This window comes from Micromonospora sp. C81 (assembly GCF_018070425.1).
GTDB lineage: Bacteria > Actinomycetota > Actinomycetes > Mycobacteriales > Micromonosporaceae > Micromonospora > Micromonospora zamorensis.
In genome coordinates, this window is record NZ_JAGPXS010000012.1 from 114484 (window position 1) to 210319 (window position 95836).

Annotated in this window: 74 protein-coding genes and 2 pseudogenes (1 of these 76 cut by a window edge); 41 read left to right on the forward strand and 35 right to left on the reverse strand. The window is 70.7% G+C overall.

Annotated features, from left to right (window positions below; genetic code table 11):
* From KBX46_RS20305 to KBX46_RS20325, 5 genes are all read left to right on the forward strand, one after another.
* Positions 1-175, forward strand: partial view of a TetR/AcrR family transcriptional regulator gene (locus KBX46_RS20305; RefSeq protein ID WP_210793657.1) — the 3' end only. It extends 470 nt beyond the left edge of the window; only the last 175 of its 645 coding nucleotides appear in the window; the start codon falls outside the window, past its left edge; it ends in the stop codon at positions 173-175.
* A gap of 123 nt (positions 176-298) precedes the next feature.
* On the forward strand, positions 299-1408 hold the full coding sequence (locus tag KBX46_RS20310) for a DegT/DnrJ/EryC1/StrS aminotransferase family protein (RefSeq protein WP_141908663.1): 1110 nt from the start codon (positions 299-301) through the stop codon (positions 1406-1408).
* Positions 1405-2433, forward strand: coding sequence for a Gfo/Idh/MocA family protein (locus KBX46_RS20315; protein WP_088947208.1), 1029 nt, complete (start codon positions 1405-1407; stop codon positions 2431-2433). Before KBX46_RS20310 ends, KBX46_RS20315 begins: the two co-directional genes overlap by 4 nt.
* 83 nt (positions 2434-2516) lie before the next feature.
* Positions 2517-4109, forward strand: a complete 1593-nt coding sequence (locus KBX46_RS20320; protein ID WP_308159632.1) for a glycosyl transferase family 1 — start codon at positions 2517-2519, stop codon at positions 4107-4109.
* 43 nt (positions 4110-4152) lie between these two features.
* Entirely contained in the window at positions 4153-5772 is a 1620-nt protein-coding gene (locus tag KBX46_RS20325; protein ID WP_172861991.1) for a glycosyltransferase family 4 protein, read from the forward strand.
* 69 nt (positions 5773-5841) lie between these two features.
* Here KBX46_RS20325 and KBX46_RS20330 read toward each other — a convergent pair whose 3' ends face one another.
* The 3 genes from KBX46_RS20330 to KBX46_RS20340 form a co-directional block, all read right to left on the reverse strand.
* Entirely contained in the window at positions 5842-7992 is a 2151-nt protein-coding gene (locus tag KBX46_RS20330; RefSeq protein ID WP_247667853.1) for a glycosyltransferase, read from the reverse strand.
* Positions 7989-9356 carry a glycosyltransferase gene (locus tag KBX46_RS20335; protein WP_247667854.1) on the reverse strand — a complete coding sequence of 456 codons (1368 nt, stop codon included), beginning with the start codon at positions 9354-9356 and terminating at the stop codon, positions 7989-7991. The genes KBX46_RS20330 and KBX46_RS20335 overlap by 4 nt, the downstream gene beginning before the upstream one ends.
* Positions 9357-9591: 235 nt before the next feature.
* Positions 9592-10773: a hypothetical protein gene (locus KBX46_RS20340; protein ID WP_247667855.1), complete on the reverse strand. Its 1182-nt coding sequence runs from the start codon at positions 10771-10773 to the stop codon at positions 9592-9594.
* A 299-nt stretch (positions 10774-11072) separates the two neighbouring features.
* Between KBX46_RS20340 and KBX46_RS20345 the strand changes: the two genes are divergently transcribed.
* From KBX46_RS20345 to KBX46_RS20360, 4 genes are all read left to right on the forward strand, one after another.
* A complete protein-coding gene (locus KBX46_RS20345) occupies positions 11073-12644 on the forward strand; it encodes a glycosyltransferase family 4 protein (RefSeq protein ID WP_210793713.1) in 1572 nt (523 codons plus the stop codon).
* Positions 12641-14209 (forward strand): glycosyltransferase, encoded by a 1569-nt coding sequence (locus KBX46_RS20350; protein ID WP_210793660.1) that lies wholly within the window; start codon positions 12641-12643, stop codon positions 14207-14209. The genes KBX46_RS20345 and KBX46_RS20350 overlap by 4 nt, the downstream gene beginning before the upstream one ends.
* Before the next feature lie 4 nt (positions 14210-14213).
* Positions 14214-15497, forward strand: coding sequence for a nucleotide sugar dehydrogenase (locus KBX46_RS20355; protein WP_088947214.1), 1284 nt, complete (start codon positions 14214-14216; stop codon positions 15495-15497).
* Between the two features lie 199 nt (positions 15498-15696).
* On the forward strand, positions 15697-17442 hold the full coding sequence (locus tag KBX46_RS20360; RefSeq protein ID WP_374224992.1) for a CDP-glycerol glycerophosphotransferase family protein: 1746 nt from the start codon (positions 15697-15699) through the stop codon (positions 17440-17442).
* A 53-nt stretch (positions 17443-17495) separates the two neighbouring features.
* Here KBX46_RS20360 and KBX46_RS20365 read toward each other — a convergent pair whose 3' ends face one another.
* Both KBX46_RS20365 and KBX46_RS20370 read right to left on the reverse strand, forming a co-directional pair.
* Positions 17496-18038, reverse strand: a complete 543-nt coding sequence (locus KBX46_RS20365; protein ID WP_210793661.1) for an acyltransferase — start codon at positions 18036-18038, stop codon at positions 17496-17498.
* A 162-nt stretch (positions 18039-18200) separates the two neighbouring features.
* Positions 18201-18539, reverse strand: coding sequence for a DUF952 domain-containing protein (locus KBX46_RS20370; protein WP_088947216.1), 339 nt, complete (start codon positions 18537-18539; stop codon positions 18201-18203).
* Between the two features lie 114 nt (positions 18540-18653).
* On the opposite strand from KBX46_RS20370, the gene KBX46_RS20375 reads away from it, so the two are divergent.
* The 3 genes from KBX46_RS20375 to KBX46_RS20385 all read left to right on the forward strand — a co-directional run bounded on the left by KBX46_RS20375 (position 18654) and on the right by KBX46_RS20385 (position 21211).
* Positions 18654-18965, forward strand: a complete 312-nt coding sequence (locus tag KBX46_RS20375) for a hypothetical protein (protein WP_088947217.1) — start codon at positions 18654-18656, stop codon at positions 18963-18965.
* Positions 18966-19108: 143 nt separating this feature from the next.
* The gene (locus KBX46_RS20380) at positions 19109-19765 is read left to right on the forward strand and encodes a response regulator transcription factor (RefSeq protein WP_099851951.1); all 657 of its coding nucleotides are present in this window, start codon (positions 19109-19111) and stop codon (positions 19763-19765) included.
* Positions 19766-19774: 9 nt separating this feature from the next.
* Positions 19775-21211, forward strand: a complete 1437-nt coding sequence (locus KBX46_RS20385; RefSeq protein ID WP_210793662.1) for a HAMP domain-containing sensor histidine kinase — start codon at positions 19775-19777, stop codon at positions 21209-21211.
* A gap of 9 nt (positions 21212-21220) precedes the next feature.
* On the opposite strand, the gene KBX46_RS20390 is transcribed toward KBX46_RS20385, so the two are convergent.
* From KBX46_RS20390 to KBX46_RS20405, 4 genes are all read right to left on the reverse strand, one after another.
* Positions 21221-22192, reverse strand: coding sequence for a TAXI family TRAP transporter solute-binding subunit (locus KBX46_RS20390; protein WP_210793663.1), 972 nt, complete (start codon positions 22190-22192; stop codon positions 21221-21223).
* Positions 22193-22263: 71 nt separating this feature from the next.
* Positions 22264-22974: a hypothetical protein gene (locus KBX46_RS20395; protein ID WP_099851956.1), complete on the reverse strand. Its 711-nt coding sequence runs from the start codon at positions 22972-22974 to the stop codon at positions 22264-22266.
* Positions 22975-23081: 107 nt separating this feature from the next.
* Complete coding sequence (gene yaaA, locus KBX46_RS20400; protein WP_210793664.1) at positions 23082-23879, reverse strand: peroxide stress protein YaaA; 798 nt, start codon at positions 23877-23879, stop codon at positions 23082-23084.
* Between the two features lie 65 nt (positions 23880-23944).
* A complete protein-coding gene (locus KBX46_RS20405; RefSeq protein ID WP_210793665.1) occupies positions 23945-25570 on the reverse strand; it encodes a hypothetical protein in 1626 nt (541 codons plus the stop codon).
* A 116-nt stretch (positions 25571-25686) separates the two neighbouring features.
* Here KBX46_RS20405 and KBX46_RS20410 point away from each other — a divergent pair, with 116 nt between their 5' ends.
* From KBX46_RS20410 to KBX46_RS33315, 3 genes and pseudogenes are all read left to right on the forward strand, one after another.
* Positions 25687-26727: an App1 family protein gene (locus tag KBX46_RS20410; RefSeq protein ID WP_088951600.1), complete on the forward strand. Its 1041-nt coding sequence runs from the start codon at positions 25687-25689 to the stop codon at positions 26725-26727.
* A 64-nt stretch (positions 26728-26791) separates the two neighbouring features.
* Positions 26792-28798 carry a family 10 glycosylhydrolase gene (locus KBX46_RS20415; protein ID WP_247667856.1) on the forward strand — a complete coding sequence of 669 codons (2007 nt, stop codon included), beginning with the start codon at positions 26792-26794 and terminating at the stop codon, positions 28796-28798.
* 583 nt (positions 28799-29381) lie between these two features.
* Positions 29382-29864: pseudogene (locus KBX46_RS33315) on the forward strand (DUF6346 domain-containing protein); the annotation flags it as partial.
* A 158-nt stretch (positions 29865-30022) separates the two neighbouring features.
* Here KBX46_RS33315 and KBX46_RS33320 read toward each other — a convergent pair.
* Positions 30023-30193 (reverse strand): annotated as a pseudogene (locus KBX46_RS33320) (alpha amylase C-terminal domain-containing protein); the annotation flags it as partial.
* A 100-nt stretch (positions 30194-30293) separates the two neighbouring features.
* Between KBX46_RS33320 and KBX46_RS20425 the strand changes: the two are divergent.
* The 3 genes from KBX46_RS20425 (at position 30294) to KBX46_RS20435 (ending at position 32021) form a co-directional block, all read left to right on the forward strand.
* On the forward strand, positions 30294-30734 hold the full coding sequence (locus KBX46_RS20425) for a hypothetical protein (protein WP_210793667.1): 441 nt from the start codon (positions 30294-30296) through the stop codon (positions 30732-30734).
* A gap of 379 nt (positions 30735-31113) precedes the next feature.
* Positions 31114-31665, forward strand: a complete 552-nt coding sequence (locus KBX46_RS20430; protein WP_210793668.1) for a hypothetical protein — start codon at positions 31114-31116, stop codon at positions 31663-31665.
* Between the two features lie 11 nt (positions 31666-31676).
* Entirely contained in the window at positions 31677-32021 is a 345-nt protein-coding gene (locus KBX46_RS20435; RefSeq protein WP_210793669.1) for a hypothetical protein, read from the forward strand.
* A gap of 176 nt (positions 32022-32197) precedes the next feature.
* Here the strand turns inward: KBX46_RS20435 and glgB are convergent, their stop codons facing one another.
* Positions 32198-34300 carry a 1,4-alpha-glucan branching protein GlgB gene (glgB, locus tag KBX46_RS20440; RefSeq protein ID WP_210793670.1) on the reverse strand — a complete coding sequence of 701 codons (2103 nt, stop codon included), beginning with the start codon at positions 34298-34300 and terminating at the stop codon, positions 32198-32200.
* Positions 34288-36468, reverse strand: coding sequence for an alpha-1,4-glucan--maltose-1-phosphate maltosyltransferase (locus tag KBX46_RS20445; RefSeq protein WP_210793671.1), 2181 nt, complete (start codon positions 36466-36468; stop codon positions 34288-34290). Before KBX46_RS20445 ends, glgB begins: the two co-directional genes overlap by 13 nt.
* A gap of 208 nt (positions 36469-36676) precedes the next feature.
* Between KBX46_RS20445 and KBX46_RS20450 the strand changes: the two genes are divergently transcribed.
* From KBX46_RS20450 to KBX46_RS20460, 3 genes are all read left to right on the forward strand, one after another.
* On the forward strand, positions 36677-37621 hold the full coding sequence (locus KBX46_RS20450; RefSeq protein ID WP_210793672.1) for an inositol-3-phosphate synthase: 945 nt from the start codon (positions 36677-36679) through the stop codon (positions 37619-37621).
* Positions 37622-37726: 105 nt separating this feature from the next.
* Positions 37727-38125 carry a fluoride efflux transporter CrcB gene (crcB, locus tag KBX46_RS20455; protein WP_141908682.1) on the forward strand — a complete coding sequence of 133 codons (399 nt, stop codon included), beginning with the start codon at positions 37727-37729 and terminating at the stop codon, positions 38123-38125.
* Positions 38125-38520: a CrcB family protein gene (locus KBX46_RS20460; RefSeq protein WP_210793673.1), complete on the forward strand. Its 396-nt coding sequence runs from the start codon at positions 38125-38127 to the stop codon at positions 38518-38520. Before crcB ends, KBX46_RS20460 begins: the two co-directional genes overlap by 1 nt.
* A 22-nt stretch (positions 38521-38542) precedes the next feature.
* Here the strand turns inward: KBX46_RS20460 and glgA are convergent, their stop codons facing one another.
* Positions 38543-39754: a glycogen synthase gene (gene glgA, locus KBX46_RS20465; protein WP_247667858.1), complete on the reverse strand. Its 1212-nt coding sequence runs from the start codon at positions 39752-39754 to the stop codon at positions 38543-38545.
* 72 nt (positions 39755-39826) lie between these two features.
* Here glgA and glgC point away from each other — a divergent pair, with 72 nt between their 5' ends.
* Complete coding sequence (gene glgC / locus KBX46_RS20470) at positions 39827-41059, forward strand: glucose-1-phosphate adenylyltransferase (RefSeq protein WP_124823459.1); 1233 nt, start codon at positions 39827-39829, stop codon at positions 41057-41059.
* Between the two features lie 31 nt (positions 41060-41090).
* Positions 41091-42731: a phosphoglucomutase (alpha-D-glucose-1,6-bisphosphate-dependent) gene (gene pgm / locus KBX46_RS20475; protein WP_210793674.1), complete on the forward strand. Its 1641-nt coding sequence runs from the start codon at positions 41091-41093 to the stop codon at positions 42729-42731.
* Positions 42732-42834: 103 nt separating this feature from the next.
* Here the strand turns inward: pgm and KBX46_RS20480 are convergent, their stop codons facing one another.
* Complete coding sequence (locus KBX46_RS20480; protein WP_247667889.1) at positions 42835-43746, reverse strand: NAD(+)/NADH kinase; 912 nt, start codon at positions 43744-43746, stop codon at positions 42835-42837.
* Positions 43747-43846: 100 nt separating this feature from the next.
* Positions 43847-46954 carry a M14 family metallopeptidase gene (locus KBX46_RS20485; RefSeq protein ID WP_210793676.1) on the reverse strand — a complete coding sequence of 1036 codons (3108 nt, stop codon included), beginning with the start codon at positions 46952-46954 and terminating at the stop codon, positions 43847-43849.
* Between the two features lie 337 nt (positions 46955-47291).
* Here KBX46_RS20485 and KBX46_RS20490 point away from each other — a divergent pair, with 337 nt between their 5' ends.
* The 4 genes from KBX46_RS20490 (at position 47292) to KBX46_RS20505 (ending at position 51130) form a co-directional block, all read left to right on the forward strand.
* Positions 47292-47972, forward strand: a complete 681-nt coding sequence (locus tag KBX46_RS20490; protein ID WP_210793677.1) for a DapH/DapD/GlmU-related protein — start codon at positions 47292-47294, stop codon at positions 47970-47972.
* Between the two features lie 83 nt (positions 47973-48055).
* Complete coding sequence (locus KBX46_RS20495) at positions 48056-49036, forward strand: NAD-dependent epimerase/dehydratase family protein (protein ID WP_247667859.1); 981 nt, start codon at positions 48056-48058, stop codon at positions 49034-49036.
* Entirely contained in the window at positions 49036-50550 is a 1515-nt protein-coding gene (locus KBX46_RS20500) for a lipopolysaccharide biosynthesis protein (protein ID WP_210793678.1), read from the forward strand. The genes KBX46_RS20495 and KBX46_RS20500 overlap by 1 nt, the downstream gene beginning before the upstream one ends.
* Positions 50510-51130: a DapH/DapD/GlmU-related protein gene (locus KBX46_RS20505; protein ID WP_210793679.1), complete on the forward strand. Its 621-nt coding sequence runs from the start codon at positions 50510-50512 to the stop codon at positions 51128-51130. Before KBX46_RS20500 ends, KBX46_RS20505 begins: the two co-directional genes overlap by 41 nt.
* 10 nt (positions 51131-51140) lie before the next feature.
* Here the strand turns inward: KBX46_RS20505 and KBX46_RS20510 are convergent, their stop codons facing one another.
* Complete coding sequence (locus tag KBX46_RS20510) at positions 51141-52334, reverse strand: glycosyltransferase (protein ID WP_210793680.1); 1194 nt, start codon at positions 52332-52334, stop codon at positions 51141-51143.
* A 351-nt stretch (positions 52335-52685) separates the two neighbouring features.
* Between KBX46_RS20510 and KBX46_RS20515 the strand changes: the two genes are divergently transcribed.
* Positions 52686-53705, forward strand: a complete 1020-nt coding sequence (locus KBX46_RS20515; RefSeq protein WP_157743924.1) for a glycosyltransferase family 4 protein — start codon at positions 52686-52688, stop codon at positions 53703-53705.
* Positions 53702-55030, forward strand: a complete 1329-nt coding sequence (locus tag KBX46_RS33175; protein WP_210793681.1) for a glycosyltransferase — start codon at positions 53702-53704, stop codon at positions 55028-55030. Before KBX46_RS20515 ends, KBX46_RS33175 begins: the two co-directional genes overlap by 4 nt.
* Here the strand turns inward: KBX46_RS33175 and KBX46_RS20525 are convergent.
* The gene (locus KBX46_RS20525) at positions 55001-56299 is read right to left on the reverse strand and encodes a hypothetical protein (protein ID WP_088947244.1); all 1299 of its coding nucleotides are present in this window, start codon (positions 56297-56299) and stop codon (positions 55001-55003) included. The two genes, KBX46_RS33175 and KBX46_RS20525, sit on opposite strands and share 30 nt — an antisense overlap.
* A gap of 570 nt (positions 56300-56869) precedes the next feature.
* On the opposite strand from KBX46_RS20525, the gene KBX46_RS20530 reads away from it, so the two are divergent.
* From KBX46_RS20530 to wecB, 4 genes are read left to right on the forward strand one after another with little or no spacing between them, the layout of a single operon-like run.
* Positions 56870-57910, forward strand: coding sequence for an SDR family NAD(P)-dependent oxidoreductase (locus KBX46_RS20530; protein ID WP_210793682.1), 1041 nt, complete (start codon positions 56870-56872; stop codon positions 57908-57910).
* Complete coding sequence (locus KBX46_RS20535; RefSeq protein ID WP_210793683.1) at positions 57904-59031, forward strand: NAD-dependent epimerase/dehydratase family protein; 1128 nt, start codon at positions 57904-57906, stop codon at positions 59029-59031. The genes KBX46_RS20530 and KBX46_RS20535 overlap by 7 nt, the downstream gene beginning before the upstream one ends.
* The gene (locus KBX46_RS20540) at positions 59028-60266 is read left to right on the forward strand and encodes a glycosyltransferase family 4 protein (protein WP_210793684.1); all 1239 of its coding nucleotides are present in this window, start codon (positions 59028-59030) and stop codon (positions 60264-60266) included. The genes KBX46_RS20535 and KBX46_RS20540 overlap by 4 nt, the downstream gene beginning before the upstream one ends.
* The gene (gene wecB, locus KBX46_RS20545) at positions 60263-61387 is read left to right on the forward strand and encodes a non-hydrolyzing UDP-N-acetylglucosamine 2-epimerase (protein ID WP_210793685.1); all 1125 of its coding nucleotides are present in this window, start codon (positions 60263-60265) and stop codon (positions 61385-61387) included. Before KBX46_RS20540 ends, wecB begins: the two co-directional genes overlap by 4 nt.
* 71 nt (positions 61388-61458) lie before the next feature.
* Here the strand turns inward: wecB and KBX46_RS20550 are convergent, their stop codons facing one another.
* From KBX46_RS20550 to KBX46_RS20565, 4 genes are all read right to left on the reverse strand, one after another.
* Positions 61459-63333 carry a nucleoside-diphosphate sugar epimerase/dehydratase gene (locus KBX46_RS20550; protein WP_210793686.1) on the reverse strand — a complete coding sequence of 625 codons (1875 nt, stop codon included), beginning with the start codon at positions 63331-63333 and terminating at the stop codon, positions 61459-61461.
* 145 nt (positions 63334-63478) lie between these two features.
* Positions 63479-64123 (reverse strand): acetyltransferase, encoded by a 645-nt coding sequence (locus tag KBX46_RS20555; protein ID WP_210793687.1) that lies wholly within the window; start codon positions 64121-64123, stop codon positions 63479-63481.
* Positions 64120-65268: a DegT/DnrJ/EryC1/StrS aminotransferase family protein gene (locus tag KBX46_RS20560; RefSeq protein WP_088947251.1), complete on the reverse strand. Its 1149-nt coding sequence runs from the start codon at positions 65266-65268 to the stop codon at positions 64120-64122. Before KBX46_RS20560 ends, KBX46_RS20555 begins: the two co-directional genes overlap by 4 nt.
* Before the next feature lie 22 nt (positions 65269-65290).
* Complete coding sequence (locus KBX46_RS20565) at positions 65291-65977, reverse strand: sugar transferase (RefSeq protein ID WP_308159633.1); 687 nt, start codon at positions 65975-65977, stop codon at positions 65291-65293.
* A 247-nt stretch (positions 65978-66224) separates the two neighbouring features.
* On the opposite strand from KBX46_RS20565, the gene KBX46_RS20570 reads away from it, so the two are divergent.
* Positions 66225-67172 (forward strand): DUF389 domain-containing protein, encoded by a 948-nt coding sequence (locus tag KBX46_RS20570; RefSeq protein WP_088947253.1) that lies wholly within the window; start codon positions 66225-66227, stop codon positions 67170-67172.
* Here the strand turns inward: KBX46_RS20570 and KBX46_RS20575 are convergent.
* The 3 genes from KBX46_RS20575 to KBX46_RS20585 all read right to left on the reverse strand — a co-directional run bounded on the left by KBX46_RS20575 (position 67102) and on the right by KBX46_RS20585 (position 71348).
* The gene (locus KBX46_RS20575) at positions 67102-67569 is read right to left on the reverse strand and encodes a hypothetical protein (protein ID WP_210793689.1); all 468 of its coding nucleotides are present in this window, start codon (positions 67567-67569) and stop codon (positions 67102-67104) included. The genes KBX46_RS20570 and KBX46_RS20575 overlap by 71 nt on opposite strands.
* A 24-nt stretch (positions 67570-67593) precedes the next feature.
* Positions 67594-68502, reverse strand: coding sequence for an aminoglycoside phosphotransferase family protein (locus KBX46_RS20580; protein WP_247667860.1), 909 nt, complete (start codon positions 68500-68502; stop codon positions 67594-67596).
* A gap of 386 nt (positions 68503-68888) precedes the next feature.
* Positions 68889-71348, reverse strand: coding sequence for a Tex family protein (locus KBX46_RS20585; RefSeq protein WP_210793690.1), 2460 nt, complete (start codon positions 71346-71348; stop codon positions 68889-68891).
* A 141-nt stretch (positions 71349-71489) separates the two neighbouring features.
* Between KBX46_RS20585 and KBX46_RS20590 the strand changes: the two genes are divergently transcribed.
* Complete coding sequence (locus tag KBX46_RS20590) at positions 71490-73001, forward strand: deoxyguanosinetriphosphate triphosphohydrolase family protein (RefSeq protein WP_088951603.1); 1512 nt, start codon at positions 71490-71492, stop codon at positions 72999-73001.
* 32 nt (positions 73002-73033) lie between these two features.
* Here the strand turns inward: KBX46_RS20590 and KBX46_RS20595 are convergent, their stop codons facing one another.
* The 7 genes from KBX46_RS20595 to KBX46_RS20625 form a co-directional block, all read right to left on the reverse strand.
* Positions 73034-74176 carry an MBL fold metallo-hydrolase gene (locus KBX46_RS20595; RefSeq protein ID WP_099852002.1) on the reverse strand — a complete coding sequence of 381 codons (1143 nt, stop codon included), beginning with the start codon at positions 74174-74176 and terminating at the stop codon, positions 73034-73036.
* A gap of 125 nt (positions 74177-74301) precedes the next feature.
* Entirely contained in the window at positions 74302-75306 is a 1005-nt protein-coding gene (locus KBX46_RS20600; protein ID WP_210793691.1) for a serine hydrolase, read from the reverse strand.
* A 112-nt stretch (positions 75307-75418) separates the two neighbouring features.
* A complete protein-coding gene (locus KBX46_RS20605) occupies positions 75419-76348 on the reverse strand; it encodes an SDR family NAD(P)-dependent oxidoreductase (RefSeq protein ID WP_210793692.1) in 930 nt (309 codons plus the stop codon).
* A 55-nt stretch (positions 76349-76403) separates the two neighbouring features.
* Positions 76404-77588 carry a zinc-dependent alcohol dehydrogenase gene (locus tag KBX46_RS20610; protein ID WP_210793693.1) on the reverse strand — a complete coding sequence of 395 codons (1185 nt, stop codon included), beginning with the start codon at positions 77586-77588 and terminating at the stop codon, positions 76404-76406.
* A 472-nt stretch (positions 77589-78060) separates the two neighbouring features.
* A complete protein-coding gene (locus tag KBX46_RS20615; protein WP_088947260.1) occupies positions 78061-78825 on the reverse strand; it encodes a succinate dehydrogenase/fumarate reductase iron-sulfur subunit in 765 nt (254 codons plus the stop codon).
* Positions 78822-80759, reverse strand: a complete 1938-nt coding sequence (locus KBX46_RS20620) for a fumarate reductase/succinate dehydrogenase flavoprotein subunit (protein WP_141908705.1) — start codon at positions 80757-80759, stop codon at positions 78822-78824. The genes KBX46_RS20615 and KBX46_RS20620 overlap by 4 nt, the downstream gene beginning before the upstream one ends.
* A gap of 1 nt (position 80760) precedes the next feature.
* Positions 80761-81444 (reverse strand): succinate dehydrogenase cytochrome b subunit, encoded by a 684-nt coding sequence (locus tag KBX46_RS20625; protein WP_088947262.1) that lies wholly within the window; start codon positions 81442-81444, stop codon positions 80761-80763.
* Between the two features lie 83 nt (positions 81445-81527).
* On the opposite strand from KBX46_RS20625, the gene KBX46_RS20630 reads away from it, so the two are divergent.
* Positions 81528-82460, forward strand: a complete 933-nt coding sequence (locus KBX46_RS20630) for a LysR family transcriptional regulator (protein ID WP_210793694.1) — start codon at positions 81528-81530, stop codon at positions 82458-82460.
* A 198-nt stretch (positions 82461-82658) separates the two neighbouring features.
* Here the strand turns inward: KBX46_RS20630 and KBX46_RS20635 are convergent, their stop codons facing one another.
* Positions 82659-85121, reverse strand: coding sequence for an NPP1 family protein (locus tag KBX46_RS20635; protein ID WP_308159635.1), 2463 nt, complete (start codon positions 85119-85121; stop codon positions 82659-82661).
* A gap of 270 nt (positions 85122-85391) precedes the next feature.
* The gene (hrpA, locus tag KBX46_RS20640) at positions 85392-89462 is read right to left on the reverse strand and encodes an ATP-dependent RNA helicase HrpA (RefSeq protein ID WP_210793696.1); all 4071 of its coding nucleotides are present in this window, start codon (positions 89460-89462) and stop codon (positions 85392-85394) included.
* A gap of 122 nt (positions 89463-89584) precedes the next feature.
* Here hrpA and KBX46_RS20645 point away from each other — a divergent pair, with 122 nt between their 5' ends.
* Complete coding sequence (locus KBX46_RS20645) at positions 89585-89953, forward strand: cytidine deaminase (protein WP_210793697.1); 369 nt, start codon at positions 89585-89587, stop codon at positions 89951-89953.
* Between the two features lies 1 nt (position 89954).
* Here the strand turns inward: KBX46_RS20645 and KBX46_RS20650 are convergent, their stop codons facing one another.
* Entirely contained in the window at positions 89955-90314 is a 360-nt protein-coding gene (locus KBX46_RS20650; protein ID WP_210793698.1) for a YciI family protein, read from the reverse strand.
* A gap of 141 nt (positions 90315-90455) precedes the next feature.
* Here KBX46_RS20650 and KBX46_RS20655 point away from each other — a divergent pair, with 141 nt between their 5' ends.
* Genes KBX46_RS20655 through KBX46_RS20670 form a run of 4 tightly spaced genes read left to right on the forward strand, consistent with a single transcriptional unit; the run spans position 90456 to position 94516 of the window.
* Complete coding sequence (locus KBX46_RS20655; RefSeq protein ID WP_210793699.1) at positions 90456-91502, forward strand: iron ABC transporter permease; 1047 nt, start codon at positions 90456-90458, stop codon at positions 91500-91502.
* Positions 91499-92608 (forward strand): iron ABC transporter permease, encoded by a 1110-nt coding sequence (locus KBX46_RS20660; RefSeq protein WP_308159636.1) that lies wholly within the window; start codon positions 91499-91501, stop codon positions 92606-92608. The genes KBX46_RS20655 and KBX46_RS20660 overlap by 4 nt, the downstream gene beginning before the upstream one ends.
* 19 nt (positions 92609-92627) lie before the next feature.
* Positions 92628-93569, forward strand: a complete 942-nt coding sequence (locus tag KBX46_RS20665) for an ABC transporter ATP-binding protein (RefSeq protein WP_210793700.1) — start codon at positions 92628-92630, stop codon at positions 93567-93569.
* Positions 93569-94516, forward strand: a complete 948-nt coding sequence (locus KBX46_RS20670; protein WP_210793701.1) for an ABC transporter substrate-binding protein — start codon at positions 93569-93571, stop codon at positions 94514-94516. Before KBX46_RS20665 ends, KBX46_RS20670 begins: the two co-directional genes overlap by 1 nt.
* Before the next feature lie 240 nt (positions 94517-94756).
* On the opposite strand, the gene KBX46_RS20675 is transcribed toward KBX46_RS20670, so the two are convergent.
* On the reverse strand, positions 94757-95836 hold a 1080-nt coding region (locus KBX46_RS20675), incomplete at its 5' end, for a hypothetical protein (protein ID WP_210793702.1).

Genomic DNA, 95836 nt, shown 5'->3' on the forward strand with positions numbered 1-95836 from the left:
CCCGTCGGCGGCGATCGATCTGATCATCGGCCCGATCTACTGGCGGCTCGCGATCTCCCGCTCGCCGCTGGACACCACCGAGCTGACGAACATGGCTAACGCGATCGTGGCCGCGTTGCGGATAACATGTGCTGGTTTGGTGGAGAGTCAGGCCCCCAGAATGCCGGCCCAGTGACCGAGCCCCCACCCGACCAGGCCGCGCGTGAACCTGCGCCCGTACGAGTCGCCGCAGATTTCAACGGGCTAGTATCGCCATCCGAACCCCCGCCTGCACCGTCTAGACCCAGGAGGATCCCCCATGGCTGGGCAGAACCCAGACTTCATCCCACCGGCACGTCCGATCATCGGTGAAGCTGAGATCGAGGCGGCTGTGCGGGTGCTGCGCAGCGGAAAGGTGGTGCAGGGGCCGGAGGTGGCGGCGTTCGAGGAGGAGTTCGGCGAGCTCGTCGACGGTCGGCACTGCGTCGCCGTCAACTCCGGCACCTCGGCGCTCCAGCTGACCCTGATGGCGCTCGGGTTCGGCCCCGGCGACGAGGTCATCGTGCCCTCGTTCTCCTTCGCGGCCAGCGCCAACGCCGTCCGGCTGGTGGGTGCTGAGCCGGTCTTCGTCGACATCGAGGCGGGCAACTTCTGCGTCGACCCGGAGGCGGTCGCCGCGGCGATCACCCCGCGCACCGTCGCGATCATGCCGGTGCACCTCTACGGCCACCCCGCCGCGATGGACAGGATCATGGCGATCGCCGAGCGGCACGACCTCGCCGTCGTCGAGGATGCCGCCCAGGCACACGGGGCCGGCCTGCACGGCACCCCGGTCGGCGCCTTCGGCACCGCCGGCTGCTTCAGCTTCTACCCCACCAAGAACATGCACTCCCTGGAGGGCGGCATGATCAGCACCGGGGATGCCGGGCTCGCCCGCACCCTGCGGCTGCTGCGCAACCAGGGCATGGAGCAGCGCTACGCCAACGAGATCGTGGGCGCCAACATGCGGATGACCGACGTGGCGGCGGCCATCGGTCGGGTGCAGCTGACCCAGCTCGGCGAGTGGACCGAGCAGCGTCGCGCGAACGCAAAGTTCCTCGACTCCACCATCACCAGCCTGGTCACCCCGCCGGTGGCCGACGGCGCCCGGCACGTCTACCACCAGTACACGGTGCGGGTGCGGGGCGACCGGGACGCCACCCAGCAGCGCCTGACCGAGCTGGGTATCGGCAACGCCGTCTATTACCCGACGCCGATCCACCGGCTCAAGCCCTACCTCACCGAGGACGGCAAGCCCGGCCCGTGGGAGCTGCCGGAGACCGAGCGGGCCGCCGCCGAGGTGATCTCGCTGCCGGTGCACCCGTCGCTGACCCAGGTCGAGCTCGACCGGATCGCCGAGGGTGCGAACCTCGCCGGGGGTGCCCGATGAACGAGCGGGGCAAGCTGCGCGCTGGCCTGATCGGCCTCGGTGCGATGGGTCGCAATCACGCCCGGGTGCTCTCCAACCTGGACGGCGTCGAACTGGTCGCCGTCGTCGACCCGGCCGGCGACACCACCGGCACCCTGCGGGCCCCGGTGGTCCCGGAGCTCGGTGACCTGCTGGCGATGGGCATCGACTACGCGGTGGTCGCCTGTCCGACCGCGCTGCACGAACGGGTCGGCCTGGAGTTGGCAGCCAACGGGGTGTGCGCGCTGATCGAGAAGCCGCTGGCCCAGTCCGTCGAGACGGCCACCCGGCTGGTCGAGGCGTTCGAGTCCGCAGGTCTGGTCGCTGGCGTCGGTCACATCGAGCGCTACAACCCGGCGCTGCAGAGCCTGCGTATCCGGCTGGAGGCCGGTGAACTGGGCGAGGTCTTCCAGGTCGTCACCCGGCGTCAGGGCCCGTTCCCGCACCGGATCGCCGACGTCGGCGTGGTGATGGACCTGGCCACCCACGACATTGATCTCACCGCGTGGGTGACCGGTCAGGAATACGCATCGGTCTCGGCTCGAACGGTCTCCCGTAGTGGCCGGCTGCACGAGGACATGGTCGCCGTTGTCGGCCAACTCGCCGACGGCACGATGGTCAATCACCTGGTCAACTGGCTGAGCCCGCTCAAGGAGCGGTCCACCGTGATCACCGGTGACAAGGGCTGCTTCGTCGCCGACACGCTCACCGCCGACCTCACCTTCTACGCCAACGCTGCCATCGACACCGAGTGGGAGGCGCTGCGCGCGTTCCGGGGCGTGGCCGAGGGCGACATGGTCCGCTACGCCATTCCGAAGCGGGAGCCACTGCTCGTCGAGCACGAGCGGTTCCGTGACGCGGTCGAGGGCAAGGAGAGCGACATCGTCACCCTGCGGCAGGGTCTGCGTACGGTGGAGGTCGCGGCGGCGCTGCTGGAGTCGGCCTCCGACGGCAAGGTCCTGTCGGTCGTGCCCGGCGGCAGCGACGCGGAGCCTGCACTGCGATGAGCCCGGCGCCGGCTCGGCGGGTGGTCTCGGCGGTGCGGCGGCGCGTTCCGCGGCGTTTGCGTATCGCGCTCCGCCGTGCCGCCGTGGGCACGCGGCCCTGGGAGACCCCTTCGATACGCGAGCTCTGTGAGCTTCCCGCTGGTACGCCGCTGCTGGTGCACGCGGGCGGGGTCGCAGGCGACCGGGCGCTGGCCGGCGTGGTACGGGCCATGGCCCGGTTGCCCGAGTTCCACCTGGCGCTGGTCCGCGGCGAGGCGGAGCGGGCGGCCACCGAGGACCTGATCCGCCGGGCCGGCAAGGCCCGGCGGCGGATCCACGAGGTGCCGCGCCCGAACACGATGACCGCAGCGTTCCTCGCCTCGGCGGACGTGGCCGTGTTCGGGTTCGAGCCGGACGCCGGTCTCGCGCTGCTCGACACCTACCTCGCCGCCGGGCTGCGCGTCGTCGCGGCGGACAGCCGGGCGGCCCGCGAGCACCTGGCCCGGCACCGGGCTGGAGACTTCTTCGCGCCCGGTTCGCTGCCCTCCTTTGCGAAGGCGGTGGAGCGGGCCTGGCAGCGCGGGGACGCGCCGCCCGCACCGGACGAGCTGCCGGTCGCGCCGATCGAGGCTGGCACCCCGGGTCCCTGGCGGGCGCTCGGCGCCGGTCCCGTCCGGTTGGGGCTGGGCACGGCCAACTACGCCGGGCAACTCTCCGCCCTGGCGGTGGCGATCACCGCCGCGCGGGCGGACGTCGGCATCGAACTGGTGATGGCCAAGCCGCCGGCCACCTATCGCTACCCGGCCGACCGCTACCTGAACTACCCGGGCGAACACAGGCTCGACGTGCAGGCGGAGCAGGCCCTCCGGGTGCTCGGCTGGTACACGCACCTGATCGTGGACGCGTTCCGCCCGGTGCTCGGCCGGGGCAACGGCGACGACATCTCCGCAGACCTGCCCGCGCTGAGCCGGGCCCGGCTCAAGGTCGCGTTGCTGGCGCACGGCAGCGAGATCCGCCATCCGGGCGCGCACCTGGAGCGGCACGCCGAGTCCGCGTTCCGGGACGCGGACTCCGAACTGCGCGAGCGGCTCACCATGGTGGCCGAGCGGAACCGGCGCACCGCAGAGGAGAGCGGCCTGCCGTTCTTCGTGACCACCCCCGACCTGCTGGACGACGTGCCGTTCGCCACCTGGGCGCCGCTGATCGTCGACGTGGACGGCTGGGCCTGCGACCGCCCGGTGCTGGAGCGCGCCCGGCCGGTGGTGCTGCACGCGCCGTCGAAGCGGTGGACCAAGGGCACCGACCGGCTCCTGCCGCGGTTGCAGGAGCTGGACGAGCGACGGATCATCGAGTTGCGCTTGGTGGAGGGTCTGCCGCACAACGAGATGCGTCGCCTGGTGCAGGACTGCGACATCGTGGTCGACCAGTTGGTGATGGGCAGTTACGGCACCTTTTCCTGCGAGGGGATGGCCGCCGGCAAGGTCGTGGTGGCGTACGTCAGCGAGGGGCCGCACCGGGCGGCCGGCGTCTCGCCGCCGATCGCCAACGCCACTCCCAGCACCCTGGTCAAGACGATCGAATCGTTGCTCGACGACCGGCCCGCCGCGGTCGCCCTCGCCGCGGAGGGCGCGCGATACGTCCGTGCCCACCACGACGGGCGACGGACCGCCGAGGTTTTCGATGCCTTCCTCCGGTGACCCGCCCCCACCTGTGCCCCACCCCAACGAGGAGAAGCACCCGATGCAAGCTGGCCCGAAGAGCGATGCCCGACCGACCCGGCGACGGGTGGTGATGCTGGTCGACAACGGGGTCCACGGCGACTCTCGGGTGCAGAAGGCCGCGCGGTCCGCGGCGGACGCCGGCTGGGAGGTCGTCCTCCTCGGCATCCGCAACGCACGCTCCGAGGCGGACAGCTGGCGGATCGGCGATGCGGAGGTGCGGCTGCTGCGCGTGCCCAAGCCGCTGCACCGGCTGCCCCGGGAGTACCGCCGGTCGCTGCGCCGGCCGCTGGCGTACGCGTCGACCACCGCGGCCGCCTACCGGGTCCAGGAGATCAAGGCCTGGAAGGCCGACCTCTACGAGCGCCGGGTCCGCGTCCAGGCCCTCGACGGTGGGCTTCTCAGCCCGGTGAGGCGGGCGGCCCAGCTGCCGTCCCGCGCCGCCGCCACGGCGCTGGCCCGATGGGTGCGGTTCCGCAGCGGGGAGACCCGTCGCCTGCGCAAGCTCCAGGCCGACCCCGAGGCGCCGCTCACCCGGCTGCCCGTCCGGTTCTGGCAGGGCCTGCTGGGCAACCGCGCCTGGCGTCGGCTGGACCCGGGCCTGTGGGACTTCGAGCTGGCCTTCCGGACCGCGCTCGACGAGCTGAAGCCGGACATCATCCACGCCAACGACTTCCGGATGCTCGGCATCGGGGCGCGGGCGAAGCTGCGGGCGCGGGCCGCTGGCCGCGACACCAAGCTGGTCTGGGACGCACACGAGTTCGTCGGTGGCATCACCGGCCGTGCCGACAACCCGCGCTGGCTGCCGGCCCAGATCGCCTACACGGCCGAGTACGCCGCCTACCCGGACGCGGTGGTGACGGTCTCCGACACCCTGGCCGACCTGCTCCAGGAGACCCATGCCCTGCCCGAGCGGCCGGCTGTGGTGCTCAACGCGCCGATGGCCCCGCCGGCCGAGGCCGACGGCGACGTGCCGGACCTGCGGGCGCTGTGCGGCGTCGACGACGGGACGCCGCTGCTCGTCTACTCGGGCGCCGTGAATCCGAGCCGCGGCTGCCAGATCATGGTGGAAGCACTGCCGGAACTGCCCGACGTGCACGTCGCGTTCGTGACGATCAACCCGAATGGCGACAACCAGTTCTCCGAGGCGTTGCGGGAACGGGCCGTCGAGCTAGGCGTCGCGGACCGCGTGCACCTGCTGCCGTACGTGTTGCACTGGCAGGTGGTGCCGTTCCTGTCCGGCGCGGACGCCGGGGTCATCCCGATCCACCACAAGCCCAACCACGAGCTGGCGCTGATCACGAAGTTTCTGGAATACGCGCATGCCCGCCTGCCCATCGTGGTCAGTGACGTGAAGACCATGGCGCAGACCGCGCGGGCCACCGGTCAGGGTGAGGTGTTCACCGCGGAGGACCTGACCGACTACGCCCGGGCGGTGCGGGCCGTGCTCGCCGACCCGAAGCGTTACCGAGCTGCCTACGACGAGCCCGGCCTGCTGGAGGCATGGACGTGGGAGGCCCAGGCCCGGATCCTCGACGAGCTGTACAACTCGCTGCTGGGCACGCCCCAAACCGGCGGGGCGCGTCCTCCGTCCGGCCGGCGGCCCGAGGTCGAGCGGGAGTTCGCGGGCACCTCGCGCTGACTCGGACAGACGATTCGGCCGGCTCCCCTCCAGGGCAGCCGGCCGAATCGTTTACTGCTGGTCCGCCGGTCAGTCGGCCGTGGCCGGCGGCTCCAGCAGCAGCCGGTCGAAGTCCTTCTGCGTGACCGACCAGTCCCAGGTGCTCAGCACGTGCGCCGCCGCCGCCCTGCCCGCCTCGCGCCAGACCTCCTCGGACGCGGTGAGGGCCAGGATCCGCTCGGCGGCCTCTTCCGGCGTACCGACCACCCAGTCGCTGGGGAAGAGGGTCCGGGCGCTGTGTGGGCGGCCGGCGAAGAACGGCCAGTCGCGTACCACCGGCACGGCGCCGCTGGCCGCGCCCTCGACGAGCGCGCAGTGGAAGCTCTCCCGCAGCGAGGTGCTGAGGATGACCCCGACGTCGGTGAGCGCGCCGGGGACGTCGTCGGTGCGGCCGAATCGCACGACGGCGCCGGACGACTCCAGCTCAGCCAGTTCGGCGTCGAGTTCCTGGACGTACGCCTTGATCGCCGGGCTGAGCTCCGGGTTGAGGGCGTCGCCGATCAGCTTGAGGCGGTACCGCTCGTCCCGTCGACGCAGCTCCCGTAGCACGTCCAAGGCCCAGCGCGGGTCCTTGGCCAGCGAACTCAGGCCGACCAGCCCGAGGGTGAACCGGCTGTCGGCGGAGGCCTTGGGCGCTACGTACCGGTGCAACTCCATCGCGTTGTTGATCATGTGGGTCCGTGGCGCCTGCGGGGCGCCCAGCCGCGGCACCGCGGCCAACGCCAGGTCGCGGAGGTGCTCGGAGACGAAGACCAGGTCGTCCACCCGGGACCAGTCGGTCAGGTGCGGCCACCAGCTGAACGCCTCGAAGCTGTGCAGGCGGACGACGACCCGGGTCGTGCCCGGGTCGATCATTGTCAGCATCGCGGCTCCCAGGTTGCACCAGTCCACAAAGACCGTGTCCGCCCAGTCGAGGTGGGGACCCCACGCCTCCTGGACCTCCCCGGCCCGCTTGGAGCTGCCGGCGAGCATGTGGTGCACCACGTTCGTGCGCCCATTGCTGAGCACCGGGAGGATCGACTCCTCCATCAGGTTCAGCCGGCGGACCTCAACCCCGGGCATCGCCTCGTAGCGTTCGAGGATCGGCCCGAGGAAGTTGTCGTTCAACCCGGTGAAGAAGAGCATCCGGTGCGGCCGGCCGGCCGGCGGGAACGCCGCCGGGCTCTGCCGGCCGCGGGGCGTCGCCATCGCGCGGCCGGCCTCGCTGTTGTGCAGCGGCGCGAGGAACTCCTCCGGATTCTCCGCCAGCGGCGAGGTGGTGCCGTCGAATTGCACGATCCGGTGGAACATCAGGTTGAAGGCGCGCAGCACGTGCGGCGCTGCCTTGCCCGGGTTCCGCTTTTTGAGGAAGGCGTCCGCGAGCTTGAGCTGGCCTCGCACCACGGTCATCAGGTGCTCGGGCACCTTGCCCTGGCTCAGCTCCGCGTCGACGATCGGGCCGAGGAGCTGCCCCCTGGTCGTCGGGCTCTTCAGGCGACCCTGGGCCGCCAATGCCAGCCGCTTCGCGCTGGCGGCGTGCCCGGACTTGAGCATGTTGCCGGTGACTCGCCGGGCGATCTTGCCCCGGTGCCGTTCCGGCAGACCGGGTGCCGTGACGGCCCCCTGCCAGAACCAGCGCACCGGGCCGAGCTTCATGGCCCTCTTCCCGGTGCTCATCTCGAACACCCGCTTCGCCAGGTCGACGGTCTGGCTGCGGGTGGCGCTGGCCAGCACCGCCGGGGCGGGGCCGGCGGTGTTGAGCCGGGGACGGCGGTAGCGCGCCGGGTCGGCGGACCGCTTTTCCACGGCCCGCAATGCCGGGGCGATGCCGTAGACGGCGTCGGCCCGTCGATAACGCTGGGCGAGCTGCCAGACGGTGTGCAGGGCTTGCGCGTCCAGAGCGACCAGGACGTCGGCGCGCTTGGCGTGCCGGCGGACCCACGGGTCGCGCTGCGCGCGCAACCACGGGCGCCGGGCCGGGTTCGCCCGTTTGACCATCCGGCCGAACCGCGGGCCCAGCTCCGCCGAGGTGGGCAGCAGGTGTACCTCGGCCAGCTCGGTGGCCGCCGGGATGTTCTCCCCCGGGTCAAAGGTCGTGGCCACCCGCACGGTGACGCCCTTGGCGCGGAACTGCTCGAGCGCGTCGGTCAGGACCGCCACCCGTCCGGGGACGGTGCCCATAACCATCAGGACCTCGATCATGACCTACCTTCTTGGGCCAGGACGCGTGCGCGGGCGGGAGAGGGCTGCGGTGCGGACGGTCCGCCGGCGCCCAGCACCAACTCGGTGACCTCACGGACGGCGGGGATGAGCTGCTCCTCGCGGGCGTACTGCCGCGCCTCGGCGCGGGCCTTCTCCCGCTCCGCCACGTCGGCGGTACGGGCCATCGCGGCGGCCCGCCGTAGGGCGCTCGCCAGCTCGGCCGGGTCCAGCCCGACCGCGCCGGTCCAGAGCGGGTACGTGGAGAGCACAGTGGAGGCGTCGTGGTCGGCCTCGTGGGCGGAGACCACCGGCAGGCCGGTCGCCATGTACTCGTACACCTTGCCGGAGGTCATGTAGCGGCCGCCGGTCACCATCAGCACCACCGCGTCCCAGCGCGAGTAGAGGTCGACCACCTCGGCCTTGGGCACCGAACCGCCGACCAGCACGCCGTCAACGGCGGCGGCCCTGAGCAGTTCGGCGTGCGCGTTGTCACCGCGCGCCCACGCGGCGCCGATGTGGCCCCGCACCTCGAAGCGGGCGTCGGCCAGGGCCGGATCCTCCGCGCGCGCCGTCCGCCAGCCCTCGAGGACGGCGTTCAGCAGTGGCACGGGCAGGTTCAGCGCGCCGAGGTAGCCGAAGGTCAGCGGCCGGTCCGGCGGGGCGGGACGCACGTGGGCCGGGATGCTGGCCGCGTCGTAGCCGTTGCGCACGACTCGCATCTTGTGCGCCAGTTCGGGGTAGCGCTCCCGGTACCAGCGAGAGATCGGCTCGTTCACGTTCCAGATGGCCACGGCGTCGGTGAGCAGCTTGATCTCCCACTGCCCGGAGACGGACTCCCGGGTGAACGCCTCACCGTTGTTGATCACGTCGACGGACCAGCCGTCGCGGAAGTCCACCACGTACGGCACCCGGTGGGTCTCCCACAGCTTCCAGGTCGCCGCCAGGTTGACGTACGGGGCGCAGGTGGTCACCAGCAGGTCGACGTGCCGCTCCCGGTGGATCTGGAGCAGGGCCTTCTCCAGCGCGGGACGCCATCCGCCGAAGACCGGCTCGGGGAAGACCTTGAGGTTCTGCTTGCGCAGCTCGGCAAGGTAGTCCTTGTGAGTCAGGGAACGCTGCTCGGTGAACGCGCGGATGTCGGTCTCCAGGTCGTCCCGGAACAGCGGCAGCTTCACCACCCGGACGCTGGGGTCCACCCCCTGGGAGAGGGTGTGGTCGAGGCCGTACTCGCGCTCCCAGGCCTCGTCCGCGATGGTGACCGCGGTCACGTCCCAACCCGCGGCGGCGAACTGGTTCGCCGTCTCCCGCATGCGGTAGGCGCAGCTCTTGGCCGCCGGCGGGAAGCCGATCGCGAGGTAGACCATGTGCGGTCGGGTTCCGGACCGTCGCGGCCGGGGGAGTTTCAACGAGTCCCAGAGAGTTCGCCCGTTGTTCATCGATTCCGATCCTGGGGAGTGGGAGAGGGCCGCGTCGTGGCCAGGGTGGAAAGGGTCAGGTGGCCCGGCCGGGCGGCGACGAGGTCGGACGACCATCGGACAGAGCGCGGACACCACAATAACGCCGTCCCATGGGCCGGGGCCGCCGACGCCCTCGCGCCGCCTACGGCGAACTGCGCCAGACGATCAGCAGATAGCCGCCGAAGTAAGCGGACATGAGGGCCAGCAGGGTCAGTATGGTGATCGCTCGTGCCCGTGCGGCCTTCGCGAACGCCACCGCCACCGGGATCAGCAGCGGGAATGCCGGCAACAGAAAACGTGCCTTGGAGTGGTAGTAGCCCGCGGCACCGAGCGTGGTGACCAGCAGCAGGCCGCTGTAGAGCAGCAATTGCCACGGCTGCCGGTCGATCAGGCTCAGCACGAAGAGCGTGACCGCCAGCACCGCGACAAGCGTGACGGTGTAGAACTCCAGGGCCGACGCCTCGGTGAGCACCAACCGGCCCCGCCGCAGGGTGTCGACCCCGAAGTCGAAGCTGGTCCCCCAACCGGCGTCCTGGATGTGGAACCAGCCGTCGGGCCTGTCGGTCTGCACGCCGACCCAGGCCAGGTAGCCAACCCAGCCAGCGGGCGCGAGCACCATGGCGACCCAGGGCCGCCAGCCGTCCCGCCGGCGGACGGCGGCGATGAGCGCGGCGAGCCCGACCACCGCGATCAGCGACGATGCCGTCGGTCGGGTCAACCCCGCGAAGAGGCAGAGCGCGCCCGCGGTGAGCCAGCGCTCGCGCAGCAGGGCGTACAGGGTCCAGGCGGCCAGCGCGGTGAACAAACCCTCGCTGTACGACATCGTCTGGACGATGCTGTGCGGTAGCAGTCCCCAGAGCACCGCGAGCATGATCCCGACCCGCCGACCGTGGAGCAGGTTGCCGATGGCAAACAGCCCCCAGGCGGCGGCGAGCGCCGCGATCCAGGCCAGCGCGAGCGCGGTCTTGGGGAAGTCGAGCGGGGTGAGCGGCTCCAGAGCGGCGGTCAGGCCGGGATAGAGCGGGAAGAAGGCCATGTTGCTCTGCAGCCGCTGATAGCCGTCGTAGCCGTGCTGCGCGATCGCGAGGTACCAGTTGCCGTCGGCTCTGGTGAGCAGGCCTTCGGTGCTGCGGCTGGGGGAGGCCCAGAGGTAGAGGGTCAGCCCTCCGAGAACGCGGACCGCGGCGTAGGCGCCGAGCGCCGGCAGCGCGTACCGGGCGCTGGCGAGCACCCGGCGGGCCCGGCTGTCGGGGGCCGTCGGGATCTCGTCAGCTGTCGAGTCCGTCCCCGGCGTCCGGCGCTCGCCGGTCGTCACCACGTCCATGTCTGGTCCTGTCTGCGCTGATCCGGGTCGATCGGGTGGGGTGGTCCGGGGAACTGGAGATGAACCGGACACGGGCAGGGCCTTGCTTGGCACGGCAGTCACCGGTCGTCAACCAGAATGCAGGTTAGCAACCGACTCGGCTCGGCGAGGACACCCGAGCGCCGCGCGGGCGGGTACCACGCCTGACGTGTCGTAGACTCGCTCGGGTCCCGCGGGCGCGGTGCTGGCTGACACGGAAACGGGCAGGAATGGGATCTGACGGCACGACCGCAGCGGTGTCCACCCGGGGACGGGTCGTCATGCTGGTGGACAACGGGGTCATCGGTGACTCGCGGGTACAGAAGGCGGCTCGGTCCGCCGCCGACGCCGGCTGGGACGTCGTTCTGCTCGGGCGTGCGCCGGCCGGGGGGCAGCCGCAGAGCTGGCGCCTCGGCGACGCCGAGGTTCGGCTGATCCCGATGCCCGAGCCGCTGGCCAAGCGCCGACACGAATTCCGACGCGCACTGCTGCGCGCGCCGCTTGCCTACCCGCCGAGCGGGATCGGCGCCCATCGTGCCCAGGCCGTGAAGGCCTGGCGTGCCGACCTGCAGGTCCGCCGCGCCGCCCTGACGCTGGCCGCCCGCGACGGCGGTGGTGTCCCGTCGCTGGCCTGGCCGACGCTGCGGTTCGAGGAGAAGTTCTCGACCCTGGTCCGTCTCTGGGTGTCGCTGCGCAACCGGGAGCTGAGCCGCGCCCGTCGTGGCCGCAAGCTGACCAGCCCCTGGGACCGGGCGTACACGCTCTTCTGGCAGCGGCTGCGCGGCGGCGGCGCGTGGCGTCGGCTGGAGCCGGGCCTGTGGGACTACGAGCTGGCCTACGGCCCGGTGGTCGACGAGCTGGCACCGGACCTCATCCACGCCAACGACTTCCGGATGATCGGCGTCGGTGCCCGCGCCAAGATCCGTGCTGCCGCCCAGGGGCGCCGGATCGCACTGCTGTGGGACGCCCACGAATACCTGCCTGGCGTGCAACCGTGGCGCGACAATGCCCGCTGGCTGCCGGGGAACGTCGCGCACGAGCGGGAGTTCGTGCCGTACGCGGACGCCACCATGACCGTCTCGGGCGGGCTGGCCGACCTGCTGCAGCGCGAACACGGGCTGGCGGAGCGCCCCGCGGTGGTGCTCAACGCGCCGACGCTGGAGACGCAGCCGGCGGGCTCCGCCGAGCCGGTACCGGACATCCGGGCGCTCTGCGGGATCGGCCCGGTTACGCCGCTGCTGGTCTACAGCGGGGTGGCTGCGGCCAAGCGCGGGCTCGGGGTGATGGTCGAGGCGCTGCCGCGGCTGCCCGAGGCGCACGTCGCGTTCGTGGTCAACAAGCCCCAGTCGGCGTACGTCAAGGGCCTCCTCCGCCGCGCCGAGGAGCTCGGGGTGGCCGGGCGGGTCCACCTGCTGCCGTACGTTCCGCATCACCAGGTGGTGCCGTTCCTGTCCGGCGCGCAGGTCGGGGTGATCCCGATCCAGCACTGGCCGAATCACGAGATCGCCCTGATCACGAAGTTCTTCGAGTATTCACACGCCCGGCTGCCGCTGGTCGTCTCCGATGTGCGGACGATGGCGGAGACTGTCCGCGAGACCGGCCAGGGCGAGGTGTTCGAGGCCGAGGACGTTGCCGACTTCGTCCGGGCGGTCACCGCGGTGCTCGCCGACCCGGCGCGCTACCGTGCCGCGTACGACCGGCCCGGGTTGCTGGCCGGCTGGACCTGGGAGGCGCAGGCAGAGGTGCTGGACGACGTCTACTCCCGGCTGTTGCCCGCGGCGCCTCCGCGCCCGATGTCCGCCCGCGACACCTCCACCGGCGCCGAGCAGACAGTGGTGGAGGTCGGGGCGTGAGCCAACCCGACGTGACGGTGGTGGTTGCCGTCTACAACACCATGCCGTACCTGACCGCCTGCCTGGATTCGCTGGTCGGGCAGACCATCGGGCTGGACCGGTTCGAAGTCGTCGCGGTCGACGACGGCTCCACCGACCGCAGCGGCGCGGAGCTGGACCGCTACGCGAAGCGGTACCCGGATACGGTCCGGGTGCTGCGCCAGGCAAACTCCGGCGGCCCGGCGGTGCCAAGCAATCGCGCCCTGGACCACGCCCGCGGCCGGTACGTCTTCTTCGTCGGCTCCGACGATCATCTCGGCCCGGAGGCCCTGGAACGCCTGGTGGACGCCGCCGACCGGTGGGGCTCTGACGTGGTGCTCGGGCGAATGGTCGGCACCAACAAGCGCTACGTGCACCAGGCCGTCTACGCGGAAACCCGGGAGCAGGTCGATCTCGTCGACAGTGCACTGCCCTGGTCGCTGTCGAACACCAAGCTGTTCCGGCGGGACCTGATCGAACGGCACGGGCTGCGCTTCCGTACCGACATGCCGATGGGCAGCGACCAGCCGTTCACACTGGAGGCCTGCGTCCGCGCGAACAAGGTCTCCGTCCTCGGCGACTACGAGTACTACTACGCGGTCAAGCGGCACAACGCGCAGAACATCACCTACGCCAGCCGCTTCGAGGAGCGGCTGCGCTGCGCCGAGGAGTTGGTCGGCTTCGTCGCCGGCCTGCTCGAGCCCGGGCCGCGGCGGGACGCGGTCCTGCTGCGTCACTTCAGCTGGGAGGTGGCGAAGCTCCTCCAGACGGAGCTGCTCGACCTCGGCGCCGACGTCCAGGAGCGCGTCCACGACCGGATCCGCAAGTTGGTCGAGGGGTACCTCACCGACGACATCCTGGCCCGGTTGGCCCCCAACCTGCGGCTGCGGCTGGTCGTCGCCCGCGACGCCACGCTGGGTCGGTTGCGTGAGCTGATCCGGCAGCAGGCCGAGCGGACGCCACCCGAGATCAGCATCGAGGATGGCCGCTGGTACGCCCACTATGTCGGCTTCCGTGACCCGTCGCTCGGCTACCCGGACGAGTGGTACGACGTGACCGACGGCTCCGCGAAGGTGCTGGCCATGCTCACCGCGACCCGACTGGCCTGGGGACGGGACGCCGCAGGCGCCCGATCCCTGGTGGTCACCGCGCAGAGCCGCTGGGCGGAGCTGGCCGACCTGCCCGCCGAGGCACTCCGGGTCAGTGCCGGGGAGGTGGTCGGCGTGACATCCGTCACCACCGGTGCGCCCGGTACCGTCGTACGGACGGTCTTCGCGGTGGACCGGCTGCTCGCGGCCGTGCCGCTCAACGGCGGACGGGAGACGGTACGGGCCGAGGTGAGCACCCCGGCCGGGGTCGGTTCCGCCCCGCTGCGGACCGACCGCCGGGTCGGCGCGCCCCGCCTGCTCACCCGCCACGGCGTCCGGTTGCACCTCGTCACGCCGACCACGAACCACAAGGGCCAGGTGATCGTCGCGATCACGCCGGTGACCACCGGTCGGTTCCTTGCCCGTCTGCGCCGAATTTGGCCCTCTGGAGGAAAGTAGTTTCATGAACATCTGCGTCGTCGCGCTCGGAAAGATCGGCCTTCCGCTCGCCGTGCAGTTCGCCTCGAAGGGGCACCGGGTGATCGGTGCCGACGTTTCCGAGCGGGTCGTCCAGCTCGTCAACGATGGTGCCGTGCCGTTCCCCGGCGAGGCCGACCTGGACGTGAAGCTGAAGGAGGTGGTGGCCGCCGGGCTGCTGTCGGCCACCACCGACACCGCCGCCGCGGTCGCCGACTCCGAGGCCGTCGTCGTGGTGGTGCCGCTCTTCGTGGACGCCGAGGGCGTACCGGACTTCGGTTGGATGGACGACGCCACCCGGGCCATCGCCCGCGGCCTCAAGCCGGGCACCCTGGTGAGTTACGAGACCACCCTGCCGGTCGGCACCACCCGCAGCCGTTGGGCGTCGATGCTCCAGGAAGGCTCCGGCCTCACCGCCGGAACGGACTTCCACCTGGTCTTCAGCCCGGAGCGGGTGCTCACCGGGCGGGTCTTCGCCGACCTTCGCCGCTACCCGAAGCTGGTCGGTGGCATCGACGAGGCGTCCGCCGCGCACGGCGTGCGCTTCTACGAGGCGGTCCTCGACTTCGACGAGCGGCCCGACCTGGACCGGCCCAACGGCGTGTGGGATCTTGGTTCGGCCGAGGCGTCCGAGCTGGCCAAGCTGGCCGAGACGACCTACCGGGACGTCAACATCGGCCTGGCGAACCAGTTCGCCCGCTTCGCCGACACCGTGGGCGTCGACGTCACCAAGGTCATCGAGGCGTGCAACACCCAGCCGTACAGCCACATCCACTCGCCGGGCATCGCCGTCGGTGGGCACTGCATCCCGATCTACCCGCGGATGTACCTCTGGAACGACCCGGCTGCCACCGTCGTCCGCTCGGCCCGCGAGGCCAACGCGGCCATGCCGGAGTACGCGGTCGACCTGCTCGCCGCCGCGTACGGGGACCTGACCGACGTGGGCGTGCTGGTGCTGGGGGCGGCCTATCGGGGTGGGGTCAAGGAGACCGCCTTCTCCGGCGTCTTCCCGACCGTCGAGGCGCTGCGCCAGCGGGGCGCCAAGCCGTACGTCTCGGACCCGATGTACACCAACGAGGAGTTGGTGGCGCACGGCCTGCCGGCGTACGACGGTGAGCCGCTCGGTGCCGCGGTCATCCAGGCCGACCACGCGGAGTACCGCAGCCTCGCCCCGGCCGACCTGCCGGGCGTGACCGTTCTGGTGGACGGTCGGCGGGTCACCGATCCGGCCCGCTGGGCCGGCGTCCGCCGGGTGGTCATCGGCGGCTGATCCCACCCGTCCGCTCCGGGCCCCGACCGTTCCGCGGCCGGGGCCCGTTGTGCGTCCCCGCGCACGACGCTGTGAGTCGCCTCTCCCGCCCGTTCACCCACGAGACACCCCGGCGATACTTGTGTTACTTGCCCCGTTAAAGGTCGCGGCGGCCGGTATCGAACGCGCCAACACCGGCGAGCAGACAGGGAGTGTGTCGTTGTTCAGCAGAATGCGGAGCCAACAGGGTGTCGCCGTCGCCGGCGTGACCCTGCTGGGCTACGGGATCATGGTTCTGGCCGGCGCCCTGGGCTGGGTGATTCCGTTCGTGGTCGCCGCGTTAATCGCGACAGCGGGTGAGTTCGCCCTCGCCAACCGGTTCGCCGCCACAGCCGTGCTGCTGGAGAAGGCCGGTATCGAGCCGTTCTGGCGGTGGCTCGTCCGCGACCTCTCGGTGGTCCTGCTGATCGTCAGCACCGTCCGCCCCGGGGTGGCCGCCACGATCGGGATCATGCTGCTGCCGGCCGCGCTCTGGGCCGTGGCCGTCGGCACCACCGCGTTGAACCGGGTCGTCGAGGGCCGGGCCGCGACGCCGGCGTTCACCCGCAACATCGATTTCGGCGCGGTACGCCGGGTGCCGATCCCGCCGGCCTGGGCCGAACGCGTCCTGGGCCTGCGGATGCCGGTGCTCAACTTCCTGCTGCCGCCGGCGGCCGTGGCGGCCGCGCTGGTCGACCGGATCACGCCCGTGCTGGTGACCGGTCTGGTCACCCTGGCCATCGGGCTCGTCGCCGCGGCCGTGCTGGCTTTCACCCTGCTGCGTGGGCGCGGCCGTACCCCCGGCGTGCTGCCCGCCGTGCACGACTGGCTGGCCCGGGAGCGTCCGGAGGTGGCGCTCTACTTCGCCGGCCCCGGCAAGGACGTCTACCAGGCCAACATGTGGCTCGCCCCGGTGGAGGCGGCGGGCCGCCGCGCGGTCGTGCTGCTGCGCGCCGAGGACGCCTTCGAGGCGCTGGCCGACACCCGGCTGCCGGTGATCTGCGTGCCCGCCGGGGTCGACTTCATGAACCTCGACTTCAGCCCCGTCCGGGTGGCGCTCTACGCGGCGAACGTGGGCGCCAACATCCACATGATCCGCGAGCCGGGCGTCCGGCACGTCTTCGTCGGGCACGGCGACAGCGACAAGCAGGCCAGCGTCAATCCCTTCAGCAAGGTGTACGACGAGGTGTGGGTGGCCGGTCGAGCCGGGCGGGAGCGGTACGCGCAGGCCGGGGTGGGCGTGCTCGACCAGGACATCGTCGAGGTGGGCCGGCCGCAGTTGTCCGGGGTGCCGACCTTCGGCTCCGGCCCGACCGACAGTCGGTTCACCGTGCTGTACGCCCCCACCTGGGAGGGGTGGCTGGACGACGACCCGCACCACACGTCGCTGGTGGCGATGGGGGAGCGGATCGTGTCGGGCGTGCTCGCCGCGAACGTGCGCCTGATCTACAAGCCGCACCCGCTGACCGGCACCCGCTGGAACAAGGCCCGGGCGGCCAACGACCGGATCATCAACCTGATCCGGGCCGCTGGCGGCGAGGTGGACGTGAACTCGCTGGACGGCGACGCCCACCTGGTCGTCACCGGCCGGGTGCCGGCCCTGTTCGACTGCTTCAACGTCACCGACCTGCTGATCAGCGACGTGTCCAGTGTGGTCTCCGACTTCGTGCAGAGCCAACGGCCGTACGTGGTGGCCAACCCGGCGAGCCTGCCGGAGGACGAATTCCGTAGCTCGTACCCCACGTCCCGGGCGGCGTACCTGCTCTCCGCCGACTGTGGGGAGCTGGGGAAGATCCTCGACCTCGCCCAAGCTGGCGACGACCCGATGACCGCAGCTCGGCGTGAGCTGAAGGAGTACCTGCTCGGCCCGGACGAGCCGAACCCGATGGATCGTTTCCGCGCGGAGATCGAGCGTCTCTGCGCCTGAACTGCGCCCGGTTGCCGGTGAGCGGCGATCCGCTCACCGGCAACCGGTAACGGTCAATCCCGACGCGGCGGGTTCGCCACGTCCCGGGAGACGACCTCGCCCTTCTCGTCGACCCAGCCCTTCGGCCGGGCCGGGTTGCCAGCCACCAGCTGGTACGGCGCCACGTCTCGAGTGACGACCGAGCCAGCGGCGATCATCGCGTACTCGCCGACCTCGATGCCGCAGACCAGTGTGGCGTTCGCGCCGATCGAGGCGCCCCGCCGGACCAGGGTCGGCGTGATCGTCCAGTCCGGATTCTGCGCCCTCGGCCGGAAGTCGTTGGTGAAGACCGCACACGGGCCGACGAAGACCTCGTCCTCCAGCGTCACACCCTGGTAGACGGAGACGTTGTTCTGGATCTTCACGCGGTCGCCGACCGTCACGGTGGCGTCGACATACACGTTGCGCCCGATCACGCAGCCCGCGCCCACCTGGGCCGACGATCGGATGTGGGCCAGGTGCCAGACCTTGGTGCCGTCGCCGACCTGGGCGCCGTCCTCGACGTCGGCGCTGGGGTGGACGAAGACCGAGGGGGTCGGTGAGGTGCTGTCAGTCATCCTTCAACTCGCATGGGTCGCAGGGCGCGCCGGGCGCCGTCGGTGACCCGCGCCGCCTCGGGCCGGAGACCGGGCACCGGGCGCGCGGATCGGGGCTGCCACGCTGCCCCGGGCACGGAGCGTGTCGTGGGGGCGCGGGACTCGGCGTAGCATATCGACCGCTCAGCCGAGCAGCGCCGCCACCGCCTCGGCGGCCGGGGTGTCCGCCGGCAACGCCTGCGCCGCCACCACCGCCGCGACCGGCAGCGGACCGTACACGTGTGGGAAGAGCTGCCCGCCGCGCGACGGCTCCCAGCGCAGCGTGTCGCCCAACCGCTCTTCGGCCACGCTGAGCAGGGTCAACCCGGTCGCACCGGCGAAGTGCCGCCGCGCCGTCTCCACCACCTGGTCCGCGCCGGAGAGGTGGATGAACCCGTCCTGCCGGTCCACGGCGGAGCCGGAGAAGGCGCCGGCGGCGAGGGCGTCGTCCCATTCCGTGTTCGACAGCAGTTTGTAGATCACCTCGGCAGCCTACGGGGGTCCGGTCGGCGTGCTGGCCCGGTTTTCGCCGGTACCGCCGCGCCCATCGCCCCCCGCCGGGCATGCTCAGGTCAAGGGCCGCGGAGGGGATGGGCGATGCAGAGCTACGACGACGACTGGACCGACAGTCAGCGCGCGCTGTACGACGAGTGCTACCGGGCGGGCGGCGAGTGGGCCGAGGATCCGGACACTCCGTCCGACGACGTCCAGCACGTGATCAACCTGGCCGAGGCGGACGACGACGCCTTCCAGGATGCCGAGATCGACTATCCGCCCCTGGTCGACGCGGTGACCCAGGCCAGCGGCGTCAACGTCACCAGCGTGCCGGCCAGTCACGAGGACCCGGGCTTTCGCGGCTTCACCGACGGCGTCCGGGACGCCACCGCCGACGACGTCTTCGGCCTCTAGAGTCTGCGTCAAAGCCCTCCGCCTCGGCTCGACCGAGGACTCTGACACACACCCTGGCTGGCACTTCGCGGTATCCGACCTCCCGTTCCGCGCACGCTTCTGCCACCATTCGCAGAACGGCGCTGCGACGGACGGGGGCACGGGTGCGGATCCTGCTGGTGGAGGACGACCGCCGGGTCGCCGCTGCACTCTCCTCCGCCCTGACGCGCCGCGGATACGAGGTCGAGCACGCGGGCACCGTCGCCGCCGCCCTCTCCGCCGCCCCGTGCGACCTGGTGCTGCTCGACCTGACCCTGCCCGACGGAGACGGCACCGACCTGTGCCGGGAGCTGCGCCGGCGCAGCAGTCAGCTCGGCATCATCGCGGTGACCGCGCGGGGCGAGGAACGCGATCGGGTGCTGGGTCTGCGCCTCGGCGCGGACGACTACGTGGTCAAACCGTTCTCGATGGTGGAGTTGCAGGCACGGATCGAGGCGGTGCTGCGCCGGGCCGCGAACGCCGCGCCGCAGCGGCACCTCATCGAGGCCGGGTCGGTGCGCATCGACGTGCCCGCCCGGACGGTGACCGTGGACGGCCGCGACGTCACGTTGACCCGCAAGGAGTTCGACGTGCTGCTCTCGCTGGCCCGCCAGCCCGGCGTGGCGGTGCCGCGCGATCGCATCCTGCTCGACGCCTGGGGCACCACCTGGGCTGACCGGCACACGGTCGAGGTGCACGTGGGGTCGTTGCGCGGCAAGCTCGGTGATGCCCGTCTGGTGGAGACCGTGCGCGGTGTCGGCTACCGACTGCGCGACGCGTGAGGGGCTGACGTGCGCCGCCGTCTGGTGATCAGCTATCTGCTGCTGATGGTGCTGGTCCTCATCGCGTTGGAGACACCGCTGGCCGCGACGATGGCCAGCCGCGAGACGGAGCGGGTCCGCGCCGACCGGCTCGCCGACGCCACCCGGTTCGCCTCGCTGGCCGGGCCGGCGTTACGCGACGGCGGGCCGGGCCCGATCGAGTCGGAGCTGACCAGTTACGACAACCTGTACGCGATCGGCGCCGCGATCGTCGACCGGGACCGCAGCACGCCGGTCTCGTCGCCGAGGTACCGGCCCGGCCCGGTGACCGCGACGGTCCTGGACATCGCGCTGTCCGGTCAGCAGACCAGCGCGCCCGAGTCGGTCTGGCCCTGGACGACCGACCCGGTGGCGGTGGCGGTGCCGATCAACGACGGCGGTGAGGTGCTCGGCGCGGTGGTGATCGTGACCCCGTCCGGCCCGATCCGCCGAGCTGTCACCTCGTGGTGGCTGCTGCTCGCCCTGGCTGGTCTGCTCGTCGTGCTGGCCTGCGTGCTCACCGCATTCGGGTTGGCCGGTTGGGTGCTGCGCCCGGTCACCGAGCTGGACGCGGTCACCCACGAAATCGCCGAGGGCGACCGGGGCGCCCGGGTGCAGCACCGTCTGGGCCCGCCGGAGCTACGCCGTCTCGCGGCCAGCTTCAACCACATGGCCGACGTGGTCTCCGACGTGATGGACCGGCAGCGTGCCTTCGTCGCGCACGCCAGCCACCAGCTGCGCAACCCGCTCACCGCGCTGAGGCTGCGCGTGGAGGAGTTGGGCCCCAGCCTCACCGACCCGGACGGCCGGTCCGAGCACCAGTTGGCACTGGAGGAGACCGACCGGCTGGCGTTGGTGCTCGACGCGCTGCTCACCCTCGCCCGGGCCGAACGGGAGGAGAACGAGCGGGTCACCGTGGACGCCGCCGCGGTGGCTGCGTCCCGCGTGACCGCGTGGGCGCCGCTGGCCCGGCACCGTTCGGTCGCGTTGCGGTTGGCCACCACCGACGCCCCGGCGTACGCCCGGACCGTGCCGACGGCCGTCGACCAGGCGCTGGACGCGCTGATCGACAACGCGGTGAAGTTCAGCGGGGCCGGTGGGGCGGTGACGGTGACGGTGGCCCGCCGCGACGACGGGGTGGCCCTGGAGGTGCGCGACTCCGGCCCGGGCATGACCGAGAGTCAGCTCGGCCAGGCGACCGAGCGGTTCTGGCGGGCCCCGGACGCGCAGAACGTGGACGGTGCGGGGCTGGGCCTGACCATCGCCGCGGTGTTGGTGGACGCGTCCGACGGGCGGCTCACCATGCGCCCGGGGGAGTCGCGCGGGTTGGTCGCCGCCCTGTGGTTCCCGGCGCCGGAATCCGACCCGTCGGTGGAGCCTGCGGACGAGGAGGTGCTCGCCGACCTGCGGCCCGCCCCGGCGCGGTGAGGCCTGCCGTCAGGGTTTGGCCGCGCGGTACCAGGCGGCGGCCCCGGGGTGCAGCGGCAGCGGCGCGGTGACGATCGCCGAGCGGGGGCTCATCCGGCCCGCCGCCGGGTGCGCGGCGGCCAGTTCGGCCCGGCGCTCCATCAACAGCCTGGTCACCTCCCGAACCAACCGCTCCGGCAGGTTGGCCTGCACGATCAGGTAGTTCGGGTTGGCCACCGTGGTCACCGCGTCCACCCCGTACACCGAAAGGGGGATGTCCCGGGAGACGTAGACCTGCCCGTAGCGGGAGCGCAGCGGCTCGGTCCATTCGCTGAGGTCGACGATCCGGGTGGCGCTACGCCAGGCCAGCTCCTCGATGCCCCGCACCGGCAACCCGCCGGAGAAGAAGAACGCGTCGATCCGCCCGGACCGCAGCGCCGCCACTGATTCGTCCAGCCCGAGCCGTTCCCGGCGCACCTCGTCACCACCCAGGCGGGCGACCTCCAGGAGCCGGGTCGCGGTGATCTCGGTGCCCGAGCCGGACGCGCCGACGGAGACTCGGCGGCCCCGCAGGTCGGCGACCGTGCGGACCGGGCCGCCGCCGGTGGTGACCAGGTGCAGTTGGTCGTCGTACACCCGGGCGATGGCCTCGACCGTAGGGCTTTCCGCCGTGCTGGTGGGCAGCACGTCGGCCTGGGTGAAACCCAGCTCGGCCGCGCCGGACCCGACCAGTTGGACGTTCTCCGCCGAGGCGGCGGTGATCACCACGCTGGCCCGCACGTTGGGCAGTTCCCGGTTGAGGATGGCCGCCAGGGACTGCCCGAACGCGTAGTAGACGGCGGTGGGGCTGCCGGTGGCGATCCGGATCGTCGTCGGCGCGGTCGGCGCGTCCCGGCAGCTGGCGGCGGCCAGGGTCGCGGTCAGCAGCACCGTCAACAGGGCAGCGGGCCCCGCGCGGTGGAGGCCGGGCCGGCGGGACGAGGTACGACTCACGCGGTGCACTGTGCGCCGTCGCCCGGGCGCGCGCAAGCCCCCTGCCGTGCCGCGCCGGGTGGGTGTGGCCGGAACCTCGATCAGCAGGCCGGGCTGCGTGTCGGCGTCACGACCCCGCTCCGCGTCGCCACCGCCCCGCGCGCCGGTTCCAACGCCGCGCTGCTCAGGATCCGCGCCCGGTCCGGGCCGTCGGCGACGCTGACCAGGAAGCAACCGGTGCCGGGGCGCAGCCGGGCCGGCACGTCGAGCACGGCCGCGCTGCGGATCAGCACCGCGGCCAGCTCCCGGTCGGTGAGCCGCACGCCGAGGATGTGCCGACGGACGTGCCGCCCGGCGGCCAGCAGCGCCGAGCGCCAGGCCGCCGCCGCGAGCCGGCTCACCAACCGCCGGCGCGCCGGCGAGGCACCGGGCAGCGGCCCGCCGAGCAGCTCACGCCGCCCCTGCCACCAGCCTGCGTCCAACACCCGGGTGTACGCCTCCCGGTGCTCCTGCGGCACCCAGAGCCGGTGCAGCTCGTAGCGGCGGCGCAGACCGCCCACGACGACCTCGTGGGTGACCGGGATGTCCAGCCGGGCGAGCAGTTGCCGGGTGCGCTGTGCGGCGTCCTCCCGGTTGAACTCCACCCCGGGCGCGTGCGCCAGGCGTGCCGCGCCCGGCCGGGCCGCGGTCGGCGGCGGTGTGCAGCGCAGCAGGCAGGCAGCCTCGAACGCGTCGCCCAGGGTCAGCCAGTCCAACGGAGAGGACGGCGCCGGGGACCGGGGTCGGTCGAGCAGGGCGGGTTCGAGGGTCAACGAAGGCTCCCTTGCCGGAGTCTGGGTTCCCCTACCGTGGTCCCTGCGTCGCCGTTACGGAACTCCTCCGGCCCAGCCTTGAGCAAATCTTGCGGCTGCCGGAACTGCTAGAGGTCGGTGACCACCAGGTCGACCTGTCGTACCCGGCCGGGCGCGGTGGTCTGCTCCACGACGGTGTGCTTCAACTCGCCCAGCGTGCCGACCAGCTCGTCGGCGGTGCGCGGTCGTGCGCCGGCGACGAGCAGGTCGCGGACCAGCCGGCCCTTTGTCGCCTTGTTGAAGTGGCTTACCACCGACCGGACCGGTACGCCGTCCACCTCCCGCTCGTGCAGCACCCGCACGGTGACGGTCCGCTCGGCCAGCGGCCCGCGCGGCGTCCAGGTGGCCGCGTACGCGCCGGAGCGCAGGTCCAGCACCGGGCCCTTACCGGCGGCGGCGTCCAGCACCGGCGTCAGCTCCCGACGCCAGTACGCGGACAACGCCCCGACGCCCGGCAGGCGAGCGCCGATGGGGCAGCGGTACGGGGGGATCCGGTCGGCCAGCCGGACCGCGCCCCACAGCCCGGAACTGATCATGATCGACCGGCGGGCCGCCCGCTGCGCCGCAACCGGCAGCGAGGCCAGGTCCAACGCCTCGTAGAGCACCCCGGTGTAGAGCCGCTCGGCGGGCGCGGTGGCTGCCTCCCGCAGCCGGGCGTTGCGCCGCAGCTCGCCCCGCTGGCCTTCGCTGAGCCCGAGCGCCGCCCGCGCGGCCTCCTCGTCCGGCCCGGCGCAGAGCGCCACCAGGGCGTCCAGCACCCGCTCACGGGCCGGGTTCAGCTCGGGCAGCGAGACCCGGTCCGGGGCCCAGCGCCGCCCGGTGCCGGCGTCGGCCTTCCCCTCCGAGGGCGGCAGCAGGATGAGCATGGTTCTCCTCGACGGGCGCAACGGCGGCGCCCCACGCGCCGGCCCGGCCAGCGTACGACCCGTCGCTACCGCCAGGGTCGTACCGGGGTGTCGGGGTGGTACACGCGATAGCCGCCGACCTCGCGCACGAGTGCGGTGTCGGCACGGTCGGCGAGCAGCCGGCGCAGCCGCCGATCCATCGGCGAGTCGACCTCCACCACGTACCCCGGTCGTTCGGCCCGCCCGACCTGCCGCCAGTACGGCCGGTAGCGGTTCTGCCCGGGGGACAGGTCGCCGTCGAGCACCCCGCAGACCACCGTCTCATCCGTGTTGAAGATCAACCGGTTGCAGGTCCAGTAGTCCCCGTACACCTCGTGGGGTCCGTCAGCGCGCAGCGCGGCGGCCAACTCCCGGGCCCCGCGCTCCTCGGTCCGCGAGGTGCCGGTGCCGGCGGCCGCGAAGAGCACGGTGATCACCACCGTGGTCGCGGTCAGCGCGGCCAGCACCGCTGTGGACAGCGCGCCGGTGAGCCGGCCGAGCGCCCCGACCGTGCCCCGCCAGCAGGCCACCGCCGCCACCCACAGCGGCCAGAGCACCGCCGGCAGCGACAGTTGCAGCACCGACAGGTACCGGGCGTTGTCCAGCGGGCTGGTCGCGGCGAGCGGGCTGCGCACGTACGACAGCAGGGTCAACGCGGCACCGGCGACCAGCGCGAGCTGCACGACCGGCCCGACCCGCTCCCCGCGCGGCGCCGCAGCCGCGCGACGGTACGCGAGCACCGCGAGCACCGCGCCGACCACCAGCAGCACCGGATACAACACGCCGAACCACTGTTGCCACCGGCCGCAGCCGCCCACCGGGCAGAGCCCGTGCGCCAGCGGCACCCCCTCCAGCAGGCCGCCCCGGATCCGGTCCGACCACGGCGGCACCGGCCCGGCCTTGGTGCTGACCTCGCGGAACACCGACAGCGAGTCCTCACCGGGCCCGGCCCGCAGGTTGTCGAGAATCATCGGCGCCACCCCGACGACGGCCCCCACCACCAGCAGCAGGCCGGACCAGCCGAGCAGTTCCCGCCGCACCGCCCACACCAGGGCCAGCCCGGCCACCGCCAGGTACGGCAGGATCAGCCAGTCGGACCAGGCGGCCAGCCCGACGAGCAGGCCGAACACCGCGACCGCGAGCCGTCGGCGGCGAACTGTGCCGGCGGCCAACCCCACGGTGATCAGCAGCATCAGCAGCACCGCGGGCTTCACCTCGGGCCGGCCACCGACCACCGTGATCTGGTCGCGCACCACCCGCTCTCCGCCGAGCGCGAGCAGGCCCACGACGAAGGTGGCGAACCAGGGTGTGCACAGCCGGCGGGTCAGCCGGTGGATCAGGTAGAGGAACAGCGCGTACAGCGCGAGCATCGGCAGCCGCAGCACCGGCCAGCTCGGCCCGGCCACCGCCAGCAGGGGAGCGGCCAGGTACGACTCCAGCATTCCCATGTAGTGCTGGCCGTAGAGGAAGACCGGGCGTTCCCGGCCCTGCCCGATGTGCAGCGCGGCGAGACCGAAGGTTGCCTCGTCGCTGTTCGACACCGGCACCGTGAACAGGGTCAGGACCAGCCGGTAGACGACACCGGCCAGCCCGAACAGCAGCGCGACGAGCGCCGGCCGGTCGAGTCGCGGGCGCCATCGCCCACGGTGCTGCTCCAGATCTGACACGACCACGCCCCTGTCGCCGTCCGGACGGAGTGTTTCACGTTCGGCGGGGTCGCCGGGGTGGATCGGCGCAGCCGGGGACGGCTCACGTGGCCGTGGCTGACGACGTGTGGCAGGGTTGGCGGGTGCCACCCACTCCCGCCGGCCAGTTGGCCGTTCCGAACCTGCACCGAGCTGCGCGGATCGAGGACGCCGTCCACGAGCTCGTTCAGCGTCGGCTGCGGCGCACAGGGTGGCGGGTCAACATCGTCGCGTACACCGGCTATGGCGCGCCGGGCTGGGTGCGGGTGATGTGCCGGGTCCTGCTGGGCCGTCCGGACACCCGCCAGCGGGGTCGGCTGGACAAGGTCCGCGGCTGGCGCAGCTTCACCACGCTGCCCAACAAGCACGTCACAGTGACCATCGAGGCTGGCGGGGTGCGGCACGAGACGCAGGCCGACCGCAGCGGGTTCGTCGACACCCTGGTCGAGGCCGACCTGCCACCCGGCTGGGGCACCGTCCGGCTCAGCGTGCCGGACGCCGAGCCGGTCGACGCGCCGGTGCGCATCCTCGACCCGGAGGTCAAGTTCGGCATCATCTCCGACATCGACGACACGGTGATGGTGACGGCGCTGCCCCGACCGCTGCTCGCCGCGTGGAACACGTTCGTGCTCGATGAGCACGCCCGTAACGCCGTGCCCGGCATGGCCGTGCTCTACGAGCGGCTCGTCACCGGACACCCCGGCGCCCCGGTCTTCTACCTCTCCACGGGCGCGTGGAACGTGGCACCGACGCTGACCCGGTTCCTGTCCCGGCACCTCTACCCGGCCGGGCCGCTGCTTTTGACCGACTGGGGGCCGACCGCCGACCGGTGGTTCCGCAGCGGGCGGGAGCACAAGCGGGTCACCCTGGCCCGGATGGCCAAGGAGTTTCCCGACGTGAAGTGGCTGCTGGTCGGCGACGACGGGCAGCACGACCAGGAGATCTACCGCGAGTTCGCCGCCGCCCACCCGGAGAACGTCGCCGCGGTGGCGATCCGTCGGCTCTCGCCGACGCAGTCGGTGCTGGCCGGTAGCCTGCCCGCCCCGGCCGGCTCGTCGTCGGCGGGACCGGTGGGGCAGAAGTGGCTCTCCGCACCCGACGGCGCGGGGCTGTGGAAGCTGTTGCGCGACGCCGGGCTGGTCTGACCGTCCGACGTCGCCGTCGTGAAGGTTACTTGCACAACAGTCGGGCAACGTTGAAAATCCTTTCATGCCCAGAGACTGCTATCGATATTTTCCAGGCCTGGCACTGGTAGCGGCGCTGATGCTCGGCGCAGCAGCGGCCCCCGCCACCCCGCCGGACGCCGTGCCGGTGGCCGCCCAGGCGGCCTGCGTGACCGATCCGGCCACCCCGAAGCGGCAGTTCCGGGGCATGTGGATGGCCAGCGTGGCCAACATCGACTGGCCCAGCCGCACCGGGCTCACCCCCGCCGCTCAGCAGGCGGAGTACCGGGGTTGGCTCGACCTGGCCAAGCAGCGTCGGATGAACGCCGTCGTCGTGCAGATCCGCCCCGCCGCCGACGCGTTCTGGCCGTCGACGTACGAGCCGTGGTCGCAGTGGCTCACCGGAACCCAGGGCGGCAACCCCGGCTACGACCCGCTGGCCTTCATGGTGGCCGAGGCGCACGCCCGCAATCTGGAGTTCCACGCCTGGTTCAACCCGTACCGGGTCGCGACCCACACCGACCTCACCAAACTGGCAGCCAACCACCCGGCCCGCAGGAACCCGGGCTGGGCCGTCGCCTACAACGGTCAGCTCTACTACAACCCCGGCATCCCCGCCGTCCGGGCCTTCGTGCAGACCGCCATGATGGACGCCGTCAGCCGCTACGACATCGACGCGGTGCACTGGGACGACTACTTCTACCCGTACCCGGGCAGCGGTGGGGGTTTCCCCGACCAGGCCACGTACGCCCAGTACGGTGCCGGCTTCAGCACCATCGCCGACTGGCGGCGCAACAACGTCAACCTGCTGGTGCAGGAGATGAGTGCCAAGATCCGGGCGGCGAAGCCGTGGGTGAAGCTCGGCGTTAGCCCGTTCGGCATCTGGCGCAACGCCGGCACCGACCCGCTCGGCTCGCGCACCACAGGCCTCCAGTCGTACGACGCCATCTACGCCGACACCCGACGCTGGGTGAAGCAGGGCTGGATCGACTACATCGCCCCGCAGATCTACTGGCAGATCGGCCACCCCGCGGCCGACTACGCGGAACTGGTCCGCTGGTGGTCGGAGACCGTCACCGGCACCAACGTGCAGCTGCTCGTCGGGCAGGCCACCTACCGCGCCGGGGCGTCCGGGCAGGACGCCGCCTGGCAGGACCCGACCGAACTGACCGACCACCTCACGCTCAACCGCACCTACCCACGGATCCTCGGTGACATCCACTTCAGCGCCAAGGACGTACGCGCCGACCGCATCGGCGCCGTCTCCCGGGTGGCGACCGACCACTACCGCAGGCCCGCCCTGGCACCGGCCGGCGTGGGTGGCTCGGCGCCCTCCGCGCCGAACCTCACCTCGGCGGTACGCGGCACCGGCGGTGTGACAGTGAACTGGCAGCGTGGCGGCACCGGAAGCACCGCCGAGTACGCCGTGTACCGACTGCCCGGTGACGGCGCGGTCGACCCCTGCGACCTGGCCGACGCCCGCAACCTGCTCGGCACGGTGCGCGCGTCTGGCAGCACCGGGACGTTCACCGACGCCACCGCCGCGGCGGGCTCGACCTACCGGTACCTGGTGACCGCCCTGGACCGGCTGCACCACGAGAGCCCGGCCAGCAACGCGCGGGTCGTCACCGGTAGCGGCGGCACGTTCAGCGTGATCGTGGACAACACCACCACTGGTGGCTTCACCGCCGCCGCCACCTGGGGCACGTCGTCGTACCTCACCACGCGGTACGGCACGAACTACCGATTCGCCGAGCCGCAGGCGGTCAGCGACCCGGCCTGGTTCAGCGCGACGCTGCCCGCGGCCGGCTCGTACCGGGTCGAGATTTGGTACCCGGCGGACCCCGGCTACAACAGCGCCACGCCGCACCTGGTGGCCACCGCGAACGGAACCGTGACGGCATCCGTCGACCAGCGCACCGGCGGCGGCCAGTGGCGGGTGCTGGGCACCTACGACTTCGCCGCGGGGACACGCCAGGTCGTCGGGGTCAGCCGCTGGACCAGCACCCAGGGGTACGTCGTAGCCGACGCCGTCCGGATCACCCGGCTCTGAGCCGACAGAGCGCTTTCTCATACGGTCAAGAGCCGTGCCGGTCTGTTCGGCCGTAGGCACCCCAACGGGTGTCTACGGCCGAACGTCTGCCGCTGCTGAGGCGTCTACGAATTCGCGGGTCGCGACCGTCGACCGGGCTGGTGTTCCGGCACCGGAATGCCCGGCAGGGTCATGCCCTCCGCTTCCCTTGCTCTGCTGCCGTGACCGCAACACCAGCACCCCGTAGTCGCTTCACGCGTTGCGAGCAGCGAAGACGGGCGACGGGAGGCACCGCGCTTGGAGCGCGTTGCGCCGAGGGCGGCAGAGCAAAAGAGGATGCCGGGCGCGACAACGACATCGTCCGGGAGATGTTCGAGGCGCACCACCACGCACGTTGCCACCCCCGAATACCTTTTACTGCACAGCCGCCTCATGTCCCGCACGAAGGCCGACCCGGGTGGGCGGCTCGGCCAAGCGGGCCAGGTCGCGCGGCGGGGAGGAGACGTCACATGGTCGACGCGGCGAGCACCGACGGTGGGCGAACCGAGATGACTCTCAACTTTCCCGAGGCGGCCTTCCTCTGAGCGGCACCGGTTCGGATGAGATGGCGGAGATCCAACGCAAGCAGATCGCCGCGTACGAGCGGCGCGGACCGTTCTGGGGCCGACTGACGCAGTTCGGGGCGGCTGTCGCCGCTGTCGTTGCCATCGTCGTCACCACGCTGGTGTGCGACACGGTGGCGAGCTTCTACCCGGGCACCGGGGTGGTGAAGTCCAGCCCTGCCGAGCGGCCGGCCGAGGCCACCCTGCGGGACTGCCGGCGGGTCGGCCCGGTGAGCGGCGACGGCTTCGGCTACTGGTGGCACTGCGAGGTGACGATCCGGACCCAGGACGGCCGCGAGGTCGACACCGTGGTGAAGCACTCGATCGTCACCCCGGACGACCGGGGCAAGCCCGTCGAGTTCCGGGAGGCGTGCTACGAGAAGGACAATTCCGACTGCCGGTACGGGCGTCCCGCGTGGCGCGTCTGGGCCCTTGCCCTGGCGATGCTGCGCATGGTGAGGACCGCCATGGTCCTGCTCCTGCTCTGCGGGGTCTGGTACGCGCTGCAGCGGACTGTGCTTGGTGTGCCGCGATACTACGCCCGGCTGCGTCGCCGGGAGGCGAAGAAGCCCGTGAGCCGCGCGGAGGAACGCCTGCGGGGGCTGATGGAGGGGGTGAACCGGCCCGCGGCTGAATCCCCGGCTCAGCTCATGCGCAACCAGAGCGCGCCCAGCGGCGGCACCCGCAGCGCCGCCGACGCCGCCATCCCGTGCCACGGCACGTCCTGCGCGTGCACCTCGCCCAGGTTGCCCACGCCCGACCCGCCGTAGTGGTGGGCGTCGGTGTTGAGCACCTCGGTCCACGTGCCGCCGGCACCGGCCTGGTTTGAGTATCGGTCGGCCACAGCCGAGAGTTGCCGTGCTGCGCTAGGGTCCCATCCCGACCCGCCCGAACGGGAGGGTGGAGCGGGGCGGATGTTGAGATACGTGCAGCCACAGTTGGCGCCTGACGAACGGATCCTGTTCACCCAACGGGGGTACCTCCCCATTGGTGGAACGGTGTTCAGCGCCTACGGTGCCCTCCTCGTCCTCACCACCAGGCGCCTGCTCTTCGCGCCTGCTCAGATCTGGAGAATCCGCAACCCGGCAGAGGCATGGGTTCGCGCCAAGTCGACGAGCCTTCCGGACGTGACGGCCGCAGAACCCGCGTCCGGCGCGCGGTTGACGATCAGTTCCAGGTACGGCGACACCGTTTCCTTCTGCGCCATCCTTCCGACGGGTCTGGGCTTCGTCTGGCAGGTGCGCGACGCCGTCCCCTATCGGGACGAGACAGTTCGGCGGATCAGGGAGGCCATTCGGATCACCGGGGCTGGTTGGGATGCGACCGACGTCGGTGACGGCGGCGCGTGGCGCTGAACGACGGGGACACGGAGGCTTGATCACTTGATGATGAGTAGTTACCAGAAGACCCACAGAACTACTGAGGATCAAGTGATCATGCGGCTGGCGCGGGATGAGATCCTCGGAGTCGAACTGGCGCAGGGCGGAGGCCCACCAGTCGTGACGGGGCCGACGGCTCCAGTGACCGACGACGGGGCAAGGGCGGGAGGGCGATCATCGTCGAGCTGAACGCCCTCGGCGGGTACGGGCTGTTCCGGCACGACGCTCGCCCGGGCAGCGGGCCGTCGCCGACCTCAACGAGCACCTGAAACGCTGGCGGAGCAGCCAGCCGAGGTAACCCGGGTCAGCCCTGGCGGAGCCGCTTCCGTGGCGGCCGGCCAGCGGGCGAAAGATCATGAGCGGAGGTCGCTCGGCGTTGATGCCGATGAGGAGCTGGGGCGCGTGGTTCGGTGGTCTGATGCTGTGGACCGTGTTCGGCTTCATGATGGTGATGTTCAGCAGGAATCCGGCGAACGGTTGGGGTGACCTGTTGCTGGTCGCCGCGTTCTTCGTCGGTCTCTGTCACCTCGTCACGCTCGCCGCCATGTTCTCCTACGTGAAGGTGACCCCGGCTGCCCTTCTGGTGGTCAACCCGGGACTGTCGACCGCGATACCGTGGGGTCGCGTCCAGGAGGTGGTCGCGGAGCGCGGTCTCGTTGTCAGGGTCAGGGGCGCCGAGGATGTCCACTGCTACGCGTTCCAGCCCTCTGTCGTCGGCCGCCTGATGGGCTATCCGGGCGCCCGTCGAGCAGTCAGGAAGATCGACAGTTACGGGAAGAGCGTTGCCCTCGCAGACGGGAAGGGCGACCCGGAAAGCGCAGTTACCTGGCGGCGCCACCTGCTGTGGTTGTTAGGTGGCTGGTCGGTCTTCGCGTTGCTCGTACCCTCGCTGGTCCGTGTCCTTTGAGGAGCAGGCAGATGCCCTACGAGCAGGTGGCCTCGACCAGACGTCGCACGTCCTACCGTCTGCACGTGTTGTCCTGGCGGCTGGCGTTCCTGGCTGGTGCCCTTGCCGCGTTGACCCAGATGTTGCGCGCCAATCACGTCATCGGCCATCTGGCTTCAGTGGTCGTGGTCGTTCCGCTTGTTGCAGTCTTCGGTGGTTCCTTGTTCCTGTTGCTCGTGACCGGTGCGATTCAGGCAGCTCACTTCTCGGTCGACCCTCTCGGCAGAGGGGCTTTGCAGCGGCAGGTCCGGTTCAGTCGCATGCTTCTGGTGGATCTGGTGACCCTGCCGTGGAGTCCCAACGCCCGCCGGGAGTGACCTGGACCGGGTCACCGCGAAACCGGCCATCATTCAGAGCTACGAAACTTCGCCTCTGCTGGTGACCAGGCGTAGTCGTCCTCCGGCGTCGCCGAACTCCGCCTCCACATCTCTCTCCACGATGGAGACTGCGCGGTCGAGCAGCTGGTGTTCGGCCGGTGTCGGCGGCGGCATGGTCAGCCCTGGCGGAGCCAGACGGCACCGAGCGGCGGGACCTGGAGGGCGGCCGAGGCGACCATCCCGTGCCACGGCACGTCCTCGGCGCGTACCTCGCCCAGGTTGCCCACCCCGGACCCGCCGTAGTGGTGCGCGTCGGTGTTGAGCACCTCCTGCCACGTCCCGCCGGCCGGCAACCCGATCCGGTAGTCGTGCAGCGGCTGGGCGGAGAAGTTCGCCACGCAGACCAGGGTCGAGCCGTCCGGGGCGATCCGGACGAACGACACGGTGTTGTTGGCGACGTCGTCGCCGGCGATCCAGCGGAACCCGGACGGCTCGGTGTCCTGTGCCCAGAGCGCCGGAGTGTCCCGGTAGACGCGGTTGAGGTCAGCGACGAGGCGCTGCACACCGGCGCGGGCCGGGTCGTGCAGCAGGTACCAGTCGAGGCCGCGCTCCTCGCTCCACTCCCGGTCGTCGGCCAGCTCCGAGCCCATGAAGAGCAGCTGCTTGCCCGGGTGCGCCCACATGTACGCCAACAGCGCCCGCACGTTCGCCAGCCGCTGCCAGGTGTCGCCGGGCATCTTGCCGGCCAGCGAGCCCTTGCCGTGCACGACCTCGTCGTGGCTGATCGGCAGCACGTAGTTCTCGCTCCAGGCGTACGCCAGGGAGAAGGTGAGCTGGTGGTGATGGTGCTGGCGGTAGATCGGGTCCTTCGAGGTGTAGAGCAGGGTGTCGTGCATCCAGCCCATGTTCCACTTGAACCCGAAGCCCAGCCCGCCCTCGGCCGTGGAGCTGGTGACACCCGGCCAGGCGGTGGACTCCTCGGCGATCATGACGACCCCGGGGTGGTGCTTGTAGACGGTCGCGTTCACCTCCTGCATGAGCGCGAGGGCCTCCAGGTTTTCCCGGCCGCCGTACTTGTTGGGGGCCCACTCGCCGTGGTTGCGGGAGTAGTCCAGGTAGAGCATCGAGGCGACGGCGTCCACCCGCAGCCCGTCGACGTGGAACTGGTCGCACCAGTAGAGCGCGTTGGCGACCAGGAAGTTGCGCACCTCGTTGCGGCCGAAGTCGAAGACGTACGTACCCCAGTCGGGGTGTTCGCCGCGGCGCGGATCGGGGTGCTCGTAGAGCGGGGTGCCGTCGAAGCGGCCGAGAGCCCACTCGTCCTTGGGGAAGTGCGCGGGCACCCAGTCCAGGATCACGCCGATGCCCGCGGCGTGCAGCCGGTCGACCAGGTGCCGGAACTCGTCCGGGTCACCGAAGCGGGACGTCGGCGCGTAGTAGCCGGTGACCTGGTAACCCCAGGAACCGCCGAACGGGTGCTCCATCACCGGCAGGAACTCCACATGCGTGAAGCCCAACTCGGTGACGTACGCGGTGAGCTGGTCGGCCAGCTCGCGGTAGCTCAGCCCGGGTCGCCACGAACCGAGGTGCACCTCGTAGACGCTCATCGGCTCCTGGTGCGGCTGCCGCTCGGCCCGTCGGGCCAGCCAGTCCGCGTCGTTCCACCGGTACGTCGAGTGGTGCACCACCGAGGCGGTGGCCGGGGGCACCTCCGCGTACGCGGCCAGGGGGTCGGCCTTGTCCCGCCACTGCCCGTCGGCGCCCAGCACCCGGTACTTGTAGCGGGCTCCGACCCGGGCGTTGGGGACGAACAGTTCCCACACGCCGCTGGAGCCGAGCGAGCGCATCGGCCAGCCGTCGTCGGGCCCCCAGCCGGTGAAGTCGCCGACCACCCGGACCCCGCCGGCGTTGGGCGCCCACACGCTGAAGGCCACGCCCTCGTCGAAGACCCGTGCGCCCAGGGCGTCCCACAGTCGCTCGTGCCGGCCCTCGCCGATCAGGTGCAGGTCCAGCTCGCCGAGCGTTGGCGGATAGCGGTACGGGTCGTCGTGCGCGGTGCCGTCGACCTCCACCCGGTAGTCGAGCACTGTGCCCTCGACCTGGGTCTCGAAGACGCCCACGTCGTGCACCCGCTTCATCGGGTGTCGCTCGTCGCCGACGAGCAGCACCACGTCGCCGGCGCCCCGGCGCATCGTGCGGATCGTCGTCGAGGAGTCGGCGGGGTGCGCGCCGAGCAGCGCGTGCGGGTCGTGCGTCGCGCCGGAGATCAGCTGGTCCATCGGGCGTCCTTCGGGGCGGCGTCGGTCGGTGCGGAGGCGGGCGGTCGGGTCGCCGATCGGCGCGGCGGGGTCGGTACCGGGCCCGACCGGCGGGGCGGAGTCGGAACGGGAGCTGTCGGCGCGGGAGCTGTCGGCGCGGTGCCGCCGGACAGGTCGTCCGGCACCTCGGCGACGGTGAGGTCCGCCGGCTCGGCGCCCGCCGGCTGCGGCTCGGTCGGCGGGGCCGGCCGACGCACGGTCAGCACGTGAGCCGGTTGCAGGTACGGGTCGAGTCGCACCGCGTTGCGTTGACCCCAGTCGTAGCTGGTGCCGGTCAGCTCGTCGTGCACGGTGAACCGCTCGTGCCAGTCGAAGCCCAGCGCCGGCATGTCGAGGGTGGTGTTGCCCCACTGCACCTCGCGCGAGTCGAACGAGCAGATCACGATGACCGTGTTGCCGGTCTCCGGGTCGTGCTTCGACCAGCAGAGCAACGACGGGTTGTCGATCTCGTGGAAGCGCAGGTTGCGGAGCTGGTGCAGGGCCGGGTTGTCACGGCGTACCCGGTTGAGGGTGGTGAGGAAGGGCGCCAGCGAGCGGCCCTGCGCCTCGGCGCCGGCCCAGTCCCGGGGGCGCAGCTCGTACTTCTCGTTGTCCAGGTATTCCTCGGCGCCCGGCCGGGCCACGTGCTCGAACAGCTCGAAACCGGCGTACATGCCCCAGGACGGGGAGAGCAGCGCGGCCAGCACCGCCCGGATCTTGAACATCGGCGGGCCGCCGTGCTGCAACGACTCGTGCAGGATGTCCGGCGTGTTCGGCCAGAAGTTCGGCCGCATGTGGTCGGCCGACTCGACCAGTTCCTCGCAGTACTCCCGCATCTCGGCGGCCGTCGTGCGCCAGGTGAAATAGGTGTACGACTGCGTGAAGCCGATCTTGCCGAGGCCGTGCATGATGGCCGGCCGGGTGAACGCCTCGGCCAGGAACAGCACGTCCGGGTCGACAGTCTTCACCTCGGCGATCAACCAGTGCCAGAAGTCGAACGGCTTGGTGTGCGGGTTGTCCACCCGGAAGATCCGGATGCCCTCGCCGACCCAGTGCAGCACGACCCGCAGCACCTCGGCCCGGATGCCCTCCGGGTCGTTGTCGAAGTTGACCGGGTAGATGTCCTGGTATTTCTTCGGCGGGTTCTCCGCGTACGCGATGCTGCCGTCGGCCCGGGTGGTGAACCACTCCGGGTTCTCGGTGACCCACGGGTGGTCCGGCGCGCACTGCAACGCCAGATCCATGGCGACCTCCAGGCCCTGCGCCGCCGCCGCCTCGATGAAGGCGCGGAAGTCCGCGGGCGTACCCAGGTCGGGGTGGATGGTGTCGTGGCCGCCCTCGGCGGCGCCGATCGCCCACGGTGAGCCCACGTCGGTCAGCCCGGCGGTGAGCGCGTTGTTGCGGCCCTTGCGGTTGACCCGGCCGATCGGGTGGATCGGCGGCAGGTAGAGCACGTCGAAGCCCATCGCGGCCACGCCCGGCAGCCGGTCGGTGGCGGTGGCGAAGGTGCCGGAGCGGCCACCCACCGCCCCTTCGGAGCGGGGGAAGAACTCGTACCAGGCCGAGTAGAGCGCCCGCTTGCGGTCAACCCAGATGGTGTACGTGTCACCGGCGGTCACCAACTCCCGCACCGGGTGCTCCCAGAGCAGGTCGGCCAGCGCCAGCGCCGGGTCGACCCGCTGCGGCAGCGGCAGGTCGGTCTCGACCAGCGCGGTGAGGGCATCGGCGACCCGGGGCCGGTCGGCGGCCGGGACGAGGTCCCGGGCGGCGGCGAGCACACGAGCGCCCTCGGCCAGGTCGTTGGCCAGGTCCTCCGGCCCCTGCCCGGCGGCGATCTTCTTGGTCACCGCGTTCTGCCACGTCAGGTACGGGTCCTGGAACGCCTCGACGGCGAAGGACCAGGAGCCGACGGCGTCCGGTCGGATCGTGGCGTGCCACCGGTCCTGGCCGGGCTCGCCGGGGCGCATCCGGGTGAACGGCCGGGCTTCGCCGTCCGGACCTGTCCAGACCACGTTGCAGCCGAGCGCGTCGTGCCCCTCCCGGTAGGCGCGGGCCGACACCGGGACCGGCTCGTCGACCACCGCCTTGGCCGGGTACCGCCCGCACGAGACGACGGGGGAGACGTCTTCGATCGGGAACCGTCCAGTCACCCCGCCAACCTACTGCGCGAGATCCGTTCGCGCGCGGCCAAGCACGCCTGTCCCTCCCTGCCCCGGGGTCGCGCGTCACGATCCGCGCACTCCGGTCAAGATCCGCGCACTTTCAGGGGAACTGCTGCCTCAACCCTTGCTGACACAGCAGTTTCCCCGAAGTTGTCCGGATCTTTCCGGCGCGGGTGACGTGACGTAGCCTCCGGCCATGATCAAGCGGGTGAAAGTCGCGGTTGTGGGTGTCGGCAACAACACCTCGGCGCTGGTGCAGGGAATCGCGCTCCACCGCCACAACGGCACTCTGGTGGGCGTCCGCAGGCCGACCGTCGACGGGCTCGCAGTCGGCGACATCGACTTCGTCGCGGCCTTCGCCACCTCCCCGGAGAAGATCGGCAGGGACCTGACCGAGGCGATCTTCCTGCCGCCCAACAATTTCCCCCGGCTCGACTGCGACCTGCCCGAGGCAGGTGTCCCCGTCACCGAGGGGCTTGTCGACGCGACCGGGGTGGACCGGGTGGCGGCGGCGCTGGCCGGGGCGGAGGTGCTGCTCTACTCGGCGCCGAGCGGCCGACGGGAGATCGCCCGGGCGTACGCCGAGGCGGCGTGCAGCGCGGGCGTCGCCTTCATCAACACCACCGCCGACCCGATCGCCCGCGATCCGCAGGTGATGAGCAGGTTCGAGGCGGCCGGTCTGCCGCTGCTCGGAGACGACCTCGCCAGCCAGTTCGGCACCTCGGTGGTGCACAACGCGCTGCTGCGGCTGCTCCAGGAGCGGGGCCTCACGCTGGTCAGCTCCTACCAGGTCAATCTGGGCGGCACCGAGGACTTCCGCAACCTTGTCGAGAACCCCAACACCAAGAAGCAGTCCAAGCTCAACGCCTTGCCGGACGCCGACAAGGTCGAAATGGCTCCGCTCGGGTACCTGCCGCACCTGCGGTCACAGAAGGTGGCGCACCTCAACATCGAGGCGCAGGGCTGGGGCGAAACGGTGGTGAGCCTCGACGTGAAACTGAAGGTGGACGACCCCAGTGGCGCCGCCGGGGTCAACATCGACCTCATCCGCATCGCAGCCAGCGCGCTCCGCAACGGGCACGGTGGTCATCCCGCTCAGGCGACGTCCCTGCTCAAGTCTCCGCCCGGAACGGCGATCTGACCGGCGTCGAACGGCGTCGGGACGACCAGGCGGGGGTGTCGATCGTACGGGTGAGGGCTGCCCAGCCCGGGCGTCGGTGGAGGACGACGGTGAGTGAATGGGCGAATGACAATCCTCGCGATCGTCGTCGGCGGTGGCATCGGTGCCACCCTGCGGTACCTGCTGGGGCTCGGCCTCGCGCCGTCCACGCCACCTGACTTCCCCTGGGTCACCTTCGTGATCAACATGGTGGGCGCCTTCGCTCTCGGCGCCGTGATGACGCTGCTCGCGGCACACCGGCTGCCGGGCCCGTGGGGCAAGCCGTTTCTGTCGACCGGACTCATCGGCGGGTTCACGACCTGGTCGCACTTCATCGTCGAGGCTGACCAACTGATCGGGGCACGGCGCAGTGGGATCGGCATCGTCTACCTCGTGGTGTCCATCGTCGGTGGGGTGATCGCGGCGGCGCTCGGCGCCCGTCTGGCGGAACTGCGGGTGGGGCACCCGGCGGGAAGGGGTGCGTGATGTGGGTGGGCATCGGAGTGTTCCTGGCCGGCGGGCTGGGTGCGCTGTCCCGGGCCGGGGTGGACGCGCTGGTGAAGCCGTGGTGGAGCGCGCGGGCCACCGGGCCCAGCAAGGCATTCCCGGCGAGCACCTTCCTGATCAATGTCTCCGGTGCCTTCGTGCTCGGCATCGTCACCGGCTACGCGGTGAAACACACCGCCGCCGGCGCACAGGACTTCGCCACGATCGTCGGCGTCGGCTTCCTCGGCGCGTACACCACCTTCTCCACCGAGGAATGGCACTCCCTGGGACTGCTGCGCAAGAACGCCGCCGTCGAGGCCTTCAACGTGCTCGGCAGTCTCTGCGCCAGCCTCGTGGTGGCCGCGCTCGGCCTGTGGCTGGGCAGCCTGCTCTAGGCCGGTCCAGCGGCGTTCTCCGTCAGGTCCCCTGCACCTGCAGCGAGCGGTAGATGTCGAGCGTCTGCCGGGCGATGGCGTCCCAGGAGAAGTGCTCCACGGCGCGCCGCCGACCGGCCTGACCGAACCGGGCGGTACGCGCCGGGTCGGCGAGCAGCGTGTTGATCGCCGACGCCAGGTCGGCGACGAACTTCTCCGGCTCCAACGGGGTCCCCGACCCGTCGGTGACCTGCTCGATCGGCACCAGCAGGCCCGTCTCGCCGTCGGACACGACCTCGGGAATGCCGCCCGTCGCGGTCGCCACCACCGCCGTCTCGCAGGCCATCGCCTCCAGATTGACGATGCCCATCGGCTCGTAGATCGACGGGCAGGCGAAGACGGTGGCGTGCGTGAGCACCTGGATCACCTCCGGCTTGGGCAGCATCTCCGCCACCCAGACCACGCCGGAGCGGTTGGCCCGCAACTCGGCGACCAACTCCTCCACCTCGGCGGCGATCTCGGCCGTGTCCGGCGCGCCGGCGAGGAGCACGAGCTGGGTGTCCGCCGGTAGCTCGCGGGCGGCCCGCAGCAGGTAGGGCAGCCCCTTCTGCCGGGTGATCCTGCCCACGTAGACCACGCTGGGTCGGGACGGGTCGACACCGAGCCGGTCCAGCACGTCGGTGCCGGAGTCCGGGGCGTACTGGATGGTGTCGATGCCGTTGTAGACCACCCGGACCCGGGACGGGTCGATCTGCGGGTAGGCGGTCAGCACGTCGTTGCGCATCCCCCCACTGACCGCGATCACGGCGTCGGCGGCCTCCATGGCGGTGCGCTCGATCCAGGACGAGAGCGCGTAACCGCCGCCGAGCTGCTCGGCCTTCCACGGCCGCAGCGGCTCCAGGCTGTGCGCGGTCACCACGTGCGGCACCCCGTGCAGCAGCTTCGCGGTGTGGCCGGCCATGTTCGCGTACCAGGTGTGGCTGTGCACCACGTCGGTGCCGGCCGCGCCGGCGGCCATCTCCAGATCCACGCCCATCGTGCGCAGCGCGGCGTTCGCGCCGGTCAGGCCGGGCGGTTCGGCGTACGCGGTGACGCCCGGCTCGCTGCGCGGCAGACCGAAGCAGTGCACGCGGACGTCGGTGAGGCGGCGCAACTCCCGGGCCAGGTACTCGACGTGCACCCCGGCGCCGCCATAGACCTCCGGCGGGTACTCGCGGGTGAGCAGATCGACGCGCAGCGGGGTGGGTTCCGTCATGACCCCGCACCCTAGTGCAGAAGACTCCCCGTACGAGTGGTGAAGTGGGGCGAGGGTGGATAGCGTCGGGGCATGGCTGCCAAGGTGCTCGCGATCGTCCTGGCGGGTGGTGAGGGCAAGCGCCTGATGCCACTCACCACGGATCGGGCCAAGCCGGCCGTCCCGTTCGGCGGGATGTACCGCATGGTCGACTTCGTCCTCTCCAACCTGGCCAACGCCGGCTATCTCAAGATCGTCGTGCTGACCCAGTACAAGTCCCACTCCCTCGACCGACACATCACCAAGACTTGGCGGATGTCCACGCTGCTCGGCAACTACGTCACACCGGTGCCCGCGCAGCAGCGCCGCGGCCCGTGGTGGTTCGCCGGCTCGGCCGACGCCATCTACCAGAGCTTCAACCTCATCAACGACGAGCAGCCTGACTACGTGATCGTCTTCGGCGCCGACCACATCTACCGGATGGACCCCCGGCAGATGGTCGAGGACCACATCGCCTCCGGCGCCGCGGTGACCGTCGCCGGCATCCGCCAGCCGCTGTCGATGGCCGACCAGTTCGGCGTCATCGAGGTCGGCGAGGACGGCAAGCGGATCCGGGCGTTCCGCGAGAAGCCCACCGATGCGGTCGGTCTGCCCGACGCACCGGACGAGATCTACGCTTCGATGGGCAACTACGTCTTCACCACCCGGGCGCTCTGCGAGGCGGTCGAACGCGACGCCGAAGACAAGACCAGCAAGCACGACATGGGCGGCAGCATCATCCCGATGCTCGTCGAGCGGGGCGAGGCCAACGTCTACGACTTCCGCGACAACGAGGTGCCGGGCAGCACCGACCGGGACCGCGGCTACTGGCGCGACGTGGGGACGCTCGACTCGTTCTACGACGCCCACATGGATCTGATCAACGTGCACCCCGTGTTCAACATGTACAACTTCGACTGGCCGATCTACACCGAGCAGCCGCCGTGGCCGCCGGCGAAATTCGTCCACCAGTGGGGTGAGCGGGTCGGCCGGGCGGTCGGCTCGATGGTCTCCCCGGGCGTGGTGATCTCCGGTTCGCTGGTGGAAAACTCGATCGTCTCGCCGAAGGTGCGGGTGCACTCGTGGGCGCACGTCGAGGGCTCGGTGCTGATGGAGGGTGTGGAGATCGGCCGGCACGCGGTGGTCCGGCGGGCGATCCTGGACAAGAACGTGTTCGTCCCGGAGGGCGCAGAGATCGGCGTCGACCTGGAGAAGGACCGGCAGCGCTACACCGTCTCCGACAACGGCATCGTGGTGATCGGCAAGGGCCAGAAGGTCGAGCCGTGACCGACGCGTACTCCCCGAGGAGGATCCCGCAGTGACCCACCCCCGTGCCGGCCAGCCCGCCGAGCCCGCCGACCTGGTCGACGTGCCGCGCCTGGTGACCGCCTACTACGCCGAGCATCCGGATCCCACGGACCCGGCGCAACAGGTCTCCTTCGGCACCTCCGGGCACCGCGGCTCCAGCCTGCGCAACGCGTTCAACTCCGACCACATCCTCGCGGTCACCCAGGCGCTCTGCGACTACCGGCGGGAGCAGGGCCTGGACGGGCCGCTCTTCCTCGCCCGCGACACCCACGCGCTCTCCGCGCCGGCCGCGGTGGACGCCCTGGAGGTGCTCGCCGCCAACGGGGTCACCGTGCTGGTGGACAGCCGCGACGGCTACACCCCCACGCCGGCGCTGTCGCACGCGATCCTCACCCACAACCGGGGTCGCACCAGCGGGCTCGCCGACGGCATCGTCATCACCCCGTCGCACAACCCGCCCGACGACGGCGGTTTCAAGTACAACCCCACCAACGGCGGGCCGGCCGACACCGACGTCACCCGGTGGATCCAGGACCGGGCCAACGCCATCCTCGCCGCCGGGCTCAAGGAGGTCCGCCGGATCACCTACGCGCGTGCTCGGGCCGCCGACACCACCGGGGAGTACGACTTCCTCGCTCACTACGTCGACGACCTGCCCTCGGCGATCGACATCGACGCCATCCGCGATGCCGGGATCCGGATCGGCGCGGACCCACTGGGCGGGGCCAGCGTGGCGTACTGGGGTGAGATAGCCGAGCGGCACCGCCTGGACCTGACCGTGGTCAACCCGACGGTCGACCCGACCTGGCGGTTCATGACCCTGGACGGCGACGGCAAGATCCGGATGGACTGCTCCTCGCCCAACGCGATGGCGTCGCTGATCGCGGCCCGCGCCGACTACCAGATCTCCACCGGCAACGACGCGGACGCCGACCGGCACGGCATCGTCACCCCGGACGCCGGCCTGATGAACCCCAACCACTACCTGGCGGTGGCGATCGGTCACCTGTTCCGTACCCGTACCGAATGGGGTCCGGACGCCGCGGTGGGCAAGACGCTGGTCTCCTCGTCGATGATCGACCGGGTCGCCGCGGACCTGGGTCGGCCGCTGCTGGAGGTGCCGGTCGGCTTCAAGTGGTTCGTGCCCGGCCTGCTCGACGGCGCGGTCGGCTTCGGCGGTGAGGAGAGCGCGGGGGCGTCGTTCCTACGCCGAGACGGTTCCACCTGGACCACCGACAAGGACGGCCTGCTGCTCTGCCTGCTCGCCTCCGAGATCCTGGCCACCACCGGGCGCAGCCCCAGCGAGCACTGGGCGGACCTGGCCGAGAGGTTCGGCGCGCCCTCGTACGCCCGGATCGACGCCCCGGCCACCCGGGAGCAGAAGGCCGTGCTCGGCAAGCTCTCGCCGGACCAGGTCACCGCCACCGAGCTTGCCGGCGAGCCGATCACCGCGACGCTGACCACCGCCCCCGGCAACAACGCCCCGATCGGCGGCCTCAAGGTCAGCACGAAGTCCGGCTGGTTCGCCGCGCGCCCGTCCGGCACCGAGGACGTCTACAAGATCTACGCCGAGTCCTTCCAGGGCCCCGACCACCTCAAGAAGATCCAGGAAGAAGCCAAAGCCCTGGTAGACCAAGCCCTAACCGCCTAACCCGGGACCCCGGCTCACCCAGTTGATCAAGAGGTTTGCGTCACGTCGGGCGGCGTGTCATGACGCAAACCTCTTGATCACCCGGGTAAAGGGGTGGGGTGGGTTAGCAGGGTGGGGGGATTTCTTGTTGGCTGCGTCGGCGTAACTCCTCGGGGAGCAGCTCCCGGAGCTGTTCGGGGAGGAACGGCAGGTCGAGCAAGGTCATCTTCAACTGGTTGCGTTCCTGGTAGCGCAGCGGGTCGAAACGGACCACCAGGCCGGCGTTGCGGCGGTACGTGATGTCCACAGCCCCATCCGTCGCCGCGTCGCGGAACACCAGCCCGTCCATCTCCACCACGACCGGCGACGAGTCGGGTCGGATCTCCAGCCGAATCTTTTCGTTCGCCGAGAGCACCACCGACCGGGAGATGCCGGCCATCGGCGCCGACGGCGTGATCACCACCGAGTCGGCGGCGGGGGAGATCAGTGGACCACCGGCGGCGTAGCTGTAGGCAGTCGAGCCGACCGGGGTGCTGACCACCACGGCGTCACTGCGGTAGTAGCCGTACTGCTGACCGTCGATGGCGAGGGTGACGCTGACGAAGCCGGACCCGGGCTGGCGCACCAGCGCGATGTCGTTGAACGCCACGACATCGTCACCGCACACGTCGCACGCCAGGCAGGCGTGCGACTCGATGGTGAAGTCCTTCGACAGCAGCCGGCTCAGCGCGTCAGGCAGTTCCGGCGGCTCGATCTCGACGAGAAACCCCAGATGCCCCAGGTGTACGCCGAGCACCGGCTTCGGGTCGCGGATGGCGGAGCGCAGCGCACCCAGCATGGTGCCGTCGCCGCCGACGCTGATCAACGCGTCGGCCCGGGCGGCGACCTCGTCCGCCGGCACCGGTTCGACGCAGGACGGCACGCGGTGCCGGTCCTCCTCGCGCACGATCAGCGTCTTGCGGTGGCGCGTCGCCCACCGTTCGATGATCCCGACCACCTCGGTGACATCCCGGGTGGGGTGCAGCACAAGTCCCAGCCCCGACACTCGTACAGCTCATCACATCGGTGGCGGGCGCACCCGGCGTACACCGAAGGTGCGCCGGGGGTCCGCGGACCCCCGGCGCACCTCGCCGCCGTCAGGAGCGGGGCGCCCCGGTGAGGTGGGTCAGCGAGCGGGCGACCAGGTCGTCGCGGGCCGCCGGAGGCAGACCCTCCAACCCGAAGCCCAGATACACCGTGTCCCCGGTGACCACCACCGAGCCCTCCTCGAACGCCTGCTGGCTGCGCGACCAGTCGTTGGCGTTGCCAGCGGAGCCCGGCGGTGGGCCGGCCACCGTCCAGCCACCCAGGTCGGCCGACTCGAACGAGGTCTCCGCCACGGTCGACCCGTCGACCAGCACCCGGGCGTCGTCCAGGAAGACGCCGAGCCCCTGGGTGCCCCAGTCCGAGGCGTACGTGATCGACACCTCGACCTGCTTGCCGGCGTAACCCGACAGGTTGACCACGAACTCCTTCCAACCGCTCGACGTCCCGGTCGCCGCGTTCCAGGTGCCGGTGCTCCCGGTGGGGGAGCAGTCCGCACCCTGGTAGTGCCCGAGGAACGGGTGCAACTGCTCCACCCAACCCTCGACACAGCTGTCCCCGGTGGCCGTGCTGGTCTTGCCGTTCGCGTCCGGCAGAGTCGTCCAGTCGTCGCTGCCCACCTCGTGCGCCTCGACGAACAGGAAGTCCCAGTTCTGCTCGATCTCGTACGAGCTGAAGAAGCGCAACTCCCCGCTGCTCGCCCCGGTGAGATCCACCGTGCGCGTCAGCCGCTTGTACGACTCGTCGGTCTGCCCGCTGTACAGGTACCACTCACCCGTACGCGGATCGAACGGCGCGCCGCCCGGTCGGGTCCAGCCCACCGGCGCGGAACTGGCGAACTGCGGGAACTCGTCCGGCGGGAGGAAGCTCGACGTGGTCAGGAACGATGCGGTGTGCGCCTGGTTCTCCGCCGAGCCGGGAGCGTTCAGCTGCCCGTTGAAGCCGGTGAACGCTGCGTCGGTACCGGCGACCGGGAACGGCTGGCCCTCCGGGCTGGTGCCGCCGTCGCTGACATAGGTGTGCGCGCCCAGCCAGTACTGCTGGAAGTCGTTCAACAGCGGCAGACAGCTGGCGGCCTCGGCGTCGGTGCACTCCGGTGGTGCGTCCGGGTTATAGACGTACGACCCGTTGGCGCCCTGCGCGAACAGCGCGTACTGGCCGCTGACCAGCAGCTTGCCGCCCTCGTTCAGGTAGTCCCGAACGGCCAGTTCGGTTTCCAGAGCAGCCCTGGCTGTCGTGCCGGCCACCTGACCGGGGGAGCGCAGGATCACGTCGTCGCCGGTCTCCCAGACCACCGCCTTGTAGTGCGACAGCACGCCGAGCGGGTGCGGCGCCTTGCGACCCATCGCGTCGAAGTCGTACACGTCGCTGCTGCGCCCGGCGGCGCTCAGCGACGCCGCGACCTCGTCGGCGTACTTCGCGGTGGTGCCGGTCTGCGCCGGGCTGAGGCCGGTGACGTCCTCCATCGCGAGGACCAGCACGTCGCCGCCCACATCGGTGTGCACCCGATAGGTGAAGTGTTCGCTGGCCACCACCCCGGCGCGCGGTTTGTTCCCGGTGAACCAGACCTCCACCCGGTCGCCCGGCTTCGCACCGCTGACCGTGCCCCGCAACTCGGCGTAGTAGTCGTCGTGCGTGTCGCCGTACCGCTCGCCGCCGCGCCACTCGCGGACCGCCACCGTCTTCGGCCGCCCACCGTTGACCGTGTAGTGCATCCGCACGTTCTTCAGCGCACGACGGGTGATCGAGGCGACCTGCTGGGTGCGCCCGTACGAGGTATCGAAGGCGTCCACCACGAAGTCCGGGGTGCTCCGACCGACCACCGAGACCGGGTCGTCCGGGTCCGCCGCGGACCGGGCTACGGCCAGCGCGAACGGCAGGTTCTTGCCCACCTCGCCCGCGATCAGCGCCTCGTCGTCAGGGAAGATGAAACCGCTGACGCAGTCCTCGGGGCGCCACTGGTCGTCCGGGTCGACGGCCGAGGCGGCCTCGCAGGTGGACATCTCCGGGGTGAAGCCCAGCGTGCCGTACCTGACGGTGGCGTGGCTGTCGGTGTCACCGTTGGTGGTGTACAGCTCCGCGGAGATGTCCGGGTCATAGCCGGGCACCGCCGGGTGCGCGTCGTCACCGGCCATCGCCTCGTAGATCACGTCGTCCGGGGTGGGGGTGCTGACCTGCCAGCCGACGCCGTAGAGCAGCAGCTCCGCCGCCGAGTGGTAGTTGACGAAGAACTCGAACCCGACCCGCTTGAAGAGCCGGTCCAGGGCCACGGTCTCCGGCTCCGAGTTGGGGCCCGGGCCCCGGTAGGTCTCGCTGTTCGGCTCCGGTGACGAGCCCTCGTTGTCGTACCCCCACTTGTAGCTGAAGTTGCGGTTCAGGTCGACGCCGTCGCCGGGGCCGACCTGCCCGTCGCCGTTGTTGTCCCGCAGGTTCTTGCGCCACAGACGGTTACCGGGGGTGAAGGTGAAGTCGTAGCCATCTGGGTTCGCGACCGGCAGGAACCACAGCTCGGTCGTGTCCAGGAGTTTGGTGATCTCCCGGTCGGTGCCGTAGCTGTCCAGCACGTGATGCATCAGCCGGCGGGTCATCTCCGGCGTGATCCACTCGCGGGCATGCTGCGCACCGGCGTAGAGCACCGCCGGTCGCCGGCCGTCCGCGACCGTCCGCGCGTTCTTGGTGACCTTCACGGCGACGATCGGCTGCCCCTGCTGGCTGCGGCCGATCGTCTCCACCTTGGTCAGCTTGGGATACCGCGCCGCTGTGGCGTTCAGCTCGTCCCGCAGGCCGCCCGGCTCACCGTAGGGGCGGAAACTCGTCCAGCCGGCCGCGGCCTGCTCCCGCAGCGCCTGCGACGCATCCTTGCCCCGCACCTTCTTCACCGACAGTGGCACGCCCTTGTCGGTCAACCGCTTCGCCTGCCGTCGGCTGAGGACCGTCTCGACGGTCGTGCGGCCGGCCGAGTCCGTCTTCGCATCGTGGCCGAGGTCGACCCCCGCCGCGCGCAGCTGCTCCCGCTGCTTCGCGTCGACAGTGCCGACGTACACCTCCAGGCCGTCGCGGGCGCCCGGATCGGACGGTGGCCGCGCGCTGGCCGGTGGGGTGAGTGCCAGTGCGCCGAGCAGGGTGACCACGCTGGCAATCGCCAGTCGTCTCGGTCTCATCGCGCCTCCTTGAGTGAAGGACCTGTAGGCGCGAGCCTTCGGTGCGACGTGATCAGTGTCAATAGTTCGATGGGTGCAAGGTCGCTGCCGGTGTCGACGTGGCTGCCGCACGTGACGGTTCGGGCGGTGCGGGCTGTCTGCCGCAAGATGCCTGCGCGGTGACCGAATCTGCCGGCCGTCGGGAAATTCTCATTACCACATCAAACCGACAAATAGCCCGTACGCTCGCTCGTGTCCGAAGTGGTGTCGCCGGAATCAGGCGAGGGAAGGGTTCGATGCGTCAGATTCACAATGTGGTCCAGCGGGATGCGGTCGTTACTGGGCGGTGTAGAGCCTGATGCGCGTGTCGTCGCGCCGCCCCGCCCGTGTGGTCGTGGGGGTCGCCCGTCTTCTGGACCTGATCTGGGCCAGCGGCATGCGGGTTCGCAGGGCCGTCCGCGGCTTGGCGAGCGCCGGCCGGTTCGCCGCTCGGGGTGACAACTTCACCTTCGACCCGGACGGCATCTACACCTACGAGACGATCGAGGTCGGCCGCAACGTCGACCTCGGTCACCGTCCGGTCATCATGGCCGCTCGATCTCGGATCCGGATCGGTGACAACGTCATGTTCGGACCCGAGGTCACCATCCGGGGCGGCAATCATCGGATCGACCGGGTCGGCGCCCCGATGGTCGCCGTCGAGAAGTCCCCCTCGGACGCGGCTCTGGACCGGGGCGTGACAATCGGCGACGACGTGTGGGTGGGCACCCGTGCCGTCATCCTGCACGGGGTGACGATCGGCCGGGGCGCCGTGATCGGGGCAGGTGCAGTGGTGACCCGCCCGGTGCCGGCCTACACGGTCGCCGCCGGCAACCCGGCCCGGGTCATCCGGCTGCGCTGGCCAGTAGAGACGATCATGTCGCACGAACAGCAGCTCTACCCGCCGGAACGCCGGCTGGCCCCGGCGGAGCTGGCGGCGTTGTCGGACCTCCCGGGGTCTGAAGTTCGGCCAGTCTCATCAGCGGCTGCTGGTCGCTGATGTCGCTCGGCCGCCCATCAGCACCTTCTCGTAGTCGCGCAATGACGAAGCGTGACGGCCGCTGCCGAGGGTCGTTGGACCGGATGACCACTCAACGGGGCGTGAAGGCGGAACGAATGCGACTACTCATCACCGGCGGCGCGGGATTCATCGGCTCGAATCTGGCCCGAGCGGCGGTCCTTCGCCGCACCGTCACCGACATCCGGATCCTCGATGATCTCGCAACGGGGCGGATGAGCAACCTCGATGGTCTCGACGTCGACATCACACCGGGTTCGATGCTCGACGACGAGGCGCTGGACCGGGCGATGACCGACCGGGACGCGGTGGTGCACCTGGCGGCGCTGCCCAGCGTGCCGCGTTCGCTACGTGACCCGATCGCGTCACACCACGCCAACGCCACCGGCACGCTGCGGGTGCTGGAGGCCGCGCGCCGGCATGATGTGAACCACGTCGTCGTCGCTTCGTCCTCCTCGGTCTACGGCGCGAACCCGCTACTGCCCAAGACCGAGCTCGCCTGGACCCGCCCGCTCAGTCCGTACGCGGTGAGCAAACTGGCCACCGAGGCCTACGCACTGGCTTACCAGGCGTCCTTCGGCCTGCCTACGCTCGCGTTCCGGTTCTTCAACGTCTACGGCCCGGCCCAGCGGCACGATCACGACTACGCGGCTGTCATCCCCCGCTTTGTCTACGCGGCACTGCGCGGTGAGCCCGTCGAACTCCACGGGGACGGTCGGCAGTCACGCGACTTCACCTATGTTGAGACCGTCTGCGCGGTGCTGCTCGACGCGGTAGAGCGTTCGGTCTCCCATCCGCAGCCGGTCAATCTCGCCTTTGGCGCCCGGGCGGAGTTGCACACGGTGGTGTCCGAACTGGAGCAGATCATCAGCCGCCCGATCACCCGGCGGCACGTGGCACCGCGCCCTGGGGACGTCCGGCACTCCGAGGCCGACAACACGGTGCTCCGCTCTCTCTTTCCTGACGTGGTGCCGACCCCTCGCATCGACGGTCTGCGGGCCACGGTGGAGTGGTTCGAGGCGCATGTGTTGAAGCAGCAGGCCTGATGGTCGACCGGCCTCCGCCCGCCGGAGCAGCGCCGACCGTCCTGGTCGGCGGCACCACCGCTGAAGCCCCTCCAGAGGTACCGGCCGCGACGGCGGAGCCGGAGTTACACCAAGGCGACACGTCGATGGCGCGGCGGTCGCGCGGTCGTGCGCTGGTCTCCGGCATCGCCTCTTCACTCGCCGGCAAAGCCGTCGGCCTGGTCGCGCCGCTGCTGATCACCCCAATCGCCTTCGGCTATCTCGGCGCCGAGCGGTACGGCATGTGGATGGCTATCACCTCACTGACCGCGATGGCGCTGTTCGCCGACTTCGGACTCGGAAACGGCCTGCTCACCAGGCTCTCTCGGTTGTACGCCACCGGCGAGCGACGCGCGGCAGCCAGGGAAATCGCTAGTGCCTACGCCGTGCTTGGTGCGCTGGCGGTGACCCTACTGCTGGTGTTGCTGGTCACCGTCCGGCTGGTTCCTTGGCCGGCGCTGCTGAACGTCGCGGACCCGGTGGTGGCACGGGACGCCCGAGCTGTGGTGTTGCTCTGCTTCGGTGCATTCCTGGTCAACATTCCGTTGGCTCTTATCCAGCGGGTGCAGTACGCCCACCAGCAGGTTGCGCAGAGCAACCTCTGGCAGGCCGCTGGCAGTCTTGGTTCGGCGGGACTCGTGGTGGCAGCTGTCGCCACGGACGCCAGTCCGGCTCTGGTGATCGCGGCCGCGACGCTCGCCGTGCCCCTGATGAACCTGGCAAACTCGATCTGCTACTTCGGTTGGCAGCAAACCGCCTTCCGACCACGCGTCAAGGATGTTCGTGTGCCGGTAGCGCGCGGACTGCTCAGGCTGGGTTCCCGCTTCTTCGGGCTCTCCTTGTTGAGTTCCATCGCCCTCAACCTCGACGGCTTCCTGGTCGGTCGGGTGCTCGGTCTGCACGCGGCCGCCAACTACGCGGTGATATTGCGGATGTTCGCGGTACTGGCCCTGTTCGTGACCCTGGTCAACCTGCCGCTGTGGCCAGCCAACGGCGAGGCGCTCGCTCGGGGCGATGTGGGATGGGTCCGGCGCAGCACCCGACGGATGGTCTACCTGTCCGCCGCGGCGGTGACTTTGCCCGCGCTGTGCCTCGTCCTGAGCGGCAACGACATTCTGCAGTTGTGGGTACGTTCGGACGACCTCGAACGAGTGCCGACACCGCTGTTCGTCGCGCTCGCCGTGTGGTCGATCCTCGTTGCCGTCGCGGCGCCGCTGTTCATGGTGCAGAACAGCATCGGACTGCTGGGGCCGCAGTTCGTCGGTTGGGCGGCCTGCCTGGTCGTCGCTGTACCGCTGAAGATCCTTCTGGCGGCGAGCGGGGGTCTGTCCGGTGTCGCGTTCGCCTCGGCGATGTCGTACGGGATCACCGTGCTGCCGGCCGCCGTCGTCGGATATCGCAAGGCGTTGGCCAAGGTCCCAGCGACAGGATCGAATTCTTTCGGAAGGGAGCATGATGGTAAGTACAGTCCGCGGCATCGTCGGTGCCCTGCGTGATCGGCGCGCAGCGGCCCGCAACCCGGAAGAGTTCGCTCGATCGATCGGTGTGAACCTGCAGGGGCGGGTGCGCTTCTACGGAATCAACCGGAGCATGTTCGGCTCCGAGCCCTGGCTGATCACCCTGGGCGACAATGTCTTCATCACGGCCGGGGTGCAGTTCCTCACTCACGACGGCGGAACTCTCATCTTGCGGAGGGAGCACCCCGATCTTGAGTGGACCGCTCCAATCAGCATCGGTGACGACGTCTACATAGGCGTCCGGTCCATCATCATGCCGGGGGTGCGGATCGGCGATCGCTGCATAATCGGGGCCGGCTCGGTCGTGACCCGTGACATTCCTGACGGCAGCGTTGCCGCCGGCGTACCGGCCCGCGTTCTACGAAGCACGGACGAGTACCTCGCCACGATGAAGGCCAAGTCACTCGGCTGTGGCCACCTGCCACCTCAGGAGAAGGCTGCGGTGATCCGCGAGATCTATGGTGCATTGGGCCAGCGCGACCACCGGACGGTGCCGGCGACACCGAGGAGCGGCAAGGGGACGCGCAGACCGCCCGCTCCAGCCGAGCCGACGGTCTGATCGTGCTGCGTCACTCACCGCTCGGTCGTGGAGCGACGGTCGGTTGGCCGCCCGCGTGGTCCTGACCGCTCCGGACAGTGGCGCCACCAGTCACGAACGCGCTGACCGTGGGTGCCCAGGCGCGGTAGTCGAACGCTGAGGCCCGTTCCCGGGCGCAGTGGCTCATCTGCCACCACTGCGCGTCATCCAGGGCGAGTGCGCGCCTGAGACCCTCCCGGACGTCGTCGGCGCCCGGACCCGCGAGCACGATGCCTTCTCGGCCATCGCTGATGTACGTCGCCAGGTCACTGGTGTGGTTGAGTAGAACCGGGCAGCCGGCGGCCAGGCTCTCTGGAACCTTCGACGGAAAGCCCGCCTCCGCGTAGCCCCCAGGTGGCCGGATCAGCACCGAGAAGTGCGCCGCGCGCAGTTCGGCGAGAACCCGGTCGCGCGACACCCTGCCCAGGAAGACGAGTTGATCGCTGAGGTCCGCCACCGCCTTGTCGTCCAGGTCGGACATGGCAGCGGCCTGCTCCTGGGTCATTCCGGCTATGGTCAGCCGCACCCGTTGGCGATCCGTCTCCGGCAGCCGACGGATGGCGTCCAGCACGGCCGCGAGATGATCCTTGGACCCCGCGGTGCCGGCGTACAGCAACCGCAGACCGCCCTGCAGTGACGACGGGGCCGGCTGGCCGTAGTCGGCGCAGTCGACCTGGGGCGGAACGACCAGGGTGGCGCGATTCGGCCGCGCGAAGCGTCGTTGCAGCGTCGTGGAGATCGTGATGACCCGATCCGCCAACCGCTTGGCGAGAAACGAGTGCCACCGGTGCCGGATGAAGTAGGGCGTCAATCGCCCGTGGCGAAACTGTGCCGGGTCGTGCCGTTCGAGCACGTCAGCCGTCAAAGGGCAGCGCAGCGTCAGCCGCAGGACGGTCCAGGTGCTCAGGTTCCACAACCCCACTGGGAGGCAGAGCCCGGTGAGATCACCGGTGGGTATCCCCGCTTGTCGCAGGGCCCTGAGCACGCGCAGAGGGCGGCTCTGGCGGTGCGCCCATCGACGAAATCGGCCGCCTCCGCCGGCAGCGGAGAGCGTGACCAGTCGCAGTTCGGGTGGCAGGGCGACCGACTCCGGCTGGCGGTCGTTCCCGGGCCAGTCATTGATGATCAGGGTTGACGCACCTGGAGGGGTAGCGGAGCGGGCCAACTGGAGCAGTCGGTTCGACATCGCGTCACCGTGCGGGAACCGATACGCCGCCAGCATGACCACTCGTGGAACGGGCTCGCCCGGGGCAATGGTCGGCTGAGCTGCAGAGGTGAGGGTCTCGTAGCTTTTCATGCTTTCCATTCGTATAAAGCGTGTCTCAGGCTTTTAGCGTCTAATGCCGGTGTTACTGTACGCACCGAGGCGATTACGGGGGTCAGGGCGCGCCGCCGATGGCCCTTGGTCGACGATGGAGTGTCAGTGGAACCAGCCAGGCGGAACGACCAGAGCCCGAGCGCGCGGTCCGTGCGGGCACGGCCGATCGTTGTGCAGCATTCGGCCGGCACCCCTGGTGCCAACGGGCCACTGACCGCCGTGCGGCGAGTGCTGGACTCGGCGTTGAGTGAGCAGTACGAGTTCGTCCGCATGCATCAGGTCGGCGGCAACGGTGGCCTCAACGTGCCCCTGTTGCGTCAATGGACCCGACTCCTGCGACGGGTACGTCCCGACCTGGTGCACGTGCGCGGCCTGCAGAACGAGGGATTTCACGGGGTGCTCGCCGCCCGGATGGCCGGCTGCCCCCGGATCCTGGTCACCGTGCACGGCACCGTGCGGGACCTGAAACACGGCGGCCGCACGTGGCGTCGCGCGATGCTGGCCCACGGAGCTGAGCCGTCCACTCTGCGGATGGCCAGCCACTTCGCCACCGTGTGTGAGTATGCCGCGGGCCGGACTTTCCTGCGGGCGTACGAGGACAAGTTCGTCGGCGTAATTCCCAACGGGGTTCCGCTACCTGCCGATGTCGATGCCGATGCGAGGAACAGCCGGCGCGCCGACCTCGGCCTGGCCCACGACGACGTGGTCATGATCGCGGTAGCGCGGTTGAACTGGGACAAGGGATTCGGGGTCCTGGCGGACGCGCTGCGCCGACTGCCGCCCCAGGCTGGCCCGCGGGTCCTGCTGGTCGCCGGCGACGGACCGGACCGGGCCGGGATCACCCAGGCCCTGGCCGGCGTGCCCGGTACCGAGGTACGGCTGCTCGGCAATCGGCTCGATGTGCCGGACCTTCTCTCTGCCGCTGACGTTTTCGTCTTCCCCACCCTGCACGAGAACCTGTCCAATGCCTTGTTGGAGGCAATGGCGCACGCGCTGCCCGTCGTGGCCTCGGCCGTTGGTGGCAACGTCGAGGTGCTCCGCCAGGGCGGTGGTCACCTCGTCAGGGCCGGGGATCCGGAGGCGTTCGCCGGAGCCCTCGGGCCGTTGCTCTCCGACGCTGCCGAACGTCGACACGTGGGGGAGACCGGCCGCAAGGTGGTGCAGGACGCATACAGCCTGCCGGTCATGCTCCGGTCTCTCGATGGCGTCTATCGGCGCATCCTGGAAGGAGCAGTGTGACCGACGAGCCGCATCCCCACGTACTGCTGCTGGGCTTCACCGTTGCGGATGACCTCTTCCAGCACATCGTGGCGCGAGACGTCGTCCTGCCCACCCAGACCCACACGTTCGCATGGGCCCTGGTCGAGAGCGTTCGCGCGACAGGATGCCCGGTACGACTGCTCTCCGCGGCTCCCGCGTCGACCTTCCCACGGAATCGGCAAATCAGCTTCAGGTCAGGGCGGTTCGAGCAGGACGGCGTGCAGGGAGAGATGCTGGGTTTCGTCAATCTGCTCGGCCTGAAACACGTGACGCGGTTCCTGGCGGCCGTACGTGCAGGTTCGCGCGCGTTACGCCAGCACGGCGACGACGTCCTGCTGATCCACGGCGTCCACACGCCCTTCCTGTGGTTCGGTGCCCTGGTCGCATGGCGGGGCTCCGCACAGGTTGTACCGATCCTGACCGATCCCCCCGGGGTGGTGCTCCCCGATGACGGTCGGATCGTGCGGGCGCTCCGCCGGCTGGATCACTCGTTGGTCCGCATGGCGCTGCGTCGGTGTTCCGGCGTTGTGGTGCTCACCGCCGCGCTTGCCGAGGATTTCGCGCCTTCGCTTCCGCGTCTTGTCATGGAGGGAATCTGCAACCCGCCGGCTGCCCAGGCATCAGCGTCTGAACCGGCTGGTTCGCTCGACGCGGACGGGCCCCGGGTGGCGAGTCGAGGGCCGGCAGCTGGCTTCCGGGACGTGGTGTATGCCGGCGGGCTCACTCGGGCCTACGGCGTTGACCGCCTGGTCGAGGCGTTCCGCGGCATGGACGATCCCGATCTGCGTCTGTTCCTGTTCGGTCGGGGAGAGCTGGAGGAATGGCTGCGGACGCAGGCGAAGGCAGATCCCCGTATAGCCCCACCCGAATTGCTTGACCGCGGTGGGTTGGTGCGGCGCCTCGCTCTCGCCTCGGTTCTGGTGAATCCGAGGCCGGTGGATCAATCGTTCGTCCGATACTCGTTTCCGTCGAAGCTCATCGAGTACCTGTCCACCGGCATTCCGGTTGTGACCACCAGGCTGCCCGGCATCCCGGCCGACTACGATCCGTATCTCTGCTTTGCTGAGTCCGACACGGCCAAGGATCTGCGCGACGCCCTGCTCCGGGTGCTCGCCATGTCTCCTGCTGAGAGGGGCGCTCTCGGCAGTGCCGGAGCCGTGTTCGTACGACAGACGCGGGGGCCTGCGGCGCAGGGCGCGCGGATTCGGTCATTCCTGGTCGAACTGATGACCGCTACCCACAGTCATGGCCGTGTGCCGACGGAGAAGGGTGAGCTACCGCAGCACCCGCTCGGGCGGCGCTGAGCCCTTCACGCTGCGGGTGAGGGCGGTCCACAGATACAGGAACAGCAGAGTGGCGAGACCGATCACCGCTGGGCGCGACATGCCGAGTTGGTTGTTCGCCGGAATGTAGGCGACGAGCAGACACATCTGAACGAAGATCAAGGTAGGCAGGATGCCGCCCGCGAGGTTCACCTCGCGCCAGAGCCGGGCGAAGAACCAACCCAGGAAGGCCATGAAGAAGACGGTTCCCGGGAAAGTGAGATCCGAAGCCAGCCAGGGATAGATCGTCGACCAGTACATGCCGGCGGGCCATCCCGTCCGGCCCTCGGTGCGGACCGGGTAGGCCGGGTACTGGTCGGCCTCGATGCCGAGGTACTGGCTGCCGTACGAGGTGATCGCCGGAGTACTGCCCAGCCCGTGGGACCAAACGAACGGCGTTTCGAGGTTGTACGCGAGGCCGAGATAGCCATGGGTTGGGTAGATCACCAGCGCGGCGAGACCCGTCGCGACCCGTTCACCGGCAATCCGCTCAACTGTCGGATTGGCGCGGACGCGGTCGTGGGTGCCGAACTGGTCCACCCGATCGGCCTGACTGCTCATCATGTAGGCACAGAAGAGCGCGAACACGACTGCCACCAGCACTGTCGCACGCCGCCGCTTCACCCTTTGTGCGGCGCGGTCGCGATTTCGCGACGAGGCGATGAGCAGTCCGGCAGCAATCATCAGGACGAAGTCCCCGAGGCCCTTGAGTGTGCCGATGTAGAGAAAGAAGAGACTGTAGACCCCGATGCCGGCCAGCCCGACCAGTCGCAGACCACCCGACAGCCGTCGCCAGTGGACGACCAGCAGTGGAACGAGCGCGGTGCCGAGGACGCCGAGCAGGGTCAGTACCTGGATGACCGGGTTCGTCCGTCCGTTGTCCTCCTGCTGCTGGTAGACAGTGAATTTGTTGAGGTACGCGCCTGCGGGGTCCTGCAGGCTGGCGATGATGCTGCCCGGGCCGGTCGCCCCGTATTCGAGCAACAGGGCCACGCCGAAGACCACGTAGTAGATGCCGCTAGCCAGGACCAGCCGACGCGCCCGCAGCACGTCCGTGGATCGTGTCGTGCTGGCCCTCGGCCGAAAATCGTTGCGGAAGAGCTGGGCGACATAACCGACTGCAAAGGCGCCGGTAGCGCTCATCACGAACAGCCACAGCGTGCCGGGGTTTGGTACCTCCTGCGCCAACGCCCCGGCCCAGAAGAGGCTGAATGTCCCCAGCATCCAACCGCCAGCCAGCAGCAGTGGCACCCAGGCTCGCAAGGAGCTACGGAACAGGACCGGCGGATTGTGGTTTGGTCTTGGCAACGCCGACGGCGGCGCGAATCGACGTGTGGTGAGGTCTGGTGTTGTCGTGCTCATCCAGCTGTGCTCCCGCGTCAGTGTCCGCTCCGCCGGGTGCCTCCCGGTAGTGGTCGTTCCGCTCGTCCCCACTGTGCGCCGCCAGGCTCGCCGTCCGTGGGCACACGCAATGACCAACGACGTGTCGCCTCTGGGGCAGGCCAGGTCGCAGACGGGGCGTACCGGATGAGGCGTCACCAGTGCGTAAGGGTGTTATAGCAAGGGTCGGTCCGTTACTTCGGATGTTTCATGAATTGGACGTCAGTTGGGCCGGGTGTAAAGCGGCGGTCGTATCCTCTTTGTCGTACTTTACGTTGACTTAGCAGAGGAGCGCGTATCTGTTGAGCCGACATGTCGTTGTCCCCGGTGCTGCAACCGGCCGAGACTGCCCTTGCTCCGGACGGATGCGTGGGCGGTGCCCCGGCTCCACTGTCGAGTCGTCGGGCAGCGGACCGGCGAATCGACGACACGGGAGAACCAATGACTTTCGCGACCACCGGACGCCGCGTACTCATCACCGGCGGCACGGGTTCCTTTGGGCAGACGATGGTGCGCCGCCTCCTCGACCGTGGAGTTGGCGAGGTCCGGGTGCTCAGCCGGGACGAGGCCAAGCAGGACGCCATGCGTCGGCTGCTCGGCGACGAGCGGGCCCGTTACTACGTCGGAGACGTGCGGGACTACGACTCGGTGCTCAAGGCCAGCCGGGGCATCGACTACATCTTTCACGCGGCCGCCCTCAAACAGGTGCCCTCGTGCGAGTTCTTCCCGCTTGAGGCGGTCCGGACGAACGTGTTGGGCAGCAGCAATGTCGTCGAGGCTGCCGAGCGCAATGGCGTCGGCTCGGTCGTGGTGCTCAGCACCGACAAGGCTGTATACCCTGTCAACGCGATGGGGATGAGCAAGGCGATGATGGAGAAGGTCGCCCAGGCACACGCTCGGAACAACCCGAACAGCGCCACCACGGTCTCCTGCGTCCGGTACGGCAACGTCATGTACTCCCGTGGTTCGGTGATTCCGCTCTTCATCGAGCAGATCAAGGCGGGCCGGGCACCTACCGTGACCGCCCCGGAGATGACCCGCTTCCTGATGTCGCTGGCCGACTCGGTGGAGCTGGTGGAGCACGCGTTCCAGCACGCCCGGCCCGGCGACATCTTCATCCGCAAGGCCGCCGCCTGCACCGTCGGCGACCTGGCTGAGGCGCTCTGTCAACTGTTCGACGTGCCCTCCAAGCTCGACGTGATCGGCGTACGGCACGGCGAGAAACAGGCTGAGACGCTGGCCAGCCGGGAGGAACTCGCTCACGCCGAGGACTTCGGCGACTTCCTTCGGGTGCCGCTCGACGGCCGTGACCTCAACTACGCGCTCTACGTCTCCGAAGGCGGTCTCGGCGACGGGCGGACCGAGGACTTCAACTCGTCGAACGCGCCACAGCTCGGCGTACCCGAGATCATCGAACTGCTGAAGACGCTGCCCGAGGTGCGCGCGGAGCTGGCGCTGCGGGATCCGGTGCTGGCGTGCTGAGGCTCGCCGTCACCGGTGCCGGCGGCTTCCTCGGCTGGCACGTCCGGGTGCTGCTGCGCGCTCTGGGTTGGCCGGAACCGGTCGTGGTGACCCGGGGCGAACTCGCCGATCCCGACCTGGTCGCGGCGAAGGTGGACGGAGTCGACCGGGTGCTGCACCTGGCCGGCGTGAACCGGGGTGAGCCGGCCGATGTCGCTGCCGGGAACGTCCTGCTCGCCGCGCAGCTCGCGGAGGGACTCAAGCACTGCGCGAACCTGCCGACGCGGGTTGTCTACGCCAACTCGGTGCAGGCCGGCAACGGCACTGCGTACGGCGACGCCAAGGCCACCGCGGCGCAGGTGCTGGCGGATACCGGCGTCGACCTCGATGACGTGTCGCTGCCGAACCTCTACGGCGAGCACGGACGCCCGTACTACAACTCCGCGGTGGCGACGTTCTGTCGGGTGCTCGCGGAGGGCGGCCGGCCGGAGGTGCACGCCGACCGTGAGTTGAGCCTCGTGCACGTCACCGACGCGGCTGCCCGGCTCATCGGTGTGCCGGCCGGCGGTTCATGGGATCCATCCATGCCGCCACTGCGCGTCGGAGTCCGAGAGTTGGCCCACCGGCTCACCGGGATCGCCGCGACGTACCGGACAGGGGACATCCCGCACCTGCTGACGCGGCATGATGTGCGGCTCTTCAACACATACCGGTCACACTGTTTTCCGGCGCACTATCCCCTGGCGCTGCCCCGCCGCGCGGATGCCCGGGGTGAGCTGGTCGAGACGGTCAAGGCGCACGGCGGTGCCTGCCAGACCTTCTGCTCCACCACGCTGCCCGGCATCACCCGCGGCGAACACTTCCACTTGGCCAAGGTGGAGCGGTTCGTGGTGCTGCGCGGCTCTGCTGAGATCAGCCTGCGGCGAGTGGGCGACACCGAAGTCCTGCGCTTCCCAGTGAGCGGCGACGAGCCGGTGCTCGTGGACATGCCGACGATGTGGGCACACAAGTTGGTGAACACCGGGCCGGACGAGCTGGTGACGATGTTCTGGACCAACGAGATCTTCGACCCGGACCGACCGGATACCTGGCCTGAGACGGTGGTGGCGGCCCGACCGGCGCCGGTGGCGGTCGGGGCGTGAGGATTGGCCTGATCAGCCAGTGGTATCCGCCGGAGGGCGTCTTCATACCGGGTAACCTGGCGCGCCAACTGGCCGGCCGTGGCCACGAGGTCAAGGTCCTCACCACATTCCCGAGCTATCCGTACGGCCGAGTCTTTCCTGGCTGGCAACAGCGCTGGCGGCATCGGGAAACTGAGGGGCCGGTGATGGTCCGGCGGGTGCCCGCCTATCCCAGCCACGACACCTCCACCGTCCGGCGCGCCCTGAGCCACCTCTCCTTCGGAGCCACCAGCGCGGTGGCCGGGGCGCGGTGGCTCGCTGACGTCGACGTCACGTACGTCTACCACCCGCCGCCCACGGCCGTCGCCGCTGCGGCCCTCCAGCGTGCGGCCCGCCGAACACCGATCGTGCTTCACGTGCAGGATCTGTGGCCCGAGTCGGTGACGCAGTCCGGGATGGCACCGACCGGCCGGGTCGGGCGATGGCTGGAGCGGTCCATCGGGGCGCTGATGCGCGGGACGTACCGGCTGGCCGATGCCATCGTGGTGATTTCGCCGACGATGGCTGAGCGGGTCGTGGCCGGCGGCGCCGACCCGGACCGGGTGCGGGTGGTCTGGAACTGGACTGACGACGCGCTGTTCCGGCCGGTGCCGGTCACCGACGAGGCCCGTGCGGTGCTCGGTCACCGCCAGCGCTGCACCGTGATGTTCGCGGGCAACCTCGGGCTCCTGCAGGGCATCGAGACGGCCATCCGGGCGGCGGCCGCCGCGAGTGACCGGATGGACCTGGTGCTGGTCGGCTCCGGCGCGGGTGAGGACGGCGCCCGTCGATTGGCCACCGACCTGGGTGCCGACAACGTGCGGTTCATCGGTCGGCGTCCGCCCGAACAGATGGCGGAGCTGTACGCGGCAGCGCAATGGCAACTTTTGTGCCTGCGCGACGTACCCGCCCTGCGCGCCGCCGTTCCGTCGAAGCTGCAGGCCGCGTTGGCCTGCGGTGTTCCGGTGATCGCTGCCGCGGGCGGCGACACTGGGGCCCTTGTCCGGTCGGCCGGGGTCGGTCTCGTCTGCCCGCCAGAGGACTGGCGGGCGCTCGCCGAAAGGTTCGTGGAAGCGTCCGACCAGCCGGCCGCCACGCGGCAGGCCATGGCGGACCGGGCCCGCCAGGTGTACCGCGATCGGATGTCCCTGCGCGTAGGCGTCGATCAGTTCGAAGACATCCTGACCAAGGTGGCAGCGCAGAGAGGACGGGCATGACCCGCATCATGACAGTGGTCGGCACCCGGCCGGAGATCATTCGACTGTCCCGGGTGCTTACCAGACTGGACAGCACGGTCGACCACACACTGATTCACACGGGGCAGAACTGGGACCCGACCCTGTCCGACGTGTTCTTCACCGAGCTGCGACTGCGCCAGCCGGACCGGTTCCTGGAGGTCGACACCTCCTCGCTCGGCCGCGTACTCGGTGGCGTTCTGGTCGGTATGGAACAGGCGATCGCCGAGCTGCGGCCGGATGCGCTGCTGGTGCTGGGCGACACGAACAGCTGCATCGCCGCCCTGATGGCGCGACGGATGCGGGTGCCGGTCTACCACATGGAGGCCGGCAACCGGTGCTTCGATCTGAACGTGCCGGAGGAGACCAACCGGCGGCTGGTCGACCACGTGGCCGACTTCAACCTCGTCTACACCGAACACGCCCGGCGTAACCTGCTCGCCGAGGGCCTGCACCCGCGGCGGATCCTGCACACCGGCTCGCCGATGCGGGAGGTGCTGGAGCACTATCGTGCACCGATCGCCAGCTCGACCATTCTGCGGCGGCTGGAGCTCGATCGAGGCGGGTACTTCCTGGTCAGTGCCCACCGCGAGGAGAACGTGGACCGTCCCGACCGGCTTCGTCGGCTCCTGGACTGTCTTGTCGCAGTGCGCGACAGGTGGGGCCTCCCGGTGCTGGTCTCCACCCATCCGCGCACCCGTAAACGGCTGGAGGCGCTGGCCCCGGACGCGACCGCTCTGGACGGCATCGCCTTCCATGAGCCGTTCGGCCTGCTCGACTACGTGCACCTGCAGACCAAGGCTTACTGCACTCTGTCGGACAGTGGAACGATCAGCGAGGAGGCCGCCATCCTCGGCTTCCCCGCTGTGACGCTGCGCGAGTCCATCGAACGTCCGGAGGCGCTCGACGCCGGCGGCATCATCATGACCGGCCTCGACCCGCAGGGCGTGGTCGAGGCGGTCGAGGTGACCGTGGCCCAGGTCGCTGCCCAGGGGGTGCCCTGCCCGGTCGACTACCAGGTGCCGGACACCTCCCGGCGGGTGGTCGATTTCATCCTCTCCACGGTCCGCCGGCACCACGACTGGGCGGGCATCCGCCGCTGAGCCAGGCAGCGTCAGGGCCGGCGACCGCACCCCGCGGTCACCGGCCCTGATGCGTCACCCCGGTCGCGCGATCAGCGCGACTGCAGTGGTACGCCCAGAGGACCCTCCACCACCGGGTCGGTCGGCTGGGTGCAGAGCAGTGCGAGATGCTCGACGACCTTCGCCGCGTCCTCGTACGGGTCGAGCCCGCTGACCTCCATCGGGTCGAGCGCCGGCACGGCCACGTGGGACACCAGGGGGTGCAGCGGTCGGGTGTCGACCTCGCCGGTCCCGAGCAGATCCTCGTGCAGCTTCTCGCCGGGCCGCAGACCGGTGTAGACGATGGGCACGGAACTGGACGCCTGGTCGGCCATCTGGCGTGCCAGGTCGACGATCCGCACCGGGTCGCCCATGTCGAGCACCAGCGCCTCCCCGTCCCGGCCGATCTCGGCGGCCTGAAGCACCAGGTGGACGGCCTCCTGCAGGGTCATCAGGTAGCGGGTGACGTCCGGGTGGGTGACGGTCAGCGGCTTGCCGGTCTCGATCTGCCGTTGGAAGGCCGTCACCACCGAGCCGCGACTGCTCAGCACGTTGCCGAACCGGACGCTGAGGAACGTGCCGGGGAACCGGGACGCGGCGTGTGCCGTCAACCGCTCGGTGATCCGCTTCGAGTAACCGAGGACGCTGATCGGATCTGCGGCCTTGTCCGTGGAGATGTTGACGAACTTCGCCACGTCCTGGCAGGCGTCCAGCACCGACAGGGTGCCCCAGACGTTGGTCTTGATCGCCTCGCCCGGGTGCCGCTGCAGCAGCGTCAGGTGCTTGAGCGCCGCCGCGTGGAAGATGATCTCCGGCCGGCGCTCCCGGATGATCCGCCGAATTCCCTCGTCATCGCGAAGGTCGGCGAGGATCAGCTCGGGCCCGTCCAGCATGGCCCGCCCGGCGAGCGACATCTGAAGACTGTGCAAGGCCGACTCGTCCCGGTCGAGCATCATCAGTTCGCCCGGGTTGGCCTTCATCACCTGACGGCACAGCTCGGAGCCGATCGACCCGCCGGCGCCGGTGACCAGGATCCGCCGGCCGGTCAGGCTGTTGGTGCTCAACGGCAGGTCGCCGACCACCTGCCGTCGGCCGAGCAGATCGCTGACCTGCACGTCCCGGACGTCGGTGACGGTGATCCGGTGGTCGACCAGGTCCCGCACCGGTGGCAGGACCTTGAAGACCGCTCCGGCCTCCAGGGTGGCCTCGCGGATCTGGCGGATCAACGCGGCGTCCGCGTTGGCCACCGAGAAGATCACGGTGGTGGCGCCGGTACGCCGGACCGAGGTGCCGACGTCCTGCCGTCCACCCAGCACGCGCACCCCGCCGATGCGCAGGTCGCTCTTGTCGGGGTCGTCGTCGAGCGCGCCGACCGGCAGGTACCGGCCGCGCGGGTCGCTGAGCATCGCGCGGAGCAGGCCCTGGCCGGCGTCACCCATCCCGAACAGCAGCACGGGCGTCGACGACCGGACGTCCGGCCGCATGGCGAGGTCGCGGCGGTGCCGGTACGCGAACCGGGCGCCGAGCATGAAGAGCAGGGCCAGCGCGCCGCCGACCAGCGGGGTGCTCGCCGGAACCGGTCGCTCGCCGGACGGCAGCAGGGCGAGCAGCACGATGCCCCCCGTCGTGAGGGCGGTCCCGGCGACGCCCTGAACCTCCTGCAGACTGCCCAGGGGGTGTCGTCCGGAGTAGAGCCGGCGTAGCGCCGCCACCGCCACGTGTACGACCGCCGCCACGACGCCGACCGCTGCTGCCCGCCCCAGCTGTCCCGGGGGCGGCTGGAACTCGAACCGGGTCCACGCGGCCGTGACGAATCCACCGACCCAGGCGGTGGTGTCGGTGGCGAGGAACCCGGCCGTGCGCTGACGGGCCCTGGCCCGCCGCGCCTGCCGGTCCGCGTGCTGCGTGTTCTCGGTGTCCTGCGGCATGTGCTGGCTCCCTGTCCCGTCGCACGCCCCTTCCGCCCACACGACGGAAGGAGCCTCTAGGCTCTTTGTTCTTGTTACATGCCAAAGCGGCGCTATTGGGCGCTTTCGGTGTATGTGAGCTGAATAGGCTGTAGGCCCGGTGCCTTCAGCGGGCCGGAACGCCCTTGACCGTCACCTGATCGGGTACGTCCCGAACAACGCAGGCACCTGCCCCGACCGTGCTGTCCCGTCCGATCCGTAGGCCCTGGAGCACTGCGGCGGTGGTTCCGATCAGCACGCCCTCGCCCAGGTGGCAGTCACCGGACACGGCGGCGAGCGGGTTGACCGAGACGTAGTCCGCGAGGCGGCTGTCGTGGCCGACGGTGGCGTTCTGATTGAGATGGACGTGCCGGCCGAGGGTGACGTTCGTGGTGACCCTGGCTCCCGCGAAGGCCACGAAACCCGGCCCGTACTCGGTGTCCGGCCCGATGGTGGCGTCCGGGTGGACGAGACTCGCGGCCTCGGTGTCGTACCCGTCGATGCGGCCGCCGATGGCGCGGCGGATCCGGGGATCGCCGATCCCGATGAGGTGTCGGGTGGCCGGGGGCGCGTCGCGCAGCCAGGCCACGTCCCCGAGGTACGGCACGTCGAGTCGCTGCAACCGTTTCAGGTTCTCTTCGCTGGGTCGGTCGTCGACGACGCCCAGCAGTTGCCAGATCGGCCGGCCGGCGGCCTCGTTGACTGCCCGGGCGATGGTCAGCACCTCCCGGCCGTGGCCGCCGCAGCCGACCACCACCAGTCCCGTTGTCACGCGGCGGGCCCTCCCGTTCGAGCGGCCAGGAACTCGTCGATCGCGGCCAGCACCCGTGCGATCTGCGGCTCGGTCAGGGCGCTCCCGCTGGGCAGGGTGAGCCCGTCGGCGAAGAGCCGCTCCGCCGCACCGCTGAGCAGGCTCTCCGCGCCGGCGTGCATGGGCTGAAGGTGCATCGGCTTCCACACTGGCCGGGTCTCGATGTCCCGCTCGGCCAGGTGGGCCGCCAGGTCGTCGGCCTGCCAACCACACCGCTCCCGCTCGACGGTGATGACGGTGAGCCAGCAGTTCGACTCGGTGTCCTCGGCGCCGAGGAGTTGGACGCCCGGCACCGGGGCGAAGAGCTTGGCGTAGTGGTCGCGTAGTTGGCGGCGTCGCGCGATCATCTCGTCCAGCCGGAGCAACTGGGCCCGGCCGAGCGCCGCGAGGAGGTTGCTGAGCCGGTAGTTGTAGCCGGTCTCCCGGTGCTCGTAGTGTCGCGCCGGTTCGCGGGCCTGGGTGGAGAGGTGGCGGGCCCGGTCGAGAAGTGCGACGTCGTCGCTCACCAGCATCCCGCCGCCGGAGGTGGTCATGATCTTGTTGCCGTTGAAAGACAGCACGCCGGCGTGCCCGAAGGAGCCGGCGGGCTGCCCTCGGTGGCTCGCCCCGAGCGCCTCCGCGGCGTCCTCCACAAGGGGGACCTCGGCCTCGTCGCAGACCGGGACCAGCGAGAGGTAGTCGACGCAGCTGCCGAACATGTCCACCGGGACGATCGCGCCAACCCGCTCGCCGCGCGATCGCAGCCGACGCAGCAGGTCGGCGGTGAGATCGACGTCGAGGTTGCCGGTCCTGGGGTCGCAGTCCACGAAGACCGGACGCGCGCCGATGTAGTGGACCGCGTTGGCGGTGGCGACGAAGGTGAGCGTGGGCACGATGACCACGTCACCAGGCGTCACGCCGACGCCGAGCAGAGCCAGGTGCAGGGCGGCGGTGCCGGAGCTGACCGCCACGGCTCCGCCGGTGCCGACCCGCTCGGCGATGTCGTGCTCGAAGGCCTGCAGGTCCGGGCCGGCCGGCGCCACCCAGCCGGAACGCAGGGCAGCGACCAGGTACGACTCTTCGAGAGGGCCGACGTCGGGCGGGGACAGGTGGATCGTCTGGCTCATCGGCCGGCTCCCCAGCGGGTCGTCACGCCGGTGTCCGGTCGCGCTGCGGAGGTGCCGGACGGCGAGGCGGCGCACCGAGGAACTCCGGCGCGGTCGCGGACCCGGCCGCGTTGATTCCCTCGCGGCGCAGCACGGTCCGCACGGTCGCGGCGAGAATCGACAAATCCACCCGGAGGTTGTGGCTCTCCACGTACCGCACGTCGAATTCCAGCTTCTCCTCCCAGCTCAAGCTGTTGCGCCCCCGCACCTGGGCCAACCCCGTGACGCCGGGCCGGACCTCGTGCCGCAGGGCCTGCCGGGGGGAGTAGCGGCTGAGGTATTCGGGCAGCAGCGGGCGCGGGCCGACCAGGCTCATGTCGCCGCGCAGCACGTTCCAGAGCGTGGGCAGCTCGTCCAGACTGGTGGCGCGCAGCCAACGCCCGAGTGGGGTGAGTCGATCGCGGTCTCCGACCAGGCCGAGGTTCAGGTTGGGTGGCCGCATGGTGCGGAACTTGACCAGCACGAAAGGTTGTCCGTGCAGTCCGGCGCGGCACTGGCGGAAGAGCACTGGGCGACCGAGACCCATCGCGACCAGAGCCGCCACCACGATCAGCAACGGCGTGACCAGGATGAGAAGGGCCGCCGCCACGACGACGTCGGCGACTCGCTTGCCCCGTTTCGGGCTGCTCCGGGGCAGTGACAGATCGGCGTCCACGAGACCATCAGGCACCGGCACGGTGTGACCTCCCACATGATTTACACAAAACGTACGCATTTGTCACATCAGGTACACATGACGCGGTGTCACCGAATAGCGACAGTCAGTCCGCATTCCCCCGATCAACCCCGAAACCCCGTGGTCGGACACGGCCAGATCAGCGGCCTTGTGCAGCTCCTGGCGTCGACAGGCCGGGCGGTAGAGTCGCGTCGGCCAGTCAGGCGAGGGAAGAACTGGCCGGTCGGGCGAGGGGGATGGCGTGCTGCACCTGAGGGTGATCGCCCCGGTGGACCTGTCGACGGAGGTCGTCGACCTGCTCTCCGCGGAGGCGGGGGTGACTCACCTCGCCGTGCTGCCTGGTGCCGCCCGGCAACCACCGGGTGATCTCATCCTCTGCGACGTGGTGCGGGAGAGCGCCGACCGCGTGCTGCGGGAGTTGCGGCGGATCGGCGTGGACACCAGCGGCGGCATCGCCGCCGACGACGTCGAGCTGACCATCTCCGATGCGGCCGACCGGGCGGCGGAGGACGCACCAGGCAGTGGCGCGGACGCGGTGGTCTGGGACGAGATCGCCGCGAAGACCGGCGAGCAGACGGAACTGTCCGGCACCTACCTCGTGCTGATCGTGGTGGCCACCATGATCGCCGGCATCGGGGTGCTGCTGGACCAGCCGATTCTCATCGTCGGGGCGATGGTGGTCGGTCCGGAGTTCGGTCCCCTCGCCGCGCTGTGCGTGGCGTTGCTGCGCCGCCAGCTCGGGGTGATCGGCCGCTCGGTGCAGGCTCTCGTGGTCGGGTTCCTGGCGGCCATGGTGGCGACAGTGCTGAGCACCTGGGCGCTGACCGCAGTTGGCCTGGTCAGTCGGGAGATGCTGCTCGCCGAACGCCCGCTCACCGACTTCATCTGGCGGCCGGACGCGCTGTCCTGGGTGGTCGGTCTACTCGCCGGTGTGGCCGGGATGCTCTCGTTGACGTCGAAGAAGTCCGGCAGCCTGGTCGGGGTGCTGATCTCGGTGACCACGGTCCCGGCCGCAGCGAACGTGGCGGTGGCTGCCGCCTACGGAGCGTGGGATGAAGCGGGCGGCTCGGCCCTCCAACTGGTGATCAACCTGGCTGCGATCGTCCTGGCCGGGCTGCTCACCCTCGTGGTGCAGCAGGTCTGGTGGAGGGGCCTGGCTCGCCGGTCCCCTCGTTCAGCAACCGGGTGAGCAGCGTCCGCAACGGGATCGACTCACCGTCGCGGCCACCGGCCCCGACCACCAACGGCGCCGGGCTGGGCTCCGGGTCGACGCCGAACAGCCGGGCCCGCAGGCCGCCCGGAACGGTCAGCAGGTGGAACCGGCCGTCCACGTCCACGGCCCGGGTCTCGGCCCGGTCGACGTACCAGCCGGTCAGCCTGGTCCGGTAGCGCCCGCGCCCGTCGTAACCCCGGGCGACCAGCCGGGTGGTGCGCAGCCCTCGCCGGGTCGCCTCGGCCACGAACCAGGCCACCAGCTTCGCCGCCTCCGCCTGCTCGGCGGCCCGCCGCCGCGCGTCCGCGTCGGCGTGCGCCCGCACCGCCTGCTGCCGCTGATCCCGCCACGTCCGGCCGTCCGGCTCACTCACGACGCCGACGGTACGCGACGCGGCTCAGTCGAGGACGGCCCGCAGGGTGCGCCGGGCGATCGCGGCCATCACCAGGTTGGTCTCGACGTAGTACGGCAGCGCGTTGATCGCCTGCTCCAGCGCCCATCCGCGCCCCCGCTCCCACGTCGCATCGTCCACGCCGAGCGCCCGCCGGTACGTCTCCCGCGACCCGGCGTCGAACAGGTTCCACGCCGGCATCAGGTCCACCGCCGGGTCGCCCACGTCGACGGCGCCGAGGTCGATGACCGCGGCCAGCCGGCCGTCGCGAACCAGCAGGTTGCCCGGCATCAGGTCGGCGTGGATCCACACGTCGGCCACCTGATACCGCGGGACGGCCCGGCATCGGTCCCACACCTCGGCGAGCCGAGCGGTGTCGGTGAGCTGGGCGCTGCTGGCCAGGGCCGACCGCACTCCGCCGTCCTGGTCGGCCAGCGGGCCGCCCCGGCCGGATCCGGACCAGGTCCGGCCACCGGTGTCGATGGCGTGCAGGGCGGTGACGACGCCGGCCAGGTCCCGGGCGAAGGCGTCCAGGTCGCCGAAGCGGCCGGGGTGGATCGGCTCTCCGGGGATCCAGCGGTACGCCGTCCACGGCCCCGGGTACCCCTCGCCCGGCTCACCGAGGCCGAGCGGTTCGGGCACCGCGATCGGCAGGTGCCGACCGAGCAGCCGGGCGTGCTCCTGCTCCCGCAGCAACTCGGTCCGCAGCTCGGCGCCCGCCGTCGGTTGCAGGGGAAACCGCAGGACGATCTCCGCACCGAGCCGGAAGAGGGCGTTCACCGTGCCGGTCGAGGGGAGCGGACGAACGGGGAGCGCCCGCCACTCGGGAAACTGCTCGGCGACCAGGGCGGCCACCACCTCGGCGCTGACGTCGAGCTGATCGGCGTGCATCTTCACCGCGAGATCATCACGCATCGCCGCGCTGCCAGGCGAGCCGATTTCCCCCGGGTCCGCATCCTTCCTCCCTGGCTCCCTCACTCCGACGGCGCATGCAGATTCTGGGGGCCCGATGCAGGCGGCCCCTGTCGAGCTGCCCCAGATCTGGACCGCCGCCACACGGACTCGCCCCACGAGTGGGGCAGCTCGACAGGTCTCCGTGAGGACCTGGGCGGGGCAGGGCAGCTCGCTGACGACCAGGCAGGGACGGCCCAGCCTGTCCTCCTCGACCTCCACCACGGCGCCGTGGGGGACACCGGGCAGGCCGGCGATCGAGGTCGACAGAATCTTGGGTGCTCGGGATGCCGCCCGCGTGGGCGACATCCCGAGCTTGTCGAGCGAGGGCTGCGCGCCCCGCTGGTTGATCAGGCCAGGCCGGCGCGGCGCAGGGCCTCCGCCATCGCGTCATTGGCCGGCGCCGGCGCACCCTGCCGCTGCTGCCCGCCGCGGCCACCCTGCCCGCCACCCTGCCCGCCGCGACCACCCTGCGCGCCGCGACCACCCTGACCGCCACCCTGCCCGCCCCGGGAACCCTGGGCGCCGCGACCAACCTGAGCGGCAGGACCACCCTGCGGCCCGCGCTGCGCCGGGCCGCCACGCCCCTCCTGGCTCGTCCGACCACCGCCACCGGCGGCTCCCGGCTCGTCCTCCAGGCGCAGGGTCAGCGAGATGCGCTTACGGGGTACGTCCACGTCGAGCACCCTGACCTTGACCACGTCACCGGACTTCACCACGTCGCGGGGGTCCTTCACGAAGGTCCGGGACAGCGCCGAGACGTGCACGAGACCGTCCTGGTGCACCCCGACGTCGACGAACGCGCCGAACGCGGCCACGTTGGTGACCACGCCTTCGAGCACCATGCCCGGCGTCAGGTCGCCGATCTTCTCCACCCCTTCGACGAAGGTGGCGGTGCGGAACTCCGGGCGAGGATCCCGGCCCGGCTTCTCCAGCTCGGCGAGGATGTCGGTGACGGTGGGCAGACCGAACCGGTCGTCGACGAAGTCGGTGGCCCGCAGCCCCCGCAGGATGGTGCTCTTACCGATCACCGAGCGCAGGTCCTGACCGGTGGTGGAGAGGATCCGGCGCACCACCGGGTACGCCTCGGGGTGCACGCTGGAGGAATCCAGTGGGTCGTCGCCGTCGGGGATGCGCAGGAAGCCCGCGCACTGCTCGAACGCCTTCGGACCGAGTCGCGCCACCTTCTTCAGCTCGGTACGCGATCGGAACGGCCCGTTGGCGTCCCGGTGCAGCACGATGTTCTCGGCCAGCCCGGCGCCGATCCCGGAGACCCGGGTCAGCAGCGGCGCCGAGGCGGTGTTGACGTCCACCCCGACCGCGTTGACGCAGTCCTCCACCACCGCGTCCAGCGACCGGGACAACTTCACCTCGGACAGGTCGTGCTGGTACTGGCCGACCCCGATCGACCGAGGATCGATCTTGACCAGCTCGGCGAGCGGGTCCTGGAGTCGTCGGGCGATGGAGACGGCGCCGCGCAGCGACACGTCCATCCCGGGCAGCTCCTGCGAGGCGTACGCGGAGGCGGAGTAGACCGACGCGCCGGCCTCGGAGACCATCACCTTGGTCAGGTTGAGCTGCGGGTGCCGCTTGATCAGGTCGGCAGCCAGCTTGTCGGTCTCCCGGGAGGCGGTGCCGTTGCCGATCGCGATCAACTCCACCCCGTGTGCCCCGGCCAGCCGGGCGAGGGTCTCGACCGACGCGTCCCACTGCCGGCGTGGCTCGTGGGGATAGATCGTGTCGGTGGCGAGCACCTTGCCGGTGGCGTCCACCACGGCCACCTTCACGCCGGTCCGCAGGCCCGGGTCCAGGCCCATCGTGGGGCGGGTGCCGGCCGGCGCGGCCAGCAGCAGGTCGCGCAGGTTGGTCGCGAAGACCCGCACCGCCTCCTCCTCGGCCGCCTGCCAGAGTCGCATCCGCAGGTCCGCGCCGAGGTGGATGAGGATCCGGGTACGCCAGGCCCAGCGGACCGTGTCGGTCAACCAGCGGTCGGCCGGGCGACCGGCGTCGGAGATCCCGAACCGGCCGGCGATGGCGGCCTCGTAACGGGTCGGGCTGGTCGGCGCGGCGTCGGACTCGCCAGCCTCCTCCGGTTCCATGGTCAGGTCGAGCACGCCCTCCTTCTCGCCCCGGAACATGGCCAGGATCCGGTGCGAGGGCAGCTTCGGGTACGGCTCGGAGAAGTCGAAGTAGTCGGAGAACTTGGCGCCCGTGGTCTCCTGCCCCTCGCGTACCCGGGAAGCCAGGCGCCCTCGCGACCACATCTGCTCGCGCAGCGTGCCGATCAGGTCGGCGTCCTCCGCGAAGGTCTCGATGAGGATCGCCCGCGCGCCCTCCAGCGCGGCGGCGGCGTCGGCGATGCCCTTCTCCGCATCGACGAACCCGGCGGCGGTGGCCCGTGGGTCCTGGGTCGGGTCGGCCAGCAGCGTCTCGGCCAACGGCGCCAACCCGGCCTCGCGGGCGATCTGCGCCCGGGTCCGCCGCTTCGGCTTGTACGGCAGGTAGATGTCCTCCAGCCGGGACTTCGAGTCGGCGGCCATGATCTGCGCTTCCAGGGCCTCGTCGAGCTTGCCCTGACCGCGGATCGACTCCAGCACGGCGGCCCGCCGCTCGTCCAGCTCGCGCAGGTAGCGCAGCCGCTCCTCCAGGGTGCGCAGCTGGGTGTCGTCGAGCAGGCCGGTGGCCTCCTTGCGGTAACGGGCGATGAACGGCACGGTGGCGCCGCCGTCGAGCAGCTCCACGGCCGCCCGCACCTGACGCTCGGCCACGCCGAGCTCGTCGGCGATCCGCTGATGAACAGACTGGGTCACGATCTCGATCCGCCTTCGACTCGATCCGCCTTCAAAGAGCGGGTACCGCCTGCATTCTGCCGGGCGGCCCCCGACGCTGTCGCCGCGCCCGGCCGGGGTGACCGGCGGCGGTGTCAGCGGCCCTGCGCTAGCGTGGCGATCATGGAAACACCTGCGGAGCCGCGCGCCCGGCGGCTCTTCGGCGGCAGCGCCCGGGCCCTCGGCGACCTGACGGCCAACCCGTTCCGCGCCGACCGGGACCGGATCGTCGGCTCGCCGTTCTTCGCCCGCCTCGGCGGTGTCACCCAGGTGATCAGCCCGGTCGGCTCCGGGCTGCTGGTGCACAACCGGCTCACCCACAGCCTCAAGGTCGCCCAGGTGGCCCGGGCGGTCGCCGAGCGGTTGAACGCCGACGAGCGGTGGCGTGACCTGCTGGACAAGCTCGGCGGCTGCGACCCCGACGTGGTGGAGGCCGCTGCGCTCGCACACGACCTCGGCCACCCGCCGTTCGGGCACCTGGGGGAGCGGGTGCTGGACCGGCTGGCCCGCCAGCGCCTCGGCCTCGCCGACGGGTTCGAGGGCAACGCCCAGTCGTACCGGATCGTCACCAGCACCGAGATCCGCGGCGCGGCCACCACCGGGCTGGACCTGACCGCCGCGGTCCGCGCGGCGATGCTGAAGTACCCGTGGACCCGGCTGGACCACCCCGACCCGCACCCGCGCACGATGGACCCGCCGCCGCGCGGGGCCACCCCTCCGCCGGACGACCCGGAGAGCGGCTCGTCGAAGTTCGGCGCGTACCGGACCGAACTCGACGACCTGCGGCAGGCCCGGGAGCCGTTCGCCGGCCGCATCCCGGACTGGCAGCAGACCGTGGAGGCGTCGGTGATGGACACCGCCGACGACATCGCGTACGCCATCCACGACGTGGAGGACTTCTACCGGGTCGGTGTGCTCCAACAGGGGTCGGTGTCCGCCGAGTTGATGGCGTGGCAGCGCGAGAGCGGGCACTTCCGGGCGATCACCGACGCGGCGCTGGCCACCGCGGCCCGGCGTCCGGGGGCGGCGATCGAGCGGTTGCGTCGGCAGCTGCACCGCAAGGACGCCTGGATCGCCGACGACGACGCGTTCGCCGCCGCCGTCGAGCACGTCCGCGAGGAGTTGGTCGACGGGCTGCTGGCGATGCCGTTCGACGGCTCGATCGAGGCCGAGCAGTACGTGGCGCGGTTCTCCGCCCGCTGGTCCACCCGCTTCGTCGAGGCGATCACGGTGACCGACCAGCCGTCGGTGCGCTCCGGCCACGTGCTGCTGGGCTGCGCGCAGTGGCACGAGGTGCAGGTGCTCAAGTTCGTCCACCACCGGTTCGTGCTGGCCAGACCGGATCTCGCCCTGCACCAGCGCGGCCAGGCCCGGCTGCTGGGCACCCTGGTCGAGGCGCTCTGGGAGTGGCTGCTCGACCCGGAGGAGGAGTCGCGACTGCCCCGCCGGCTGCACGACCTGGTCGAGCTGGCCGAGGCGGAACTGCACCCGCGGATCCCGGACCGGATCGGCCGCGCCCGGGGGCGGGCCATCGTGGACTTCGTCGCGCAGCTCACCGACGGTCAGGCGGTGGCCATGCTGGATGCGCTCTCCGGCCGCTCCGGCGCGCTCTGGACCGACGCCTTCGTGCTCTGACCCGGCTCAGGCGATGCCTGCTGTGGCCTGCCTCAGGCGACCGACTGCCACCAGCCGTCGACGGCGGGCGGCTCGTCGACCACCACCCGCTCGCCGGGGCGGGGCACGGCGAGGCGCACGTCGCGGGCCTTCGCCTCGGCCCACAGCCGGTCCACCGGCTCGGACCAGTCGTGCAGGGCCAGGTTGAACGTCGCCCAGTGCACCGGGACGAACAGCCCGCCACGCAGGTCGAGGTGGGCGTCGACCGCCTCCTCGGGGAACATGTGGATCGTCGGCCAGGCCCGGTCGTACGCGCCGATCTGCATCAGCGTCACGTCGAACGGCCCGTGCTCGGCGCCGATCGCCGCGTACCCGTCGAAGTAACCGGAGTCGCCGGTGTAGAAGACCTTGCGGCGGGCCCCAGCCACCACCCACGAACTCCAGAGCGTGCCGTCGCGGCGCAGCCCTCGCCCGGAGAAGTGCTGGGCGGCGGTGGCGGTGATCTCCAGCCCGGCGACCCGGTGGGACTCGGACCAGTCCAACTCGATGATCCGCTCGGCGGGTACGCCCCAGCGGTCCAGGTGCGCTCCCACGCCGAGCGGCACCAGGAACGGCGCGGACTGACCGGCCAGCAGCGCCCGCACGGTGGGCATGTCGAGGTGGTCGTAGTGGTCGTGCGAGATCAGGATGGCGTCCAGCGGCGGCAGCTCGTCGAGGCGTACCGGTGGCTCGTGCAGCCGGCGAGGGCCGACCAGCCCGGAGGGGGAGCAGCGCTCGCTCCACACCGGGTCGAGCAGCACCCGCCGGCCCTCGATCTCGATCAGCGTCGAGGCGTGGCCGTACCAGACGATGTTCAGCTCGTCGGCGGTGTCGACGGTGTGGGGCGCGCTGGAGCGCAGCAGAGGCACGGGTGCGGTCGGGCGTCGCTTCTGCTTGCCGAAAATCAGCTCGCGGACCAGGTTGCGGCCCGGCTCGGCGACCATCGTGCGGGTGCCGGCCTGGTTGTGGAAGGTGCCCTCGCGGAACTGGGGCGAGCGGGCCGCCCGTTCGGCCCGGGCCCCGCTGAGCCGGCCGCCGAGAGCCGCCGGCACATCCCGTGCGACCCAGGCCAGCCCGGCCAGCGCCGCCAGCCCGGCCGCGCCCCGCATCCGCCGCCCGAGCGACCGTTCGACGTCCGTGCTCTGCGCTCGTGCCATTGCCGTCCCTCCGACGTGTCCGCCCTACACGGTAGTCACCCGGACCGGCCCGTGCCTCGGCGGTCGCCACGCCGGGTCGGTCGCCGGCAAACGGCGACCGACCCGGGACGGTTTGACGGCGTGCGCTAGCCGCCGTTGCTGGGTTGGCGGGCGGTGATCCGGAACGTCCGGCCCACGCCCGCGATCCGGTCCACCGCGGCCAGGAACTTGGGGCCCATGGCGGCCCGGGCCTGGACCGCCGGGTGGGTGGCGCCGAAGTCCTCCGGGTTGGCCTGCCCGTCGGCGAAGAGCGCGTACGTGAGCACTGCCGCACCGGAGCGGTCGAAGATCACGCCGGCCTCGTGCCGGGCGTCGGCGTACCAGCCGGCCTTGGTGGCGATCCGGGCCCGCTCGTCCGAGGACATGGTGCGCCGGATGCCGTCGGTGAACGCCACCGGGGAACGCAGGAGACCCAACAGGTACGTGGTCGAGGCGGGGGAGAGCAACGTGCCGCCGACCAGGGCGCGCAGCAGGTCGTGTGTCTCGCGCGGGGTGCTGGTGCCGAGGAAGAACCGGTTCGGGTTGGCCACCGGCTCGACCTGGGTGTTCGGGAAACCCTTGGCAACCAGGATCGAGTTGATCTCGGCAGCCGGGGCGACCAGCCCGCACAGCCGCACCGCCGTGTCGTCCGAGACGGTCAGCAGATTGGCCAGCACGTGCCCGAGGGTCACCATGCTCGGGTACGCGCCGTCCAGGCTGAAGATGCCGTCACCGCCCGGCACGACGATCGCCGCGCTCACCTCGACCTGCTGGTCCAGGGTGAGCAGCCCCCGGTCGACCTTGTCGAGCACCGCCGTGGCGACCGCGATCTTGTTGACGCTGTACGCCTCGATCCGCCGGTCCGCGTCGGCCTCCACCGCGACCACCGGCGTGCCGGCCGGGTCGGCGACGCTCACGTACGCCTGCCAGTTGCCGCCGGCCTCAACGCTGTGCTTGGCGAAGACGGCGGCTACCCGGCGGGCTGCCCGCGCCGGGGTGGTCGGGGTGACCTCGGTGCTCTCGGCGGCGCTCGCCGAGGACGCGGCGCCCAGCACCGTGCCGGCGGTGGCCACCGTGCCCAACCCGAGTGCCGTTCTACGGTTCAGTCGCATGGTCGATCGTCTCCCCCATCGTGGAGCGCCAGAGCGCTTGCTGGCCCACCACCCTAGGCGAGTTGATCGATCCACAATGCCCCCCGAACAGTCCCGAACAACTCCGAACAGATCAGCCGAACCGTCGGCGCAGTGCGGCGCCGACCGCGCCGGCCGGCCCGGACACGAGTTGCCGCAGGTCGGGCAGGTGACCGCCGCGTACCGCCTCACCGGCCGGGTTCGGGGCGAAGACACTGCCGTCGTTCGCGGCGACCGGCCGTCCACTCAGGCCAGCCAGCCGCATCAACGGCCCGACGAGGATGTCGTAGACGCCCGGCAGCACTGTGAACCCGACCCGCATCACCACGTTGAGCCGGCCCACCGACACCTCCCGACGGGGACGGTCCACACAGTTCACGATGGCCCGGGCAACCCGATGCGGGCTGGCGACCGGCGGCGGAGGTCGCCCGACCCGACCCAGGTAGTTGGCCGCCTGCTGATACACCGGTGTGTCCACGCTGCCCGGGTTGACCAGACACAGCCGGATCTCCGGGCTGTCGCGCAACTCCTGCTGCACCGTGCGGACCAGACCCTGCAACCCCCACTTGCTCGCCACGTACGCGCTCATGTTCGGGGCGGTGATGTGGCCGAGCACCGAGCCGGTGAGGACGACAGTGCCGGCCCCGGCGGCCCGGAAGTGCCGCAGCGCCACCCGCACCGAGCCGGCCGCGCCGAGCAGGTCGGTCCGTACCACCTGGTCGAACACCCGCCCGGGCAGCTCGTCGAAGCGACCGTATGCCATCACCGCCGCCGTGTGTACCCAGACGTCGATGCGACCGAACCGCTCGATCGCCGCGTCGGCGAGCGCGTCCAGCGCCCCCGGCTCGGTGACGTCGGTCGGCACGGTCAACACGTCGACGTCGGCGCACTCCGCGCGTACCTCGGCCAGGGTCGTGGTGGCGCGAGCGGCGAGGACCAGACGGTCGCCGCGCTCGGCGAACTCCCGGGCCGTCGCCCGGCCGATCCCGCTGCTCGCGCCCACGATCACGACCACTCGGCTCACGGCACCGGCTGCATTCGTGACTGCGGGGCTCGCAACCCCGGCTCACTCCTCGCACTCATGGTTCGAGTACGACCTTGATGCAGCCGTCCTCCTTCTTCTGGAACATCTCGTACGCCTGCGGGGCCCGGGCCAGCGGCACCCGGTGGGTGCGCAGGTCCTCCACACCCAGCGGGTCGTCGTCGCCGGAGAGCAGCGGCAGGATCTCGTCGGTCCAGCGGCGCACGTGGCACTGCCCCATCCGCAGCTGGATGCCCCGGTCGAACATCTCCATCAGCGGCATCGGGTCCGCCTCGCCGCCGTACACGCCGGACAGCGACACGGTGCCGCCACGGCGAACCGCCTTGAGCGCGGCGTGCAGGACGGACAGCCGGTCCACGCCCGCCCGGTCGGTCATCGTCTGGGCCAACTTGTCCGGCAACAGCCCGGCGGCGGTCTGAGCCAACTTCCCCGCCGGCGAACCGTGCGCCTCCATCCCGACCGCGTCGATCACCGCGTCCGGGCCGCGCCCGTCGACCAGGTCGATCAGCGCGCCCGGCACGTCGGACAGCTCACTCACGTCGAGCACCTCGATGCCGTGCCGGCGGGCCAACTCCAGCCGCTCCGGCACCAGGTCCAGCCCGATCACCCGGCCCGCGCCGAGGTGGCGGCCGATCCGCGCGCAGAACTGCCCGACCGGGCCCAGCCCGAAGACGGCCAGGGTGCCGCCCGGCGGGGTGTCCGCGTACTTCACCGCCTGCCAGGCGGTCGGCAGAATGTCGGACAGGTAGAGGTACCGCTCGTCAGCGCCCGTCTGCGGGATCTTGATCGGCCCGAAGTGGGCCTGCGGGACGCGCAGGTACTCGGCCTGCCCGCCCGGCACCGAACCGTAGAGCGAGGTGTAACCGAACAACGCCGCGCCCTTGCCCTCGCCCGTGACCTGCGTGGTCTCGCACTGCGCGTAGAGCTGGCGCTGGCACATCCAGCAACTCCCGCAGGAGATGTTGAACGGGATCACCACCCGGTCGCCGGGCTTGAGTCCGGTCACGCCCGACCCGACCTCCTCCACGATCCCCATCGGCTCGTGGCCCAGGACGTCACCCGGCTTCAGGTACGGCCCGAGAACCTCGTACAGGTGCAGGTCGGAGCCGCAGATCGCAGTCGAGGTGATCTTCACGATCGCGTCGGTCGGCTCCTCGATCCGAGGGTCCGGCACCTCCTCGACCCGTACGTCCCGCTTGCCCTGCCAGGTCAGTGCCTTCATGTCCCTCGTCCCTTCTCACGCCGTCTCGGAAGACTGCTACCCGGGCTCGGGCACTTGAACCTGCTGCGCCCTCCGATGTCCGGGTTGTTCTCGGTTCTGTCCGTCGGTGGGTGGGTGGGTGCGGTCGGGGGCGGGGGGCGAGCGGGCCCCGCGCCGGGCGGTCAGGCTTGATCCCTCCGCCGGGAACGGTCGCCCCCAGCCCCGCGGGCCGAGATCGAGTTGATCGACTCGTGTTCCTTGAAGTCGCGGTATCGGAGGCGCTGTGACAGCCCGACTTCATGAAACCCGAGTGGATCACGCAGTCGCGGCCAGTGCGGCGGCGTGGCGTGCGGGGGCAGGTCAAGGCGGTGGGCAGCAGCGAGGTGTCGTGTGGGGCGAGCCAAGGACCGCACGCCGAGCCAAGGAAAAAAGCCGGACCGCCGTACCCCCAGAACAGCGCAGGGGTACGGCGGTCCGGCGTCGTGCGGTGGCCTCAGGAGCCGGGGGTGTTGCCGGCGCCCTTCGCGGTGGCCGCGAGGTAGTCGCGGTTGAGTCGGCCGATGGTGTTCAGCGGGATGCCCTTCGGGCAGGCCGGGGTGCATTCGCCGGCGTTGGTGCAGCCGCCGAAGCCGGCCTCGTCGTGCGCGTCGACCATGCCGATCACCCGGGTGTACCGCTCCGGCTGGCCCTGCGGCAGCAGCGAGAGTTGGGTGAGCTTGGCGGCGGTGAAGAGCATGCCGGAGCCGTTCGGGCAGGCTGCCACGCACGCGCCGCAGCCGATGCAGGCCGCCGACTCGAAGGCGGCGTCGGCGTTGGCCTTGGCGACCGGGGTGGAGTGCGCCTCGGGCGCGCTGCCGGTTGGCGCGGTGACGTACCCGCCGGCCGCGATGATCTTGTCGAAGGCGCTCCGGTTGACGACCAGGTCCTTGATGACCGGGAAGGCGCTGGCCCGCCACGGCTCGATGTCGATCGTCTCGCCGTCGGTGAACTGGCGCATGTGCAGCTGGCACGCAGTGGTGCCGCGCTGCGGCCCGTGCGCGTCGCCGTTGATCATCAGGCCACACATGCCGCAGATGCCTTCGCGGCAGTCGTGGTCGAACGCCACCGGGTCTTCGCCGGCGAGGATCAGCCGCTCGTTGAGCACGTCGAGCATTTCCAGGAACGACATGTCCGGGGACACGTCGTCGACCGGGTAGGTCACCATCCGACCCTTGTCCTCAGGGCCCTTCTGGCGCCAGATGCGCAGGGTCAGGTTCACTTGTAACTCCGCTGCGTGGGGTGGACGTATTCGAACTTCAGGTCTTCCTTGTGCAGCACCGAGGGCTCGCCGTCGGCGGTGAACTCCCAGGCCGCCACGTACGCGAACCGGTCGTCGTCGCGCTGCGCCTCACCGTCGGGCGTCTGGTGCTCGGCCCGGAAGTGGCCGCCGCAGGACTCCTCACGGTGCAGGGCGTCGATGCACATCAGCTCGGCCAGTTCGAAGAAGTCGGCCACCCGGCCGGCCTTCTCCAGCGACTGGTTGAGTTCCTCGCCGGTGCCGGACACCTTGACCCGCTGCCAGAACTGCTCGCGCAGGCCGCGGATCTCGTCGATCGCCTTGCGCAGGCCGGCCTCGCTGCGTTCCATGCCGCAGTGTTCCCACATGATCTGGCCCAGTTCCCGGTGGAACGAGTCCACGGTCCGGTCACCGTTGACCGCGAGCAGCCGCTGGACGCGGTCCTCGACGTCGGTGCGGGCCTCGACCGCCGCCGGGTGGCTGGCGTCGACCTTCTCCAGCGGGCCGGAGGCCAGGTAGTTGGCGATGGTGGTGGGCAGCACGAAGTAGCCGTCGGCGAGGCCCTGCATCAGCGCCGAGGCGCCGAGGCGGTTCGCGCCGTGGTCGGAGAAGTTGGCCTCACCGATCACGAACAGGCCGGGGATGTTCGACTGGAGGTCGTAGTCGACCCACAGGCCACCCATCGTGTAGTGCACGGCGGGGTAGATCCGCATCGGCACCTCGTACGGGTCCTCGCCGGTGATCCGCTCGTACATCTCGAAGAGGTTGCCGTACTTGGCCTCGATGGCCTTGCGGCCCAGCCGGTTGATCGCGTCGGCGAAGTCGAGGTAGACGCCGAGCTTGGTCGGTCCGACGCCCCGGCCCTCGTCGCAGACGTTCTTCGCGGCGCGGGAGGCGATGTCGCGGGGGACCAGGTTGCCGAAGGAGGGGTAGATCCGCTCCAGGTAGTAGTCCCGCTCGTCCTCTCCGATGTCCTTGGGGCTGCGGTCGTCACCCTTGGTCTTCGGCACCCAGACCCGGCCGTCGTTGCGCAGCGACTCGCTCATCAGGGTCAGCTTCGACTGGTGGTCGCCGGAGACCGGGATGCAGGTCGGGTGGATCTGCGTGTAGCAGGGGTTGGCGAAGTACGCGCCCTTGCGGTGCGCCCGCCAGGTGGCTGTGACGTTGCAGCCCTTGGCGTTGGTGGAGAGGTAGAAGACGTTGCCGTAGCCGCCGGAGGCGAGCACGACGGCGTCGGCCATCTCGGTGCTGATCTCGCCGGTGACCATGTCCCGGACGACGATGCCGCGGGCCTTGTCGTCGACGAGGACCAGCTCCAGCATCTCGTGCCGGGTGTTCATCTCGACGTTGCCCAGGCCGATCTGCCGTTCGAGCGCCTGGTACGCGCCGAGCAGCAGCTGCTGACCCGTCTGGCCCCGGGCGTAGAAGGTGCGCTGCACCTGGGCGCCGCCGAAGGAGCGGGTGTCCAGCAGGCCGCCGTACTCGCGGGCGAACGGCACGCCCTGGGCGACGCACTGGTCGATGATGTTGACGGAGACCTCGGCGAGCCGGTGCACGTTCGACTCGCGGGAGCGGAAGTCGCCGCCCTTGACGGTGTCGTAGAACAGCCGGTGTACGGAGTCGCCGTCGTTGCGGTAGTTCTTCGCCGCGTTGATGCCGCCCTGTGCCGCGATGGAGTGCGCCCGGCGCGGGCTGTCCTGGTAGCAGTAGGACTTGACGTGGTAGCCCTGCTCGGCCAGGGTCGCCGCGGCCGAGCCACCGGCGAGGCCGGTGCCGACCACGATCACCGTCATCTTGCGGCGGTTGGCGGGGTTGACCAGCTTGGCCTCGAAGCGGCGGGTCTCCCAGCGCTTCTCGACCGGGCCGGCGGGAGCCTTGGTGTCGGCGATCGGGTCGCCCTCGGTGAAGAGTTCCATGTCAGGACACCAATCCGGTGAGTACGGCGAACGGGACCACCAGGTACCCGGCGCAGAGCAGCACGGCGAAGACCAGAGCTGCGGTACGCGCCCGACGCTCGCCACGCGGCGTCTGCTGGCCGAGGCTGCGGAACGCGCTGAACGCGCCGTGGCGCAGGTGGAAGCCCACCGCGACGATGGCGAGCGTGTAGAAGAGCGTGACGTACCAGCGCTCGGGCGCGAAGTCGGCGACGACGTTGCCGTACGGCTTGCTGGCGTCGCCGACCGGGTTCAGCGTGCCGGTGGTCAGGTCCAGGATGTGGTAGATCACGAAGAGCAGGATGATCACTCCACCCCAGCGCATCGTGCGGGCCGCGTAGCTGCCGTTGACCTTCTTGCGGTGGGCGTACTTGACCGGGCGGGCGGCGCGGGCCCGCATGGCCAGCACTGTGGCGGCGACGATGTGGGCGACGACCGCGACCACCAGCACGGTGCGCAGGATCCAGAGGAACCAGACGCCGGGCAGCAGCGGCTTGCCGATGTCGCGCAGCCAGTGCGCGTAGTGGTCGAACGAGGTTTCCCCCGTGAACACCTTGAGGTTCCCGAGCATGTGGGCGATCAGGAACAGCGCCAGCAGGATGCCCGTCACCGCCATGACGGCCTTGAGGCCGACGTTCGAGCGGATGGGCGACCGAGTTTTCGTCATTACCACGCAACCGACGCTAGGAGCACTTCGATCAGTCGTCCAATGCATCAAACTCGTAGTGTTGATAGCCGTAGGCTATGTAGATGCAGCTCCATCAGCTTCGGTACTTCGTCGCGGTGGCCGAAGTACGACATTTCACCCAAGCCGCCGATCTCGTAGGCATCACTCAGCCTTCTCTCAGTAAGCAAATTCACGCTCTGGAGACCGACCTCGGGGCGCCGTTGTTCGAGCGGATACGGGGCAACATCGCCCTCACCGCCGCCGGTGAGGTGCTGCTGCCGTTGGCCACCCGGATCCTCGCCGATGTGGACACCGCCACCCGCGAGGTGCAGGAGCTGGTGGGGCTGCGCCGCGGTCGGGTCCGGCTCGGCGCCACCCCGAGCCTGGCCACCTCACTCGCCCCGCCGGTGCTGCGCCGGTTTCGCGACGCGCACCCCACCGTCGACCTCAAGGTCGAGGAGGGTGGCTCCCAGGATCTGGTGCGCGACCTGCTCCGCGGCGACCTCGACCTGGCCCTCATCATCATGCCGGCCCAGGGCGCCGACCCCGGGCTGCGAGTCGATCCGATCCTGCGCGAGAGCCTGGTGGTGGCCTCGGTGGGGGAGGTGCCGACCGCGTCGCTGACCGGGGAACTGCGGATCACCGACCTGCGGGACCAACCGATGGTCATGTTCAGGGAGGGCTACGACCTGCGGGACGCGACCATCCAGGCCTGCCGGGAGGCGGGCTTCGAACCGAGCTTCGCCGTGGACGGCGGCGAGATGGACGCCGTCCTCAGCTTCGTCGAGGCGGGGCTGGGCATCGCGCTGGTGCCGGGCATCGTGCTGGCCCGGCGCCCCGGGGTGCGGATCACGCCGCTCGCTCCGCCCGGGGTGCGGCGGATCATCGCGGTGGCCCGCCGCCGCGACATCGTCCCGACCCACGCCGGTCGGGAACTGCGGCGGATCCTGCTCGACTACATCCAGTCGGCGATCGACCGTGGCGAGCTGCCGCCCGGCGTGGAGCCGCTGGCCTAGCAGGCCGTACGTCCTGGGGCGGCCGGTGCGAAGGCCACCTGCCGGGGCGGCCGGCGCGCTCGCCGTCCTTTTTCCGGGATTCCCGGCGGATTACCGGTGGAGGAGGCCGTGGCGCTGACCGACCCGACCGAAGGTCGAGCCCCGGTGCCGTGGGTCGCCTGGCACCGGGGCTCAACCTTCGTGTCGCTCAGCGGAGCGTCAACTCCCCGCCGGCCGGGCGGCGACCACGCAGGTGGACTTGCCGCTCTCGAGGACGCCGTTGACCGAGGAGACGCAGAACTCGTAGTTCCAGACGCCGGGGAACAGGAACGAGATCCCGTGGGTGGTGCCGGTGACGATCCCTTCACTGGCGCTGGACTGGCTGCCGTCGTTGATGTTGCGGACCCAGACCCGGTATCCGGCCGCCTGGCTGGCGCCGGTCCACGTCAACTGCACGGTGGTGGCGTCGGTGGAGCTGACCCGCAGGCCGGTGGGCGCTGCCGGCGTGCCGCCGCCGATGGTGACCGGGCGGGCGACCGCGGGTAGTCCGCCGCCGACCGCGTTCCAACTCGCCACCGCGACGGTGTAGCGGTGCCCGGGTATCAGCCCGTCGACGTGCGCCGTCAGGCCGGTGACCGCGGTCCCCGAGAGCCAGGCGCCGGGGGTGTCCTGGTCGAAGACGAGGACCTCGTACCGATCGATCGTGTCCGAGTAGGGGCCGGTCGACGCCCCCCACGTGACGTCGACCCCCGTGGCGGTGGCGCGGGTGACGATGCCGGCCGGTCCCTTGGCGGTCTGCGGGCGCGAGACGGCGCTGACCATCGGCGACCAGGCGGACACGACGTCACCGTTGTCGGTCCGGACCTGGTATTCCCACGTCAGACCGCTGGAAGTCCAGGTGGTGTAGTGCCGATGGGTCGACACGTTGTAGTGGGACTCCGCCCACGGCTGCCCGGCGACACGGGCGCGGACGTCGTAGCCGTGGGCACCGTAGACCGGCTTCCAGGAGACGACGACGCCCAGTGGGCTGGACTCGGCGACGACGTCGGACGGCACCGGCGTGGGACGTGGCGGCATCTGGGCGGGGATGGCCAGATCCGCCCCGCCCACACCGTAACGCTCGCGCAGGGTACGGCTGAACGCCTGGGCGATCTGGTATTCGCCGAGGGCGTTGGGGTGCAGGCCGTCGTAGCCGGCGGGGCAGCCGGACACCTCGCAGTCGTAGTTGCCCCGCCAGTCGACGAGCGCGACCGGTGACTGGGCGGTGTTCCACGTCGGGATCGCGGCGGCCAGCAGCCGGTTGTAGGTGTCGGTCTTGACCGGCAGGTCCTCGCGGTTGCCGATGGCGGTGCGCTGGGGGACGTTGGCGAGGGCGAACTTGAGGTTCGGTTTGGCGGCGCGCGCCTGGTCGACGAGCGTCTTCATGCTGGTGAGCGTCCCGTCGGCGTCGCTCACCCACCACCCCATGTCGTTGAAGCCGAGTCCGACCAGCAGCAGGTCGGGTTGGTAACGGCTGACCTGCTCCTTGATGAGGGTCTTGGCCACGGCCGCCTGGCGCCCCCAGAGCGCGAAATGGTCACTGTCGAAGTTGACCGCCGCCCTTTCGTCGTACCCGCCCGAGGTCTTGCCCGGAACGGGTGCAGGGGGCAGCGTTCCCTGCAGCGGTGGTCGGGCCGGAGCGGTCGGCTCCTCCGCGGGTACCGTGCCGACGTAGGGCCCGACGAAGTCCACCGTGACGTTCTGCGCCCGGAACCATTCCCAGAGCCGGTAGCGCCAGGTCCAGTCGCCCTCGTCGCCCTGGCTCATCGAATCGCCCACCACCATGACCTTCAGCAGCGTGCCGGGTGAGTTCTCGTCCCGGTCGAAGTCGAAGTCGAACAACGGCTCCTGCCCTTCCACGCAGCCCTGTCGCGGCCACGGGCACGTGAGCACCCGCTGGGGCAGCGCGCCCTTCAGGTTGTTCGGGAAGCTGGAGTCCTTGAGCGCGATCGACGCCGTCCCGAAGTCGTGCGCGAACAGGCTTTCGCGCAGCCCTTCCGGGAAGCCGTTGTAGGAGACCAGCGGAGACAACTGCCAGATGTGGTCATGGTTCTCCGGCTGTTTTCTCTTGGCCGGGTCTTCGTCCATCGGGTCGTCGTCGTCGTCCGCCCGAGCGAAGCGGAAGGCGTGGGTCGAGCCACCCTGCTTGTGATACACCACCTTGGGGTGGTTCCCCTCCCACCGGACCTCGTTGGCCGGCCTGATGATGTAGTTACCGTGCTCCGAGACCGCCACGTGCTTGGCGACGTCGTTCTGAACCCAGACGACGATGTGTTCCCAGTCGTGGCGGTGACCACCGGGGTCCGACACGTTCTGGACCGCGACGTCTTTCTCGAAGTAGTAGTCGTAGAGGTAGGCACACCAGCCCGAGTTGCACCGTTGCCGGGAGTAGGCATTGGTGTTCCGCAGGTCGGACTCGTCGCGGCAGTCCGCGCTCGAGGTGGTGTAGTTGTTGTCGAGGCCCTCGGCGATCGTGCCGTCCGGCCCGATCGCCGGGACGTTATAGCACGCTTCACCGTCGTAGTCGAGCGCCGGTTGCCACTTCGCGTCCGCCTCCGTGGCGTTCGCGGGCAGGGCCCTCGGTGGGTCGGGGACGGCGGCGACGGCGGGCGGGGCGGGGAGGAGGATGGTGAGTGTCGCCACGGCCGCGGCGGTCGCGGCGGCGAGCAGCGCCCTCGGTCGTCGAGGGGAACGGGGTCGTCGGTCGTTCGTACGAGGGCGGAGCCGCGGTGATGACATCTCCACCGCAGGTGATGAATCCGGCAAAAGGACGCCTGTCTCTCGGGAATGATCAGACAGTCTCAGATTTAAATATCGACAAGTGCAAGATTGACAGAGAGCGCTCTCTCTGCTGCACCCGTCATCCACCGGCCATTGTGGAGAATGTCACTCGGACCGGCCAGTACGGGGTGGTCAGCGGGCCTCGGCGTCGTCCATGGCCCGGTAGATGCGCTGCTCCGACACCGGGTACGGGGTGCCCAGCGCCTGGGCGAACACGTTCACCCGCAGCTCCTCGATCATCCACCGGATTCCCCGGACCGCCGGGGTCGCGCGCTTCGCGGGCGGCAGGGCGGCCAGCATGTCCTGGTACTCCTTCTGCACCACGGCGATCCGGTCCTGCTGCTGCTTGTCGCGCTGCGGGTTGCCGCCCAGCCGGTCCATCCGACGTTCGATGGCGGTGAGGTAGCGCAGCAGGTCGGGCAGCCGCGCGTACCCGGTCTCGGTGATGAACCCGGCGTGCACCAGCCCGGCGAGCTGGCCGCGGATGTCGGCCAGCGCCGCCACCACGGCGAGGTTGCGGGTGGCGCCGAGGCGCTGCTCCACGGCGTACGCGGCGGCGAGGACCTTGCGTACCCGGTCCATCACCTCCACCACGGTGTCGACCAGGTCGGCGCGGACCTTCTCACGCAGGGCCGCGAACCCGTCGGCATCCCAGGCCGGCCCGCCCGCCGCGCCGATCAGCCGGTCGATGGCAGCGCCCGCCGCGTCCTCGATCAGGTCCTGCACGCCGCCGTGTGGGTTGCGGCTCAGCGCCAGCTTCGCCTCGTTGTTCAGCCGCCCCTGCAGGAACCGCGCTGGGGACGGCACGGTGAGTCGCAGCAGCCGGCGGGTGCCGGCCCAGTGCGACGCCTCCGCCTCGGCGGGGGAGTCGAACACCTTCACCCCGACCGTGGCGCCCTCGTCGACCAACGCCGGGTACGCGGTCACCGCGTAGCCGGCGCGGACCTGCTCGATGCTGCGGGGCAGCGTGCCGATGCTCCACTCCCGCAGCCCGGTCCGGGCCACCTCCGGCGCGGCGGCCGCCACCACCTGGCGTACCTCCTGGCGCAGTTGACGTTGCAGGGCCGGCAGGTCCTTGCCCTCGGCGACGGGCTTCTCGTCGGCGTCGAGCACTCGGAAGGTGACCCGCAGGTGGGCGGGGAGCTTGCCCGGCTCCCAGGCGTCGCGGGGGACGGTCACGCCGGTCATCCGGCGCAGCTGCCGGGTGAGCGCGTCCAGCAACGGCTCCTCGCCCGGGGTGATGGCCGCGAGGGCGGCGCGGGCGTAGTCCGGGACCGGGACGAAGTTGCGGCGGATCGCCTTGGGCAGCGAGCGGATCAGCGCGATGACCGTCTCCTCGCGCAGCCCCGGCACCTGCCAGTCGAAGGTCTCCGCCGGCACCTGGTTGAGCAGCGGCAGCGGGATGTCGACGGTGACGCCGTCGTCCGGCGTGCCCGGCTCGAAGCGGTACGTCAGCGGCAGCGTCACCCCCTGGGTCTGCCACTCGTCCGGGTAGTCGTCCTCGTCCACCCCCGGTCGGCCGTCGTTGATCAGCAGGTCGCGGGTGAAGGTGAGCAGGTCGGGCTGCTCGCGGCGGGTCTTCTTCCACCAGCTGTCGAAGTGCCGCCCGGAGGACACGTCGGCCGGGATCCGCTGGTCGTAGAAGCCGAAGATGGTCTCGTCGTCGACCAGGATGTCCCGACGGCGGGCCCGGCTCTCCAACTCCTCGATCTCGGCGAGCAGCCGCTTGTTGTCCGCCCAGAACTGGTGGTGGGTCTGCCAGTCGCCCTCGACGAGAGCGTGCCGGATGAACAGCTCCCGGCTCAGCGTCGGGTCGATCCGCCCGAAGTTGACACTGCGCGAGCTGACCAGCGGGACGCCGTACAGGGTGACCTTCTCGTAGGCCATCACCGCGGCCTGCTTCTTCTCCCAGTGCGGCTCGCTGTAACTGCGCTTGACCAGGTGCTGCGCCAGCGGCTCGACCCACTCCGGCTCGACCCGGCCGGCGATGCGGCCCCACAGCCGGGACGTCTCCACCAGCTCGGCGGCCATCACCCAGCGCGGCGGCTTCTTGAACAGCGCCGAGCCGGGGAAGAGCGCGAACTTCGCCCCCCGCGCCCCCAGGTACTCGTGTTTCTGGGCGTCCTTGAGGCCGATGTGCGACAGCAGGCCGGGCAGCAGCGACTGGTGCACCTTCGGGGTGTCGATCTCCTCCGGCAGGTCCGCGCCGCCACGGCGGCTCGCACCCCGGCCGGCGTCCGCGCCGTCGGCGGTGTCGCGCGCCGGCCGCCCGCCGCGCCGGTCACCCTCGGCCGGGGTACGCAGCACCTGACGCAGTTGGCTGACGATGTCCTGCCACTCGCGGATCCGCAGGTAGTTCAGGTACTCCGCCTTGCACATCCGGCGGAACGCGCTGGAGGACAGCTCCCGCTGCTGCTCGCGCAGGTAGCGCCACAGGTTGAGATAGGCGACGAAGTCGGACTCCTTGTCGGCGAACCGGGCGTGCGCCTGGTCGGCCTGGGCCTGCTTCTCCGCCGGCCGCTCGCGCGGGTCCTGGATGGACAGCGCGGCGGCGATCACCAACACCTCGGTGGCGCAGCCGTTGCGTTCGCCCTCGACCACCATCCGGGCCAGGCGCGGGTCGACCGGCAACTGGGCCAGGCGCCGGCCCAGCGCGGTGAGCCGCTTCGCCGGGTCCGCTTCGGTCGGGTCCAAAGCGCCCAGCTCGTGCAGCAGGTTGACGCCGTCGGTGATGTTGCGCTTGTCCGGTGGGTCGATGAACGGGAACGCGGCGAGGTCGCCGAGCCCGATCGCCGTCATCTGGAGGATGACCGACGCCAGGTTGGTGCGCAGGATCTCCGGGTCGGTGAACTCGGGACGGGATCCGAAGTCCTGCTCGTCGTAGAGGCGGATGCAGATGCCGTCCGAGGTGCGGCCGCAGCGGCCCTTGCGCTGGTTGGCCGACGCCTGGGAGACCGGCTCGATCGGGAGTCGCTGCACCTTGAGCCGGCTGGAGTAGCGGGAGATGCGGGCGGTGCCCGGGTCCACCACGTACTTGATGCCGGGCACTGTCAGCGAGGTCTCCGCGACGTTGGTGGCGAGCACCACCCGCCGGTTGGTGTGCGCGGCGAAGACGCGGTGCTGTTCGGCGGAGGAGAGCCGCGCGTACAGCGGCAGGATCTCGGTGCCGAGCAGCGAGCGCTTCTTCTGCACCAGCTTGCCCAGCGCGTCGGCGGTGTCGCGGATCTCGCGTTCGCCGCTGAGGAAGACCAGGATGTCGCCGGGTCCCTCGGCGGCCAGCTCCTCGACGGCGTCGCCGATCGCCTGGATCTGGTCGCGGACGTTCTCCTCGTCGCCGTCGCCGTCCTCCTCGCCCTCGGCGAGTTCGACGAGTGGCCGGTAGCGCACCTCCACCGGGTAGGTGCGCCCGGAGACCTCGACCACCGGTGCGGGTACGCCGTCGGGCTCGTCGGCGGTGGGTGGGCCGGCGAAGTGCCGGGCGAACCGGTCGGTCTCGATGGTCGCCGAGGTGATGATCACCTTGAGGTCGGGGCGGCGGGGCAACAGTTCCCGCAGGTACCCGAGGATGAAGTCGATGTTGAGGCTGCGCTCGTGCGCCTCGTCGATGATCAACGTGTCGTACTGGCGCAGCATCCGGTCGGTCTGCAACTCGGCCAGCAGGATGCCGTCGGTCATCAGCTTGACCAGGCTGCGCTCGCTGACCTGGTCGGTGAAACGCACCTTGTAGCCGACCACGTCACCCAGCTCGGTGCCCAGCTCGTCGGCGATCCGGTCGGCCACCGTGCGGGCGGCCAACCGCCGGGGCTGGGTGTGCCCGATCAGGCCGTGCACCCCGCGCCCCAGCTCCAGGCAGATCTTGGGGATCTGGGTGGTCTTGCCGGAGCCGGTCTCGCCCGCCACGATCACCACCTGGTGATCACGGATGGCGGCGGCGATGTCGTCCTTGCGATCGCTGACCGGCAACCCCGCCGGGTACGTGATCACGGGCACCGCCGCTCGGCGGTTGGCGAGCCGTTGCTCGGCCCGGACCAGGTCGGCGGTGATCTCGGCCAGCGCCGCCTCCCGGCGCTGCGGGTCGCGCAGCTTTCGGGCACCGTCCAGCCGCCGCTGGAGCCGGCGCTGGTCGCGGAACATCAGAGGGGTCAGGCGGCGGTGCAGCTCGCGAACCGGGTCGGTCGCGACGGAGGCGGTTGGATTCTGCATGTCGTGCCCAAGGATAGGCAGCCCGGCGGCGTACCGCCCCTGGGTTACCGCGCGGCCGGTCCGTGGACGTCCGTGGGCGGCACCTAGAGTGGGCGCTCGACGTCGAGCGCTGGGGGGCCGAGATGGAGCTGCGGGACACCGATCGTGCGTTGGTGCAGGCCGCCACCGCGGTCGCCAAGCTGCGCTGCCGCAGCCAGCACCACACCGTCGCGTCGGCCGCCCGGACCGCCGACGGGCGGGTCTTCACCGGCGTGAACGTCCAGCACGCCACCGGCGGGTCCTGCGCCGAACTCGTGGTGATCGGCACTGCCGCCACCCAGGGTGTCACCGAGCTGGAGACGATCGTCACGGTCACCGACCGGGGTCGCGACGTCAGCGAGCCGTGCGGCGACTGCCGGCAGGTGCTGGCCGACTATTTTCCGGCGCTGCGCGTGATCACCGGAGAGCTGGACGCGCTGCGGGTGGTCGAGATCGGTTCGCTGCCCGGCTGAGTCAGTCGCCCGCCGCCGCCTCCAGCATCGACCGGGGAATCGGCACGCCCTCGAACCGCACGTTTCCCTCCGGCACCATCCAGCTCATCACCCGCACGTCCAGCCGTCCGGCCCGCACGGCCGGGTCGTTGGCGTAGAGGTCACGCGCCTCCTCCGGGGCGATGGAGAGCACGACGAAGCCCCGCAGCTGGTCGTCGTCGGTTTCCAGGAAGGGCCCGGTCGCGAGCACCAGCCCCTGCTCCACGAGCCCCGCCTGGTGGGCCAGGTGCGCGTCCTGCAACCGATCGATCGCGTCCTGCGGCAGCTCCGGCGGGTGTGACGGTCGGGCCAGGAGGACGACCGTGTGCTGGTCGAATCGCATGAGCCCACCCTAGGTGCGCGGCCCCCGTCGCGCGGGCGTCTGCCCTGCTCAGCGGGTCGCGGATCGATAAGCGCCAGTTAGGCGGCCCCCACCTGAGCGGCTAAGGTAAGGCGAACCTAAGCGTGAACGTGCAGGAGACTCGTGACCACCCTCGTCACCCGGCCGACCCAGGCCCCCGGCCGGTCCGGCACCCGCACCGGCCGCCGGGTGGCCGTCACCGTCGGGTCTGCGCTGGTGCTGCTGCTCGCCGTACTGGCCAGCTTCGCGCTCGGCAGCCGGCAACTCGGCATCGACCAGGTCTGGCACGCTCTCGTCGCACCGGATGGCGGCGACGCCAGCACGATCGTCCGTGAGCTGCGGATGCCCCGCACCGCGCTCGGCCTCACCGTCGGGCTCGCCCTCGCGGTGGCTGGCGTGTTGTTCCAGGCGCTCACCCGCAACCCCCTCGCCGAGCCCCGCATCCTCGGCATCAGCGCCGGAGCGTCGTTCGGCGTGGTGCTCGCCATCTCCGTCTTCGGCATCGGCACGCTCGCCGGGTACGTCTGGTTCGGCATCGCCGGGGCGCTGATCGCCGGGCTGCTGGTCTTCGCCATCGCCACCCGGGCCCGCGAGGGCGCCAGCCCGGTCACCCTCGCGCTGGTCGGCGCGGCCCTCGACGCCAGCCTGGCCTCCGGGGTGTACGCGCTGCTCAGCATCGACGCCCGCACCTTCGAGGAGTACCGGTTCTGGGTGGTCGGCGGCCTGGCCGGCCGGGACCTCTCGGTCGCCGCGCAGGTGCTGCCCTTCGTCCTCGCCGGGCTGGTGCTCGCCGCCCTGGTCGCCCGAGGTCTGGACGCGCTGGCCCTCGGCGACGACGTGGCCCGGGGCCTCGGCCACCGCATCGGTCTGGTCCGCCTCGGCGGTGGGCTCGCCGCAGTGCTGCTGACCGGCGCGGCGGTGGCCGCCGCCGGACCGGTCGCCTTCGTCGGGTTGGCCGTGCCGCACCTGGCCCGCGCCCTGGTCGGCGCGGACCACCGCTGGACCCTCGCCGTCTCCGCACTGCTCGGGCCCGCGCTGCTGCTCGGCGCCGACATCGTGGGCCGGGTCGTCGCCCCACCCGGCGAGATACCGGCCGGGATCGTCACCGCGCTGATCGGAGCGCCGCTGCTGGCGGTCCTGGTCCGCCGCGCCCGGGTGGTGACCGCGTGACCACCACCCAGCGCCCCGTGGGTTCGCCCGCCCCGGCCGGCCGGTCATCCGCCGCGTCACCTGCTGGCGGTTCTGCCCGACTGCCCGGTCGGTCGCTGCTGCGGATCGGCCCGGTCAGCCTGGTCATCCGCCGCCGGGCGGTGCTGGTGGCCGCCGTGCTGACCGTGCTGCTCCTGCTGGCCGTCGTGCTCAGCCTCTCGCTGGGCACCCCGTACGTCGCCCCGGCCGACGTGCTCCGCGCCCTCTCCGGCGCCGGCACCCCGTACGACCTCGTGGTCTTTGATCTTCGGTTGCCGCGGGTCGTGCTGGCGGCGACGGCCGGCGCCGCCTTCGGCATCGCCGGCACCCTGATCCAGAGCGTGGCCCGCAACCCGCTCGCCAGCCCGGACGTCATCGGCATCACCCAGGGCGCCGGTCTCGCCGCGACGGTGGCCCTGACCAGCGGCATGGCCGCGGTGCTGGTGGCACCCACCGCGCTGGTGGGCGGGCTGCTCGCGGCGGTGCTGCTGTTCGCCCTCGGCGCCCGGCACGGGCTGGCCGCGCAGCGGTTCGTGCTCGCCGGTGTGGCGGTCGCCTTCGGCTTCCGGGCGCTCACCGAGGTGGTCATGCTCACCGCCGACCCGATCGACGGCCTCCGCGCGCAGATCTGGCTGATCGGCACCCTGGCCGGCAAGGGCTGGACCGAGGCGGCCTGGATAGCCGGCACCCTGCTGGTGCTGCTGCCGGTGCTGGCCTGGGCCGGCTGGGCGCTGAACAGCACCGCCCTGGACGACGACACCGCCCGCGGCGTCGGGCTTCGCCCGGTGGCCCGCCGGATCGGCCTGGCCGGCACCGGCGTCCTCGTCGCCGCGATGGTCACCGCCCAGGTCGGCGCCGTCGACTTCGTCGCGCTGGTCGCACCCCAGGTGGCCCGTCGACTGGTACGCGCCGAACGGCCACCGCTGGTCTGCGCCGCGCTCCTCGGCGCGCTGCTGCTGGTGCTGGCGGACCTGGCCGGCCGACGCCTGCTCGCACCCACCCAACTGCCCGCCGGTGTGCTGACCGCCGCCATCGGCGGCCCGTACCTGATCTTCCTGCTGCTGCGCGGACGGCGGCGGTCGTCGTGACGCCTCAAGGAGTCGTGTGATGCTCTCCACCCGCGACCTGGTCGCCGGCTACGACGAGCGGACCGTGCTCGACGGGCTCGACCTGGACCTGCCCACCGACGCGTTCACCGTGATCGTCGGCCCGAACGCGTGCGGCAAGTCCACCCTGCTGCGCACCATGGCCCGGCTGCTCACCCCGCGCCGGGGCACGGTGCTGCTGGACGGCACCGCGATCCGCGAGCTGCCGACCCGGGAGGTGGCCCGCCGCCTCGGCGTCCTGCCGCAGAGCCCACTGGTGCCCGAGGGCGTCACAGTGGCTGACCTGGTCGGGCGCGGCCGGCAGCCCTACCAGCGTTGGTGGCGGCAGTGGTCGCCGGAGGACGGCGCGGCCGTCGACCAGGCGATGACCCTGGCCGACGTGACCGACCTGGCCGACCGGCCGGTGGACAGCCTCTCCGGCGGTCAGCGGCAGCGGGTGTGGATCGCCATGACGCTCGCCCAGGACACCGACGCCCTGCTGCTGGACGAGCCGACCACCTTCCTCGACCTGGCCCACCAGGTGGAGGTGCTCGACCTCCTGCACCGGCTACGCGTCGAGCGGGGCCGCACCGTGGTCGCCGTGCTGCACGACCTGAACCAGGCCGCCCGCTACGCCGACCACCTGGTCGCGATGCGCGCCGGTGCCGTGGTGGCCGCCGGGCCGCCCCGGGAGATCCTCACCGCCGACCTGGTCCGCGACGTCTTCGGGCTGGCCTGCGTGGTCGTGCCCTGCCCGGTGACCGGCGCGCCGCTGGTGGTGCCCGCGTACACCGGCGGCAACTCCGTCGGGTCCGCGTCCGCTGGCGGTGCCGGTTCCGTCGGGTCCGCGTCCGCTGGTGCGGGAGACCCTGATTCGTCGACGGCATCCGTACCGGACGCCCGACTCACCACCGGCGACGCGGCCACCCCGCTCGCCGGTTCGCACCCTTCGAAAGGACTCTGATGCGTCGTCTCGTCGCCGCTCTCGCCGCGGCCGTCGCCCTCGGCGTCGGACTCACCGCCTGCGGTGAGAGCGACCCGGTCGCCGGCTCCACCACCGGGGAGACCCGGGAGATCACCCACGTCATGGGCACCACCAAGGTCCCGGCCGAGCCCAAGCGCGTCGTCGTGCTCGACACCGACAAGATCGACACCGCGCTCTCGTTGGGCGTCACGCCCGTCGGCGCCGCCACGGCCGGCGAAGCCAAGAGCTGGCCGACCTACTTCGGCGCGGACAAGCTCGCCGGCATCAAGGAGGTCGGGGTGCTCACCGAGCCCGACCTGGAGGCCATCAACGCCCTGAAGCCGGACCTCATCCTCGGCAGCAAGTTCCGCCAGGAGAAGTTCTACGACGAGCTGGCCGCCATCGCGCCGACCGTGTTCACCGACAAGGTGGGCATCACCTGGAAGGAGAACTTCCTCCTGGACGGCAAGGCGCTCGGCCGCGAGCAGCAGGCCAAGGACCTGCTCGGCGCGTACGAGAAGCGGGCCAAGGACTTCGGTGCGACCCTCGGCGACGCCGCCTACCGCAAGGTGTCGATCGTGCGCTTCCTGCCCGGCAACATCCGGGTGTACGGCCCGGACTCGTTCTCCGGCATCGTCATCGGCGACACCGGTCTGGGCCGCCCCGAGCGGCAGTTGCTCGCCAACAAGGAGGACAAGCGCTTCGACCTGGTCAGCCCCGAGCGGGTCAACGAGGTCGACGGTGACGTCATCTTCGTGACCGCGTACGGCGACAAGGCCGCCGCCGAGCAGACCAAGGTGGCGGGCGGGACCCTCTGGAAGGGCCTCAACGCCGTCAAGGCCGGCAAGGCGTACCCCGTCTCCGACGAGGTCTGGATGACGGGCATCGGCGTCGGTGCCGCCAACAAGATCCTCGACGACCTGACCAAGTACCTCCCGGCCGCCTGACAACCCCTCAGCGCCCGCGCACCGCAAGCCCGCGCTCCGCGCGTCGCAAGCCCGCGCTCCGCGCGTCGCAAGCCCGCGCTCCGCGCGCGCCCACCCCAAGATCCGCGCAACTTCGGTGAAAGTGCTGCCTCACGAGCTGGTGAGACAGCAAGATCCCTGAAACTGCGCGGATCTTGGCTGTGGGTGTGGGTGTGGGTGTGGGGTGTGGGGTGTGGGTGGGGGCCTGGATCTGGGGCGGGGTCAGCGGGAGCGGGACCGGAGGGCTTGACGGAGTTCGGCGAGGAAGCCGTCGAAGTCCTCGCGGAACCGTTTCGCGGTGATGTGCAGGACGATCCAGTCCTCGCCGAGAAGGCGGTTGAGGCGGCGTCGGTCCCGGTGGAACTGCTCGGGATCGTCGTGCCACAAGCCGTCGTACTCGACGGCGACCTTGAGATGTGGCCACGCAAGATCGAGGCGGGCCACGAACCTGCCGTCTCGCTCGACGACGAACTGGGTCACGGGTGTCTGCACCCCGGCGAGCACGATCCGCACCCGCAGCCGCGACTCCGGGGCTGATTCGGCGCCGGCGTCGGCCAGCTCAGCTACCCGCATCATCCGTCTCCAGCCTCGGTTGCCGGCTCTCGACCGGGAGCCTGCGCGAAGCTCAGGGATCACCACCAGCCGGTGGCTGGCGAGGCGGTCCACGATGGCTACAGCCTCCTCGGTCGGCAGCCACTGGGCCAGGTCCCAACATGTGCGAGTCGGCGTGGTCAGCGGAATGCCTTGACGTATCGCGACGTCGGTCGCTGCGATCTCGCTGGCGTGCACGACGAGCCCCGAGACGGGACCGAACCGCTGAGCGGCGGGCACGAGCACGTCGAGGGGCTCGTGGTCGGCAACCGATGCCGCGCCGTAGAGCGCCGCCGCACTGCGACCAGCGATCACCACACCCGGTGGCAGCACCCAGCGCACCGCGGCGGCGCAACGAGTGCGATGGGTGACCTCCAGTTGGGCATCCGCGTAGACGTCGCGGAACAGTGGGCGCCATGCCCTGCTGCGCAGCTCCGTTCGGGTGAGCAGGCCTTGGGCAACGACGCGGGAGCCGCGAAAGACGCGCCCCTGGAGGTTCGCAGGCCGTCGTGGGGAAACAGGCATGACGACACCTTGACCGGCAGAGGTGTGCGTCTGCAGCCCCTGTGGATAACCCCCGACCAGGTCCTGAACACCAAGATCCGCGCAACTTCGCTGTTCTTGCTGCCTCCTCACGACGTGAGACAGCAGCATCCCCGAAGTTGCGCGGATCTTGGGCGGATAGAGCGCGGCGGGCGGGTTGGGGGGTGT

What these genes read in the sequence shown, in the direction of transcription:
- KBX46_RS20595 (WP_099852002.1), bottom strand. Translation starts at nt 74,176, where the DNA reads ATGGCACGAGCGCAGAGCACGGACGTCGAACGGTCGCTCGGGCGGCGG.
- KBX46_RS20345 (WP_210793713.1), top strand. Translation starts at nt 11,073, where the DNA reads ATGCTGGTGGACAACGGGGTCATCGGTGACTCGCGGGTACAGAAGGCG.
- KBX46_RS20485 (WP_210793676.1), bottom strand. Translation starts at nt 46,954, where the DNA reads ATGAGACCGAGACGACTGGCGATTGCCAGCGTGGTCACCCTGCTCGGC.
- yaaA (WP_210793664.1), bottom strand. Translation starts at nt 23,879, where the DNA reads ATGCTCATCCTGCTGCCGCCCTCGGAGGGGAAGGCCGACGCCGGCACC.
- KBX46_RS20550 (WP_210793686.1), bottom strand. Translation starts at nt 63,333, where the DNA reads ATGCCGCAGGACACCGAGAACACGCAGCACGCGGACCGGCAGGCGCGG.
- glgC (WP_124823459.1), top strand. Translation starts at nt 39,827, where the DNA reads ATGGCTGCCAAGGTGCTCGCGATCGTCCTGGCGGGTGGTGAGGGCAAG.
- KBX46_RS20310 (WP_141908663.1), top strand. Translation starts at nt 299, where the DNA reads ATGGCTGGGCAGAACCCAGACTTCATCCCACCGGCACGTCCGATCATC.
- KBX46_RS20340 (WP_247667855.1), bottom strand. Translation starts at nt 10,773, where the DNA reads ATGGACGTGGTGACGACCGGCGAGCGCCGGACGCCGGGGACGGACTCG.
- glgB (WP_210793670.1), bottom strand. Translation starts at nt 34,300, where the DNA reads ATGGACCAGCTGATCTCCGGCGCGACGCACGACCCGCACGCGCTGCTC.
- KBX46_RS20425 (WP_210793667.1), top strand. Translation starts at nt 30,294, where the DNA reads ATGTTGAGATACGTGCAGCCACAGTTGGCGCCTGACGAACGGATCCTG.
- KBX46_RS20510 (WP_210793680.1), bottom strand. Translation starts at nt 52,334, where the DNA reads ATGTCGAACCGACTGCTCCAGTTGGCCCGCTCCGCTACCCCTCCAGGT.
- KBX46_RS20430 (WP_210793668.1), top strand. Translation starts at nt 31,114, where the DNA reads ATGAGCGGAGGTCGCTCGGCGTTGATGCCGATGAGGAGCTGGGGCGCG.
- KBX46_RS20645 (WP_210793697.1), top strand. Translation starts at nt 89,585, where the DNA reads ATGGAGCTGCGGGACACCGATCGTGCGTTGGTGCAGGCCGCCACCGCG.
- KBX46_RS20435 (WP_210793669.1), top strand. Translation starts at nt 31,677, where the DNA reads ATGCCCTACGAGCAGGTGGCCTCGACCAGACGTCGCACGTCCTACCGT.
- KBX46_RS20355 (WP_088947214.1), top strand. Translation starts at nt 14,214, where the DNA reads ATGAACATCTGCGTCGTCGCGCTCGGAAAGATCGGCCTTCCGCTCGCC.
- glgA (WP_247667858.1), bottom strand. Translation starts at nt 39,754, where the DNA reads ATGACGGAACCCACCCCGCTGCGCGTCGATCTGCTCACCCGCGAGTAC.
- KBX46_RS20620 (WP_141908705.1), bottom strand. Translation starts at nt 80,759, where the DNA reads ATGGAACTCTTCACCGAGGGCGACCCGATCGCCGACACCAAGGCTCCC.
- KBX46_RS20500 (WP_210793678.1), top strand. Translation starts at nt 49,036, where the DNA reads ATGGTCGACCGGCCTCCGCCCGCCGGAGCAGCGCCGACCGTCCTGGTC.
- KBX46_RS20335 (WP_247667854.1), bottom strand. Translation starts at nt 9,356, where the DNA reads ATGGTCTACCTCGCGATCGGCTTCCCGCCGGCGGCCAAGAGCTGCGCC.
- wecB (WP_210793685.1), top strand. Translation starts at nt 60,263, where the DNA reads ATGACCCGCATCATGACAGTGGTCGGCACCCGGCCGGAGATCATTCGA.
- KBX46_RS20630 (WP_210793694.1), top strand. Translation starts at nt 81,528, where the DNA reads ATGCAGCTCCATCAGCTTCGGTACTTCGTCGCGGTGGCCGAAGTACGA.
- KBX46_RS20315 (WP_088947208.1), top strand. Translation starts at nt 1,405, where the DNA reads ATGAACGAGCGGGGCAAGCTGCGCGCTGGCCTGATCGGCCTCGGTGCG.
- KBX46_RS20365 (WP_210793661.1), bottom strand. Translation starts at nt 18,038, where the DNA reads ATGACTGACAGCACCTCACCGACCCCCTCGGTCTTCGTCCACCCCAGC.
- KBX46_RS20580 (WP_247667860.1), bottom strand. Translation starts at nt 68,502, where the DNA reads ATGCGTGATGATCTCGCGGTGAAGATGCACGCCGATCAGCTCGACGTC.
- KBX46_RS20450 (WP_210793672.1), top strand. Translation starts at nt 36,677, where the DNA reads ATGATCAAGCGGGTGAAAGTCGCGGTTGTGGGTGTCGGCAACAACACC.
- KBX46_RS20610 (WP_210793693.1), bottom strand. Translation starts at nt 77,588, where the DNA reads ATGAAGGCACTGACCTGGCAGGGCAAGCGGGACGTACGGGTCGAGGAG.
- KBX46_RS20665 (WP_210793700.1), top strand. Translation starts at nt 92,628, where the DNA reads ATGCTCTCCACCCGCGACCTGGTCGCCGGCTACGACGAGCGGACCGTG.
- KBX46_RS20415 (WP_247667856.1), top strand. Translation starts at nt 26,792, where the DNA reads ATGCCCAGAGACTGCTATCGATATTTTCCAGGCCTGGCACTGGTAGCG.
- KBX46_RS20560 (WP_088947251.1), bottom strand. Translation starts at nt 65,268, where the DNA reads ATGAGCCAGACGATCCACCTGTCCCCGCCCGACGTCGGCCCTCTCGAA.
- KBX46_RS20330 (WP_247667853.1), bottom strand. Translation starts at nt 7,992, where the DNA reads ATGATCGAGGTCCTGATGGTTATGGGCACCGTCCCCGGACGGGTGGCG.
- KBX46_RS20505 (WP_210793679.1), top strand. Translation starts at nt 50,510, where the DNA reads ATGGTAAGTACAGTCCGCGGCATCGTCGGTGCCCTGCGTGATCGGCGC.
- KBX46_RS20490 (WP_210793677.1), top strand. Translation starts at nt 47,292, where the DNA reads ATGCGCGTGTCGTCGCGCCGCCCCGCCCGTGTGGTCGTGGGGGTCGCC.
- KBX46_RS20600 (WP_210793691.1), bottom strand. Translation starts at nt 75,306, where the DNA reads ATGCGACTGAACCGTAGAACGGCACTCGGGTTGGGCACGGTGGCCACC.
- KBX46_RS20460 (WP_210793673.1), top strand. Translation starts at nt 38,125, where the DNA reads ATGTGGGTGGGCATCGGAGTGTTCCTGGCCGGCGGGCTGGGTGCGCTG.
- KBX46_RS20530 (WP_210793682.1), top strand. Translation starts at nt 56,870, where the DNA reads ATGACTTTCGCGACCACCGGACGCCGCGTACTCATCACCGGCGGCACG.
- KBX46_RS20375 (WP_088947217.1), top strand. Translation starts at nt 18,654, where the DNA reads ATGCAGAGCTACGACGACGACTGGACCGACAGTCAGCGCGCGCTGTAC.
- KBX46_RS20670 (WP_210793701.1), top strand. Translation starts at nt 93,569, where the DNA reads ATGCGTCGTCTCGTCGCCGCTCTCGCCGCGGCCGTCGCCCTCGGCGTC.
- crcB (WP_141908682.1), top strand. Translation starts at nt 37,727, where the DNA reads ATGACAATCCTCGCGATCGTCGTCGGCGGTGGCATCGGTGCCACCCTG.
- KBX46_RS20325 (WP_172861991.1), top strand. Translation starts at nt 4,153, where the DNA reads ATGCAAGCTGGCCCGAAGAGCGATGCCCGACCGACCCGGCGACGGGTG.
- KBX46_RS20590 (WP_088951603.1), top strand. Translation starts at nt 71,490, where the DNA reads ATGGAAACACCTGCGGAGCCGCGCGCCCGGCGGCTCTTCGGCGGCAGC.
- KBX46_RS20650 (WP_210793698.1), bottom strand. Translation starts at nt 90,314, where the DNA reads ATGCGATTCGACCAGCACACGGTCGTCCTCCTGGCCCGACCGTCACAC.
- KBX46_RS20495 (WP_247667859.1), top strand. Translation starts at nt 48,056, where the DNA reads ATGACCACTCAACGGGGCGTGAAGGCGGAACGAATGCGACTACTCATC.
- KBX46_RS20625 (WP_088947262.1), bottom strand. Translation starts at nt 81,444, where the DNA reads ATGACGAAAACTCGGTCGCCCATCCGCTCGAACGTCGGCCTCAAGGCC.
- hrpA (WP_210793696.1), bottom strand. Translation starts at nt 89,462, where the DNA reads ATGCAGAATCCAACCGCCTCCGTCGCGACCGACCCGGTTCGCGAGCTG.